The sequence below is a fragment of the Achromobacter arsenitoxydans SY8 genome, from assembly GCF_000236785.1.
GTDB lineage: Bacteria > Pseudomonadota > Gammaproteobacteria > Burkholderiales > Burkholderiaceae_B > Achromobacter > Achromobacter arsenitoxydans.
In genome coordinates, this window is record NZ_AGUF01000075.1 from 1 (window position 1) to 110,532 (window position 110,532).

At 67.1% G+C, this 110,532-nt stretch carries 114 protein-coding genes (1 of these 114 only partly in view); 51 read left to right on the forward strand and 63 right to left on the reverse strand.

The features are described from left to right. The first annotated feature begins 209 nt into the window (after positions 1-209). From KYC_RS23525 to KYC_RS29075, 7 genes are all read left to right on the forward strand, one after another. Complete coding sequence (locus tag KYC_RS23525; RefSeq protein WP_008167163.1) at positions 210-728, forward strand: Hcp family type VI secretion system effector; 519 nt, start codon at positions 210-212, stop codon at positions 726-728. A 99-nt stretch (positions 729-827) separates the two neighbouring features. Beyond that, positions 828-2,969, forward strand: a complete 2,142-nt coding sequence (locus KYC_RS23530) for a type VI secretion system Vgr family protein (protein ID WP_008167165.1) — start codon at positions 828-830, stop codon at positions 2,967-2,969. Beyond that, positions 2,966-3,916 carry a DUF4123 domain-containing protein gene (locus KYC_RS23535; RefSeq protein ID WP_008167167.1) on the forward strand — a complete coding sequence of 317 codons (951 nt, stop codon included), beginning with the start codon at positions 2,966-2,968 and terminating at the stop codon, positions 3,914-3,916. Before KYC_RS23530 ends, KYC_RS23535 begins: the two co-directional genes overlap by 4 nt. Continuing rightward, positions 3,909-6,869: a T6SS effector BTH_I2691 family protein gene (locus tag KYC_RS23540; protein WP_008167170.1), complete on the forward strand. Its 2,961-nt coding sequence runs from the start codon at positions 3,909-3,911 to the stop codon at positions 6,867-6,869. Before KYC_RS23535 ends, KYC_RS23540 begins: the two co-directional genes overlap by 8 nt. A gap of 46 nt (positions 6,870-6,915) precedes the next feature. Then, a complete protein-coding gene (locus tag KYC_RS23545) occupies positions 6,916-7,740 on the forward strand; it encodes a DUF6708 domain-containing protein (protein ID WP_238531985.1) in 825 nt (274 codons plus the stop codon). A gap of 121 nt (positions 7,741-7,861) precedes the next feature. Next, the gene (locus tag KYC_RS23550) at positions 7,862-8,686 is read left to right on the forward strand and encodes a DUF6708 domain-containing protein (RefSeq protein WP_238531986.1); all 825 of its coding nucleotides are present in this window, start codon (positions 7,862-7,864) and stop codon (positions 8,684-8,686) included. Between the two features lie 113 nt (positions 8,687-8,799). Then, entirely contained in the window at positions 8,800-9,057 is a 258-nt protein-coding gene (locus tag KYC_RS29075) for a PAAR domain-containing protein (RefSeq protein WP_043519145.1), read from the forward strand. Positions 9,058-9,082: 25 nt separating this feature from the next. Here KYC_RS29075 and KYC_RS23560 read toward each other — a convergent pair whose 3' ends face one another. After that, on the reverse strand, positions 9,083-9,907 hold the full coding sequence (locus KYC_RS23560) for a metallophosphoesterase (RefSeq protein WP_008167175.1): 825 nt from the start codon (positions 9,905-9,907) through the stop codon (positions 9,083-9,085). A gap of 110 nt (positions 9,908-10,017) precedes the next feature. Here KYC_RS23560 and KYC_RS23565 point away from each other — a divergent pair, with 110 nt between their 5' ends. The 3 genes from KYC_RS23565 to KYC_RS23575 all read left to right on the forward strand — a co-directional run bounded on the left by KYC_RS23565 (position 10,018) and on the right by KYC_RS23575 (position 12,134). Then, positions 10,018-10,422, forward strand: coding sequence for a lysozyme inhibitor LprI family protein (locus KYC_RS23565; RefSeq protein WP_008167176.1), 405 nt, complete (start codon positions 10,018-10,020; stop codon positions 10,420-10,422). Further along, on the forward strand, positions 10,419-11,078 hold the full coding sequence (locus KYC_RS23570; protein WP_008167177.1) for a DNA-3-methyladenine glycosylase I: 660 nt from the start codon (positions 10,419-10,421) through the stop codon (positions 11,076-11,078). Before KYC_RS23565 ends, KYC_RS23570 begins: the two co-directional genes overlap by 4 nt. Before the next feature lie 78 nt (positions 11,079-11,156). Then, the gene (locus KYC_RS23575) at positions 11,157-12,134 is read left to right on the forward strand and encodes a bifunctional helix-turn-helix transcriptional regulator/GNAT family N-acetyltransferase (protein WP_008167179.1); all 978 of its coding nucleotides are present in this window, start codon (positions 11,157-11,159) and stop codon (positions 12,132-12,134) included. Here the strand turns inward: KYC_RS23575 and KYC_RS23580 are convergent. Together KYC_RS23580 and gvpU are read right to left on the reverse strand one after the other, a co-directional pair. Continuing rightward, the gene (locus tag KYC_RS23580; protein ID WP_008167181.1) at positions 12,121-12,816 is read right to left on the reverse strand and encodes a pentapeptide repeat-containing protein; all 696 of its coding nucleotides are present in this window, start codon (positions 12,814-12,816) and stop codon (positions 12,121-12,123) included. The two genes, KYC_RS23575 and KYC_RS23580, sit on opposite strands and share 14 nt — an antisense overlap. Before the next feature lie 5 nt (positions 12,817-12,821). Further along, positions 12,822-13,262, reverse strand: coding sequence for a gas vesicle accessory protein GvpU (gene gvpU, locus KYC_RS29810; RefSeq protein ID WP_008167184.1), 441 nt, complete (start codon positions 13,260-13,262; stop codon positions 12,822-12,824). 167 nt (positions 13,263-13,429) lie between these two features. On the opposite strand from gvpU, the gene KYC_RS23590 reads away from it, so the two are divergent. Further along, positions 13,430-13,798, forward strand: coding sequence for a hypothetical protein (locus KYC_RS23590; protein ID WP_008167186.1), 369 nt, complete (start codon positions 13,430-13,432; stop codon positions 13,796-13,798). Here KYC_RS23590 and KYC_RS23595 read toward each other — a convergent pair. Then, positions 13,795-14,769, reverse strand: a complete 975-nt coding sequence (locus tag KYC_RS23595; RefSeq protein WP_008167189.1) for a helix-turn-helix transcriptional regulator — start codon at positions 14,767-14,769, stop codon at positions 13,795-13,797. The two genes, KYC_RS23590 and KYC_RS23595, sit on opposite strands and share 4 nt — an antisense overlap. 118 nt (positions 14,770-14,887) lie before the next feature. Between KYC_RS23595 and KYC_RS23600 the strand changes: the two genes are divergently transcribed. Next, entirely contained in the window at positions 14,888-15,496 is a 609-nt protein-coding gene (locus tag KYC_RS23600) for a glutathione S-transferase family protein (RefSeq protein WP_008167191.1), read from the forward strand. A gap of 20 nt (positions 15,497-15,516) precedes the next feature. Here KYC_RS23600 and KYC_RS23605 read toward each other — a convergent pair whose 3' ends face one another. Then, positions 15,517-16,848 carry a ParB/Srx family N-terminal domain-containing protein gene (locus tag KYC_RS23605; protein ID WP_008167194.1) on the reverse strand — a complete coding sequence of 444 codons (1,332 nt, stop codon included), beginning with the start codon at positions 16,846-16,848 and terminating at the stop codon, positions 15,517-15,519. A gap of 198 nt (positions 16,849-17,046) precedes the next feature. Here KYC_RS23605 and KYC_RS23610 point away from each other — a divergent pair, with 198 nt between their 5' ends. After that, positions 17,047-17,715 carry an ankyrin repeat domain-containing protein gene (locus KYC_RS23610; protein WP_008167197.1) on the forward strand — a complete coding sequence of 223 codons (669 nt, stop codon included), beginning with the start codon at positions 17,047-17,049 and terminating at the stop codon, positions 17,713-17,715. Between the two features lie 59 nt (positions 17,716-17,774). Here the strand turns inward: KYC_RS23610 and KYC_RS23615 are convergent, their stop codons facing one another. Then, entirely contained in the window at positions 17,775-18,881 is a 1,107-nt protein-coding gene (locus KYC_RS23615) for a porin (protein ID WP_008167199.1), read from the reverse strand. A 273-nt stretch (positions 18,882-19,154) separates the two neighbouring features. Here KYC_RS23615 and KYC_RS23620 point away from each other — a divergent pair, with 273 nt between their 5' ends. The 3 genes from KYC_RS23620 (at position 19,155) to KYC_RS23630 (ending at position 22,458) form a co-directional block, all read left to right on the forward strand. Next, positions 19,155-19,808, forward strand: coding sequence for an NUDIX hydrolase (locus tag KYC_RS23620; protein ID WP_008167201.1), 654 nt, complete (start codon positions 19,155-19,157; stop codon positions 19,806-19,808). Between the two features lie 102 nt (positions 19,809-19,910). Then, positions 19,911-20,744: a ribose-phosphate diphosphokinase gene (gene prs / locus KYC_RS23625; RefSeq protein ID WP_008167202.1), complete on the forward strand. Its 834-nt coding sequence runs from the start codon at positions 19,911-19,913 to the stop codon at positions 20,742-20,744. Between the two features lie 13 nt (positions 20,745-20,757). Next, positions 20,758-22,458, forward strand: a complete 1,701-nt coding sequence (locus KYC_RS23630) for a nicotinate phosphoribosyltransferase (protein WP_008167205.1) — start codon at positions 20,758-20,760, stop codon at positions 22,456-22,458. 82 nt (positions 22,459-22,540) lie between these two features. On the opposite strand, the gene KYC_RS23635 is transcribed toward KYC_RS23630, so the two are convergent. From KYC_RS23635 to cyoA (KYC_RS23655), 5 genes are all read right to left on the reverse strand, one after another. Then, positions 22,541-23,320, reverse strand: a complete 780-nt coding sequence (locus tag KYC_RS23635) for an SURF1 family protein (protein WP_008167207.1) — start codon at positions 23,318-23,320, stop codon at positions 22,541-22,543. Further along, positions 23,320-23,736 (reverse strand): cytochrome o ubiquinol oxidase subunit IV, encoded by a 417-nt coding sequence (cyoD, locus tag KYC_RS23640; protein ID WP_008167208.1) that lies wholly within the window; start codon positions 23,734-23,736, stop codon positions 23,320-23,322. The genes KYC_RS23635 and cyoD (KYC_RS23640) overlap by 1 nt, the downstream gene beginning before the upstream one ends. Then, the gene (gene cyoC, locus KYC_RS23645) at positions 23,733-24,374 is read right to left on the reverse strand and encodes a cytochrome o ubiquinol oxidase subunit III (RefSeq protein WP_043519147.1); all 642 of its coding nucleotides are present in this window, start codon (positions 24,372-24,374) and stop codon (positions 23,733-23,735) included. The genes cyoD (KYC_RS23640) and cyoC (KYC_RS23645) overlap by 4 nt, the downstream gene beginning before the upstream one ends. Then, the gene (cyoB, locus tag KYC_RS23650) at positions 24,367-26,370 is read right to left on the reverse strand and encodes a cytochrome o ubiquinol oxidase subunit I (protein WP_008167212.1); all 2,004 of its coding nucleotides are present in this window, start codon (positions 26,368-26,370) and stop codon (positions 24,367-24,369) included. Before cyoB (KYC_RS23650) ends, cyoC (KYC_RS23645) begins: the two co-directional genes overlap by 8 nt. 64 nt (positions 26,371-26,434) lie before the next feature. Further along, positions 26,435-27,478, reverse strand: coding sequence for a ubiquinol oxidase subunit II (gene cyoA / locus KYC_RS23655; protein WP_043519167.1), 1,044 nt, complete (start codon positions 27,476-27,478; stop codon positions 26,435-26,437). Positions 27,479-27,699: 221 nt separating this feature from the next. On the opposite strand from cyoA (KYC_RS23655), the gene KYC_RS23660 reads away from it, so the two are divergent. Next, positions 27,700-29,034 carry an MFS transporter gene (locus KYC_RS23660; protein ID WP_008167215.1) on the forward strand — a complete coding sequence of 445 codons (1,335 nt, stop codon included), beginning with the start codon at positions 27,700-27,702 and terminating at the stop codon, positions 29,032-29,034. A gap of 15 nt (positions 29,035-29,049) precedes the next feature. Here KYC_RS23660 and KYC_RS23665 read toward each other — a convergent pair whose 3' ends face one another. Next, positions 29,050-30,093: a histone deacetylase family protein gene (locus KYC_RS23665; RefSeq protein ID WP_008167217.1), complete on the reverse strand. Its 1,044-nt coding sequence runs from the start codon at positions 30,091-30,093 to the stop codon at positions 29,050-29,052. Between the two features lie 219 nt (positions 30,094-30,312). On the opposite strand from KYC_RS23665, the gene KYC_RS23670 reads away from it, so the two are divergent. From KYC_RS23670 to KYC_RS23680, 3 genes are all read left to right on the forward strand, one after another. Beyond that, on the forward strand, positions 30,313-30,819 hold the full coding sequence (locus tag KYC_RS23670) for an RNA polymerase sigma factor (protein ID WP_008167218.1): 507 nt from the start codon (positions 30,313-30,315) through the stop codon (positions 30,817-30,819). Next, entirely contained in the window at positions 30,806-31,798 is a 993-nt protein-coding gene (locus tag KYC_RS23675; protein ID WP_238531987.1) for a FecR family protein, read from the forward strand. The genes KYC_RS23670 and KYC_RS23675 overlap by 14 nt, the downstream gene beginning before the upstream one ends. Before the next feature lie 253 nt (positions 31,799-32,051). Next, positions 32,052-34,421, forward strand: a complete 2,370-nt coding sequence (locus KYC_RS23680; protein WP_008167222.1) for a TonB-dependent siderophore receptor — start codon at positions 32,052-32,054, stop codon at positions 34,419-34,421. A 3-nt stretch (positions 34,422-34,424) separates the two neighbouring features. Here the strand turns inward: KYC_RS23680 and KYC_RS23685 are convergent, their stop codons facing one another. Continuing rightward, complete coding sequence (locus KYC_RS23685) at positions 34,425-35,696, reverse strand: SH3 domain-containing protein (RefSeq protein ID WP_008167223.1); 1,272 nt, start codon at positions 35,694-35,696, stop codon at positions 34,425-34,427. A gap of 150 nt (positions 35,697-35,846) precedes the next feature. Here KYC_RS23685 and KYC_RS23690 point away from each other — a divergent pair, with 150 nt between their 5' ends. Further along, a complete protein-coding gene (locus KYC_RS23690; protein ID WP_008167226.1) occupies positions 35,847-36,248 on the forward strand; it encodes a hypothetical protein in 402 nt (133 codons plus the stop codon). A gap of 6 nt (positions 36,249-36,254) precedes the next feature. Here KYC_RS23690 and KYC_RS23695 read toward each other — a convergent pair whose 3' ends face one another. From KYC_RS23695 to KYC_RS23705, 3 genes are all read right to left on the reverse strand, one after another. Next, the gene (locus KYC_RS23695; RefSeq protein WP_043519148.1) at positions 36,255-36,875 is read right to left on the reverse strand and encodes a hypothetical protein; all 621 of its coding nucleotides are present in this window, start codon (positions 36,873-36,875) and stop codon (positions 36,255-36,257) included. Between the two features lie 54 nt (positions 36,876-36,929). Further along, on the reverse strand, positions 36,930-37,325 hold the full coding sequence (locus KYC_RS23700) for a hypothetical protein (protein WP_008167229.1): 396 nt from the start codon (positions 37,323-37,325) through the stop codon (positions 36,930-36,932). 89 nt (positions 37,326-37,414) lie between these two features. Continuing rightward, entirely contained in the window at positions 37,415-38,308 is an 894-nt protein-coding gene (locus KYC_RS23705; RefSeq protein ID WP_008167230.1) for a LysR family transcriptional regulator, read from the reverse strand. A 108-nt stretch (positions 38,309-38,416) separates the two neighbouring features. Between KYC_RS23705 and KYC_RS23710 the strand changes: the two genes are divergently transcribed. Both KYC_RS23710 and tam read left to right on the forward strand, forming a co-directional pair. Then, on the forward strand, positions 38,417-39,403 hold the full coding sequence (locus tag KYC_RS23710; protein ID WP_008167231.1) for a TerC family protein: 987 nt from the start codon (positions 38,417-38,419) through the stop codon (positions 39,401-39,403). A gap of 168 nt (positions 39,404-39,571) precedes the next feature. Then, the gene (gene tam / locus KYC_RS23715) at positions 39,572-40,339 is read left to right on the forward strand and encodes a trans-aconitate 2-methyltransferase (protein WP_008167232.1); all 768 of its coding nucleotides are present in this window, start codon (positions 39,572-39,574) and stop codon (positions 40,337-40,339) included. 20 nt (positions 40,340-40,359) lie between these two features. Here tam and KYC_RS23720 read toward each other — a convergent pair whose 3' ends face one another. Next, positions 40,360-41,166, reverse strand: coding sequence for an AraC family transcriptional regulator (locus KYC_RS23720; protein WP_008167233.1), 807 nt, complete (start codon positions 41,164-41,166; stop codon positions 40,360-40,362). Between the two features lie 159 nt (positions 41,167-41,325). Between KYC_RS23720 and KYC_RS23725 the strand changes: the two genes are divergently transcribed. Beyond that, positions 41,326-42,579, forward strand: a complete 1,254-nt coding sequence (locus KYC_RS23725) for an MFS transporter (RefSeq protein ID WP_008167234.1) — start codon at positions 41,326-41,328, stop codon at positions 42,577-42,579. Here the strand turns inward: KYC_RS23725 and KYC_RS23730 are convergent. Next, on the reverse strand, positions 42,500-42,823 hold the full coding sequence (locus KYC_RS23730) for a protealysin inhibitor emfourin (RefSeq protein ID WP_008167236.1): 324 nt from the start codon (positions 42,821-42,823) through the stop codon (positions 42,500-42,502). The two genes, KYC_RS23725 and KYC_RS23730, sit on opposite strands and share 80 nt — an antisense overlap. Beyond that, positions 42,820-43,884, reverse strand: a complete 1,065-nt coding sequence (locus KYC_RS23735) for a M4 family metallopeptidase (protein ID WP_043519149.1) — start codon at positions 43,882-43,884, stop codon at positions 42,820-42,822. Before KYC_RS23735 ends, KYC_RS23730 begins: the two co-directional genes overlap by 4 nt. Before the next feature lie 184 nt (positions 43,885-44,068). Here KYC_RS23735 and KYC_RS23740 point away from each other — a divergent pair, with 184 nt between their 5' ends. Then, entirely contained in the window at positions 44,069-44,704 is a 636-nt protein-coding gene (locus tag KYC_RS23740) for a DMP19 family protein (RefSeq protein ID WP_008167242.1), read from the forward strand. A 238-nt stretch (positions 44,705-44,942) separates the two neighbouring features. Next, positions 44,943-45,845 (forward strand): prohibitin family protein, encoded by a 903-nt coding sequence (locus tag KYC_RS23745; RefSeq protein ID WP_008167244.1) that lies wholly within the window; start codon positions 44,943-44,945, stop codon positions 45,843-45,845. Here the strand turns inward: KYC_RS23745 and KYC_RS23750 are convergent. Continuing rightward, entirely contained in the window at positions 45,838-47,943 is a 2,106-nt protein-coding gene (locus tag KYC_RS23750; protein ID WP_008167247.1) for an EAL domain-containing protein, read from the reverse strand. The genes KYC_RS23745 and KYC_RS23750 overlap by 8 nt on opposite strands. A gap of 261 nt (positions 47,944-48,204) precedes the next feature. On the opposite strand from KYC_RS23750, the gene KYC_RS23755 reads away from it, so the two are divergent. The 5 genes from KYC_RS23755 (at position 48,205) to KYC_RS23775 (ending at position 53,043) form a co-directional block, all read left to right on the forward strand. Then, positions 48,205-48,447 (forward strand): hypothetical protein, encoded by a 243-nt coding sequence (locus KYC_RS23755; RefSeq protein WP_008167249.1) that lies wholly within the window; start codon positions 48,205-48,207, stop codon positions 48,445-48,447. Between the two features lie 89 nt (positions 48,448-48,536). Further along, positions 48,537-48,884: a hypothetical protein gene (locus KYC_RS23760; protein WP_008167251.1), complete on the forward strand. Its 348-nt coding sequence runs from the start codon at positions 48,537-48,539 to the stop codon at positions 48,882-48,884. A gap of 92 nt (positions 48,885-48,976) precedes the next feature. Then, positions 48,977-49,498 carry a sigma-70 family RNA polymerase sigma factor gene (locus tag KYC_RS23765; RefSeq protein WP_008167253.1) on the forward strand — a complete coding sequence of 174 codons (522 nt, stop codon included), beginning with the start codon at positions 48,977-48,979 and terminating at the stop codon, positions 49,496-49,498. Continuing rightward, on the forward strand, positions 49,495-50,478 hold the full coding sequence (locus KYC_RS23770) for a FecR domain-containing protein (protein WP_008167255.1): 984 nt from the start codon (positions 49,495-49,497) through the stop codon (positions 50,476-50,478). Before KYC_RS23765 ends, KYC_RS23770 begins: the two co-directional genes overlap by 4 nt. Before the next feature lie 96 nt (positions 50,479-50,574). Further along, the gene (locus KYC_RS23775) at positions 50,575-53,043 is read left to right on the forward strand and encodes a TonB-dependent receptor (protein ID WP_043519150.1); all 2,469 of its coding nucleotides are present in this window, start codon (positions 50,575-50,577) and stop codon (positions 53,041-53,043) included. 13 nt (positions 53,044-53,056) lie between these two features. Here KYC_RS23775 and KYC_RS23780 read toward each other — a convergent pair whose 3' ends face one another. Then, the gene (locus KYC_RS23780; protein WP_008167260.1) at positions 53,057-53,752 is read right to left on the reverse strand and encodes a 2OG-Fe(II) oxygenase; all 696 of its coding nucleotides are present in this window, start codon (positions 53,750-53,752) and stop codon (positions 53,057-53,059) included. 152 nt (positions 53,753-53,904) lie between these two features. Here KYC_RS23780 and KYC_RS23785 point away from each other — a divergent pair, with 152 nt between their 5' ends. Further along, complete coding sequence (locus KYC_RS23785; RefSeq protein WP_043519171.1) at positions 53,905-54,597, forward strand: HAD family hydrolase; 693 nt, start codon at positions 53,905-53,907, stop codon at positions 54,595-54,597. A gap of 22 nt (positions 54,598-54,619) precedes the next feature. Here KYC_RS23785 and KYC_RS23790 read toward each other — a convergent pair whose 3' ends face one another. After that, positions 54,620-55,402, reverse strand: coding sequence for an SDR family oxidoreductase (locus KYC_RS23790; protein ID WP_008167264.1), 783 nt, complete (start codon positions 55,400-55,402; stop codon positions 54,620-54,622). Between the two features lie 181 nt (positions 55,403-55,583). Between KYC_RS23790 and KYC_RS23795 the strand changes: the two genes are divergently transcribed. Beyond that, positions 55,584-56,102, forward strand: coding sequence for an MgtC/SapB family protein (locus tag KYC_RS23795; protein ID WP_008167266.1), 519 nt, complete (start codon positions 55,584-55,586; stop codon positions 56,100-56,102). A 9-nt stretch (positions 56,103-56,111) separates the two neighbouring features. On the opposite strand, the gene KYC_RS23800 is transcribed toward KYC_RS23795, so the two are convergent. From KYC_RS23800 to KYC_RS23825, 6 genes are all read right to left on the reverse strand, one after another. After that, the gene (locus tag KYC_RS23800) at positions 56,112-56,858 is read right to left on the reverse strand and encodes an SDR family oxidoreductase (protein ID WP_008167267.1); all 747 of its coding nucleotides are present in this window, start codon (positions 56,856-56,858) and stop codon (positions 56,112-56,114) included. Between the two features lie 42 nt (positions 56,859-56,900). Then, complete coding sequence (locus tag KYC_RS23805; protein ID WP_043519151.1) at positions 56,901-57,269, reverse strand: cupin domain-containing protein; 369 nt, start codon at positions 57,267-57,269, stop codon at positions 56,901-56,903. 95 nt (positions 57,270-57,364) lie between these two features. Continuing rightward, positions 57,365-58,174 carry an AraC family transcriptional regulator gene (locus KYC_RS23810; RefSeq protein WP_008167272.1) on the reverse strand — a complete coding sequence of 270 codons (810 nt, stop codon included), beginning with the start codon at positions 58,172-58,174 and terminating at the stop codon, positions 57,365-57,367. Between the two features lie 13 nt (positions 58,175-58,187). Next, entirely contained in the window at positions 58,188-58,580 is a 393-nt protein-coding gene (locus KYC_RS23815) for a VOC family protein (RefSeq protein WP_008167273.1), read from the reverse strand. Between the two features lie 61 nt (positions 58,581-58,641). Next, the gene (locus tag KYC_RS23820) at positions 58,642-59,634 is read right to left on the reverse strand and encodes a formylglycine-generating enzyme family protein (RefSeq protein WP_008167275.1); all 993 of its coding nucleotides are present in this window, start codon (positions 59,632-59,634) and stop codon (positions 58,642-58,644) included. 96 nt (positions 59,635-59,730) lie between these two features. Further along, positions 59,731-60,594, reverse strand: a complete 864-nt coding sequence (locus KYC_RS23825; RefSeq protein ID WP_008167276.1) for an AraC family transcriptional regulator — start codon at positions 60,592-60,594, stop codon at positions 59,731-59,733. A gap of 134 nt (positions 60,595-60,728) precedes the next feature. Between KYC_RS23825 and KYC_RS23830 the strand changes: the two genes are divergently transcribed. After that, positions 60,729-61,271, forward strand: a complete 543-nt coding sequence (locus KYC_RS23830) for a carboxymuconolactone decarboxylase family protein (RefSeq protein WP_008167277.1) — start codon at positions 60,729-60,731, stop codon at positions 61,269-61,271. Between the two features lie 73 nt (positions 61,272-61,344). Here the strand turns inward: KYC_RS23830 and alkB are convergent, their stop codons facing one another. From alkB to KYC_RS23845, 3 genes are all read right to left on the reverse strand, one after another. Further along, a complete protein-coding gene (alkB, locus tag KYC_RS23835) occupies positions 61,345-62,004 on the reverse strand; it encodes a DNA oxidative demethylase AlkB (protein ID WP_008167278.1) in 660 nt (219 codons plus the stop codon). Between the two features lies 1 nt (position 62,005). Then, positions 62,006-62,719, reverse strand: coding sequence for a 2OG-Fe(II) oxygenase (locus KYC_RS23840; RefSeq protein ID WP_008167279.1), 714 nt, complete (start codon positions 62,717-62,719; stop codon positions 62,006-62,008). Positions 62,720-62,794: 75 nt separating this feature from the next. Then, a complete protein-coding gene (locus tag KYC_RS23845) occupies positions 62,795-64,336 on the reverse strand; it encodes a phospholipase D family protein (RefSeq protein ID WP_008167280.1) in 1,542 nt (513 codons plus the stop codon). Positions 64,337-64,455: 119 nt separating this feature from the next. Between KYC_RS23845 and KYC_RS23850 the strand changes: the two genes are divergently transcribed. Both KYC_RS23850 and KYC_RS23855 read left to right on the forward strand, forming a co-directional pair. Further along, entirely contained in the window at positions 64,456-65,028 is a 573-nt protein-coding gene (locus tag KYC_RS23850) for a helix-turn-helix domain-containing protein (RefSeq protein WP_008167281.1), read from the forward strand. 7 nt (positions 65,029-65,035) lie between these two features. Beyond that, a complete protein-coding gene (locus KYC_RS23855) occupies positions 65,036-65,572 on the forward strand; it encodes a GNAT family N-acetyltransferase (RefSeq protein ID WP_008167283.1) in 537 nt (178 codons plus the stop codon). Positions 65,573-65,593: 21 nt separating this feature from the next. On the opposite strand, the gene KYC_RS23860 is transcribed toward KYC_RS23855, so the two are convergent. After that, a complete protein-coding gene (locus tag KYC_RS23860) occupies positions 65,594-65,926 on the reverse strand; it encodes a hypothetical protein (protein ID WP_008167285.1) in 333 nt (110 codons plus the stop codon). Positions 65,927-66,281: 355 nt separating this feature from the next. Here KYC_RS23860 and KYC_RS23865 point away from each other — a divergent pair, with 355 nt between their 5' ends. Beyond that, positions 66,282-67,097: an SDR family NAD(P)-dependent oxidoreductase gene (locus KYC_RS23865; RefSeq protein WP_008167287.1), complete on the forward strand. Its 816-nt coding sequence runs from the start codon at positions 66,282-66,284 to the stop codon at positions 67,095-67,097. Positions 67,098-67,106: 9 nt separating this feature from the next. On the opposite strand, the gene KYC_RS23870 is transcribed toward KYC_RS23865, so the two are convergent. Both KYC_RS23870 and KYC_RS23875 read right to left on the reverse strand, forming a co-directional pair. Further along, positions 67,107-67,859: a sulfite exporter TauE/SafE family protein gene (locus KYC_RS23870; RefSeq protein ID WP_008167288.1), complete on the reverse strand. Its 753-nt coding sequence runs from the start codon at positions 67,857-67,859 to the stop codon at positions 67,107-67,109. Then, on the reverse strand, positions 67,856-68,272 hold the full coding sequence (locus KYC_RS23875; RefSeq protein ID WP_008167290.1) for an SEL1-like repeat protein: 417 nt from the start codon (positions 68,270-68,272) through the stop codon (positions 67,856-67,858). The genes KYC_RS23870 and KYC_RS23875 overlap by 4 nt, the downstream gene beginning before the upstream one ends. 122 nt (positions 68,273-68,394) lie before the next feature. Between KYC_RS23875 and KYC_RS23880 the strand changes: the two genes are divergently transcribed. Next, a complete protein-coding gene (locus tag KYC_RS23880) occupies positions 68,395-69,366 on the forward strand; it encodes a LysR family transcriptional regulator (protein ID WP_008167291.1) in 972 nt (323 codons plus the stop codon). On the opposite strand, the gene KYC_RS23885 is transcribed toward KYC_RS23880, so the two are convergent. Further along, positions 69,290-70,690 (reverse strand): MATE family efflux transporter, encoded by a 1,401-nt coding sequence (locus KYC_RS23885; protein ID WP_008167292.1) that lies wholly within the window; start codon positions 70,688-70,690, stop codon positions 69,290-69,292. The two genes, KYC_RS23880 and KYC_RS23885, sit on opposite strands and share 77 nt — an antisense overlap. A gap of 133 nt (positions 70,691-70,823) precedes the next feature. On the opposite strand from KYC_RS23885, the gene KYC_RS23890 reads away from it, so the two are divergent. Beyond that, the gene (locus KYC_RS23890) at positions 70,824-71,300 is read left to right on the forward strand and encodes a MarR family winged helix-turn-helix transcriptional regulator (RefSeq protein ID WP_008167293.1); all 477 of its coding nucleotides are present in this window, start codon (positions 70,824-70,826) and stop codon (positions 71,298-71,300) included. Here the strand turns inward: KYC_RS23890 and KYC_RS23895 are convergent. The 6 genes from KYC_RS23895 to KYC_RS23920 all read right to left on the reverse strand — a co-directional run bounded on the left by KYC_RS23895 (position 71,297) and on the right by KYC_RS23920 (position 78,115). Further along, a complete protein-coding gene (locus KYC_RS23895) occupies positions 71,297-72,190 on the reverse strand; it encodes a DMT family transporter (protein ID WP_008167294.1) in 894 nt (297 codons plus the stop codon). The genes KYC_RS23890 and KYC_RS23895 overlap by 4 nt on opposite strands. 72 nt (positions 72,191-72,262) lie before the next feature. Then, entirely contained in the window at positions 72,263-73,093 is an 831-nt protein-coding gene (locus tag KYC_RS23900) for a helix-turn-helix transcriptional regulator (RefSeq protein WP_043519152.1), read from the reverse strand. Between the two features lie 60 nt (positions 73,094-73,153). Beyond that, entirely contained in the window at positions 73,154-73,642 is a 489-nt protein-coding gene (locus KYC_RS23905) for a hypothetical protein (protein ID WP_008167298.1), read from the reverse strand. Beyond that, positions 73,642-74,190 (reverse strand): hypothetical protein, encoded by a 549-nt coding sequence (locus KYC_RS23910; protein WP_008167299.1) that lies wholly within the window; start codon positions 74,188-74,190, stop codon positions 73,642-73,644. The genes KYC_RS23905 and KYC_RS23910 overlap by 1 nt, the downstream gene beginning before the upstream one ends. A 116-nt stretch (positions 74,191-74,306) precedes the next feature. Continuing rightward, the gene (locus tag KYC_RS23915) at positions 74,307-77,045 is read right to left on the reverse strand and encodes a cation-transporting P-type ATPase (protein WP_008167302.1); all 2,739 of its coding nucleotides are present in this window, start codon (positions 77,043-77,045) and stop codon (positions 74,307-74,309) included. A gap of 101 nt (positions 77,046-77,146) precedes the next feature. Further along, a complete protein-coding gene (locus KYC_RS23920; protein ID WP_043519153.1) occupies positions 77,147-78,115 on the reverse strand; it encodes a LysR substrate-binding domain-containing protein in 969 nt (322 codons plus the stop codon). 107 nt (positions 78,116-78,222) lie between these two features. Here KYC_RS23920 and KYC_RS23925 point away from each other — a divergent pair, with 107 nt between their 5' ends. Then, a complete protein-coding gene (locus KYC_RS23925; protein WP_008167304.1) occupies positions 78,223-80,520 on the forward strand; it encodes an NADP-dependent malic enzyme in 2,298 nt (765 codons plus the stop codon). Positions 80,521-80,620: 100 nt separating this feature from the next. On the opposite strand, the gene KYC_RS23930 is transcribed toward KYC_RS23925, so the two are convergent. Together KYC_RS23930 and KYC_RS23935 are read right to left on the reverse strand one after the other, a co-directional pair. Then, positions 80,621-81,001, reverse strand: a complete 381-nt coding sequence (locus tag KYC_RS23930; protein ID WP_043519154.1) for a hypothetical protein — start codon at positions 80,999-81,001, stop codon at positions 80,621-80,623. A gap of 140 nt (positions 81,002-81,141) precedes the next feature. Then, positions 81,142-81,525 carry a DUF4148 domain-containing protein gene (locus KYC_RS23935; protein WP_008167306.1) on the reverse strand — a complete coding sequence of 128 codons (384 nt, stop codon included), beginning with the start codon at positions 81,523-81,525 and terminating at the stop codon, positions 81,142-81,144. A 219-nt stretch (positions 81,526-81,744) separates the two neighbouring features. On the opposite strand from KYC_RS23935, the gene KYC_RS23940 reads away from it, so the two are divergent. After that, positions 81,745-82,563, forward strand: a complete 819-nt coding sequence (locus tag KYC_RS23940) for a class I SAM-dependent methyltransferase (RefSeq protein WP_043519155.1) — start codon at positions 81,745-81,747, stop codon at positions 82,561-82,563. Between the two features lies 1 nt (position 82,564). Here KYC_RS23940 and KYC_RS23945 read toward each other — a convergent pair whose 3' ends face one another. Continuing rightward, complete coding sequence (locus KYC_RS23945; protein WP_008167310.1) at positions 82,565-82,780, reverse strand: SlyX family protein; 216 nt, start codon at positions 82,778-82,780, stop codon at positions 82,565-82,567. Between the two features lie 88 nt (positions 82,781-82,868). On the opposite strand from KYC_RS23945, the gene KYC_RS23950 reads away from it, so the two are divergent. Next, positions 82,869-84,947, forward strand: a complete 2,079-nt coding sequence (locus KYC_RS23950; protein WP_008167312.1) for a TonB-dependent receptor — start codon at positions 82,869-82,871, stop codon at positions 84,945-84,947. On the opposite strand, the gene KYC_RS23955 is transcribed toward KYC_RS23950, so the two are convergent. Then, positions 84,935-85,576: a nitrogen fixation protein NifQ gene (locus KYC_RS23955; protein ID WP_008167313.1), complete on the reverse strand. Its 642-nt coding sequence runs from the start codon at positions 85,574-85,576 to the stop codon at positions 84,935-84,937. The genes KYC_RS23950 and KYC_RS23955 overlap by 13 nt on opposite strands. A 180-nt stretch (positions 85,577-85,756) precedes the next feature. On the opposite strand from KYC_RS23955, the gene KYC_RS23960 reads away from it, so the two are divergent. Next, complete coding sequence (locus tag KYC_RS23960; protein ID WP_050814934.1) at positions 85,757-88,276, forward strand: ankyrin repeat domain-containing protein; 2,520 nt, start codon at positions 85,757-85,759, stop codon at positions 88,274-88,276. A 104-nt stretch (positions 88,277-88,380) separates the two neighbouring features. On the opposite strand, the gene cyoD (KYC_RS23965) is transcribed toward KYC_RS23960, so the two are convergent. The 9 genes from cyoD (KYC_RS23965) to KYC_RS24005 form a co-directional block, all read right to left on the reverse strand. Beyond that, the gene (gene cyoD / locus KYC_RS23965; RefSeq protein ID WP_008167315.1) at positions 88,381-88,731 is read right to left on the reverse strand and encodes a cytochrome o ubiquinol oxidase subunit IV; all 351 of its coding nucleotides are present in this window, start codon (positions 88,729-88,731) and stop codon (positions 88,381-88,383) included. After that, positions 88,731-89,345: a cytochrome o ubiquinol oxidase subunit III gene (gene cyoC, locus KYC_RS23970; RefSeq protein WP_008167316.1), complete on the reverse strand. Its 615-nt coding sequence runs from the start codon at positions 89,343-89,345 to the stop codon at positions 88,731-88,733. Before cyoC (KYC_RS23970) ends, cyoD (KYC_RS23965) begins: the two co-directional genes overlap by 1 nt. Positions 89,346-89,348: 3 nt before the next feature. Beyond that, positions 89,349-91,325 carry a cytochrome o ubiquinol oxidase subunit I gene (cyoB, locus tag KYC_RS23975; protein ID WP_008167317.1) on the reverse strand — a complete coding sequence of 659 codons (1,977 nt, stop codon included), beginning with the start codon at positions 91,323-91,325 and terminating at the stop codon, positions 89,349-89,351. 2 nt (positions 91,326-91,327) lie between these two features. Beyond that, positions 91,328-92,236: a ubiquinol oxidase subunit II gene (gene cyoA / locus KYC_RS23980; RefSeq protein ID WP_008167318.1), complete on the reverse strand. Its 909-nt coding sequence runs from the start codon at positions 92,234-92,236 to the stop codon at positions 91,328-91,330. Between the two features lie 258 nt (positions 92,237-92,494). Further along, on the reverse strand, positions 92,495-93,046 hold the full coding sequence (locus KYC_RS23985; protein ID WP_008167320.1) for a response regulator transcription factor: 552 nt from the start codon (positions 93,044-93,046) through the stop codon (positions 92,495-92,497). Further along, complete coding sequence (locus KYC_RS23990) at positions 93,046-94,257, reverse strand: ATP-binding protein (RefSeq protein WP_008167321.1); 1,212 nt, start codon at positions 94,255-94,257, stop codon at positions 93,046-93,048. The genes KYC_RS23985 and KYC_RS23990 overlap by 1 nt, the downstream gene beginning before the upstream one ends. A gap of 245 nt (positions 94,258-94,502) precedes the next feature. Further along, positions 94,503-94,997: a copper chaperone PCu(A)C gene (locus KYC_RS23995; RefSeq protein WP_008167322.1), complete on the reverse strand. Its 495-nt coding sequence runs from the start codon at positions 94,995-94,997 to the stop codon at positions 94,503-94,505. A 20-nt stretch (positions 94,998-95,017) separates the two neighbouring features. Then, positions 95,018-95,641 carry an SCO family protein gene (locus KYC_RS24000; protein ID WP_008167324.1) on the reverse strand — a complete coding sequence of 208 codons (624 nt, stop codon included), beginning with the start codon at positions 95,639-95,641 and terminating at the stop codon, positions 95,018-95,020. Between the two features lie 107 nt (positions 95,642-95,748). Continuing rightward, positions 95,749-96,174, reverse strand: coding sequence for a DUF2946 family protein (locus KYC_RS24005; RefSeq protein WP_008167326.1), 426 nt, complete (start codon positions 96,172-96,174; stop codon positions 95,749-95,751). A gap of 201 nt (positions 96,175-96,375) precedes the next feature. Between KYC_RS24005 and KYC_RS24010 the strand changes: the two genes are divergently transcribed. Then, positions 96,376-97,044 (forward strand): peptidoglycan DD-metalloendopeptidase family protein, encoded by a 669-nt coding sequence (locus tag KYC_RS24010; RefSeq protein WP_008167328.1) that lies wholly within the window; start codon positions 96,376-96,378, stop codon positions 97,042-97,044. A 20-nt stretch (positions 97,045-97,064) separates the two neighbouring features. On the opposite strand, the gene KYC_RS24015 is transcribed toward KYC_RS24010, so the two are convergent. From KYC_RS24015 to KYC_RS24025, 3 genes are all read right to left on the reverse strand, one after another. After that, the gene (locus tag KYC_RS24015; protein ID WP_008167330.1) at positions 97,065-97,820 is read right to left on the reverse strand and encodes an amino acid ABC transporter ATP-binding protein; all 756 of its coding nucleotides are present in this window, start codon (positions 97,818-97,820) and stop codon (positions 97,065-97,067) included. After that, positions 97,817-98,497 (reverse strand): ABC transporter permease subunit, encoded by a 681-nt coding sequence (locus KYC_RS24020; RefSeq protein ID WP_008167331.1) that lies wholly within the window; start codon positions 98,495-98,497, stop codon positions 97,817-97,819. Before KYC_RS24020 ends, KYC_RS24015 begins: the two co-directional genes overlap by 4 nt. A gap of 84 nt (positions 98,498-98,581) precedes the next feature. Beyond that, positions 98,582-99,364 carry an amino acid ABC transporter substrate-binding protein gene (locus KYC_RS24025; RefSeq protein WP_008167332.1) on the reverse strand — a complete coding sequence of 261 codons (783 nt, stop codon included), beginning with the start codon at positions 99,362-99,364 and terminating at the stop codon, positions 98,582-98,584. 205 nt (positions 99,365-99,569) lie between these two features. Here KYC_RS24025 and KYC_RS24030 point away from each other — a divergent pair, with 205 nt between their 5' ends. Both KYC_RS24030 and trhA read left to right on the forward strand, forming a co-directional pair. Further along, positions 99,570-100,652 carry a P1 family peptidase gene (locus KYC_RS24030; protein WP_008167333.1) on the forward strand — a complete coding sequence of 361 codons (1,083 nt, stop codon included), beginning with the start codon at positions 99,570-99,572 and terminating at the stop codon, positions 100,650-100,652. 109 nt (positions 100,653-100,761) lie between these two features. Next, entirely contained in the window at positions 100,762-101,391 is a 630-nt protein-coding gene (gene trhA, locus KYC_RS24035) for a PAQR family membrane homeostasis protein TrhA (protein WP_008167334.1), read from the forward strand. A gap of 43 nt (positions 101,392-101,434) precedes the next feature. On the opposite strand, the gene KYC_RS24040 is transcribed toward trhA, so the two are convergent. Next, positions 101,435-101,908 carry an Lrp/AsnC family transcriptional regulator gene (locus KYC_RS24040; RefSeq protein WP_008167335.1) on the reverse strand — a complete coding sequence of 158 codons (474 nt, stop codon included), beginning with the start codon at positions 101,906-101,908 and terminating at the stop codon, positions 101,435-101,437. Positions 101,909-102,046: 138 nt separating this feature from the next. Here KYC_RS24040 and kynU point away from each other — a divergent pair, with 138 nt between their 5' ends. Together kynU and KYC_RS24050 are read left to right on the forward strand one after the other, a co-directional pair. Beyond that, entirely contained in the window at positions 102,047-103,297 is a 1,251-nt protein-coding gene (gene kynU, locus KYC_RS24045) for a kynureninase (RefSeq protein WP_008167338.1), read from the forward strand. A gap of 76 nt (positions 103,298-103,373) precedes the next feature. Then, positions 103,374-104,819, forward strand: coding sequence for an amino acid permease (locus KYC_RS24050; RefSeq protein ID WP_008167341.1), 1,446 nt, complete (start codon positions 103,374-103,376; stop codon positions 104,817-104,819). Between the two features lie 16 nt (positions 104,820-104,835). Here the strand turns inward: KYC_RS24050 and KYC_RS24055 are convergent, their stop codons facing one another. After that, on the reverse strand, positions 104,836-105,744 hold the full coding sequence (locus KYC_RS24055; RefSeq protein WP_008167343.1) for a LysR family transcriptional regulator: 909 nt from the start codon (positions 105,742-105,744) through the stop codon (positions 104,836-104,838). A 95-nt stretch (positions 105,745-105,839) separates the two neighbouring features. Between KYC_RS24055 and KYC_RS24060 the strand changes: the two genes are divergently transcribed. Then, a complete protein-coding gene (locus KYC_RS24060; RefSeq protein ID WP_008167344.1) occupies positions 105,840-106,976 on the forward strand; it encodes a pyridoxal-phosphate dependent enzyme in 1,137 nt (378 codons plus the stop codon). A gap of 14 nt (positions 106,977-106,990) precedes the next feature. Here the strand turns inward: KYC_RS24060 and KYC_RS24065 are convergent, their stop codons facing one another. From KYC_RS24065 to KYC_RS24080, 4 genes are all read right to left on the reverse strand, one after another. After that, a complete protein-coding gene (locus tag KYC_RS24065) occupies positions 106,991-107,407 on the reverse strand; it encodes a VOC family protein (protein ID WP_008167347.1) in 417 nt (138 codons plus the stop codon). A gap of 69 nt (positions 107,408-107,476) precedes the next feature. Beyond that, a complete protein-coding gene (locus tag KYC_RS24070) occupies positions 107,477-108,166 on the reverse strand; it encodes a helix-turn-helix transcriptional regulator (RefSeq protein ID WP_008167348.1) in 690 nt (229 codons plus the stop codon). Positions 108,167-108,257: 91 nt separating this feature from the next. Next, entirely contained in the window at positions 108,258-109,115 is an 858-nt protein-coding gene (locus tag KYC_RS24075) for a hypothetical protein (protein WP_043519156.1), read from the reverse strand. Between the two features lie 144 nt (positions 109,116-109,259). Further along, on the reverse strand, positions 109,260-109,727 hold the full coding sequence (locus KYC_RS24080; RefSeq protein ID WP_043519178.1) for a CopD family protein: 468 nt from the start codon (positions 109,725-109,727) through the stop codon (positions 109,260-109,262). 156 nt (positions 109,728-109,883) lie between these two features. Here KYC_RS24080 and KYC_RS24085 point away from each other — a divergent pair, with 156 nt between their 5' ends. Both KYC_RS24085 and KYC_RS24090 read left to right on the forward strand, forming a co-directional pair. After that, the gene (locus KYC_RS24085) at positions 109,884-110,393 is read left to right on the forward strand and encodes a sigma-70 family RNA polymerase sigma factor (RefSeq protein WP_008167351.1); all 510 of its coding nucleotides are present in this window, start codon (positions 109,884-109,886) and stop codon (positions 110,391-110,393) included. Beyond that, positions 110,372-110,532: the 5' portion of a FecR domain-containing protein gene (locus KYC_RS24090; RefSeq protein ID WP_043519157.1), read on the forward strand. Its footprint extends 850 nt past the window's final position; the window shows 161 of its 1,011 coding nt (coding positions 1-161); it begins with the start codon at positions 110,372-110,374; its stop codon lies beyond the right edge, outside the window. Before KYC_RS24085 ends, KYC_RS24090 begins: the two co-directional genes overlap by 22 nt.

Here is a 110,532-nt window from a genome sequence, read left to right on the forward strand (position 1 = left end):
GAAAACCCCGGGAAAAAATCACTTTTCGCCGTTTCGCAAAACGCGGGGCGTGCACGAAATCCACAGATTTGCACCCAAGCAACTGATAAATAAGGAGAAACCGGCGGCACGACAAGAGTTGGCACGGCTTTTGCATTTAGGCCCATGTCATCCCCGATGGCATCGCGGCCCAAGCGGCCATTTCGTCAACGACTCAAAGGAAGCAGCCAATGCCGACTCCCGCCTATATCAGCATCCAGGGCAAGACCCAGGGCAACATCACCCAAGGCGCCTTCACCGCCGACTCCGTGGGCAACGTCTATCAGGAAGGTCATGAAGACCAGATCCTGGTCCAGGAAATCGAGCACCTGATCGCCACCCCCACCGATCCGCAAAGCGGCCAGCCCTCGGGCCAGCGTGTGCACAAGCCCTTCGTGTTCACCGCGCCGCTGAACAAGGCCACGCCGCTGATGTACCAGGCGCTGGCCTCCGGCGAGATGCTGCCGGAAGTGGAAGTGAAGTGGTACCGCACCTCCACCGAGGGCAAGCAAGAGCACTTCTTCACCACCAAGCTCGAAGACGCCACCATCGTCAACATCAACACCGTTCTGCCGCACGCGCAGGACCCGAGCAAGGCTGAATACACCCAGCTGGTCAAGGTCGCCATGGCCTATCGCAAGATCACCTGGACCCATGCCATCGCCGGCACCGAGGCCTCGGACGATTGGCGCAAGCCGCAAGAAGCCTGATTCCAGGCCTAAAGCATGGCCGGCGCATCACACGCCGGCCATGGCGTCTTGATCCGACCGAAGACCCGGGTTGCAGCCTGGGTCGCCACGGAGCCTGCCATGCCCAGACAATCCGACCTGCGCTTCACCTTCGACCTCATCGGCAGCGAAGCGCCGCACGACGTATTCGAAGTCATCGAATTCGAACTGCGCGAAGCGCTGTCCCAGACCTACCTGCTTTCCGTCGACCTGGCCTGCGCCAATCCCGCCGTGGACTTCGGCCTGGTGCTGGACTGCCCCGCGCGCCTGACCATCTGGCACGGCGACACGCCGGTCCGCTACGTGCATGGCGCCATCTCCGCATTTTCCCAAGAGAACACAGGGTTCCGACGGACCCGCTACCGCGCCGTGGTCGAACCGCGCCTGGCGCGCCTGAAGCTCAGCGCCGACTGGCGCATCTTCCAGACGCTTACCGTCCCGCAGATTGCCGAGGCCGTGCTCAAAGCTCATGGCCTGACCCAAGACTACGAACAGCGCGTCACTACCGAGCACCTGGCTCGCGAGTACTGCGTGCAGGCCGGCGACACCGACTACGACTTTCTTGAGCGCATCATGCGCGAGGAAGGCTTTTTCTATTCCTTCCGCCACAGCGCCGAGGGCCACCAGTTGGTCCACAGCGATCGCCTCTTCATCCACGGCCGCATCGGCGATGAACCTGTGCAGTACAACCCCACGCCCGGCGGCGATCAGCCCCAGCCTGCGCTGCGCCGCTTCGCCTACGCCGAGAACGTGCGCACGGCGCGCCAGACCCAGCGCGACTACACCTTCAAGCATCCCAGCTATGCCCACGAACACAGCCGCGACGGCCAGGACCTGGGCCACCAGGGCGCCCGCTACGAGCGCTACGACTACCCCGCCCGCGCCAAGTTCGACGAGGCTGGGCGCCCCTTTGCCGAGAACCGCCTACGCGGCCACCGCCGCGATGCACGCATGGCCGTGGTCGAAGGCGACGATCCGCGCCTGCAGCCCGGCATCTCCTTCACCCTGGCGGGCCATCCGCGCGAGGACATGAACCGCGGCTGGCGGCCGGTCAACATCTTCCACTACGGCACGCAGCACACCAGCCAGGCCGAAGAAAGCGCCGACGCCGGCCAGGGCACGTCCTACCGCTACGAAGCCGAACTGGTGCCGGACGACGCCGAATGGCGCGCCGAACCGCTGCCCAGGCCGCGCATCGACGGCCCGCAAAACGCCGTAGTGGTTGGCCCCAAAAATGAGGAGATCTACACCGACGAATACGGGCGGGTCCGTGTGCAGTTCCCATGGGACCGCGAAGGCCGCAACGACGAACACTGCTCCTGCTGGATCCGCGTATCGCAAAACATCGCCGGCGCCACCTGGGGCCACATAGCCATCCCGCGCATCGGCCAGGAGGTCATCGTCTCGTACTACGACGGCGACCCGGACCAGCCGGTGATCACCGGGCGCACCTACAACCGCCTGCAATTGCCGCCCTACGAACTGCCGCGTCATAAGACGCGCATGACCATCAAGAGCCAGACCCACAAGGGCGAGGGCTACAACGAAATCCGCTTCGAGGACGAAAAGGACCAGGAAGAGATCTACGTCCACGCGCAGAAAGACCAGAACATCCACGTCAATCACGACGAGACCACGTTTGTCGGGCACGACCGCAGCGAACAGGTCGAGCACGACGAAACCATCGCCATCGGCCACGACCGCAAGGAGACCGTGGGCAACGATGAGCAGGTGACCATCGGCCAGGACCGGCGGCATGACATCGGCCAGGATGACTTTTTGACCGTGGGGCGCAATCACACGATCCAGACGGGCAAGGACCGGACCGAAGAAGTAGGCAATCACCGGCGGGACAAGACCGTGGCGAATCACTGGGTGAGTGTTGGCGGGCATCAGGAGCACACGGTGGAAGGGCACGCCGAGTTGCAGGCCGGACAAGCAATTCGCCACCGAACCAAGACCTACGAGATTCGAGCCGCCGGACATCTCACCGTCAAAGGGCCAGGAGGAACCATCTGCATTGATGCTGCGGGCATCACCCTGGATGGCATTGCGATAACGCTCAAGGGGCCAATGAGCCAGCAAGGTGGCGGTGGCGGAAATCCTTACGCCATCGAGGGCGTCCCAGCTTCTGGCAAGCCGGTGGACCGCCTTTGCGGGCGTCGTCCAGACGGTAGCTGTCCATTGTCCGACTGCCGCTGCCTGGGAGGACCCGCCCGATGAGCATAGCCGGCACCGCAGCACCGCACACATCGCTGGGCAAGGACATTACGCAGGCGGAAATTCCCGCCACGCCTTTTCGCTACCTGCTGCTAATGACCACGACCCTGCAGAACCAGGCCTATCGCCCGGTTCCTCAGGAGGGAGAGTTTCGGCCCGCTTATGCGCCGGGCGTACTGGACCTGGTCAAAGCGTTCGACCCGTTTCCGCACTACGCCTGGGTGTGGCAAGGCACGGCGCTGGACGACTATTTCGATCGGGGACCGTTGCTGGTGGATGCCACGGGGCAGGCAGCGCTGGTCCAGCACGCGCTTGAACATTGGGCGCCCGCCAATGGCGTCATCATCATAGGTTCGGGCGAGGAACTTGGCGGGGTGTCGGCGCATCTCAGGGCGCAAGTGCGGGTCAGCCTGCCGGACCAGAGCGAGGCCGCCCTGGATATCCGGCCGCATCATCTGGCGCCCTGGCTGGACGCGCTGGACGGCGACCAACGCGATCTCTGGTTAGGCCCAATCTCTACGCTGGTGTGGCGTGCGAGCTGGGGTCCAGCGTACGACTGGCGCTGCCTGGATCGGCCGGTGGCGGCTTTCACTTTTGGAAGCCCCGGCGCATTCGCCTTGCGACCGGACGAACTCGCGCGTTTCGAGGCCAACACCCGCGAGCAATTCGTGCTCAGCCGTGTCTATGAAATCCACGCCATGCCGGCCCATTCCGCGCGCAGTCTCACGGAGATTCGCCGCTGGGTCGAACAGCTGCTGCAGGTAGCCGACCGGCTGTACATCCAAGACGACGCAGACGTGGAACGGTACCTCGCGCTGATCGCCGGCAACCTCTGGCTACTGCATAGCGATGAGGCGCGCGTCCTCCTTAACGACCTCACAGAGTCCCCTCAGGCCCGCCTTCGCAAGTTGGAAGCGCTGGCGCGGGAGAAGGAATCTTCCAATGGCTAAAGCAAGTGCTGGTAGTGCAACGTCGACACCGGCATGCAGTCCGCGCGTTCCGATCCTGCCCATCCGCTACGCGGTCGTGCCCAACGCGGGCGGCGCGCCGCTGTACCGTTATGCCGAGTCCGGCTTCAAGCTGGAGCAGGGTTTACCCAGGATCGAGCTCTCCTCCTACACCTTGCGGGCGCTTCGGCCTGGGTACGTCTACGTCTTCATGAAGGGCCCCAAGGGCGAAAAGTTTGTCATCCATGAATACGACGGCGAAGGCCACTACAAGGAACTGACCTACCTGGGGCTGGAACAGTATCACCGCAGGGATCGTTACCGGACCGTAAGCAGCCGGGGTTGGGTTTGGGCCGATACGAGCCCGGACACCGCCAGCGAAGTCTGGATCGGCTTCAGCCCGCACCTATGGACCAATGCCGTCACAGCCAGGATGGCGGCGGACCCGTCTGCGCGCAAACGCCATATGCGCCAGATCGACATGACCGAGCTGACCTCTGGCGAGAAAACACCCTCAAGCCAGCCGCACGTGTTGCCCGCCAGCGCGTTGAGCCATTGGGTCGAGGACTTCAAGCCCAGGGACCAGCGCATGGACCTGGATTGGAGCAGCCATTCCAGCAAGGACGATCTGCCCATCAACACCTTTCTGGCCCAGGGGCAGCACTATCGCTACACGCAGCCGCGGGTGCCGGTGGTAGTCGTACTTAATGATGCGGAGGGCCTGAGCCTGGATCTCGGCCTTTCGGTCGCCGCCTACCAGCACCAACTGCGCGACATCTTGCCAAGCCAGCCGCATGAGGCCATTGCAAAACAAGGCAAAGCGGAGTTCGCCGTACCCGCCTGCTTCAGCCAGGACGTCGAAAAGCTGAGTGTCCAAAGCCAGCGCTATCACCATAAGAATCTGGTAGCGATACTGCTGGAGCGGACGCTGCAAGCCATGTATCCGGCGGACCAGACGCCGCCGGACACCCTGGCCAGGCTGCGCGACGAATACCAGCGCAAGCAAGTCGGCGGCAGACGACGGGCGACGCTTTCCGAATTGCGCTATCAGGTTCTTACCGATAGCCGCATCTCGCCGATGGGCCGACGCCTCGCTGAGCGCATTGATACCGCCAAATATCACGCCTTCCTGGCCGAGCGCGACCAGCGCGAGGCGCACCTGCGATCCTGCCTCGGCACCGCGCTGAAGGCGTGCCGTGACCATGACCAATGGCTGGCCACGGCAGAACCTGAGCACCGGGACGTTCCCACCAGCCTGGCCGCCGCGCTAGCGGCCTACGACCGTGACGAGCGCCTGTCTGCCGGGGGGCTGGAAGTGTCTCTGGCCCTCATGATCCACCCCATGAGCCAGACCCTGCCGGGCACCGAAGACGACGACGCGCGATTCCAGCGGCTGTCCGCCTGGCTGGACCGGCAGGACAGTCCGCTTTACATGGCGCTGGCGCCATTCAACCCTTTCAAGGAAAAGGCCGATTCGGTCGGCACGTTGTTGGGGGCCGCCGACAACGCCATCGAAGGGCTGGCCGGCCGCTTCCCCGCCATGGCCGGGATCACCGACTTGACCGCTGAGGCGGTGACGACCGTGGTGCTCACGCGTCTGCCAGGCAAGACACGCTGGACCGCCAGCGACAGTTTGCGGCAGCGGGTGCTGGCCGCGGTCCAAGAGGCCAATGGGGAGAAAGCCTTGGGATTGATTGGCGCGCGCTACCGCGTCACCGACCAGGCAGTGCTGAACGATGCCTACAGCAAGGAAGTGAACAATTTCCTTAAATCCGGCATGGCCGAAGTCACCGAGAGTAAGCGTGTCCGAATCACCGGTACCCGTACCGTCACCATCGAGCAGGCCCTTACCCGGCGCGTGCGGCCGAACGTCTCGGCGTTGCTGACCACTGCCGGAGGCGGAGTGCTGAATGTGGGCATGCTTTGGTTCAATGTGATCAGCCTCAAGTCCGCGTATGCGAGCTTGAAGAAGGACGCCGACGTAGCCGCTTCCGCCGCTTTTGCGTCCGCAATCTTCGGTGTGGCAGGGGCCACGGCCGCCGTTCTGGTCAGCGCCCGAGCAACGCAGAAGGTGCTTGTGCTGCGCTACGCGGCAGCGGCGCCGGGTATGGAATTTGGCAATGGGTTCATGCGGTTCATCGCGGGAAATCTGTTTGCGCGGATGATGGGGTATCCCGCGATATTGGCGGGGTTTGCTTCTGATGCAATTTCCGCACTCCGAAAGGAGAAGTATGGCGGTGGGACAGCCGCTCGCTATACGGCCGTCGGAGGCCTGTTGGTCGGCGTTGGATCTGCCGCCATACTTGAAGGCGCCTTAGCCATTGCAGGCCCAACAGTGGTAATTCCGTACGCCGGCTGGGCTGCCGCAGCAATCGTGCTTGTGGGCGCTGGAATTCTTGCCGGTGGCGTTTGGCTTCACTCCCTAGCGGCGGCACGCGTTCACAGCCCCCTTGAACTCTGGGCGGCTCGCGGCGTCTTTGGCACGCGCAAGAACGACGGCGAAATCCACATCGGCATCGCGTTGGACGCAGACAAGATGCTTCCCCCCTTTGACGACGTGGCCGAGGAAATCAAGGCCTGGTATGCCGCGTACTACGCGCCCCAACTTCTGGAGAAGCAGCAGGCCGAAGCGCTGGGTGTCAAGGATGCCGACAGCCGGTGGAAAATCGCATCCTCATGGTCAATCACAAGGAGTGCCGCTCCGAGTGTCGTGGAGTTCACCGTTTTGTGTCGGGGATACCTCATCGGGCAAAGCGCTTGGTCTGAAATGCTCGAACTAGACAGGGTCTGCATTCCCGGTATCCCTGCCTGCTACGACACCGCGGCAGGGCTGGTCCTGCATTACAGGAAGGAAATCACGGATGCTCATCAAATGGTATTGACGGTCAATTACTGCCCAAATCAGGGCATGGACGAAAGTGCCGTGGCCACCGTGCAGTTCAAGTTGGAGGGTTGAGGCAGTGGCTATATCGTGGCAGTTTTCAAGACAAGGCAGAACGGGCTTGGCGCCAGCTATTGGCGATCAATTGGTCAGCGTTGATCGGCATGTTCTCTGCCTGCGGAATCCATGGATAGCGGATTCAGTGTTCATGGGGAAAATGTACACGTCATCCATGCTAATTTTCTTCCTGCTGTTGATTGGGCCAGGATGGGACTCCGGAATTTGGCGTATATCAAGTGCCTTCGACTTCCTGTCACTCCTATTGTTTCAAGTAGTAGTTCCATTTTTTGCTGCCCCTTTTTTATGGTACCGAATATTCCTAATAAAACGCCTCTCCAACTTCTACTTCAACCGCAAAACCCAGCGTATTTACTACCAGCGCAACAAGACGCTGATAGCCTTCGATTGGGCTGAGACAGAGGGCGGCGTATTCGTGCGCAACGAGTTTGGCGGAAGCTCCTTCAGCACGAACTTCGCACTCGCCTTCGGCCCGCGACCGGCACCTGGCGAAGAGAAGAAACGCATTGCCCTTTGGGTCGACAGCAACGCATCCACCAATCCCGACCCGCGCCACGTTGCCCAGGTTTGGGAGTACATCCGTCAGTTCATGGAAAAAGGCCCCGACCGGTTGCCCGAACCAGGCGAGCCGAACTGGTGGTATGTGCCGCTGCACAGCATTTGTCTGACGCCGGCCGAAGCTTGGCGCCACTACGCCCCGTGGCGTACCGGCGAGCCTGGCGAGCGGCAGGGCAAGAAGAACTGGCTGTTGCCGATGTGGCTGGTGCTGTTTCCCTACAACCTGTTTTCGGCATTGTGCTGGTGCGCGGTCTGCCGCCTGTTCAACGTGCGCGCCGCGCCGCCGCCAGCGCAAGCTTTGGAAGGTTGAGGCTGGCATTTGGTGGCGCAGTGGGGCTTGGTTGAAAGTGCAGTGGCCACTGTGCAGTTCAAGTTGGAGGGCTGGGGCAGTGGCTATATCGTGGCAGTTTTCAAGACAAGGCAGAACTGGCTTGGCGCCAGCAATCGGCGATCAATTGGTCAGCGTTGATCGGGATGTCCTCTGCCTGAGAAATCCATGGGTTGCAGATTCTGTGTTCATGGGAAAAATGTATGCATCATCCATTCTATTTCTCTTCTTGCTATGCATTTGGCTTGGCTGGGACTCCGGACATTGGCCTTCATCAAATTTCGACGACCTCCTATTTGTTCTAAAGGTGCTAGTAATAGTCCCGCTCGCTCCAGCACCATTCTTTTGGTACCGAATTTTCTTCATAAAACGCCTCTCCAACTTCTACTTCAACCGCAAAACCCAGCGTATTTACTACCAGCGCAACAAGACGCTGATAGCCTTCGATTGGGCTGAGACTGAAGGCGGCGTATTCGTGCGCAACGAGTTTGGCGGCAGCTCGTTCAGCACGAATTTTGCCTTGGCCTTCGGCCCGCGGCCGGCGCCAGGCGAAGAGAAGAAACGCATTGCCCTTTGGGTCGACAGCAACGCATCCACCAATCCCGACCCGCGCCACGTCGCCCAGGTATGGGAGTACATCCGTCAGTTCATGGAAAAAGGCCCCGACCGGTTGCCCGAGCCAGGCGAGCCGAACTGGTGGTATGTGCCGCTGCACAGCATCTGTCTGACGCCGGGCGAAGCGTGGCGCCACTACGCCCCGTGGCGTACCGGCGAGCGTGGCGAGCGGCAGGGCAAGAAGAACTGGCTGTTGCCGATGTGGCTGGTGCTGTTTCCCTACAACCTGTTTTCGGCATTGTGCTGGTGCGCAGTCTGCCGCCTGTTCAACGTGCGCGCCGCGCCGCCGCCAGCGCAAGCGTTGGAGGGATGAGATTGAAGCTGGTAACGGGACGCCATTCAGAACCACATCCACAAGCTGTGAGATTTGGCGGCCTGTAGATCATTTTCCCCCTTCAACCTGCCTTGTCCACCCAGGAGCAAAAAATGAAACCAGTCGTCCTCGTCGGTCATAAGCACAGCTGCCCCACCCATGGCAGCGGCACTGTCGTCAGTGGCGCAAACGAAGCGCAGGTCAATGGGCGGGCCGTGGCGCGCGTCGGCGACCGTATTAGCTGCGGCGCGATTATTCAAACGGGATCGCCCGGCACCATCGTCGAGGGCCAGCCGGTGGCTCGCCAGGGAGACCAAACGAGCCATGGCGGCACGCTGGTGGAGGGCGAGGGCGGCTGGCTGGTGGAATGAGCGCACCGAACCCGGCCCTTAGCCATCAGCGAGCCGGAGCAGGCCCCGCTACCTCCCACACCCTGCCGGGATCAAAATCTTCCTGCTCCCCCTTCTTCGCATAGCCGAGCGGGTTCGCAATGATCCGGCAGCCGTCTTTCACATAGTCCTGCGCGCAATGCAGATGGCCGTGCAGCCAATAGTCGGCGAGTGGCAGCAGGGCGTCCAGGGCGTTGCAGAAGCCGGCGGTGCCGGCCGTGACGCCGTAGCGCGGATCGGCGCTGGCCAGCGTGGGCGCGAAGTGGGTGACCGCGACGGTGGGGCCATCGAAGGGCGCGCGCAATGCGGCGTCCAGCCATTGCTGGCAGGCCAGGCCCTGTTCGCGCATCTGTTCGGCCATGAACGGCGCGCCATGGCGGCGCATCTCGGCTTTTTCCAGGTAGAAGTCCGCGGCGCGGAAGGCCTTGGCGCGCTTTTTCATGACTTCGCCGATCGTGTCGCCCGGGGCGGCCAGCGCATCGAAGTCGGTCCAGAGGGTCGTGCCCACGAAGCGGATGCCGTCCAGGACCAGGGTCTCGCGTTCCAGCCATTGAATGTCCAGCGCGTCGCACAGGTCGCGCAGGCGCGCGTGCGTTTCGTCGAAATCGACGTTGTCGTATTCGTGGTTGCCGGGGACGTACAGCACGGGCGTGGGCCAGCCGTGGCGCGGCGAATAGGTGGATAGGCCGAAGTCTGTTGCGTCCAGCCGGGAGCCGTGCCGATACGAACCGATATCCCCCGCAAGCACCAGCAGGTCGGCGCCGGGCGCCGGCGGCGCCACGAAAGTGGGATCGGTTTCAAGATGCAGGTCGGAGAGCAGTTGGATCTTCATGGGCACTATCTTAGGCGACGCCAGCGCAAGAACCGGCGCTGCGCCGGCAAACCATCCATGCGACACTTTCCCCAGGGATCCAATCAATTTCGTATCCAGGAGGAACTCTTATGCGCATAGCCCTAGCCGCCGTGGCGCTCTTGTTGGCAACCGGCGCCCAGGCGCAGACACTCAAGTGCGACCAGGCTTCCACGCAGACGGACATGAGCCTTTGCGCGGATCAGGCCTACCGTAAGTCGGACGCAGAATTGAACGCCGCCTACAAGGACGTGACGGCGCGGCTGAAGAACGACAAGGAAGCCGCGACGAAGCTGCAGGCCGCCCAGAAGGCGTGGCTGTTTTTTCGCGACGCCGAATGCGCTTTTTCGTCTGGCGGCGTGTCGGGCGGCAGCGCCTATCCCATGGTGCTGAGTATGTGCCTGGACAAGCTGACGCAGGCGCGCACCAAGGAGCTGCGCGCCTATCTGAAGTGCGAGGAAGGCGACATGAGCTGCCCGGTGCCCGGCAAGCCATGAACGCGGAACCGCAAGCGGGCGTCGTCATGGCCGGAAAGGAGTCGGGCCTGATCCTGGACGCTCAGGGCCGGCCACGCTGCTTCTGGCAGCCGTCCATGCCCGACTACCACGATCACGAATGGGGGCGGCCGGTGGGGGACGACCGCCGCTTGTACGAAAAAATCTGCCTGGAAGGTTTTCAGGCCGGCATGGCGTGGATCACCATCCTGCGCAAGCGTGAGGCATTCCGCGAGGCGTTCGACGATTTCGATGTTGAACGCGTGGCGCGCTACACCGACGCCGACGTGGAGCGCCTGATGGGGAACGCCGGCATCGTGCGCAATCGGGCCAAGATCCTGTCCGCCATCAACAACGCCAGACGCGCGCGCGAGCTGGCCGATGAAACGGGTTCGCTGGCCGGCTGGCTGTGGCGGCATGAGCCCGCCGCGCATGACCGCCCGGCAGCGGTGGACCGCGGCTACTGGGACAATAATCCCACGTCGGCCGCGTCGGTCGAACTGTCGCGGGCGCTGAAGCGGCGCGGCTGGACTTTCGTGGGACCCACGACGATCCATGCGTTCATGCAGGCGGTGGGCATGGTCAATGAGCACATGAGCGGTTGCGTCTGCCACGGCGAGGTCGAGGCCGCGCGTGCCGGCTTCCGGCGGCCTCGGTAGCAGGCGCGACGCAAGACGCTTGAGTTGGTTGCGAGTCGCAAGTATATTGGTTGCGACCCGCAACTTCAGGCGACCGCCATGGATCTCATCGACTTTCCGTCCCAGTCCCGGGAAAAGACCGTCCAGGACCTGCGGGAGTTTTCCCGCAAGCTGGTGCGCGAGCTGGGCTTCATGCGCACGTCGCTGGCCGGCAGCGACCTGGCGCCCTCGGCCGTCCACGCCATCATCGAAATCGGCCTGCAGCCGGGCATCCAGGCGCGCGACCTGGCCGCCATCCTGCGGCTGGACAAGTCCAACACCAGCCGGCAGGTGGCCAAGCTGGAATCGGCGGGGCTGCTGACGCGCGAGGCCTCTGCCGACGACGCGCGTTCGTCCATGCTTTACCTGACCGACGCCGGGAAGGCGCTGCGCGCGCGGATCGACCAGTTCGCCACGGACCAGGTCTCGCACGCGCTGCGGCGCCTGGCGCCGGCCGACCAGGAATCGCTGATCCGCTTCCTGTCGCTGTACGCCGACGCGCTGTCCAGCGAAAACCCCAACGATGCCGCGGCAGGCGCCAGCGGCGCGATCGAAGACCAGATCGCGGAAGGCTATCTGCCCGGCTGCATCGGCGACATCGCCAGCCTGCATGCCCGCTATTACGCGCAAGCCTCGGGCTTCGGTGTGTACTCCGAGCGCAAGGTCGCGACCGAACTGGCCGAGTTCGCGGAAGGCCTGCCCGCGCCGGGCAGGAACATGTGGCTGTATGTGGACAACGGCAGGACGCTGGCTTCCATCGTCATTGATGGCGACCTGGCTGCGCGGCAGGCGCACCTGCGCTGGTTCATCGTGGACGAATCGCTGCGCGGCATGGGCGTGGGCCGCGCCTTGCTGGCGCGCGCCATGGCCTACGTGGACGAGCGTTACGACGAAACCTATCTCTGGACATTCAAGGGCCTGGACGCCGCCAGGCACCTGTACGAAGCCGCCGGTTTCACGCTGACCCAGGCGTCCGAGGGACGCCAGTGGGGCAGCGTGGTGGTGGAACAGCGCTTCAGCCGCCTCAGACCACGCTGATGCGCAGTTCGGCCAGCAGCGCCGCCGCCTGCGTCTTCGAGATCGTGGCGCCGGCCAGCCGCGCCGCGGCGCTGAGGTCCAGGCCGCCCAGGTCGGCTTCGCGCAGGTCCGCGCCTTCGAAGCGGACATTCTTCAGCGTGGCGTTGCGCAGGCTGCCGCCATGGAACACGGCGTCGCGGAAATCGCTGCCGGACAGGTCGGCATCCGAGAAATCGAGCTGAAGCAAGTCGGCCTTGCGGAACGACACGCCGCGCAGCAGGGCGCCGACCAGCAGGCATTCTTCCAGCGACCAGCCCAGGCAAGCGATGCCGTCGAAATCCGAACCCGTCAGCTTGCAGCCCTGGAATCGGGCGCCGGCAAGCCGCGCGCGCCGCCAGTTGGCGTTGTTGAGGTCGCAATTCTGGAACACGGCCTCGCTGGCGTCCGCCGACGCGAAGCCGGCCTGCCCGCCGCGGCAGCGCAGCCACCGGGTGTCGGCCAGGTTGGCGCCCTGGAAGGATGCGCCGGCGATCGCGCAGGCGGTGAACTGGTAGCCGCGCAGGTCCAGGCGGGAAAAGTCCGCGTCCTGGAAGTCGCAGTCCTGGAATGACAGCGCACTACCCGCGGCCTGTTCGATCAGGGCCTGCATGGCCTTGCGGTCCACCTCAAGTCCGGCGTGAGGCGGGAGGATTGCTTGCGTCATGCGGACTACGCCGCGTCCGATTGCAGGCGGCCCAGGATGAAGCCATCCACCGCGCTGGTGCGCCCACGCCACAGGGTGGGTTCTCCGGCGATGGGGGTGCCGTCCGCGGTGAAGAACAGGGCGTCCGCCAGATGGATGTAGTTGGGCAGCGGATCGACCGGCTGGGGCAGGCGGAACACGTCGCCCAGTTCCGCCAGCGACGCGTGCACCGTCTGGCGCGTGTCGTCGTCCAAGGTTTGCAGGGAACTCGTGAAATTGGCGGCGAAGCTGTCGAAGTAGTCCGCACCGGAAATGATCGACCCGGACACCAGCATGCCGCCCATCTGCAGCGTGACGCCGATGCTTTCGATCTGGCTGCCGTTGTTCACCAGGTTGACCAGGAACTGCAGGAAGGCGTCGGCGCCGGGCGTGGCGGCCGGCAGTACGGGGGTGGATTCGATGCTCATGGAAGCGGTCTCGGTAATGTTTGCAAGAGCAACAAGATACTCGAAAGGCGCGGTGGACACATGACCCGCAATAGCGGGATAAGCGGCCGCTTAAGGCGCCTGACCGGGTCATCCGGCCGGCCGCTTGCGGGGTAATTTGGCGGCCTGAATCCATCTGGGAGCACTGCATGAGCATCATCAATTCCCTGGGCATCGGTTCCGGTTCGGACCAGCGCGCCGCCGCAACGCGCGCCGCGTCCTCTGACGGCGGTTTCCGCGCTGCGTTCGCCAGCGCGACCGAGCGCGGCCGTTCGGCCATGGGCGGGGGCGTGTCGGGCGCAACCCAGGCCGCGCCGTCCGAGACGGAGCAGGAATTCCTGGATTACGCGTCGATGTCGCTCGAGGACAAGATGTTCTACGCGGCCCTGGCCAGCATGGGCATCAGCAAGAAAGAGTACGACGCCATGTCCGCCGCCGAGCGCCTGGAAGTCGCCGCGAAGGTGTCGCTGGCCATGCAGGAACTGACCAAGGCCGAGAACACCAAGGAAGTGATCTAGCCGGCGCCGGGCTGGCGCGCCAGGGAGCGCGCCAGGCGGTCTTGCACGCGGCGCAGGTGGTCCCTCAATTCGGCGGGGGCCTGTACCTCGAATTCCACGTCCAGCGCCATCAGCCAATAGGTCAGCGCGTCCAGCGAATGCGTGCCGCAAGTCAGCAGGCAGCACCCGTCGTCCAGCGCCTCGAGCTGGCCGGCTGACGCGGGAATGCGCGCGGCCATGGCGGCCAGCGGGGCGTGCAGGATGACCCGTGGCGGCTCGGAATAGGGCGGCGCGCTGACCGAACGCGCCACGAATGCGCGCAAGTCTCCGCCTTCCGGTGAAGGGCGGGGCGCGAAGTGCCCCCCGATGCGCGCAGGGCCGGCGATGCGGTCGATGCGGAACGTGCGCCAGTCGTTGCGCGCCGGATCCCAGGCCACCAGATACCAGCGATATCCCGTGTACGCCATGCCTTGGGGCTCGACCAGCCGCGTGCTGGCCTGCCCGCGGCCATCCGAGTAGTCGAAGCCGATGCGCAATTGATCGCGGCAGGCGGCGGCCAGCGCGGCAAGCGTAGCCGCATCCACGGTGGGGCCGCCGCGCTCCACAGGGACAATGGCGGCGCGCAGGGCGTCGACCCGGCCGCGCAGCCGAGCGGGCATCACCTGCTCCAGTTTCACCAGCGCGCGCAGTGCGGATTCCTCGATGCCGCCCACTGCGCCCGTGGCGGCCGTGCGCAAGGTGATCGCCACGGCCAGCGCCTCGTCGTCGTCCAGCAGCAAGGGAGGCAGGGCGTGCCCGGCCCGGAACGCGTAGCCGCCCGCGACGCCGCTGCTGGCGTGGATGGGATAACCCAGTTCGCGTAGCCGGTCGATGTCGCGCCGCAGGGTCCGCGGATGGATGTCGAGCGCCGTCGCCAGGTCCGGCCCTGCCCAATGGCGGCGGGCCTGCAGCAGCGAGAGCAGGCGCAGGAGGCGGTTGCTGGAAGTGAGCATGACGGCAAGTTAGGGCAGATCGAGGGCGGAATCTGTCCGCAATGGATTCTACAGTGGCCCCAGTTGTCAGCGGCATGCGCCGCGACTTTCCTTCCCTCTTGAAACTGGAGCACCGCAAATGTCCATCGTCTTTTATTGGCACCCCATGTCCAGCGCATCGCCCGTCGCCAGCGCGCTGGCGGAACTGGGCGTGTCCCACGAACGCGTCAAGGTGGACATCCGGACCGGCGAACAGCGCCGTCCCGAGTTTTTGGCGCGGAACCCGAACGGCAAGGTGCCGACGCTGACCGTGGACGGCGCGCCGATGTTCGAAGCGCTGGCGATCCAGCTCTGGCTGGGAGAACGCTACGGCGTGGAGCGTGGGCTGTGGCCGGCCGCCGATGCCCCGGAGCGCCTCCTGGCGATGTCGTGGTGCGCGTGGGCCTACGTGAGCTACGGCGCGGTCCTGTCGCGGCTGTACCTGGCCGGGCATGGCGAGGCGCCGCGCAAGGACGCGGCGCAGGCGCAGGCAGCCATGGACGACCTGGACACGCTGCTCGCCGTGCTGGACGGCCACCTGGCCGGGCGTGCCTGGGTGCTGGGAGAGGCGTACTCCCTGGCCGATCTGGTGATCGGTTCGGTCGTCGGCTACAGCGCCTACCTGGGCGCGCGGATCGCCGCGCATCCGCACGTGGCGGCGTGGCTGGGCCGTGTCCAGGCCCGGCCCGCGATGCAGGGCGACATCTGATTGCCGCGCGGGGTCTGGCGTCACCAGCCCCAGCAGGTGCCCGCCGCCGGCTTGCCGCAGGTGCGGTAATTGACCGCGAACCACAGCTTTCCGGCGCCGCGCGGGGTGGAGTCGGACGTCTTGAAGTCATTGCGCGGCAGTTCTTCCAGGGTGTCGCGCGCATCCTTGGTGGGCGAACCGCTGGCGGCGCCCGGCGCCAGGACGATCCGTCCCAGGCTGGCCGCATCGCGGTCCTCGAACACGATGTCGGCGTCGTTCAGCGCGCTCATCTTCAGCGACGCGTCGCGCACCGCGGCGGCGTAGCTGTCGGCGGATCCCGTGGGGGCCAGGCTGCTGTTCAGCGTGCTGACGGCCAGGATCTGCGCGGGGGTGGCCGGCGCCTGCATCTTGTATTGGTCCAGCCCCTGCAACTGGCCGGCGGCGGCCTGGCGGCGCAGCCAGTCGCCCCACAGGAACTCGGCGAATTCAGGCAGATTGCCGTTGCTGTAGGCAATGTCCCGCGTGAAGTACACCAGCGAGCGGTAGCGGTCTTCCTGCATGCCGCCGGGTTCCTGCGCATTGGCCAGTCCAAGGCGGGCCGGCAGTTGGTCCACGGTAATGGGCTGGTTCTGGCCGTCGCGCAGCCAGGCGCGGCGCTCGTCGACCATGCGCTGCCAGAACGCGGCGGCCGACGTCAGGTCGCTGTAGTTGGCGTCGACCTTCACCCACACGGGCAGCTTGGGGCCGCCGTCGGCGATCTCGCGCAGCGACGAGAACGTGTGATGGCCGTCGGTCAGGTAGAGATTGCCGTCCCAGCCGACGACCACCGTCTTGAGGTTCGCGGCATTCGTGCCTGGCGCGTCCTTGCACGTGAAGGTGTCGGGCTGGTCCAGGCGCGCCGCGCGGGCCTGCGCGATGCTCTGGAATTTCTGCGCGCGTTCGGCGCCGCCCACGTCTTCGCAGTAGTCGTCGAACTTCTTGCCGACGGTGCGGTTCAGATAATCAAGCTGCAGCGCGGGATCCGCGGCCCAGGTCGCGCGGTCGAAGTCGCCTTGCCAGCGGCCCAGCTTGTAGTAGATCTGGTCGTAGCCGATGGCGGCCTGGGTGGGGTTCAGTTCCTCGATGCGGACCTGGATGACGTCGCCCGGCTTGGCTTGCAGGTAGGCGGTATTGCGCGCGGGCGCTTCGGGTTCGGGGGCCGGCGTTTCGGCGACCGGGGGCGGGGCGGGCAGGGGAGCGTTTTCGGCATCGTCGTCGCTGCCGCCGCCGTTGCAGGCGGCCAGGGCCAGCGGCAGCAGGGCCAGGGCAAAGGCGCGCATCAGGCGCGACGGACGGGCGAGGGAAGCAAGCTCGGAAGGGGAACGGGTAGGCATGGCAGTTCTTGGGGGCTGCGATCAGTAAGGGAGGCCGATCATGCCGGACGCTTGTTTCCTGCTCATTGCACTGCGCCGCAAGTCGGGTCGAGCTTAGGCCGGCGCTGCGGCCGCTGCAAGGAGATAATGGCGGCGCGCCCCGCTGGCGCGGCATCGCGGCGGTACGGGCATATGAAAAAACCAAGGAGGCAGCCGGCTATGGCTTACATCAAATTCTGGCGGGTCTGTGTGGTGCTTGCGCTGGCAGCAGCCGGTTTCGAGGCCGCCGCAGACGACCGCGCCGCTCAACTGCTGGAAGCGTCCGCCAACGGCGACGCCGCGCGTGTCCGCGAACTGCTGGCCCAGGGCGCGCCGCTGGAAGCGCGCGATGCGCAGGGCAATACGCCGCTGCTGCGCGCCACCCAGGGCAATCACGCGCAGGCCGCGGGGGCGCTGATCGAGGCTGGGGCTGACGTGAACGCCCAGAACCGCATGCAGGACAGCGCCTATCTGCTGGCGGGCGCGCAAGGTTACCTGGAGATCCTGGAACTGACGCTGCGCCACGGCGCGGATCTGAAAAGCACCAACCGCTACGGCGGCACGGCGCTGATACCCGCATGCGAGCGCGGCCATGTTGAAGTGGTGAAGCGGCTGCTGCAGGCCGGGGTAGATCCGAACCACGTCAACCGGCTGGGTTGGACGGGGTTGCTGGAGGCCATCATCCTGAGCGACGGCGGACCGCGCCATCAGGCCATTGTGGCGCTGCTGATCGAAGGCGGGGCGGATGTGAACCTGGCGGACGGCGACGGCCGCAGTCCCCTGCAGCACGCGCGTCAGCGCGGGCAAACGGAAATCGTCCAGATGCTGGAACGCGCCCGGGCCCGCTGAGCGAACCCGGGCGGTGAAGCAAGCCGGCGCCGCGGAAAGCGGGCCGGCATTGCATCCGCTTAGAACTGGTGGCGGATGCCCACGCCGGCGGCGGTGCTCTTCAGACCGTCGACGAACGCGTAGTCCGTGCCGTACGAGCCATAGGCGTACAGGTTGGTGCGCTTGGACAGGTCGTAGGTGTAGCCGACGCTGTAGACGTTCATGTTCTCGTCGCCGCCCGTCAGCTTGCTGTTGGACGGGTCCACGTGCTGCCACGAGGCGAACAGGCTGCCCGAGGCGCCGACCGGCAGGGTCGCGCCCAGCATGTAGGAATTGGCCTTAAAGCCGTCCACGAAGCGGTTGGTGCCGAATTCGTCGCTGAAGGGCGTGCCGGCGGGCAGGTCCTGGCCCACGAACCAGCCGTCGGTGGTGCGGCCGTAGGCGGCGGCCAGCTTGACCACTTCCAGGTCGTACGACACGCCCAGGGCGTACTGGCGCGGGGTGGCGCCGTTGTCGATGGAGCTGTTGTTGGCGCCGTTCAACTGGTCGTAGGTCAGCGCCACGTTCAGCGGACCCTGCACGTAGCGCAGGCCGGCGGTGATGCCGCGCGTGTTGTCGGCGGTGCGGAAGCCGGTCTGGTCCGCGTTGGTGTCGTCCGCATTGAACGAGTAGCCCACGCCGAATTCAAAGCCGTTCACCGAAGGGGTGCGGTACATGACCATGTTGTCCCAGCGCATGGTGTTGGCCGCGCTGAAACCCAGGCCCAGGTTGGATTGGGTGTAGCTGGTGTAGAAGGGGTCGATGTCGGCCAGATAGTTCGAGCCGATCGTGGCCTGGCGGCCGAATTCCAGCGTGCCCCATGCGTCGTTGGCCAAACCGATGGTGGCCTGGCGGCCGAAGAGGCGGCCCGATTGGCCGCGCTGGCCGTTGGCGGAGTCAAAGCCGCTTTCCAGCTTGAAGACGGCGCGCAGGCCGTCGCCCAGATCTTCGGATCCGCGCAGGCCCCAGCGGGAGCCGGCCTGGATGCCGTTGATCATGCCGAGCTTGGAACCGCTGTATCCATCGCCCTTGATCTTGTTGTAGCCGAGACCGGTGTCGATGACACCATAGAGAGTGACTGACGGTTCTGCCTGGGCAATGCCTGCAAATGAAGCCAGCATTGCGGCGGCGAGCAGCGTCTTTTTCATCCGGGAAACTCCTGGGATATGGGTTGGAAAAAACAAAAGGAACAGCACGCCTAGCATCAACCGGGCGGTGTTCCTTGGGCTGCATTGTAGAACAATGCGTTATTTTCCGTTAACGAGCGTCAATTCCAGCCTATTTCGGTTCATCTTTGGCCGGGAAAACTTCGGACGCCGATGTCGCCCGAAAGCAGGGCTGCCGGCGCGCTCCAATCGGCCGATTGACCGGCGGGCCGCATAGTGGCATCTTGCCCCGAAGCCTGAACTGTGGAGTCGCCCGTGGACTTTCCCAATCCCCTCGTTACCGTTGACGCCGTCCTGCTCACCCTGCGCGACGGCGGCCTGGAGATCGCGCTGCATCAGCGCGACCGCGAGCCCTTCCTGGGCGCCATGGCGCTGCCGGGCGGCGTCGTGCATGCGGACGAGGACACCTCCACCGAGGACAGCATCCGGCGCGTGCTGCGGGACAAGACCGGGTTCGAGCCGCGCTACCTGGAGCAGCTGCAGGTGTTCTCGGGGCAGGACCGCGACCCCCGCCAGTGGTCGCTTTCCGTGGCCTACGTGGCGCTGGTGCCGGCGGCCGAACTGGAAGCGGCCACGCGCGCGGAGTTCCGCTTCGTCAGCGTGGACGCCTTGCCGCCCCTGGCGTTCGACCACGCCGCCATCGTGGGGGCGGCCGTGAAGCGCCTGCGCGGCAAGTCCAGCTATTCCACCTTGCCGTTTTTCCTGCTGCCCGAAAGCTTCACGCTGACCCAACTGCAGCACACCTACGAGGCCATCCTGCAGACCCGGCTGGAGAAATCCAATTTCCGCCGCAAGATGGAGGCCTGGGACGTGCTGGAGGCAACCAGCGACTACGTCGGCGGCGCGCAGCGGCCAGCCCGCCTGTACCGCCTGAAAGACTTCACCCTGTTCGACCGCAGCGTCGCCTGAGCGCCGCTGGCGGATGTGGCGGATTCTCTGATAGTTGCAAAACAACAATAAGAGGGTCTATACTGGCGTCACTTAGTTTTGAAATGCCACTAAGAGACGACCATGTTCACGATCACCGCGCTATCAGCAGGACAACGCCGGACCGACACGCCGGCCGCATTCACTTTCCCGGGCGGCGAATGCCAGGTCACGGTGCCGGCCGGATTGCGGGACGTAGCGGACGCCGCCACCGAATTCCGCATCCACGCCTTGCTGAAGTCGGCGGAGGACGTCATGCGCCTCTTGATGCTGACGGACGCGCTGCGCCGCCTGAACCCGGCCGTGCCGGTGCACCTGGACATGCCCTATGTGCCGTATGCGCGGCAGGACCGCGTGTGCAATCCGGGCGAGGCGCTGGGCGCGGCCGTGTTCTGCAAGCTGATCAACGACCAGCAGTACGCCACCGTGACCATCGTGGAGCCCCACAGCGACGTCACGCCGGCGCTGCTGCAGCGCGTGCGCGTCGTCGACGCCGCGGCCTTCGTGCAAAAGGCGCTGGCCGCGCCGATGTTTGCCCAGGGCGTCACGCTGATGGCGCCGGACGCCGGCGCCCGCAAGCGGGTGCAGGCCCTGGCCCGCAAGCTGGGCGTGACCGAGGTGCGCTACGCGGAGAAAGTGCGCGACCCCCAGACCGGCCGCATCACTGAAACCCGCGTGCCCGACGATATCCCCGCGCAGCCCGTGCTGGTGGTCGACGACATCTGCGACGGCGGCCGCACGTTCCTGGAACTGGCGGCCGCATTGCGCGACAAGACGAACCAGCCGCTGTGCCTGTATGTCACCCACGGCATTTTCAGCAAAGGCCTGGCGGAGCTGAACGCCCGCTATGCCGCCGTATTCACCGCCTATGACTGGACCGCCGCCGAAGGCGCCGGCGCTCCCGTGCTGGTCAACTAAGAAGGAACCCGCCATGAATGCTCCCGACTCCCTGGCCCCCGGCCTCAAGAACGGTCTCAACCCCTTCCTGCAGGCGGACTTCTACAAAACCGGCCACCCCTTCCAGTATCCCGAGGGCACCAACAAGATCCTGGCCAACTTCACGCCGCGTTCGGCCCGGCTGGCGCCGGTGCTGCCAGAACTGTTCGACGACAAGATCGTCTGGTTCGGGCTGCAGGGCTTCATCAAGGAGATCCTGATCGGCCTGTTCGATCGCGAATTCTTCGCCAAGTCCGCGGATGCGGCGGTGCGCCAGTACCAGCGCCGCGTCGACAACGCGCTGGGCAAGGGTGCGGTCACCGTCGACCACTTGCGCGCCCTGCACGAATTGGGCTACCTGCCGCTGGAGATCCGGTCGGTGCCGGAAGGCGCGCGCGTCGACATCCGCGTGCCGCCGGTCACCTTCATCAATACCCGGCCGGAATTCGCCTGGCTGGTGACCTACATCGAGACCCTGTTCAGCTGCGAATCCTGGAAGCCGTCCACGGTGGCGACCATCGCCTTCGAATACCGCAAGCTGCTGACCTACTTCGCGCGGCTGACGGGCAGCCCGATGGAATTCGTGAACTGGCAGGGCCACGACTTCTCCATGCGCGGCATGTCCGGCCTGTACGACGCGCGCAAGTGCGGCGCGGGCCACCTGCTGTCGTTCACCGGCACCGATACCATTCCCGCAATCGACTACCTGGAAGACATCTACGGCGCCGACTCCGACCGCGAGCTGATCGGCGGTTCCGTGCCGGCGACCGAACACTCGGTGATGTGCCTGGGCAGCAAGGAGGGCGAGATCGAAACCATCCGGCGCCTGGTCACGCAGGTCTATCCGTCGGGCATTGTGTCCGTGGTGTCGGACACCTGGGATTTCTGGCAGGTCGTGACGGACTTCGCTGCGGCGCTCAAGTCCGAGATCATGGGCCGCGGGCCGGACGCCTACGGCAACGCCAAGGTCGTGTTCCGGCCGGATTCCGGCGACCCCGTGAAGATCCTGACCGGCTACTTCTGCACCGACGTGCCCGGTGTGCAAGACCACGCCGCCATGGCGCAGGCGCTGGCCGACGGCTTCGAGGCCGTGCGCGACACCGCTACGGGCACGTACTGGCTGCTGGGCGAAGGCGCCCGTGCCGTGGAGACGCTGCGGTCGCAGGAAGTGAAGGGCGCGGTGCAATGCCTGTGGGACACCTTCGGGGGCGCCGAGACCGAACGCGGCTACAAGCTGCTGGACCCGCACGTCGGCTTGATCTACGGCGATTCGATCACCCTGACCCGGGCGCGCGACATCCTGGTGCGTCTGGCCCGCAAGGGTTTTGCGTCGGGCAACGTGGTGCTGGGCATCGGTTCCTACACCTACCAGTACCTGACACGCGACACCTTTGGATGGGCCCTGAAGGCGACCTATGCCGAGGTCAATGGCGAACCGCAGGAGCTGGTGAAGGACCCGGTGACGGACTCCGGCGTGAAGCGGTCGGCCAAGGGCCTGTTGCGGGTGGACGAGACGCCGGCCGGCTATGTGCTGCACGACCAGCAGACGCCCGAACAGGCGGCGGGCGGGGCGCTGGCGCCGGTGTTTCGCGACGGCTGCCTGCTGGCCGAGCAGAGCCTGGCGCAGATTCGCGAACGGCTGCAGGCATCCTGGGTGTGCCCGGAACCCGGCAGCGTCCGCTGGCCGGGCCTGTAAGGGCGGGCCGCCGGTCTTTCCTGCCGACGAAAAAATATGGCGCCCCTGGAGGCGCCATACTTTTCAACCCGGCCAGATCGGCTCAGGCTTTCTTGCGCGCGCGCTTTTCCTCGCGCACGAAGATCGCCACGCCCACGATCACCATCAGCGCCAGCGCATACCAGGTGATGGCGTAGACCAGGTGATTGTTGGGGAAGTTGATGACGGTAAGGCCGCCAACCGGTTCCCGGGCGGGGTTCTTGCCCGGGCTGGACGCCGCATCGGCGTCGATGAAGAAGGGCGCCACGCCGGTCAGGCCGCGCGCGGCCGCAATGGCCGGCAGATCGCGTGAATACCAGAGATTGGAGGCGGGGTCGTTGTTGCGCAGGAAGCCGCTGCCGGGTTCGCCCATGCGCAGCAGTCCGGTGACCTGCCCGGGCGCGGGCGGCTGGGCGATCTGCGCCTGGGCTTTGCGCCATTCCGGCAGCACGAAGCCGCGGTTGACCAGCACCGTGCCGCCGCCGGGCAGTTCCAGGGGCGTCATGACCCAGTAGCCGCTGCCCAGTTCGGTGGCGGCCTGCACCAGCGTCTGCTGGTCGAACTTGTAGGTGCCGGACGCGGATACGTGGCGGTACTCGGCGTTGTCGGACGTCAGCGCCGGCCATTCGCTCGCGGCCGGAACCGGCGTGGCCGGCGCGTGGGCGCGCTGTTCGACTTGCGCGATCAGTGCGCGTTTCCAGGCAAGGCGGTGCACCTGCCAAGTGCCCAGGGCGCAAAGGCCGGCGAAGACGGCGACAGCAAGCAGCCCCAGGATGACCAGGGTTGCCTTGCTGCGCGGATTACGGGAGGTGTCGCGTGAAGTAGAGTCTTTTACTGCTGACATCAGGGCATTTTCCGCATGTCGTGCGTGGACATGGGCATCATGTTGGAGTTCAGGTGATACATGATCCAGATGGATCCGCTGAGCGTGATCACGACCAGCACCAGCGTGAATATTAACGCCAACATATTCCAGCCGCTTTCGGACTTGGTGTCCATGTGCAGGAAGTAGATGATGTGGACCACGATCTGCACCACGGCGAAGGCCAGGATCACCAGGCCGGTGACGCGCGAACTGTCGATCACCCGGTCCATGACCAGCCAGAACGGAATGGCCGTCAGGATGGCCGCCAGCACGAAGCCGGTCAGGTAGCTCTTGAGCGTGCCGTGGGCGGCGCCGTCGTCATCGTCGTGGTGGTCGTGGTGGCCGTGATGCCCGCCGTGCCCGGTGTCGGCCAGATTGTCCATGTGCGAGCTCATGGCAGCACTCCCATCAGATACACGAAGGTGAACACGCCCACCCAGATCAGGTCCAGGAAGTGCCAGAACATCGACAGGCACATCAGGCGGCGGCGATTTTCGGGGATGAGGCCGTGCATGCGCACCTGCAGCATCAGCGTCACCAGCCAGACGATGCCGAAGGTGACGTGCAGCCCGTGCGTGCCGACCAGCGTGAAGAAGGCCGACAGGAAGGCGCTGCGCTGCGGTCCGGCGCCCTGGTGGATCAGGTGCATGAACTCGTACAGTTCCAGCGACAGGAAGCCCAGCCCCAGGATGCCGGTTATGGCAAGCCAGGCCTGCGTGGCGCCGATGCGGTTGCGCCGCATCTCCAGCATGGCGAAGCCGTAGGTGATCGAGGACAGCAACAGCAGCGCCGTGTTCACCGCCACCAGTTGCAGGTCGAACAGGTCGGCGCCGGACGGGCCCGCCGCGAAACTGCGGCCCAGTACGCCATAGACTGCGAACAGGCAGGCGAAGATGAGACAGTCGCTCATCAGGTAGACCCAGAACCCGAGCAGGGTGCCGTTCTTGGGATGGTGTTCGCCGGGGACGTAGAACACCGGTTCGGAGGGCGGCGCGGCGCCGCCAGGCAAGTTTTGGGCGAGGGTATCAGACATGTTGCGCCAACAGCCTTGTACGGGCGTCTTCCGTGGCCACGACCTGTTCGGCCGGGACGTAGTAGTCGCGCTTGTAGTTGAAGGTATGGATGATCGACACCAGGATCAGCGCCGCGAACGACAGCACCGTCAGCGGCCACATGTGCCAGATCAGCGCAAAGCCCATCACGACGCTGATCCCCGCCAGCACGATGCCCGCCCAGGTGTTGCTGGGCATGTGGATCGGAATGAACCCCAGCCGCGGGCGCTCGTAGCCGTGCTGTTTCATCTGCCACCAGGCGTCCAGGTCATGCACGCGCGGCGTGAACGCGAAGTTGTAGGCGGGCGGGGGCGACGACGTGGACCATTCCAGCGTGCGGCCGTCCCAGGGGTCGCCGGTGGTGTCGCGCAGCTGGTCGCGGCGGCGGTAGCTGACCACGAGCTGGATGATGAAGCTGGCGATGCCGCAGGCGATGAGTAGCGCGCCGAAGGCCGCGATCTGGAACCAGATCTGCAGCGACATGTCCTCGAAGTGGTTCACGCGGCGCGTCACGCCCATCAGCCCCAGCACATAGAGCGGCATGAAGGCCACGTAGAAGCCCACCAGCCAGAACCAGAACGAGCACTTGCCCCAGAACGGATCCAGCTTGTAGCCGAAGGCCTTGGGGAACCAGTAGGTGATGCCGGCCATCAGCCCGAACAGCACCCCGCCGATGATCACGTTGTGGAAGTGGGCGATCAGGAAAAGGCTGTTGTGCAGCGCGAAGTCGGCGGGTGGCACCGCCAGCAGCACGCCGGTCATGCCGCCGATCACGAAGGTGACCATGAAGCCGATGGTCCACAACATGGGGATCTCGAAGCGGATGCGCCCGCGGTACATGGTGAACAGCCAGTTGAAGATCTTGGCGCCTGTCGGGATCGAGATGATCATTGTCGTGATCCCGAAGAACGAATTCACGCTGGCCCCGGAGCCCATGGTGAAGAAGTGGTGCAGCCATACCAGGTACGACAGCACCGTGATCACGACCGTCGCGTAGACCATGGACGCGTAGCCGAAGAGGCGCTTGCGGCAGTACGTGGACACCACTTCGGAAAAGATGCCGAAGGCCGGCAGGATGAGGATGTAGACCTCGGGATGGCCCCAGATCCAGATCAGGTTCACGTACATCATGGCGTTGCCGCCGAAGTCCGCGGTGAAGAAGTTGGTGCCCACGTAGCGGTCCATGGACAGCAGCGCCAGCACCGCGGTCAGGACGGGGAAGGCCGCCACGATCAGCACGTTGGTGCACAGCGCGGTCCAGGTGAAGATGGGCATGCGCATCATGGTCATGCCGGGCGCGCGCATCTTCACGATGGTGACCAGCAGGTTGATGCCGGAAAGCAGTGTCCCGACCCCCGCTATCTGCAGGGCCCATATGTAGTAATCCACCCCCACGTCAGGACTGTGCGTGATGCCCGATAAGGGCGGGTAGGCCAGCCAGCCGGTGCGCGCGAATTCGCCCACGAACAGCGACATCATCACGAGGACCACGCCGCCCGTGGTCATCCAGAAACTGAAGTTGTTCAGGAAGGGGAACGCGACGTCGCGCGCGCCGATCTGCAGCGGCACGATGTAGTTCATCAGCCCGGTGACCAGCGGCATGGCCACGAAGAAGATCATGATCACGCCGTGCGCCGTGAAGATCTGGTCGTAGTGGTGCGGCGGCAGGTAGCCAGCGGAGTCGCCGAACGCCACCGCCTGTTGCAGGCGCATCATGATGGCGTCGGCGAAGCCCCGCAGCAGCATCACGATGCCCAGGATGACGTACATGATGCCGATCTTCTTGTGGTCGATGCTGGTGAACCATTCGTGCCACAGGTAGCCCCACTTCCTGTAGTACGTGATGCCGCCCAGCACGACGATGCCGCCGGCCGCCACCATGAAGAACGTGGCCAGCAGGATGGGCTCGTGGAAAGGAATGGCGTCCCAGGTAAGACGGCCGAAGATCAGCTTGGTGAGGTCAGGTTGATCAGGCATCTCGATTCCCGCAAAAAGACCGCGATTTCATGTAGCCCGTGGCGTGCGGCACGGGCAGCCCGTGCTACAGCACCAGCCCTTCGGTGGCCGTGCACATGGCGCCCACGTACTTGCGCGGCGGCGTTTCCGTCAGCCCCAGGCGCTCGCGCAGCTGGGGATCCATGGTCGTGACGTTGCGCGCGCCGGGAATGCCCGCGCCGCCTTGGGCGTCGATGGCCATCGCGACGCGCATGCACATGCGGTTGGGTTCGACGCAGCGGTTGACGATGGCGTCGAACAGGCCGGGCGCGACCGACGCGTAGTGCTGGACGGGATTGCGCTCGCTGGGCTGTTCGAGCTTCAGGTAGGCCTCGCGGCTGAGCGCGGCCGTGGACTTGCGGGCCTGCGCGACCCAGTTGTCGAAGCCCTGCTGGTCCAGGCCATGGAACTTGAAGCGCATGCCGGAAAAACCCGAGCCGCTGTAGTTGGCGGACAGGCCCTCGTATTCGCCGGGGTGGTTGATCACAGCGTGCAGCGTGGTCTGCATGCCGGGCATGGCGTAGATCTGGCCGGCCAGCGCGGGCACGAAGAACGAGTTCATCACCGACGACGAGGTGATCTTGAACTGGATGGGGCGGTCGACGGGCGCGGCCAGTTCGTTCACGGCCGCGACGCCTTGCTCGGGATAGAGGAACAGCCACTTCCAGTCGAGCGCCACCACTTCGACCACCAGCGGTTTGGTGCCCGCGGGCACCTCGCGGCCTTCGGACAGGCGCGCCAGCGGGCGGTAGGGGTCGAGCTGATGGGTGCTGACCCAGGTAAGCGCGCCCAGCGCGATGATGATCAGCAGCGGGGCGGCCCAGATCAGGAGCTCCAGCATGGTGGAGTGGTTCCAGTCGGGGTCGTAGTGCGCGTCCTTGTTGCTGGCGCGGTAGCGCCATGCGAACAGCAGCGTGAGGATGATCACCGGGACGATGATGATGAGCATCAAGCCGGTGGAAATGATGATCAGGTTGCGTTGTTGCACGGCCACGTCGCCTGATGGCGAGAGCAAGACCGCATTGCACCCGGCGAGCAGCGGCAGGGCGGCAAACAGGATCAATCCGCGGAGCCTTGGGAAGGACGACATGGCCATACCCCGAAACGTAACCGTGGGAAGTAAACGAAACACTACGCTGGAAGCCGCGAAAAATCTAGGGTAAAAAGAGCAAAAGTATGCACGGGAACGCGTGCGGGGCAGTCCTGGGCTTTGGGGCTTGCGGCTTCCGGCGTTATGGGCGTACCGTGGCACAGGTGTGTTGCAAGATCGTAGACAAGGCGTATCCAGAACCTTCTTTTGCGAGCGAACCCATGTCGACCACCACGCAATATCCCGGTCGTCCTTCGCCCATCTCCGGGCCCGGGGCAATCAGCGGCGGGGCCAGCCATGCCAAGGTGGCGCCTGGTGAAATCGCGGTGGGCGTGGTGGTGGGACGCGCCTCCGAATACTTCGATTTCTTCGTCTTCGGCATCGCTTGCGTGCTGGTTTTTCCGAAGGTGTTCTTTCCCTTCGAGGAACCGCTGGAAGGCACCCTCTGGGCCTTCGTCATTTTTTCCTTCGCCTTCATCATGCGCCCGATCGGCACCGCCATTTCCATGGCGATCCAGCGGCGGTGGGGGCGCGCGACCAAGCTGACCGTCGCTCTGTTCGTGCTGGGAACGGCCACGGTGGGCATGGCGTTCCTGCCCGGCTATTCCTCCATCGGCATGCACGCCATCATTCTGCTTGCGGTGTTCCGTTGCCTGCAGGGCCTGGCGTTCGGCGGTTCGTGGGACGGCCTGCCGTCGCTGCTGGCGCTGAACGCGCCGCCCAATCGGCGGGGCTGGTATTCGATGATGGGCCAGTTGGGCGCGCCCGTGGGCTTCATGGTCGCCAGCGCGCTGTTCCTGTACCTGCACCTGACGCTGACGCAGAACGATTTCCTGGAGTGGGGCTGGCGCTATCCGTTCTTCGTGGCGTTCGCGATCAACGTGGTGGCGCTGTTCGCGCGGCTGCGCCTGGTGGTCACCGAGGAATACACGCAGCTGCTCGAAGAGGGCGAACTCGAACCCATCGGCATCCGGGAAATCATCAGCCAGCAGGGCTACAACATGTTCATCGGCGCCTTTGCCGCGCTGGCCAGCTATGCGCTGTTCCACCTGGTCACGGTGTTTCCGCTGTCGTGGATCGCGGTCAGCGGCACGCAGCAGATCTCCGATGTACTGATCACGCAGATCATCGGCGCGGTATTGGGCATCCTGGGCACTATCGCGTCGGGCTGGCTGGCCGACCGCATCGGCCGGCGCACGACACTGGGCCTCCTGGCTGTGCTGATCGGCATTTTCGCCGTGGTGTCGCCCTGGCTGATGGGCGGCGGGCCCAAGGCGCAGGACGCGTTCATCCTGATCGGCTTCGCGCTGCTTGGCTTGTCGTACGGCCAGGCGTCGGGTACGGTCACCGCGAATTTCACGCGGCGCTATCGCTATACCGGCGCCGCGCTGACGTCCGACATGGCGTGGCTCATCGGGGCGGCGTTTGCGCCGCTGGTGGCGCTGGGCCTGTCGGCGCGCTTCGGGCTGGTGGCCGTCAGCGTCTACCTGCTGTCCGGCGTGGCGTGCACGCTGTTGGCGCTGCGCATCAACAAGGTGCTCGAAACGCGCGACTGACCCCGCCTGCTGCGCTCAGCCCGCGTAGCCTTCCAGCACGTTGGCCACGTTGACGCCCACGTCGGCGACGGCGTAGCCGCCTTCCATCGTGAACACCGCCGGCAGACCCAGCCCCGCCAGCATGCGGCCGACCTGAAGATAATCCGCGCTTTTCAGCTTGAACTTCGAGATCGGGTCGCCCTCGTAGGTATCCACGCCCAGCGCGATTACCAGCGCGTCTGCCTTGAAGGCGCGGACCGCGTCCATGCCCTGTTCCAGCGCCCGCGTCCAGGCGGCGAAGTCGCTGCCGGCGGGCAGCGGCAGGTTCAGGTTGCAGTCCTGGCCCGCGCCCTGGCCGCGTTCGTCGGCGTAGCCCAGGTAAAAGGGGTATTCGGTGGTCGGATCGCCGTGTACCGATACGGTCAGCACGTCGCCGCGTTCGTAGAAGATGCTTTGCGTGCCGTTGCCGTGGTGATAGTCCACGTCCAGCACGGCAACGCGTTGCGCGCCCGCGTCGCGCAGCGCCTGGGCCGCCAGCGCGGCGTTGTTCAGAAAACAGTAGCCGCCAAAAAAGTCGGCCCCGGCGTGATGGCCTGGCGGGCGCGTCAACGCCATGGCGGCGCGCGCGCCGTGACCGGCGGAGACCGCGCGCGCGGCCTCGATGGCGCATGCGGCGCCGGCGGTGGCGGCTTCCCAGGTGCCGGCGGTCAGCGGGCAGCCGCTGTCGAACGAGAACAGGCCGACGCGGGCGGAGAAGTTGGTGGGCTCCACGTCGTGGCGAAAGCCGCGCACCGGCCAGATCGAGGGCAGCACGTCCAGTTGCGCGTTGGCGGGGTCCAGCGCGACCCATTCGCGCCAGGCGCTCTCCAGGAAGTCCACATAGCGTGGGGCGTGCACGCGCTTAATCAGCGCCATGTCGGGGGCCGCGGGCGAGCGCAGTTCGCCGATGCCGCGCTGCTTCAGGGCTTCCAGCACGTACTCCAGCCGCGCGGGCGTTTCGTGGCAGGGCACCAGCTTGCCGCGGAACATCTCGTGGCGGCCGCTGTGTTTGTCATGGACGGGGTTATGGAAGATCAGCACGATGGATGGGTCCTGGGTGTGTCTGTGCGGTAATGCGGACGGCGCCGCAACAAAGGCCTGAAAATATACAGCGCCACGGCGGGCGGTTCGCGGAAAACGGAATGGAGGCCGCGCGGTTTGGAAAAGGGCGGGTAGCTGCGGCCGACGTGCATTTGCCGTAATGAGAATCATGATTGATAATGCCGGCCTTCTTCCCTGCGACAGCTTCTTCGCCGTTCCATGTCCCGCCATTCGCCATCCGAAAAAGGTTGGCTCGCGCATTATCGCGAGCTGATCGGGACGTGGACGCGGCGCAGCGCCAGCCGGCATGATGCGGAAGACGCCGCGCATGACGTGGTGACGAACATGCTGCGCAATGGAGATGCCGCGGTGCTGGATCCGAAGGCGTATCTCTATGGCGCCAGCCAGAATCGGCTGAATGGAGAATTCCGGCGCCAGTCGCGGCGCGAGGTGATCAGCCTTGACGGGTTGCCGGATGCCGAACATCCCGCGCAGGCCGACCCCGAGTCTGCGATCCGGGCGGCGCAATTGGCCGATGCGCTAAAGTCTGCGCTGGCCGAATTGCCGCTGAAATGCCAGCAGGTTTTCCTGTGGAACAAGCTCGAAGGCTACACCCAGGCCGAGATTGCGCAGAAACTCGGATTGACGCAAAGCGCGGTCGAAAAGCACATGAAGCGCGCGTTGACCCACATCCATGACCGGTTGCAAGATCATGCCCCGCACTGATTCCCGCCCGGATTCTTCCAGCACGCCCCGCGACCAGGCCGCGCACTGGTTCGCGCGCGAGCGCCTGGGCGCGCTGGATGCGGATGAGCGCCAGGCGCGCGACGCCTGGCTGGCGGCCGATCCCGAACATCTGAGGCAGTACCAATCGCTGCAGGCCCTGTGGCGCGTGGCGGACGACCTGCCGGAAGATGAAATGCGCGCCATTCTGGCGCAGCCCGACGACATGCCCGCGCACCCGCGCCGCCGTCGGTTCGCCATGGGTCTGACGGCCGCCTGTGCCTTGACGCTGGCCGCTGGCGTAATCGGCCCCCGGCTGTGGTCGCCCACGCCGGAGTTCAGCCAGTCGCTGGCGACCGCTCGCGGCGAACGCAAGCGCGTCGCTTTGCCGGATGGATCCTTGCTGGAGCTGAACACGGACACACAGGTCCGCGTCGCGCTATATGCCGACCGCCGCCAGGTGGAACTGCTTGCGGGCGAGGCCCTGTTCACGGTCAGCCCCGACGCAGCACGGCCTTTTACGGTGAATGCGGGGAACGCGCAGGTTGTGGTGACAGGCACGCGCTTCAACGTCCGGCGCGACGGAGATGCCGTGGCGCTGGCGGTGGACGAGGGCAGCGTGACGTTTTCCGCCGGCTCCTGGTGGAACAGGGCGGCCCGCCACCTGACCGCCGGCTATGTGGCGCACTACACGCCCGGGGTCGCGCTGGCCGCGCCGCACCAGGAAAACGTGGCGGCCGTCACGGCGTGGCAGCGTGGCCGGCTGGTGTTCCGCGATACGCCGCTGGCGCAGGTAGTGGCGGAGCTGAACCGCTATCTGCGCAATCCGCTGCGGATAGAGGACCGCAAGCTCGCGCACTTGCGCGTGGCGGGCACCTTGCCCATCGACGAGCCGGAGTCTGTCCTGAACGTGCTTCCGCAGATCGCGCCCGTGGTTGTGCTGTATCCCGGCGACGGCAGCGCCGTCCTGGCGCCGCGCTGATCGCGGACCTTTGCGGGCGTCCGTCCCGGCGGCGCTTTCGTCCGGTCGTTCGTTGAGCGTGACCGTTGGCACAGCACGACTGAATCATTTTGTTTCAAATTATCTATCGAGAATCATTCCGGTTTTTTCCCGCCTGCGGCGTCTAGACGTTGAAAGGGGGACGTCGCAAGCCGATCTCGACCCTGGAAGCAACCTTTGGCCAAGGGTGTCGGGCGCTGTATGCGCGGGCAGTTGAACTGGAATTTTTCGACCGATGATGGACAAGCAAGACAAGCAGCGCGCGCCGGCGCGCAAGACGGCGAGGGGCGGTGCGCACGGCGCATGCGGCGCCCTGGCGATTTCCCTGGTGCTGGCATGGGGCGCGATGCCTCGGGACGCTGTGGCGCAGACAGCCCCGGTGCAGGTCAGCATCACGGCGCAGCCGCTGGGCGATGCGCTGATTCAGCTGGGGGAACAGGCGTCGTTGGTGATTTTTTACCTGCCCGAGACCGTGCGCGGTCGCAACGCGCCGGCGGTGTCGGGCCGCCTGACGCCGGACGATGCGCTGCGCCGCTTGCTGGCCGGTACGGGCATCGTGTTTCAGCGCGATGGGCGCAATGTCTCGCTGACCGCGCCGTCCGGCGCATCCACGCAGCTTGAGCCCGTGACGGTGCGCGGCGTGGCGGTGGGAACGGCGGACAGCTATGTTGCGTTGTCCAGCCATAGCGGCAAGCTCGACGTGCCGCTGATCGAAACGCCGCGGTCAGTGTCGATCGTGACGCAGGAACAGATCAAGGTGCAGGCGCCGCGCAACCTGGAGAGCGCGCTGTCGTACACGCCGGGTGTGCAGACCGAAGTGTCGGGATCGAGCGACGCGCGCATGACCGGCGCGGTGATACGGGGCTTCAGCGACGGCAGCGCCTATTTCAAGGACGGGCTGAAGCAGCTATCGACGGGCACCTATGCTTCCTGGAACGACAACGTGGAGGAACTCGACAGCATTGAAGTGCTGAAGGGGCCGGCCTCGGTGCTGTTCGGCCAGGGGCGTCCCGGCGGCGTGATCAACGTGATATCGAAGCGCCCCTCCGCCGATCATGTCAACAGCGTGGGAGCCAGCTACGGCACGTACAACCGCCGCCAGCTTACGGCGGACCTGGGCGGCGCTTTCGATGCGGATCAGAAGGTGCTGTATCGGCTGAATGTGTTGGGGCGCGACAGCGACGGACGCACCGACGGCTCGCGGGACGACCGGATCTCGGTGGCGCCGTCGATCCTGTGGAACATCACGAACCAGACCCGATTGACCGTGCTGGGCACCTATTCCAAGGAACGCGCCACGCCCAAGAGCTGGTGGCCCAATCTCTACACCTATCCCGAGATCGGCGACCTGCCATTGAGCCGCAGCGCCGGCGATCCGGATTTCGACCGCTTCGACCGCGACACCAAGTCGATCGGCTACGCCTTCGAGCACGATACCGATGGCGGCTGGCGTCTGCGCCAGAACCTGCGCTATTCGGAAATCGACATCGACTACCGGCACATTTACGCGATGGATCTGTTGGAAGATAAACGCACGGTCACGCGGGGCAGCCTGGCGCAGCGCACGAACGGCAAGACGCTGGCTCTGGACAGCCGGGCGTCGCGCGATTTCACCTGGGGCGCTGTACAGCACACGTTTGCGGTGGGTGTCGATTACCTGCGCTACAAGGAGAACGACGCGCTGGGCTTCGGTTGGGACGTGCCAAACCTGGACATCTACGCGCCCGTGTATGGCCAGCCGATCGCGTATCCCGAACTGGAACCGTCGCGCACCGACCTGAAGCAGACCGGCATCTATACGCTGAACCAGCTCAAGTGGAACAACTGGGTGGGCAATGTGAGCCTGCGGCGCGACTTCGTGCGCACCAACCAGACCAGCACCACCCAGCCCAGGATCAGCGACGCGGCCACGACGGGCAGCGTGGGGCTGCTCTATCTGTTCGACAACGGCGTGGCGCCTTACGTCAGCTATTCGACCGCGTTCGATCCGATCACGGGAAAGCAGTTTGACGGCACCGCGTTCAAGCCGCGCGAGGGCAAGCAGTACGAAGTCGGCCTGAAGTACCAGCCTCCCGGCACCGATGCGCTTATTACGGCCGCGGTATTCGACATCCGCCAGACCAATGTGACGACGCAGGATCCGGATCATCCGCGCTTCAGCGTGCAGACGGGCGAGGTGCGTTCCACGGGCGTGGAGCTGGAAGCCAAGTTCCCGATTACGCGGGAACTCAGCGTGATGGCCGGCTACACGTACATTGATCCGCGCACCACCAAGAGCAATCGGCTGCAGGACGTAGGCCGGCAGCTAACGCAAACCGCGCGCCAGACCGCCACCCTGTGGCTCGACTACCGCCCGCACCAGGTGCAGGGATTAATGGTCGGGGGCGGCCTGCGCTATCGCGGCAAGGCGCCGCTGAACACGGCGGCGGACGGCAGCACGCAGTACAACCCGGCCTTTACGCTGGCCGACGTGGCGGTGGCGTACGAGACTCCGCGCTACCGCATCGCCCTGAACATCAACAACGTGTTCGACAAGCGCTACTACACCTACACGTTCCGAGGCATGGAGCGCGAGGCGATGCTCAGCCTGAACTACTACTGGTAGCGCCTACTGCCGCTTGGGGAACGGATAGTCGAACTCGACCTCGTTCGAGTAGAGCGGCGCCTGAAGACTGTGCGGGTCTGTCAATACCGCGGCCATTCGGTAGCGGCCCGGGGCCAGTTCGGGCAGCACGGGCACGAAGCCGGTTTCATTCTCGCGGATCATGTAGGCCGGCTTGCCGTCGTTGCCGTCGTCGGCTCGCCACAGCACGGGCGCGTCCGCCAGCGCGATGCCGCTGTCGCCGGCCTGCGCGTTGGCCGGTCCCAGCGCGACGCGGTCCGCCTGGAGCAGGGGATGCACGATGCGGTCGCCCTGCGGGTTGACCAGCAGCAGCCAGACGCGCGGGGCATCCAGCGCGACGGGCGCCGCGCCGTGATTGTCCAGGCCCAGCGTGAAGCGGCCGCCGGATTCTTCGTCGTCCCATTCGTCCAGGTAGTTGAAGAGAGTCAGCTCCAGGCCGGCTGCGGCGGGCGGCGCGGGCTGGTACCGGTGCTTGTCCACGCGCAGGTCGCCGTAGCGCACCCATCTCAGCGCCTCGCCGGCGGTGCGCACCTGCAGCCAGCCGCGCGGGCGCAGCGCCACCACCGTCAGGCTCTCGCCTTCGGCGGCGGTCATGGCCGGGCGGGCGTTGACGTCGGGCGTGTCGTAGAGGTCCAGCTTGCTGACTGGCACGATTCCGTCTTCCAGCGGCGAGCCTTCGCCTTCGATGTCGATGCGGTCAAGCGTGCCGTCGTCGCGGAATTGGTAGGTCAGTTCGGCCTGGGCGGATTCCAGGCTGAACAGGGCCTGGGTGGTCCACGAGGTGGCGTGGGCCGTGCCGTCCGGGCGCAGCACGTATTCCTCGAAGCCGTGGCTGGCCGCGCCGTAGCGGCAGCCGACGCCGAAGGCCGCGCGGCCGGGATCGAATACCGGGTTGACGAAGCCTTGGCAGGGACTGGCATCGCCGCCGGGGTGCCGGATTTCCTGGAAGCCGCCAATGGCGGGGCGGTACAGGAACAGCCGGCTCACGATCTGCGAACTGCCGCCGCTCTGGCCCAGGATCAGGTCCTGGTAGCCGTCGTGGTCGATGTCCACGGCCCGCATCTCGTCGATTTCCTCGTCGAAGTCGCCCAGGGGCTGCGGAGGGGCGTTGCCTACGCGGACCATGGCGCGCTCCTGTTCGCCGCCGCTGGTTGTCACGGTGGCGGACAGGCCGGCCTTGATCGGGTAGGGAAATTCACGCGCGTACGCGCCTTGCCCCAGCGTCGCCAGCAGGGCCGCCAGCAGAATGCCTTTCACCTGTTCATCTCCCGAGTCGGATCAGGCGGGCATTATGCCCCACAGGCTTGCGGGTAAACGAGCAGTGCGCGTCGGCGGACGCTCGTTCATCCTGGGTAGAATCCAGACATAGGCTTTGTCCGCGTTGCCGCGTCCGCCGCACCCGTCCCCATGAACGTCTCCTTTCCCATCCGCCAAGAGTGTCCGCCCGGCGCCTGTGTGTGCGACCGCGACCGGCTGCTGGCCGATCCGGCATCGGACCTGCGCGTGCTGCGATTGACCAAGGAAGAGGAAAAGCGCCTGGTGGCGCGGCTGGAGAACCTGTCCAGCCTGCAAGACCTGCGGGCGATGCAGGGGCGCATACAGGCGCAACTGGGCATCGTGATCCACATCGTCCCCAGCGACAACGAGGTGCGCACCTCACGCGGCATCTCTATCCAGCTCGAAGAACTGCCGGGGCTGTGCCGCAAGACGCGCGCATCGCTGCCTGCCGCGATCCGGCGCGGGTTCGACAACCGGCCCGAGATCGTCTACGCGCTGCTCAACGAGCGCGACCTGCTGAGCGGCACCTGAGCGAGTTCAGGATTTCCTGCCGGCGGGCGGGCAGGGATTGAGCGGCACCACGTCGGCGGGCGAACGGCCGGCTTCCGGCCGCGTCGTGTCGCGTTTTTTTGCAGCGCGGGCGGGGTAGATCAGCAGCACGGCGCTGCCTTGCTGGAGCCGGGGGCTTTGCGCGGTGCCGTAGGCCACCGTCCAGCCGCGCAGCGCCAGCGGCGCCAGCGTGTACTGCAACGCCGATCCGGGCGAAACATGCGCGACCTTGCCCGCGTACAGTTCCTGCTGCGGCGTTTCCACGCCATTAACCGCCTGATAGGTGGCGATGCTGACGAGCGCGGCGGATTCGCCATGGCGCGCCAGCACCGCTGTCTTGTATTTGCCGGGCGGCACGTCGGTCAGGCTGACGCTGATGTTGCCGCTGCTCTGGCCGGCGGCATCGAGTTGCACGCCGACGATGTTGGCTTGCGAGATGGGCGCCGCGCCCGTGTTGCGCACCCGGACGCTGTACTGTCCCGACGTGCCCGTGACCGTGCACACATCCACGCCGTAGGCCGCGGGCGAAGCCTGCGCATTGGCCATTGCGGCGCCGGCAAGCAGCGCCGCCAGGGGTAGGAATAGGGCACGGAGGGATCGAGAGGGCACAGCACGCTCCTGGTGACGGCAGCGTGCCGGGGGCGGCGCGTCGCCAGCCCCTTTTTACACCACTTGGCGGCCGGGGGCCGCGTCCTGCCGCTTGCCGGCGAGCCAGTGCAGGATGAGCGCCAGGACCAGCAGGCCAGCCATGATGAAGCCCCAGCAGATCCAGCCCAGCACGGTAATCAGCGTGCCCAGGCTGCCGGCAAAGGGCAGGACCTGGTTCAGGCCCTGCGCCGCCCAGACCAGCCCGGACTGCAGCGATTGCAGCCATGCGGGGTCGACCCAGGCGGCAGCCCAGGCGGGAGCGACCCACTGCGAGGTATCAATCGCGGCGCCCGGCACCTGGGCCGTGGCGATGGTTGCCAGCACCCAGTCGGTCAGTTGCAGCGTCAGCGCCACCAGCCCGGTCCACAGCGCCGCGAGCACGGCGAAAGCGACCCAGATGATTTTCTTCATTGAAGTGGTACTCCGATATTTCAAAAAAAAAGAATAGCCACGATAAAGGGGATTCTATTTCTGAAAAACCAGAGTGGATGTGACAAACATTAAGATAAAACCGAAGCTTTCGCCTGGGCGAGGATCAGCCGGACCAGGGGGTGGTGCTGGCCGCGGCGGTTGCGGATGGCGTGGATTTCCTCGTGTACGTCGTCGCAGCGGGCCAGCGGGCGCAGGCCGCGCAGCAGGGCGATGTCGTCGCCGCCCAGCCGGCTCAGGGGGAAGACGCCCAGCCCGCGCGCGGCAAACACCGACATCAGCGCGCTGTCTTCGAATTCGCCTACCACGTTCGGATACACGCCTTGTTCGCCGAACCAGCGGTCCAGGGTCTGGCGCAGCACGGAATGGCCGGTGGGCAGCAGTACGGGCAGGCGTTCCAGGCAGCGGGGAAAGTCCAGCGTATCCGATTTGCGCACCAGCTTGGCGGGGCCGTACCAGTCGACCGGCGAAGACACCAGGCGGTCGCTGGTGAGCCGCAGGTTGGGGTTGGCGGGCGAGCCCTGGCCGGCCAGCACCAGGTCCAGGTGATGCCGCGCCAGCTCGCCCAGCAGTTCCTCGACCTCGCCCTCGTGGCAGGTCAGGTGCAGGTCCGGGGTCTGCAGCACCGGCCCCAGCAGGGCGTGCGCCGCGAGTTTCGAGATGCCGTCCGACAGCCCCACCGACAGCCGCACGACGGGCTTGGTGGCGGCTGCGCGCACCTCTTGCGGCAGCACCTGCCCGATCTGGAATATCTCTTCGGCGCGGGCGAAGGCGGCTTCACCCGCGTCCGTCAGCGTCACGCCCCGGCCGGCCGGCTTGAGCAGCTGATGGCCCAGGTTCTTTTCCAGTTCGCGCACCTGGGCGCTGATGGTCTGGATGGCCATGTCCAGGCGCTCGGCAGCGCGGGAAAACCCGCCCTCTTTGGCGACCATCCAGAAGTAATACAGGTGGCGGTAGTTCAGCATCGGTGTCGGCTCACTTCGGTTTTTTCGAACCTTAACTCACTTTCAGGCTGATTTCTCCGTCCGGGTCAGATCCGGATCATGGGCACCTTCAAATCAAGCGGGGCACTCATGGACACTCTGATCACCTTTTTTAACGCCGATTTTCTCGGCACGCCGACATGGAGCTGGCTGCTGTTCATCAGCATCGTCGTCAGCCTGCTGGCCTTCGACCTGGGCGTGCTGCACAAGGAAGATCGCGAGATCGGCGTGCGTGAAAGCCTGCTGCTGTCCGCCGGCTACATCACCGCGGCCTTGCTGTTCGGCGGCTGGGTCTGGTGGAACATGGGCGCTGCCAGCGGCATGGCCTATTACACGGGCTTCATGATCGAGAAGTCGCTGTCCATGGACAACGTCTTTGTGATCGCGCTGATCTTCAGTTTCTTCGCGATTCCGCGCCAGTACCAGCATCGCGTGCTGTTCTGGGGCATCCTGGGCGTGATCGTTCTGCGCGCCACCATGATCGGCCTGGGCGCCGCGCTGGTCAGCAATTTCGGCTGGCTGCTGTATCTGTTTGGCGCGTTCCTGGTGTTCACGGGCATCAAGATGTGGATGATCGCCGACCAGACGCCGGACATCGCCACCAACCCGATCCTGAAGTTTCTGAAGCGCCACATGCGCGTCACGGAAGGGCTGCGCGGCAATGCCTTCATGGTGACCGAGACTGATCCCGCGACCTCGAAGAAGGTGCGCTACGCGACCCCGCTGCTGCTGGCGCTGGTGCTGATCGAGTTCGTGGACCTGGTGTTCGCGGTGGACTCCGTCCCGGCCATCTTCGCCATCACGACGGACCCGTTCATCGTCTATACCAGCAACATCTTCGCGATCCTGGGCCTGCGTGCGCTGTACTTCGCGCTGGCGGCGATGATCCACCGCTTCCACTACCTGAAGTACGCGCTGGCCCTGGTCCTGGTGTTCATCGGCACGAAGATCTTCCTGGTCGGTTTCATCGGCAAGGTGCCGCCGGCGATTTCGCTGGGCGTGACCTTCAGCCTGATCCTGGGCGGCGTGCTGTTCTCGCTGTGGAAAACCCGCTCGGACGAGCTGAAGCCGCAGTAATTCCAGCCGTTCGCCAGAAACCCGCCCGCCGGCCCGATCCGGCGGGCGGGTTTTTGTTTGAGGCTATCCATATCTAGCGGATATGGAAAAAGGCTGAAATGTGGATTTGTCATATGGTTTTGGCAGGCGTACAGTCGGCGCTACTTCGTTGTCACGCAAGGAACGATCATGACAAGCTGGTCCGCCAAGCAGTACTCCGCCTTCGAAAACGAGCGCACCCGTCCGGTGCGCGACCTGGTGGCGGCCTTGCCGAACCAGGACGTCAAGCGCGCGGTGGACCTGGGCTGCGGTCCCGGTAATTCCACCGAGGTGCTGGCCAGCCGCTACCCGGACGCGGAGGTCACCGGCATGGACAGTTCCGAGGACATGATCGCGGCCGCGCGCAAGCGTCTGCCGGCGTTTGATTTCGAGCTAGCCGACATCGCCACGTGGAATCCCGCCCAGCCATATGACGTGATCCTGGCCAATGCGGCGCTGCAATGGGTGCCGGACCATGCAACCCTCTATCCGGCGCTGGTGGCCAAGCTGGCGCCGGGCGGCAGCCTGGCGGTGCAGACGCCGGACAACCTGGAAGAGCCCGCGCACCGGCTGGCGCGGCAGGTCGCGGGCGAGGCGCCCTGGGCGGCCAAGACCGGCGACGTCAAACATCCCCCGCGACACAGCGCCGCCTGGTACTACGAACTGCTCAAGCCCCATTGCGGGACGCTGGACGTCTGGCGCACGACCTATCACCACCCGCTGGCGGGCGCGGCGGCGGTGGTGGAATGGTTCAAGGGGACGGCGCTGCGGCCGTATCTGGACAAGCTGGACGCATCGGAGCAGGCCAGCTTCCTGGCGCGCTACCAGTCGCTGATCGAAGCGGCCTATCCCGCGCTGGCGGACGGCACGGTGCTGCTGCCATTTCCGCGGCTGTTCATCGTGGCCGGACCTAGATAGGGCCGCCTGCAGGGGCCGCGCTACTGCGCGGCGGCCTGTCCGTCCGACTTGTCCGCAAAGTACCGGGCGGGCGTCTTGCCCAGCGTCTTCTTGAACATGGTGATGAAGGCGCTGACCGATTCGTAGCCCAGGTCTTCCGCGGTGCGTTGCACGGAAACGCCCGCGGAAAGCCGCTGCAGGGCCAGGATGATGTGCAGTTGCTGGCGCCAGCGGCCGAAGCTCATGCCGACCTCTTGCTGAACCAGCCGGGCCAGGGTGCGTTCGCTCATGGCGACGCGCTTGCCCCATTGCGCCACCGTGCTGCGGTCGGCCGGATCCGCGTTCAGCGCGCCGGCGATCTCGCGCAGCCGCGGGTGATCGGAAATCGGCAGGTGCAGATGCTCGGTGGGCATGTGCGCAAGCTGTTCGACCAGTACCTCGGCAAGCTTGCGGTTGGCGGGCGAGCCGGCATCGGCGGGCGGCAGCTCCGCCAGGTGCGTCACCAGCTCGCGCACCAGCGGCGTGATCGCCAGGGTGCAGCAGGCCGTGGGCAGGCGCGGCGCGTCGGCCGGCACGAACAGGAAGCAGACGCGTCCGTTGGCGGTGACGCGATTGCTGTGCGGCACGCCGCCCGGAATCCAGACTGCGCATTGCGGCGGCACCATCCACAGGCCCTGCGGCACCGAGCAGGTGACGCCGCCGCGCAGCGATAGCACGAGCTGGCCCATGTGGTGGCGGTGCGTCGGGGATTCGCTGTCCTGCTCGGCCGCGTGCACGGGCATGGCGAAGGTCCATTGCGCGGGCGAGTCGGGATCGAAGGGGGCGGGCGGGGTGTGGGGCGTGATCATGCGGCTGGCATCGGCGCGGCATCCCGGCAGGTGGATTGGCCGGATTCAGGGATAGTTTGTCATTGTCTCGAAATTCGGTAAAGCACGGCCTGAATAAGCTTATGGACCATGGAAGGCGGTTTGCGCGCTTTCCCGTACCGATTCCGCAGGTTGACTTCTATGTCGCACGTTCCTACATCCCACCGTCCCGTCAGCCGCCCGCTGCTGCTGATCGCGGGCATCCTGTGCATCGCCATGGCGTTGCGCGCGCCGTTCACCGGCGTGCCGCCGCTCATCGGCATGATCCGCGAGCAGCTAGGGCTGTCATCGGCGGCCGCCGGGATGCTGATCACCTTGCCGCTGCTGGCCTTCGCCGTGGTGTCGCTGTTCGCCGCGGGGCTGGCGCGCCGTTTCGGGCTGGAGCGCACGCTGTTCGCGGCGATGCTGCTGGTGGCCGCTGGCATTGTCGTGCGCACGCAAGGCGGCGCAGCGGGACTTTATGCGGGCACGGCCATCGTCGGCGCGGGCATCGCGCTGGGCAACGTGCTGCTGCCCAGCCTGCTCAAGCGCGATTTTCCCCAGCGGGTTGCGAGTCTGACCTCGGCCTATGTGCTGACCATGGGCCTGGCGGCGGGGCTGGCGTCGGCAGTCGCCATTCCGCTGGCCAGCCTGCCGATGGGCGGCTGGCGGTTTTCGACGCTGTGCATGCTGGCCTTGCCGCTCATCAGCCTGCTGCTGTGGCTGCCGCAGCTTGCCAACCATACGCCGCCGGCGTCGACGACCGCGCACGCGCCGCACGGCGTGCGTCTGTGGCGTTCGCCCCTGGCCTGGCAGGTCACGCTGTATCTGGGCATCAATTCCTTCGTGTTCTATGTCGGGGTGAGCTGGCTGCCCGCCATCCTGCGCGACGCCGGCTATTCGGCCGAGCGCGCGGGATCTCTGCACGGACTGATGCAGCTGACGTCGGCGGCGCCCGCGCTGTTTCTTGCGCCGTTGCTGCGCCGCCTGAAGGACCAGCGCGCCGCGGCCTTCTGCGCCGCGGCGGCTTCCTTCGTGGCGTATGCCGGCCTGATCGCCGCGCCCGCGTGGGGCGCGCTGTGGATCATGCTGCTGGGGCTGGGAACGGGCGCTGGCATCATCCTGGGCCTGGCGTTCGTGGGCCTGCGCGCCAGCCATGCGCAGCAGGCCGCGGCGCTGTCGGGCATGGCGCAATGCGTGGGCTATCTTTTTGCCGCGACCGGTCCGGCGCTGGTGGGCGCGCTGCATGACCGGTCGGACGGCTGGGGCGTCGCGCTGGGCGTGTGCGCCGCGCTGTGCCTGGCGATGGCGGTGGCGGGCCTGTATGCCGGCAGGGCTATCCAGATTGGCCGGCCTGGCTCTTCCACAGGCGGACCAGGGTTTCCGGCGCATCCGCCTCGGGCACGTCAAAGCTGATCTGCGCTTCGCCTTCGTACACGACGTCCACGCGGAAGTAGCGCTGGTCGCCGCTGCCATCCGCGGCGGGCACGGCCTTGGGCGCCGCGTGCTGCAGGGCGTCGCAGACCTCTTGCCGCACGCCCGGCGGGCAGGTGGACAAGTCGATGCGGCGGGGTTGCGCCAGCCCGGGCAGATAGGCGAGCCCGCCCTCGCGGGTCAGGCGCACCAGCCGGACCAGGTCCAGCGAAGGCAGTTCTATCATGGCAGCACTCCCACGGCCTTCCAGGCCGCCTCGACTGCGTGGCGCACGGCTGCTTCGTGCTTTTCGCCCGCCACCTGCACGGTCATTGCGGCGAACGCCTTGAAATCGGCGTCGTGGCGCAGGCGCTTGTCGCACAGCGTGTCGTACCAGACGCGTCCCGCGCCGTTCCAGGCATTGCCGTCCAGCGCGGTGGCCGCCAGGTAGAAGGCCCGGTTGGGGATGCCCGAGTTGATGTGGACCCCGCCGTTGTCCCGGGGCGTATCGACATAGGCGCTCATGTGCGCGGGCTGCGGATCCTTGCCCAGCACGGGGTCGTCGTAGGCGGTGCCGGGTTCGGCCATGGAGCGCAGGGCGCGCGCTTTGACCTTGGGCGTGAACAGGCCTTGGCCCACCAGCCAATCGGCCTGCCGGGCGGTCTGGCCCAGCGAGTATTGCTTGACCAGCGCGCCGAACACGTCGCACAGCGATTCGTTCAGGGCGCCGGACTGGCCCTGGTAGAGCAGCGCGGCCTCGGTGTCGATCACGCCGTGCGTCAGTTCGTGGCCGATGATGTCGACGGCGATGGTGAAGCGGTTGAACACCTGGCCATCGCCGTCGCCGAACACCATTTGCGCGCCGTTCCAGAAGGCGTTTTCGTAGTCTTCGCCGTAGTGCACGGTGCCGACCAGAGGCAGCCCGTGGGCGTCGATGGAATGGCGCTTGTAGACGTTCCAGAACAGCTTGTAGGTGGAGCCCAGATGGGCGTAGGCCTCGTCCACCGCGGGGTCGCCGCTGTCCCGGGCGCCTTCGGCCCGCACCAGCTTGCCCGGCAAGGAGGTGCTGTTGGCGGCGTCGTGGATGGCGCGTTCGGGCGAGCCCGGCGGGGCCGCGTGCTGCGCGGGCGCGAGCGTCGCGCGCGGCGGCTGTTCGGCCATCTCGCGCAGGCTGCGCTGCTGCTGATCAATAATCAACGTCTTGACGGCGGGCATGCTGACGCGCGTATCGGCGTGTTGCGCCAGGCGGTCCAGCATGTACGGCGGGACCACTCCGATCAGGGGAGCGGACTCGGAAGGACGTGGCATGTTCGGTCTCCGTCATGGGCGCCGGATGCAAGCCTGGGCGCGGGGCTTGGTTACGGTAGCAGAAGGGCGGAATGCCCACGTAACAGGATGCGGCGCGAAGCGTAAGGATCGCCCCGCGGCGCCTCGACAGCGCAGCGTTGTTCCGGTAGTTTCGTGCGCTTTCCATTTTTTGCCAGACCTCCTCATGCCGCCCGTTGATTACCGCATTGCAGCCATCGCGCTGAACGACACGCATCTTTGCCTGACGCTGGCCGATGGCCGGCGCATCGAGGAGCCGATCCGCCGGCACATTCGCCTGCATGAGGCGTCGCCGGCCGACCGCGAGCAATGGCAGCTTGTGGACGACGGGCATGGCGTCGTCTGGCCGGCGTTGCTGGCGCCGTCGCCGCAAGGCATGGTGAACGTGCACGACCTGCTGTGGGACCAGCGCTACGAGCAGGCCATGGCGACGCTGCAGGCGGCCGACTGGAAGCTCGACCGGCTGTCGGAAACGGACCGCGAGCTGGTGGCGCTGTGGCGCATGGAGGCCGACATCAACAACGGCGGCTTCATGCAGTTTCTGTGCAACTGGGGAGACCAGACCTGCCAGCTTGCCCTGCAGGCGCTGCGCAAGATTGGCGCGGCGCACATGCTGGAAATCCTGTCGCGCATGCGCGGGCTGATCGACCGCTTCGAGGCCTCGCCCGAGGTGGTCCAGCTGAACGATATCTATGGCGCGATGACCGAGGAAGAGCAGCAGGAAATGGAGGAACTGGACCACGCATTCTGGGAGTACCCGGACTCGTTGTCGCGCCTGGGATTGCGCTGGTACGGCGCCTGATTTCCCCTCAATGCAGTCGTGTCGAAACGTCCGGAAACGTATAGGAACATTCCGTCGGTAAGCATGTGCCGCAGCCCGCGCGTGCGGGATAGAATCCGGACCTTATTTCCCGGGGGGGACGCGCGATGAGGTATTTCCTGATCTTGGTGGGGGCGGCCGTGGTCGCCTATCTGCTGGCTCGCGGCATCGCGGCGGTGCTCTCGGACCGTAAACGAACAAGAGCAGACAGGGATTCGAAATGAAGCCGACGGACATCCAGATGGTCAAGACAATCGGCGCGGTCAAGCCGCGCAGCATCAAGGTCGCCGTCGGCACCGGGATACTGTTCCTCCTTATCCTGTTCATCGCCTTCGGCTCGTGGTTCCAGGTGGATCAGGGCGAGCGCGGCGTGGTGCTGCGCAACGGCAAGCTGGTGCGCGTGTCCGAGCCCGGCCTGGACTTCAAGACGCCCTTCATCGACAACGTGATGACGGTGTCCGTGCGCGACCACACCTTCGTGTTCGAAAAGCTCGAGGCCTACAGCTACGACCAGCAGCCCGCCACCCTGCGCGTGTCCGTGACCTACCGCGTGCCGCCGGAGCATGTTGCCGAGCTCTACTCCGAATACGGCACCATCTCCAATCTGCAGATGCGCGTGCTGGAGCGCAAGACGCCGGACGCGGTGAAGAACGTGTTCGGCCAGTACACCGCCGTGCGCGCCATCCAGGAACGCCAGAAGCTGGGCCTGGACGTGAACAACGCGGTGCTCAAGACGATGGAAGGCGCGCCGGTGCAGGTGGTGGGCGTGCAGATCGAGGAAGTGGGCTTCTCGCAGGCCTACGAGCATTCGATTGAACAGCGCATGCTGGCCCAGGTGCAGATCGAGACCACGCGCCAGCAGAAGGAAACGGCGATGATCAACGCCGAGATCCAGGTGGTCAAGGCCAAGGCCGAAGCCGATGCGCGCCGTCAGCAGTTCACGGCGGAGGCCGACGGCATCCGCATGCGTGGCGAAGCGGAAGCTGCGTCCATCCGCGCCAAGGCCGAGGCGCTGGCCGCCAACACCAATCTGGTGAGCCTGAACGCGGTCGAAAAGTGGGACGGCGTGCTGCCGGCCACGCAGGTGCCCGGCTCGGCGATGCCGTTCATCGGCATCAAGTAGCCGCGGCGCCCTCGGATTGCATCGGCGCGGCGGGCATCTGCTGGCGCCGGCGCGCAAAATCCACAACGTGTTCGCCGGGCACCGCCTTGCTGTAGTACCAGCCCTGCACGATGATCTCGGCGCTGGATTCCAGCGCGGATAGCTGCACGTCCGTTTCCACGCCTTCTACGATGATCTGCAGGTTCAGCGCCTCGCAGAACCGCAGCAGGCCGCTCATCACCAGCGCGCCCCGGTCGTGGCTTTGCGCCAGCACGAAACTGCGGTCGATCTTCACGGCGTCGATCTGGAACTGGTGCAGATAGCTCAGCGCCGAATAGCCCGTGCCGAAGTCGTCGATGTACACGCGCGCGCCGATGCCGTGCAGGCGCGAGAATGCCGTGTGCAGCGCCTGGGCGTCTTCGACCAGCGCGTCTTCGGTGAGCTCCACGGACACCTGGCCCTGCGCCTGTTCCAGGACTTCGATCAGCTTGTCCAGGAAAGCCGGCGTGGTCAGCGTGCCGCTGGTGACATTGATGGTCATCGGCAGCGTGAAGCCCTGCGCGCGCCACGCCAGGCATTGCCGCACCGCCTGGCGGGCCACCCACAGATCCACTTCGCGCATCAGGTCCGCCTGGGCCAGCCAGCGCAGGAACTCCAGCGGGGCCTGCTGCGTGCCTTCTGGTCCGGTCGCGCGCAGCAGGGCCTCGCAGCCCGTGCACAGGCCGGTGCGCAGCGACACCTGCGGCTGGAATTCCAGATAAAAGTCGTACTCGCTGATGGCGCGGATGCGCGAGACTTCGGCGCGCCGCCGCGCGCGGTTTGCGTAGGTGGTCGCCAGGGGATCGTGCGCGTACAGCAGGGATTCTTCCTGGAGCTGCGGAAAGGTGGTGTCCAGCGACTTGAAGTACACGGTCGCGTCGGCCTTGCGCTGGCGCTCCAGCGCGATCACGCAGGGCGCATAGAGGCAGACGCCCAGCCCCAGCAGCAGCAGTTGCAGGACGATGCCGCCCAGGTGTTCGCCCGCGCCGATGTATGCGTTGAACAGCACCGGCGACGTCAGCGGCAGCGCGACCGTCGCCGGCTGCAGCCAGCCGAGCTGCACCACGGCCACGGCAATGAGCACATTGGCGACCGGCGCGAGCACGAAGGGGAGCAGCAGCCGGGGATTCAGGATCAGCGGCAGGCCGAACAGCAGGATTTCGTTGACGTTCAGCAGCGACACCGGAATGCTGGCCAGCGCCAGCAGGCGCAGCGACTCGCTGCGCGAAAAAAGCAGGATGGCCACGACCAGGGATAGCGTGGCGCCCGATCCGCCGATGAAGGCGAACGCGCCCAGCAGCGTGCCGTTCAGCGCGTAGACGCTTTCATAGCCCGCTGCGGCGGTGGTGGCGTTGAGCTGGGTGGCCTGGTCCAGGACCTCCATGATGGGCGCCATGGCATGGGCGCCATGGATGCCGAAGAACCACAGCAGCGAGTTCAACGCGGCGATCAGGGCGCCGGACGCGAACGGGTTGTCCAGCGACGCGACGCTCAGCGGGATGTCGAACTGCGCTACGGCGGGGATGCGCAGGGCGGTGGCAAGCAGCGCCATCAACAGCCCCGCCGTCAGCAGCCCGGGCACGATCATGTTCAGTGAGTCCCGCACGTTTTCGCCGATAAGTCCGTCCGGGGCCAGCTGCGTCCAGCGGCGGCGGTGCAGCCACGCCATCAGCGGCACGGTCGCGAGCGGCGAGAGGATGGCTATGAACAGCATCAGGGTGGACGTCGCGCGCGGGTAGGGCGCCAGCAGGCTTTCGGCGATGACCACGTACGACAGGCAGAGCAGCGCCGTGGGCAGGTGCGGAAGCCGGTGGCGGATGGACAGCATGTAGCCGATGGACATGCCGGCCAGCAGCGGCATGATGGCCGAGAGCTTGCGGTGCGCCCCGGCCAGCAGGTCGGCGATGACGTCAGGCAGGCCCAGAAGCCGGGCGCAGACGGACAGGAGCAGGAACAGCGCCGAAACCAGCAGACAGGGCAGGGTCCAGAGCAGGCCTTCGCGGATCGCGCGCAGGGCATTGGCGCTTGCCAGGGCGGCCAGCCGATCTTTCGGGTATCGCAGGAAGACCGATTTCGGCATGGCCGTCGCTTTCCCGGTTGGCGGGCCTATGGAATGCCGCCTTCGGGGGTTGAAAAAATCGTTGCCGCATCCTAGCGCCTGCGATCATGCTTTTGCAATCCGGGTTGGCGGTGCCTAGGGATTCCCCTCTGTCAAGAATCAAGAAGGAGGATGCTTTGGGGCAGGACAAGCGGATCGGGAGGCTATACGATCAGGCTTGCATAAAGCCGCCTCAGCGAGGATGGCGCGCACAAGAGCATAAGCTTCAAGAAGGAGACAAGGATGTCTCAGCTGGATTGGACGCCCGGCGACACGGCGCCGGATCGTCAGGGCTATTACGAGACGCGGCTGGATTCGGGCCATACCGCGATTTCGCTCTACAGTGTGCTGGGCTGGATGCCGGCGAAGACGCCGGGCAACCTGATCAGCTGGCGCGCGCTGCCGCCCGCCCTTGAACGGGAAGAGGCCGAACGCCACCTGCAGGAGATCCGGGCCGCGCAAAGCCATATCCCCATGGATTACTAGCGCGGCCGCTTGCCGGCTGCGCGGCGGCCGGCTCGTGTATAACCTCTTCAATCGGCGCCGGGCACGGGCGTCGAAAAGGGGAGAAGATCTTGCGCGAGTTCGTGGCGACGTTCCTGGATGCGGGACTGCTGGTGCTGGCCGTGCTGGCGTTCGTTTTGCCCGCCCTGTCCGTCCTGGCGCTGGTGTTGCGCGCCCGGCCGGAACGATTCCCGCGCTGGAACACGCCTGGCTGGCGCCGGGCAGGCATCGCGGTGCTGTGGCTGCCGTTCGTCGTCATGGCGGTGTACGGCGGCACCGCGTGGTGGGCGGCCAAAGCCTATGACCGCTACTACTTCTTCGGCCTGCTGATCGCTTTCGTCTACCTGCTCGTCGCCATGCTGGTGTCGATGGGCGGGCTGTTCTGGATACGCTCGTCCAGACGCCGCCTTCGGGATTGAGTCCGCCGCGCGGCGAGCCCCGGCGGGGGCCCTGGACGGACGTGCTATAAAATAATAACAATTCCTATTTGCAATATATCTCGAGGTGCGCCTTGCCTGCGCCGGAATCTCCCCCCGCCGACACCGTCACGCAGCTATATCGTGAACACCACGGCTGGCTGTCGATGTGGCTGCGCAAGAAGCTGGGCAGCTCCTTCGACGCGGCCGACCTGGCGCACGACACCTTCGTGCGGCTGATGGCTGGCCGGCGCCGGGAGCAGGCGGGCGATGAGCCGCGCGCGCTGCTGACGCACATCGCGAAGGGCCTGGTGGTGGACCATTGGCGCCGCCGCGCGCTGGAAGACGCGTATCTGGACGCCGTTGCGCAATTGCCCGCGCCCGAAGCGCCTTCGCCGGAGGCGCGGACGCTGATCCTGGAGACGCTGCACGCCATTGATGCGGCCCTGCGGTCGCTGCCCGCCAGGACGCGCGAGATCTTCGTGCTGTCGCAGTTCGACGGCCTGGGCTATGACGCCATCGCGCAGCGCCAGCGCGTGTCGCTGTCCACCGTCAAGCGTCACATGCAGGCGGCGCTGACCGCCTGCCTGATTGCCTATCAGGCCGACGCGTCATGAGCGCCGCCATCGACCGCGCCATCGACCCCGCCATTCTGAATGAAGCCGCCGGCTGGCTGGTCCGCTTCCAGTCCGAGGTCCTGTCGGCGTCCGACCGGGAGGCCTTTGACCGCTGGCGCGGCCGCAGCGCCGCGCACGAGGCCGCCTGGCGGCGCGCGGAGGAAATGCTGCGCGGTTTCGGTCAGGTGCCGCCCGCTGTCGGCGGCCAGGCGCTGCGCCGGGCGGACCGCGCCGGACGGCGGCAGGCCCTGCTCGGGCTGGCCGGGCTGCTGGCGCTGGGACCGGCCGCGTGGCTGGGCTGGCGCGAGCTGCCCTGGCTTGAATGGCGCGCGGACCTGCGCACGGCCACGGGCGAGCAGCGCCGCATGGAACTGGCCGACGGCACGCGGCTGGTGCTGAACACATCCAGCGCCGTCGACATCGACTACACGCCGCAACAGCGCGTCCTGTGGCTGCGCTCGGGCGAGATCCTGCTGACGACGGGGAACGATTCCGCGCCGGCCCATCGGCCGTTCATCGTCCGGACCACGCAGGGGTCGCTGCGTGCGCTGGGCACGCGTTTCCTGGTGCGCGACGAGGGCGGCAGGGTGCGCGTGGCCGTCTTCGACGGCGCCGTCGAGGTCCGGCCCGCAGAGGCCAGCGCGGCAACCGTGGTGCTGCAGGCCGGGCAGCAGACCGTCTTCACCTCGCGGGAGGCGGCGCCGCCGGCGCCCGCCGATGCGTCGTCGGCTTCCTGGGCGGACGGCATGCTCGCCGCGCGGAACTGGCGGCTGGCCGACCTGGTGGACGAGCTGGGGCGTTACCGGCGCGGCGTGCTGCGCTGCGACCCCGCCGTCGCCGGGCTGCGGGTGTCGGGCGCGTTTCCGCTGAACGACATCGACGCCAGCCTGCGGCTTCTGGAAAAGACCCTGCCGGTGCGGGTGCGCCGGGTGACGCCGTTGTGGGCCACCGTGCTGCCGGCAGCCGCGGTTACAAATTAATCGCGGGCCGGCTGACACTTTTTTCCGCTTCGTCCGGTGTACCGGGTGAATCGTCGCGACATGCGCGCCACCCAGACCCCAACGAAGGATCGTTTCATGGTTTCCCGAATCTCCCGTTCGCCACGCCCGTCCCGTGGACTCGCCGCCGTGCTGCCCGTCGCAGCGCTGGTCCGCGCCGCCGGCCTGGGCCTGCCGCTGCTGGCCGCCACGGGCGCCCCGGGGCTGGCGGACGCCGCCGAAGTCGCCGATGCCGCCGCGCGCAAGTCCTACGCCATCGCGGGCGGTCCGCTGGGCGACGTGCTGGCCGGGTTCGCCGCAGCGGCCGGCGTTCCGCTGTCTTTCGATCCGGCCATGGTGCAGGGGCGGCATAGCGACGGGCTGAACGGCGCCTATACGGTGCGCGAAGGCTTTGACCGCCTGCTTGCGGGGTCGGGCTATGCGCTGTCGGAACAGGGCGGCGGGGCCTATACGCTGCGCAAGCTGCCGTCCGCGTCCGGCGAAGCCGACACGACCGTGCTGCCGGCGGTGACCGTCGACGGCGCGGGCGTGAGCCCGTCTGCGCTGCCGCCCGTGTTCGCGGGCGGTCAGGTGGCGCGCGGCGCGCGGCTGGGCCTGCTGGGCAACCGCGACGTGATGGATACGCCGTTCAACGTCACCAGCTACACCGCAGAACTGCTGGAGAACCGGCAGGCGGTGACGCTGGCCGATGCGCTGAACGCGGAGCCTTCGGTACGCTTCACCGGCCAGATCGGCGGCGTGACGGATTCGTTCTATATCCGCGGCTTTCCCATTGGCGAGGGCAACCTGGGCGAGATCGCCTTCGACGGCGTTTATGGCGTGGCGCCCAACTACCACGTCTTCACCGATTACATCGAGCGGGTGGAGGTGCTGAAGGGGCCGGCGGCGCTGCTATACGGCATGTCGCCCAACAGCGGTGTGGGCGGCGTGATCAACATGGTGCCCAAGCGTTCGCTGCCCGAAGACCTGACCCGCCTGTCCGCCGATTACGTGGGCGATTCGCAGTTCGGCGCCCGGGTGGATCTGAGCCGCCGCTTCGGCAACGAGGGCGAATGGGGCGTGCGGGTCAATGGCATGCACCGGCAGGGCGATACGCCGCTGGACAACATGTATTCGCGCACCGATATCGGCGCGCTGTCGCTCGACTACCAGGGCGAACGGCTGCGCGCGTCGCTGGACCTGCTGACCCAGCACGAAAAAATTGATGCGCCGACACGGCCGTTCCTGGTCGCGGCGGGCATCGACGTGCCGCGCGCGGCGGATGGCCGCCGCAACGCCACGCAACCCTGGGGCTGGTGGAAGTCGGACGGCCAGTCCGCACTGCTGCGCGTGGAATACGACATCAACGACCGCCTGACGGTGTTCGCGGACGCGGGCGGCTCTGACACCAACGTGTCGCGCCTGTCCGACCAGACGCCCACCATCGTCAACGAAGCCGGCGACACGGTCGTGACGCCGAACAATTTCCGGTTCGAGGTCAACCGCAGCACCTACAACGCCGGGCTGCGCGCCAAGCTGGACACCGGGCCGGTGCGCCATGCGGTGAACTTCATGGGCAGCCTGTACAGCGACCGCAATCTGCAGGCCAGCGTGACGGGCACGCCGCTCACGTCCAACATCTACCGGCCCATCACGCGGCCCGAACAGCACATTCCGGCCCCGGCCAATGTGCCCAAGGTGTCGTCGTCCGACCTGTCCGGGCTGGCGCTGGCCGACACGATGAGCATTCTGGACGACCGCGCGCAGCTGACGCTGGGCGTGCGCCATCAGCGCATCGAGTCGCGCAACTTCAACGGGACGACGGGCGTGCGCACCGTCAGCTACGACGAAAGCGCGACCACGCCGCTGGCGGGCCTGGTGGTCAAGCCCTGGAGCAACGTGTCCTTCTACGCCAACTACATCGAAGGCCTGAGCAAGGGCGACGTGGCGCCGGCCACGGCGTCCAATGCGGGCGAAGTGTTCAAGCCCTACAAGGCCAAACAGAAGGAAGTGGGCGTGAAGGTGGAGCTGGACAACGCCATGGTGACCCTGAGCGCGTTCGAAATCACCAAGCCCAGCGGCCAGCTCACCAACGGCGTGTACGGCGCGGACAGCGAACAGCGCAACCGCGGGCTGGAACTGAATCTGTCCGGCGAACCGCTGCGCGGCCTGCGCCTGCTGGGCGGCGTGACCTTCCTGGACGCGGAGCTTACGCGCACCAACAGCCGCGCCACGCTGGGCAACCGGCCCGTGGGCGTGCCCAAGGTGTCGGTCAACCTGGGCGCGGAATGGGACACGCCGTGGGTGCCGGGGCTGACGCTGACGGGCGGCATGGTCCACACGGGCAGCGAATACATCAACCAGGCCAACACCCAGTCCGTGCCGTCGTGGACGACGTTCGACGTGGGGGCGCGCTATGCCGTCAAGGTGCAGGGCAAGGACGTCGTGCTGCGCGCCAACGTGGTGAACGTGACCAACCGCGCCTATTGGTCGGGCGTCGCGTCGTACGGCACGATCTCGCAGGGCGTGCCGCGCACGCTGATGCTGTCGGCGTCGATGGATTTCTAAGGGCGGCGCTCAGCTACGGCGCCTGATGCAGCATCAGCGCCAGTTCCACGCGCTCGCCGCTGCGTACCCGGCTGACCGCCTGCCGGTCCGTGACCCGGTATATGCCTTGCGCGCCCCGGACCGGCCGATGCGACGTGGCGATCACCGCCGCATCGCCCAGGCCCAAAGGCAGGACCATCGGGCGCGATTGCATGCGCGGGCGCTGCTCGGTCATCACGATCTCGCCGCCCGTGTAGTCCTGGCCGGGTTCCGACAGCAGGGCGATCAGCCGCAGCGGAAAGACGCGAACGCCGTCGGCGTGCATCAGCAAGGGCTGGTAGTCGTCGGCGCGCAGGCGCTGGATGCAGGACAGGGCGCGGCGCTGGCCGGCCTGGATGTTCTGTTGCGTGTACGTCGCCAGGTCGTCGGGATAGGACGCGTCTTCGCCGAGCGCCGCCGCCCAGGCGCGGGCAACCGGGAGCAGACGGCGATACAGGTCGGCGCAAAGCGGGGGCAGCGGTTCGGGCAGGGGCTGGGGCAGCGCGTAGCGATCACCGTGGCCTGTCCGCGCGGGAGACGGGGGCGCATCGCCGATCGTGTCGTGCGCCCAGCGGCGCGCATCGCCGGGGGCAATCAGCCCGGGCAGCAGCGCCCAGCCCTGAACGTCCAGTTCGCGCGCAATGCGCGGCCAGTCATAGTTGTCCAGTGGCTGGAAGAGGGGCGTGGTCATGGCGAGGCTTAAAAGGGGCACAGCGGTACAGGCTAGCGCAAGCGCGGCGCCGCGGCACTCCGCTGCTTGCTGCCGCAACACCTGTCCGGCGGGGCGCGGCGAGGCTTGAAGTATGCTTGTCCGCTTCATGAATACTTCCGATGCTTCCCGCAATGACTGATTTTCCCTTTGACGCCGTGCTGTTCGACTGCGACGGCGTCCTGGTCGATTCCGAACCCATCACCAGCCGCGTGCTGACCGACATGCTCAACGAATTGGGCTGGGGCATCACGCATGCGGAGACGATGCAGATCTTCACCGGAAAGGCGGTCAAGGACGAGCTGCCGCTGATCGAGGCGCGCACCGGCGCGACGATCACGCAGGACTGGTTCGACCAGTTCCGCCAGCGCCGCAACGACGCGCTGGATCGCGACCTGCTTGAAATCCCAGGCGCGCCGGATGCGGTGCGCGCCCTGCACCAGGCCCTGGACGGCCGCATCGCGGTGGCCTCGGGCGCCGACCGGCGCAAGGTGGAGCTGCAACTGGCCAAGGTGGGCATCGCCGACTGCTTCAACGGCCGGGTGTTCAGCGGCCACGAAATGCCGCGCAGCAAGCCGTTCCCGGACGTGTACCTGGCCGCCGCGCAGGCGCTGGGCGTGGACCCGCGGCGTTGCGCCATCGTCGAAGACACGGTGACCGGCGCCACGGCGGGCGTGGCCGCGGGCGCGACCGTGTTCGGCTACAGCCCGGACGCCAACGGCCACAGCGGCGCGCAGGCGCTGCGCAGCGTGGGCGTGTCGCAGGTGTTCACCGACATGCGCCAGCTGCCGGCGCTGCTGGCCGGCTGGCAGGCGGCCGCCGCCTGACGCTGGCCGGCGCAGTTACGCGTCAGCGCCCGTTCGCGGTGTATTGCTCGCCGCCGTCCAGGTCGATCACGGTGCCGCTGAGGTAGCCCGCGCGCGGCGAAGCGCCGAAGACGATCATGTCCGCCACTTCGGCGGGTTCCATGAGGCGCCCGAAGGGCAGGTCGGACAGCGTGTCCTGCCAGCGCGATTCGTCTCCCCAGCGGGCCTGCGCGCGCTGGCGCGCCAGCGTCAGCACGCGGTCGGTGCGGGTGCGCGATGGGTTGACGCCGAAGACGCGCACGCCGTGGCGCGGGGCTTCGCCGCCCAGGGCCCGGGTGAAGGCGATGAGCGAGGCGTTGGCCGCCGCGCCGCAGATATAGTCGGCGCGCGGCGCCGATCCGGCCATGCCGATGATGTTGGCGATGACGCCCGCGCCGGCATCGCGCATCTTCGGGTAGTAATGGCGCGCCAGGCTGATGTAGCCGTGCACCTTCAGTTCCCAGCCCGCGCGCCAGCGCTCGTCCTGCACCTGGTCCAGCGCGCCGCCGGGCACGGCGCCGGCATTGTTCACCAGGATGTCGACCGGACCCGCCTCTTTGCACAGGCGCTGCGCCGCGCCGGGCTGCGCCAGGTCCAGGGTGACGGCAGCGGCGTCGCGGCCCGTCTGGTCGCGGATTGCCGCCGTGGCGCCGTGCAGCGCGGCGTCGTCGCGCGCCACCAGGATCGGCTCGGCGCCCTCGCGCGCGAAGGCGACCGCGCAGGCAAGGCCGATGCCCTTGGATGCGCCCGTGATGAGCACGCGTTTACCCGCCAGCTGCAAGTCCATGTGGAGCTCCTGTCGATGTGCGCCGGAAGGCGCGGGCCTCCCAGGTTTGTAAACCAGATGGCCCGCGCTGTGCGGCGCGAGATGCGACAGAATCAGACAGGCAGGACGTGAAGTGCGCGGGCGCGCCGCTGACGCGCACCGCCTGCTATGCTGGTTCCACCTCGGCTCCAAGGAAGCGGCGATGTCGGAAATCTGGCTGGAAATCTGGACCACCGCGCGGAGCGAGTTCGCCGACATCCCCGACGTGGGCGAGGCGACCCGCATCGTGCTGCGTCTGGGCATGGCCGTCATCCTGGGCGGTCTGCTTGGCTACGAACGCGAACGCAGCGGCAAGGCGGCGGGGCTGCGCACGCACATGCTGGTGGCGCTGGGCGCGGCCATCTTCGTGCTGGTGCCTCTGCAGGGCGGCATGCAGGTGGGCGACCTGAGCCGCGTGTTGCAGGGCGTCATTGCCGGCATCGGCTTTCTGGGCGCGGGCGCCATCATCAAGCTCAGCGACGAGCGCGAAATCCACGGACTGACCACGTCGGCAAGCATCTGGATGACGGCCGCGATCGGCGTGGCGGCGGGCATGGGGCGCGAGGCCACCGCCGTGGTCAGCACCCTGATGGCGCTCTTCGTCCTGGCCGTGCTGCGCCGCGTCGAAGCCCGCATTGCGGCCAAGGCGGAAAAGCGCGTGATCTCGACCGACGACAAGTAGCGGGCGGCGTCAGGTGCCGCCCGACACCTCGATGAACGAGCCGCTGGTGTAGCCGGCCTCATCGGAGAACAGCCACATCACGGCGCCCGCCACTTCTTCCACGGTGCCGCCGCGGCGCAGCGGGATTACGCTCTTCAGGCGGTCGACCCGGCCTGGCTCGCCGCCGCTGGCGTGCATCTCGGTGTAGATCGTGCCCGGGCGCACGCCGTTGACGCGTATGCCTTCGGGCGCGACTTCCTTGGACAGGCCGATGGTCAGCGTGTCCATCGCGCCCTTGGATGCCGCATAGTCCACATATTCGTTGGGCGAGCCCAGGCGCGCCGCGGCGGACGACACGTTGACGATGGCGCCGCCCTGGCCGCCATGGCGGGGCGACATGCGCCGCACGGCTTCGCGCGCGCAAAGGAAGGCGCCGACGACGTTGGTCGACAGCACGCGCAAGATGCGGGCGGGGTCCATGTCTTCGACCCGCATCTGCTTTTCCAGGATGCCGGCGTTGTTGACCAGCGCGTCGATGCGGCCCAGGCGCTCGTCCAGCGTGCGGAACATGCGCAGCACCTGGTCTTCCTGCGAGACATCGGCCTGGATGGCGACGGCGGTTCCGCCGCCGCGCTGGATGTCGTCCACCACCGCCTGCGCGGCGTCCGCGTTCGCGTGGTAGTTGACGCCCACCGCGTAGCCGCGGCTGGCGGCAAGCTTGGCGACGGCGGCCCCGATGCCGCGGCTGCCGCCGGTGACCAGCAAGACTTTGGACATGGTTTTCTCCTGTTGAGGCTGCACGTTAGCAAAGGCGGGCGTTCAGATCCATACGTCGTTGGGTGCGCTGCGCGCGCCGCCCTGGTCGCCGGTGTTCAGGACGCCGCGCGGTTCGATAAGCATGACCTGCGCCTCGTCGGGTGCGCAGGGCTTGTGTTCCACGCCCTTGGGGATAACCGTCATCTCGCCGGGGCCCAGCTCGATGGCGCCGTCGCGCAGTTCGATGCGCAGCCGGCCCTGGACGACGATGAAGGTCTCGTCCGTGTCGGCGTGCGAATGCCAGACGAACTCGCCGCGCAGCTTGACGAGCTTGAACTGGTAGTCGTTCATTTCGGCGACGACCTTGGGCATCCAGTGTTCGTGGATCAGCGCCAGCTTGGCGGCGAGATTGATGGGTTGCATGGAAGGCATGGCGGCACCGGGGCAAGGGAAAGAGTCCCCACGATACGCCGCCCCTGGCCGCACCGTCTTGTACGATCGAGCAGGTTTTTTCCGAGCCGCCCGGCTCAGGCTTGCAGCATCCGCCGCCAGCGGTCGGGTGCGATGCCGAAGGCCTGGACGTGCCGGCGCGTCAGGTGGCTTTGATCGGTGAAACCGGCATCGGCCGCGGCTTGCGCCAGCGGCAGGCCCGCCGCGATGAGCCGCCGGGCCAGGTCCAGGCGCCGCAGCATCACGTAGCGGTACGGGCTGGTGCCGAATAGCGCGCGGAAATCCCGCGACAGGCTCCAGCGGTCGACGCCCGCCGCCCGCGCCAGGTCGTCCAGGGTAATGGCCTGGTCCAGCGACGCGTGGATGTAGTGCCGGGCACGGTCCGCGGCGGCGTAGTCGGGCAGGCGCCGTCCCGTCCGGCCGCCCGCGGCGGCGCTGAGCGCATGGGCCAGCTCGAACAGCGCGTCGTCCTCTTGCAGCGGATCTATCGGTTCGCCAGCGTCCTGCAGCAGCGCGCCGCTGGCCGCGTACAGGCGGGGATCGGCGCTGATGCCGTCGCGGACGAACGGCAACGGCCGGCCGCCCAGGATCTGCTGGATCAGCGCCGGCTCTACATAGATCATGCGGTAGCGGAAGCCCGCGTCGGTGCCGGCTTGGCCGTCGTGCGCTTCGTCGGGATGCAGCACGATGGTGCCGCCCGGCAGGCTGTGCCGGTAGCCGCGGCGATAGTGGAAGCTCTGCACCCCGGACAGCGTGCGCCCGATGGCGTAGGTGTCGTGGCGATGCATGTCGTAGCCATGGCCGCCAAAGTAGGCTTCGATGCGTTCGACGCGGCTGGATGGCGCGGCGCGCCGGATCCAGTCGCGCTGGGGTTGCGTCCGTGCCATGGCGTGGCGGCGGCTAGGCCTGCGCCTTCAGCTGGACCAGCACGAACTCGTTGCCGTACAGGTCGATGAAATGGGCGTACGTGGCGGTCTCGTCATGCACAGGCTCCTTGGTGAAGCGCACGCCCTTGGCCGCGAACCGGCCGTGGTCGCGCAGCACGTCGTCGGTGTAGAACACGCCCACCGGCTGGCCGCCGGTCTGGTCGCCGACGCGGTCGCGCTGCGCCCCGGTCTGGGCCTGCAGCAGCCATACGCCGACCGAAGGCTGTTCGGGCAGGCGCAGGTGCACGTAACGCTGCTGGCCCATGGGCATGTCGACGAACACTTCCATTCCCAGCTTGTCCTGGTAGAAGGAAATGGCGGTGTCGTAGTCGTTCACGAGCAGGACAAGACGGCCCAGCGAATGCATGTCAGGACTCTCTTGAAGTTGAGTGTGCGGCCATGCTAACCCAGCGCCGGGCCATTTTCCGTTAATCCCCTTCGCTGAGCAGGCGCAGGCCCACCAGGGGATAGCGCGTCTCCTGGGTATTCCAGTTGCGGTACGACGAACGGGTGTACAGCGCCCACGTGTGCCAGGAGCCGCCGCGCCGGACGCGCACGTTGCCGGTGGCCGGGCCCTGCGGGTCGTCGACGGGGGAGCGCGCGTAGTAGTCCTCGCCATACCAGTCCGCCACCCATTCCCAGGCGTTGCCGTGCATGTCGTACAGGCCGAATGCATTGGGGCTGTAGCTGGCGACGGGCGCCGTGAACGTGTTGCCGTCGTGGCGGACCGAGGCGTAGGGCTGCCATTTGGGCCACAGCGGCTGGGCGTCGGCGTCGAAGCCGTTGCCGACGTCGGGCATGGCCGCCGGGTCGTCGCCGTTCTGGTAGCGGGTGCGTGTGCCGGCGCGGCAGGCGTATTCCCATTCGGCCTCGGTGGGCAGGCGGTAGACGCGGCCTTCTTTCTGGGTCAGCCAGCGCGCCAGCGCGGTGGCGTCGTTCCAGCTGATGTTCACGACCGGATGGTCGTCGCCCTGCGCAAAGCCCGGATTGCGCCAGGAGTAGCGGCGGTCGCGGCCTTCGAAGGCGTCGCCGCTCTGGGATTTTTCCGGATCGTAGGCGGCGTTGTAGCCGTAGCCGCCGGTGCCGTCGGCTTCGGATTCCGGGACATAGCCGGACGCTTCGATGAAGCGCCGGAACTGGCCCACGGTGACTTCGGTGCGTTCAAGGTAGAACGGCCGGGTGATGCGCACGGTGTGCACGGGCGCCTCGTCGAACAGCTGTGCGAACCGGTCAGCCGGATACTGCGGATAGGCGGCGGCCAGTGTGTCGGGCGCTTCGTCGCTGCCCATCTGGAACGTGCCGGCGGGCACGCGCACGAAGGTCATGCCCAGCGAATTTTCGAACTGGACGGGCGGTTCCGCGGCGAGGGCGGCCGCCGGCAGCAGGGCGCAGAGCAGGACCAGGGCAGTGCAGGGTCGCATGGTGTCTGAACGGGCAGGGTGTGAAGGTGCGCAATAGTAGGGCCGCCGCGTGCGGGCCGCCAGACGCGGGGAACCCTCATGCCGGAAGCGCTGCGGTCAGGACGGCGCTTTCTGCCGGTCCAGCCATTGCCGCGGGGACGCGCCGATCTTCTGGCTGAAGACGCGCGATAGCGCCGAGGCGTTCGCGTAGCCCAGCTCCAAGGCGATCGTCTTGACCGCCTGGCCGTCGCGCAGGCGCGACTGGGCCAGCGCCAGGCGCCAGTCCGCCAGGTAGTCCGCGGGAGGCTGGCCGACCAGGTCTTTGAAGGCGGCGGCAAAGGCGCTGCGCGACATGCCGGCCCGGGCAGCCAGATCGGCAAGGCTCCACGGCGCGCCGGGCGCTTCATGCATGGCGACCAGCGCGCGGGCCAGGCGCGGATCGGACAGCCCGGTCATGACGCCGACCTGGATGCCGGCTTCTTCGGCGTGGTCGATCAGCCAGCGCAGTAACTGGATCAGCACCACTTCGAACAGGCGGTCCGCCAGCAGCCGCTGGCCGCAGCGCACCTGTTCCGTTTCGGCGAAGAGCAGCCCCAGGGCCTGTTCCAGGCCGCCGACGCGCGCCAGCGGCAGCGCGATCAGGGGCGGCAGCGCGCGCACCAGCGGGTGGCGGTCGCCGCCGTCGAAGTGCAGGGTGGCGCAGGTGAAGTCCGACCCGTCCTGCGGCGGGTTGTGGAATTCGTGGTGCACCGGGCGCGGGTAGAAGAGCAGGGTCGGCTCGGCCACGCGCAGCCGGCGGGGCAGGCCGCTGCCCGGACGGTGCCCGACTTCCATGTCGCCGCGCCGCAGCACGTGCAGGAAGCCGCGGCCGGGTTCCGGGGCGAACCGGTTCAGGCCGCACAGCGGGCCCGCATGGAAAAGCTGCGCGCGCACGCGGAACCGCTCCAGCAGGGGGGACAGGCGATCTATCGAAGTCGTCATGACGAGCCTGGACGAATAGATATGAAGTGTGGACGATAAGTATCCAATATAACTCCGGCCGCGAACATACTGACGCAAAGGCAGACGGCAACCGCCAGCAGCCTTGTCCCTAACCTCAATGAAAGGAAATCATCATGTCCCGCGTACCGCTTATCGACACTTCCGTTGCCCCCGCCGCCAGCAAGGGCCTGCTTGACCAGATCCACGGCGCCTTCGGCGCGACGCCCAACATGTTCCGCGCCGTGGCGAATTCGCCGGCCGCCCTCAAGAGCATGTGGGCATCTTTTGGCGCGCTGGGCGGCGGCGTGCTGCCGGCCCAGCTGGGCGAAAAGATCGCCGTCGCCGTGGCCGACAGCAACCGCTGCGAATACTGCCTGGCCGCGCATACCGCGCTGGGCAGGAAGGCCGGCGCCAGCGCCGCGGAGATGGCGGCCGCCCAGGCGGGCCGTGCCGACGATCCGCAGACCGCCGCCGCGCTGGATTTCGCGCTCAAGCTGGTGCGCCAGCATGGCCAGGTGGGCGACGGCGACGTGGCGGCGCTGCGCGCGGCCGGATTCAACGACGAGCAGATCGTCGAGATCGTGGCGCATGTCGCCCTGAACCTGTTCACCAACTATGTGAACGTGGCCTTCAACGTGCCGGTGGATTTTCCCCGCGTGCAACTGCGTGCGGCGTGAGCCAGCGCAGCGCTGACGCTGGCGCGGAACCCCGGTGTCAGGACGGGGCGGGCCAGGGGGCGTTGACGGCTCCCTAGCCCGCCTTGCGGATCGTGAAGTTGATGCGCACGCTGCCCAGTTGCGGGTGCGGCAGGTCTTGCAGCGGCATCACGCCGTGATAGCGCAGCCGGTCCACGCCGCCCCAGACGACGACGTCGCCATGAAACAGCGGCACGCGCTCGGCGCGGTCGGCGCGCGCGTCGCCGCCGAAGAGGAACATGGCCGGCATCCCCAGCGACACGGACACGATGGGCGCGGCGTAGTCGCGCTCATTCCTGTCCTGGTGCAGAGACAGGCGCGATCCCGGTTCGTAGCGGTTGACCAGGCAGGCGTCCGGCGCAAATCCCGGAAATCCGGCCTCGGCGGCGGCGTCGGCCGCCAGGCGCAGGAACGACTGCGGCATGGCGGGCCAGGGCTGGCCGGACTGCGGATCAATGCGGCTGTAGCGATAGCCGCGGGCGTCGGTCGTCCAGCCCAAGCCGCCGCAGTTGGTCAGCGCCACCGACATGGTGTAGCCCCCGGGCGTCTCCATGTGGCGGAACGGCGCCTGAGCCGTCACCGCGTCCACCCCGGCCAGCAGCTCATCGACCACAGGCAGCGCGTAGCCGCGCAGGACGACGGCTTGCGGGCCGAGCGCCACGCGTCCGTGCTGGACGGGATCATCGCCGCCAAAGAGGTCCAGGGTGCAAGCCATGTCAGAGCGCGTCGTGGAAGATGATGCCCAGCGTGTGGCGGCGGCCCGTGCGCAGCTCGCTCACGCCATGGCGCATCGCCGCCTTGCGCCAGCCGCGCACGCCGGGCACGGGGCGCTGGTTGACGGTGAACACCAGCGCGTCGCCCTGCCGCAGGGGCAGGACATCGGCCCGCTGTTCGCGGCTGCCGGTTTCCGTCATGACGAATTCGCCGCCGGTGAAATCCTCGCCGGGACGCGACAGAAGCACCGCCACCTGCAGGGGGAACACGTGTTCGCCGTACAGGTCCTGGTGCAGGCAGTTGTAGTCGCCCGGCCCGTATTGCAGGATGAGCGGCGTGGGCCGCCGCTGGCCGGCCGCGTGGCAGCGCGCCAGGAATGCGGCGTGGTCTGCGGGATACTGCGCGGCGATGCCCATCTGCCGGTTCCAGCGATTGGCGATCGGCGCCAGGCGCGGGTACAGGGCGCTGCGCAGGTCTTGCAGCAGGCCGGGCAGGGGATAGCGGAAATACTTGTACTCGCCGCGGCCAAAGCCGTGGCGCGCCATTACTACCCGGCTGCGGTAGCGGTCTTCGTCCGGGTAGGCGGCGGACAGGGCCGCGCAGTCGCCGGCGGGAAGCAGGCCGGGCAGGATGGTGCTGCCGTGGGCGTCGAGCTCCACGGCGGCGCGGATCCAGTCTTGCTGGCTGATAAGGGCTTCGGCGGGCGCCAGGGTCATGATTGCGGGAAAACGGTAAGGGCCAGACCCAGTCTACGCCTTGCGCGCGGGCCGGCCACTCCGCTTGTTGCTCGGCTACAGCAGGGGTTCCAGCGGCAGCATCGACGCGAACCACACCGTTATCCGCTGCCACACGTTGGCGCCCGGCTCGCGGTCGTACCGGATGGTCTTGCCGTCGCGCTGTTCCAGCCAGTAGAGCTTGCCCATGTCGTCCAGCCGGACCTGATAGGCGGTGCGCAGCACGTCCTGGTCGAACGCGTCGGCGATGTGCCTGGCCAGCGTGGGGCTGTCGATGACGAAGCCGAGTTCGGTATTGAGCTGCGCGGAACGCGGGTCGAAATTGAATGAGCCCACGAAGACCCGCTGGCCGTCCACGGCAAAGGTCTTGGCGTGCAGGCTCGACCCCGAGCTGCCGAAGGGGCCCAGGCTCTTGTTGCGCTCGGCGCCCTGCGCCATGCGCTTCATTTCGTAGAGTTCCACGCCGGCGGCCAGCAGGTCCTTGCGGCGCTTGGCGTAGCCGGAATGCACGATGGCCACGTCGGTGGCTTCCAGCGCGTTGGTCAGGACCCGCACCCTGACGCCGTTGCGGGCCATTTTCGCGAAGGCCTGCGTGCCGCTCGCGGTGGGCACGAAATAGGGCGACACCAGCGCCAGGTCGGCGGCGGGCACGCCCAGGATTTCGTGCAGCTGATGCGGCAGCGTCGCTTCGCGCGGCGCGGTGCCGAGGGTCTTGCGGGGATCGTCGCTGACCATCCGCGTCGTCGCCCATTCCAGGCTGAGCTCGCCTTGCAGCAGCTGGCGGATGAAGGGCAGTTCCCGCATGGCTTCGGCGTAGGCCGCGGCTTCGGGCGATTGCTCGACGCTGGCGGCGTCGGCCTCCAGTACTTCGAGTTCATGGGGAACGGCCTTCTTGAGCAGGCCCGCCACCGGATAGGCCGAATCGCTGCTCCAGTAGCGGTCGAAATCCGACGAGACGTCGCTGACCGCCGCGCCGATGGCCAGGACGTCCAGGTCCGTGAACAGCACGCCGTCGGTTGCGCCGAAGTATTCGTCGCCGATGTTGCGGCCGCCGATGATCGTAGCCTGGTTGTCCGCCGTGAAGGACTTGTTGTGCATGCGGCGGTTCAGGCGGCTGAAGTCCGTCAGGTAGCCCAGCGTCTTGGGCCAGCGCACCGTGAACGGGTTGTACAGCCGCACCTCGATGTTCGGGTGGCCGTCCAGCGCGGACAGCGTCTGGTCCAGCCCCGAGGTGCCGTTGTCGTCCAGCAGCAGGCGCACCCGCACCCCGCGGTCGGCGGCCTCGTGCAGCGCTTCCAGCAGCATGGTGCCGGTCATGTCGGCATGCCAGATGTAGTACTGCACGTCCAGGCTGCGTTCGGCCGCGCGCGCCAGCATCATGCGGGCGGCGAAGGCGTCGTGGGGATCGGCCAGCGCGTGGATGCCGGACTTTCCGGGGTGCGCGGCCGCCAGCGGCGCAATGGCCTGGCCCAGCGGCGTGGCCGACGATTCCGCCGGGGTGAGCGCTTTCGAGACGCTTCGTTCGTCCAGCGAGGGCAGGGAGCAACCAGCAAGAAACGCGCAAAAGAGGGTCATGAATAGGGGCTTGGCCATTTGCATGACCGGTATTGTGCCTAATCAATGTGGAATCGGCGGAAGTGTGTTGGTTGCCGCCTGTATCAGGCTTCCAAAATCGCATGGGCTTGACATGTTTTCATATATGAGAGAAATTCCCTTATATGGAAAACATAACGACAATCGACCCCGGGCTGGACCTGCGCCTGGCCGCCAGGCTCAAGGCGCTGCGCCAGGACCGCGGCTGGTCCCTGGACGATCTGGCCGGCCGCGCCGGCATCAGCCGCGCAACGCTGTCGCGCCTGGAAAATGCCGAGGTCAGCCCCACTGCCAGCGTGCTGGGCAAGCTGTGCGCCGCCTATGGCCTGACGATGTCGCGCCTGATGCTGATGGTGGAGGACGACTTCGTCGCCCGTGTGCCGGAACGCGACCAAGCCGTCTGGGTGGACGACAGCGTGGGTTTTCGCCGGCGTTCGGTGTCGCCGCCGGCCCAGCGCCTGGCGGGCGAAGTGCTGGCCTGCGAACTGGCCGCGAACGCCCGCATCGCCTACGAACAATCGCCCCGGCCGGGCCTGGAGCACCACCTGCTGATGCTCGACGGCCAACTGTCCATCACGGTCGATGGCCAGGCGCACGACCTCGTTACTGGCGACTGCCTGCGCTACCAGCTGTTCGGCGCCAGCGCCTTCGCCACCCCGCCGCACAGCGGCGCCCGCTATCTCCTGTTCATCGTCTGAGCCCGTCATGACCCACGCAAGCCTTGAATTGACCCTGCTGCCGGCGGATGCCGCCGCCGCCTGCCTGCCCGATCTGGCCACGCTGCTGCACGCCTGCGTGCAGGGCGGCGCCAGCGTCAGCTTCGTGTTGCCCTTTACCGCGGAAGACGCGCAGACGTTCTGGCGCGCCAAGGTCTTGCCCGGCGTGGCGGGCGGCGCGGTCAAGCTGTGGGTGGCGCGCGTGGACGGCCGGCTGGCGGGTTCGGTCCAGCTGGACACCGACACCCCGCCCAACCAGCCGCACCGCGCCGAGATCCGCAAGCTGCTGGTGCACCCGGATTTCCGCCGCCGCGGCATCGCCCGCAGGCTGATGCAGGAGGCGCACGCCATGGCCGCCCGTCTGGGCCGCACCCTGATCACGCTGGACACGCGCACGGGAGATTCCGCCGAGCCCCTGTATGCGTCGCTGGGCTACCGGACTGTGGGGGTGATCCCCGGTTTCGCCCGCGATCCGATTGATGCGGGCAAGGTGGACGGAACGACGATCATGTACAGGCAGGGATGAGCGCCGTCACGGACGCGGCGCTCAGGCCAGCGGTTTGATGCCCACGCTGTAGGGCGGGGCGTTGCCGCGCGCGGCGGCCTTGATCTTCAGCATGGACCCGCCTGGCGTGAATTCGAACTCTTGATAGGGCACTTCGAACCACTGGTGGAAGCTGGTGCGCGAGAATTCCGGCACCCACACCTTGGCGCGCTTCGCGTCGCAATGGAATTCCACCAGCGTGCGGTCGATGCCCAGCGGACGCGTGTTGCCGATGCGGTAGCTGACGCGCAATTCGGCGCTTTCGGTCTGGCCGGGCTGCCAGGTCAGGCCGATGGATTCCATGAATTGTTCGATCGCCTGAATACCGCGATACATAGCTGACTCCGAAAGCAGTGGGGCGCGGCGCGCCCGCCATAAATCCGCCGCGCGCGGCGGCGGGAAACAGACGGATTATCCGCCATTCCGGCGCGGCCTGCCGGCGCGGCCGCGCAACGGGACCGCCATGCCGTGCCGGGCCGGGCGTTGCGCCGCCGCGCCCGGCCGTTGCGCCGCGCAGGCGCATGAACGGAGAAATAGGCAGGTTTCAAGCAAGATCGAGCCTGTACGGCCGACCCCCCGATTCTTACTATCCTTTCCAAGGCCGGAGCGGGCGGCGGCTTCCAGAATACGCCGGCGCCGGCCGGGCCGCGCGGCATCTTGCCCGTGGCTGCAAGCAAGGGAAGGGATACTCATGAATACCGAAAAAATCTGGTTTGTGACGGACGCGTCGGCGGGTCTGGGCCTGGTGCTGGTGAAGATGCTGCTGGATCAGGGGCACAAGGTGGCGGCGACGTCCCGCGACGGCGACGCCTTGCTGGACGCCGTGGGGGCCAAGCTGGAAGGCCGGTTCCTGCCCTTGACTGTCGACCTGGCGGACGAGCGCGCGGTGCGCCGCGCGGTGGCGGCCGCCGCCGCGGCGTTCGGCGGCATCGACGTGGTGGTGAACGGCGCGGGCCAGGGGCAGCAGGGCGCGCTCGACAGCCTGTCCGACGCGCAACTGCGCGTCAGCTTCGATACGCATGTCTTCGGCGTGGCGAACGTCATCCGCGCGGTGATGCCGCGCATGCGGGCGCAGCGCGGCGGGCACGTGTTCAATATTTCTTCGATCCTGGGTTTCGACGGCGGCAGCGTCGAGTGGGGCGCCTACAGCGCGGCGAAGTTCGCGGTCTGCGGTCTGACCGAGACCCTGGCCGCCGAGGCCGCGCCGCTGGGCATCCGCGTTTCGCTGGTGTATCCGGGGGCGTTGCGGGAAGGCATGCCGCAAGCGTCTCCCGAAAGCGCCGCGCGCGGCGGGCAGGGCTACGTCCAGGGCGGCGATCCGGTCAAGGCCGCGCAGGCGCTGATCAATGCGGCGCAGGCGCAGTACGCGCCCCTGCACCTGTTTCTGGGCCGCGATTCCTTCGATCAGGCGCGCAGCAAGATCCAGGGCGTGCAGCAGGAACTGGCGCGCTGGCGCGAACTGTCGGTGTCGATCGGCTTCATGGACGAGCGGCGCCTGGCGGCGTAGCCGAGCCGCTCAGCCCGCCAGGCCGCGCGCCGCCTGGTAGGCGCCCAGCAGCGCCAGACTGACCATGAAGCACAGCTTGAAGGTGCGCGCCGAAAGCCGGCCGCGCAGCCACTGTCCCAGCGCCATGCCTGCCAGCGCGGGCAGCAGCATCAGGATCGACGCGCCGGCGGCGGCGGGCGCATAGCCGCCATTGAGCCAGAGCCCGGCAGCCAGGGCCGCGGTCGACACGGTAAAGGAAATGCCCATGGCCTGGATCAGTTCGTCCTTGCCCAGGTTCAGGGCCTGCAGATACGGCACCGCCGGAATCACGAAGACGCCGGTGGCCGCCGTGATCAGGCCGGTGATGGCCCCCGCCGCGATGCCGAGCGCGTTTTCGCGTTGCGGCGGGACGCGGGGCGGCGATCCGAACAGGCCCCACGCGGCGTAGGCGATCAGCGCGAAGCCCAGGCAGACGCTTGCCCAGTGGCCGGAGGGCGGTCCCAGCCAGAGCGCCCCGGCGATGGTGCCGGCGCACACGCCCGCCTGCAGGCCGCCGACGCGGCGCAGGACCCGCGGCAGCGCGGGCCAGGGCCGTGCCTGCCACAGATTGGTGATCAGCGATGGCACGATCAGCAAAGCCGCGGCCTGGGCCGGGGCCATGACGAGCGCCAGCATGGCCATGGAAATGGTGGGCAGGCCCAGTCCGACCACGCCTTTGACCACGCCGGCCAGGACGAAGACGGCGATAACGGCGGCCAGCAAGGTCGGGTCCAGGAAGTTCATGAGGGCTCGCAATGGGCAGTGAGGGCGTCCTTGGGGCGGCCGAACAGCGCATAGGCCACGTCCTGCGCCGGCCCTTCGTTCTGGCGCGCCGCGCGCAGCAGCCACAGCCGGCCTTCGCACAGGTCGGCGGGCTGGGACGGGCCGTAGAGGGCGGGGCCGCCGATCAGCGCCACGCCCAGCATGCGCTGGGCGGACGCGTGCCCCTCGCGCGCCGAGGCGCGCAGCCAGGCCAGCATGGCCGCGTAGTCGCCCTGGGTCTGAGCCTCCAGCGCCAGCGCGTATTGCTGGGCCGGCGTGATGGGGCTGCCGAGTCCCGCCCTGGCTTCGGCCATGCCTGAGGCGTGCAGGGCCAGCGAGATCAGGGCCAGCGCCGGCCATCGCGCGGCCGCGCCGCGCCATGTCGTGATGTTCATGGTTTTTCCCTTGTCTTGGTGAATACGGCCTGATTCTGCCGCCCGGAGCCCGCACATTCCTATCGGGATCTCGCATACCCAGGCTATGGTTCCGCCTGAGGCTCGCGTGCTACGCTCATCGCATGCGATTCGACCTGACCGATCTGCGCCTCTTCCTGAACGTGCACGAAACCGGATCCATCACGGCCGGCGCACGGCGTTCCCACATGACCCTGGCGTCGGCCAGCGAGCGCGTGCGCGGCATGGAAGATGCGCTGGGGGTGCCGCTGCTGCTGCGCGAGGCGCGCGGGGTCGAGGCCACGCCGGCGGGCCGCACGCTGGCGCACCATGCCCGGCTGGTGCTGGGGCAGATCGACCGCATGCGCGGCGAACTCGACCACTACGGGCTGGGCCTTAAAGGCCACGTGCGCGTGCTGTGCAACACCACGGCGCTCAGCGAATACCTGCCGGCGGTGCTGGGCGCGTTTCTCAAGGACCACCCGCGCATCTCGGTGGACCTGGAAGAACGTCTCAGCCATGAAATCGCCGACGCATTGCGCGCCGGCGCGTGCGATATCGGCGTGCTGGCGGACTCGGCCGATCTGCACGGGCTGCACGCGCGCGTCTTCCGCCACGACCCGCTGACCCTGATCGTCCCGCAAGGCCACCCGCTGGCCGAGCGCGCCCAGGTCCTGCTGGAAGAGGTGGCGGGGCACGAGTTCGTCGGGCTGGTGGAAGGCAGCGCGCTGCAGGAACACATCGCACACCACGCGCGCCGCAGCGGCAGGCCGCTGTCGTACCGCGTGCGCCTGCGCAGCTTTGATGCCGTGTGCCGGATGGTGGGCCAGGGGGTGGGAATCGCGATCGTGCCGCGCGTTGCCGCGGCGCGCTACGCGCGGGCCGCTGGCGTGCGCCGGGTTGCGCTGGCGGATGGTTGGGCCGCGCGCGACCTGGTGCTGTGCGTGCGCGACGACCTGCCCGCCTATGCGGCCGAACTGGTGGAGTACGCCTTGCGCGACGCGCCCGCCTCGCCCGAGGCTAGCGGACGAACAGGCCGCGCCGGCGCAGGTGGCCGCGGCCGAACCAGGAGCCCGACGCCACAGCGCCCAGGATGACCAGGCCATATACGCACATGGCCACGGCGGCGATCACGAAGAACAGGGTCAGCGACCCCGTCAGACGCAGCGCCAGCCCGCCCGCGCCGATGCCGATCAAGAGGCGCAGCAGGCCCGCCATCAGAGGCCACTTCAGGCGCCCGGCGCCCTGCGACGCGAAGTACAGCGAAAAGCCCAGCGCAAAAAAGCCGTAGACCGGGCCGACCGTGCGCAGATAGCTGGCGCCGGCTTCCAGCATGTGGTCCTGCGCGCCGAAGAGGCGCAGCCACGCCTCGGGGAATGCCGCCGCCGCCAGCCCGATGGCTTCGGCCAGCACGAAAGCCATTGCGCCGCCGGTCAGCGCGATGCGCAGGGCGCGTTCCGGCTGGCCCGCGCCGATGTTGGAACCCACCATTGCGACCATGGGGGCGCCCAGCCCGAAGGCGATCGGCATCAGCAGGTATTCCAGCCGCACGGCGACGCCATAACCGGCGACGGCCGCCTCGCCCGCCCAGGCGCCCACCAGCGCGGCGGTCAGGGCCACCAGCGCGTTGGTCATGAGCGGATTGATGGTGGCCAGCGCGCCCACGCTCAGGATGTTGCGCATCAGGCTGGCGTGCAGCCGGCTGGTCACCAGCCTGGCCGCGTTGCGCCCGCTGGCGCAGTAGGCGCCCAGGATCAGCGCGCCCGCGCCGTAGTAGATCACCAGCGCCCAGCCGCCGCCGGCCACGCCCAGCGCCGGAAACGGGCCCCAGCCGAAGATCAGGCACGGCGACAGCGGAATCAGCAGCACCGCGCCTCCGCAGATGACCGCGCCGGGCACCAGCATATTGCCCGTGCCGCGGATGGCGCTGGCGAACGCGTTCATCAGCCACATCAGGACGATGCCGCCAAAAATGACGTTGGAATACGCCAGCGCGGCTTCCAGCGCCGCGCCCTCGGCGCCCAGCGCGCGGTACAGCGCCGGGCCGAACGCCAGCAGCAGCGCGCAGAAAACCAGTCCCAGCAGCGCATTCAGCACGACGGCGTGCAGCACGAGCTGATCCGCTTCCTGCTGCCGGCCGCCGCCCAGGGCGCGGGCCACGGCGGCAGAGATCCCGCCGCCCATCGCGCCCTGCGACATGTTCTGCATCAGCATGAGCACCGGGACAACCAGGGCCACGCCCGCCAGCACCGGCGTGCCCAGCCGCGCCAGGAACCAGGTTTCGATCAGGCCGGTGGACGACTGCGCCAGCATCATCAGGATGTTCGGCCAGGCCAGGCGCGCCAGGGTGGGCGCGATGGGCGCGTGCAGCATGGCGTGCAGGCGCGCGTTGGCGGGGCGTGGCGGCGTGGACGCTGGCATGGGGCGGGCCGGTGGAAAGGGTTGATAAAATTTACGTGCATATGCCGATATCTGTCAATAATAGGCTGGACGCGAACCCGGCCCGGCAGTAGCGTTAAGTCCTTGTCCCGCCCACCCTTGATTCCCGCACGCCATGTCCGACGCCCCGCTTTTCGGCCCCGCCGTCACCCCGGACCCGCTCATCTGCAATGGCGCCGCGCTGCGCAAGGCGACGCGGCGCGTGTCGCAGTTGTATGACACGGTGCTGGCGCCTTGCGGACTGAAGGTGTCGCAGCATTCGATCCTGGTCCATATCGCGCGGGCGGGCGCGCCCTCCATGACCGACCTGGCGCGAGCCATGGTGCTGGACCGCTCGGCGCTGGCCCACAACCTCAAGCCGCTGCAGCGCGACGGCTATGTCCGAATGATGCGCGACCCGCTGGACGGCCGCAGCCGCCGGGTCGAACTGACCGACGCGGGCAGCGCCAAGCTGGCCGAGTCCCGGCGCCTCTGGAAGGACGCGCAGAACCGCTTCGAGGCCGCCTACGGCGTGGAACGCGCCGCGGCCCTGCGCCGGTCGCTCGCCGATATTTTTTCCGACGAATTCGCGCTGGCGTTCAGCCGGGGCTAGGGCCTGCGCGCCCGCCCCAGCAGCAGGACGCCGCCCAGCACGCAGGCCATGCCGCCCAACTGCGCGGCGCCCAAGGGCTCGCCCAGCAGGCCGGCCGCAAGCAGCACCGCCGAAACCGGCGCCAGCGCCGTGAACAGCGCGGCGTCGGACCCGCGCACCCGCGCCGCGCCGGCATACCAGAGCAGGAAGCCGCCCACCGTCGGCGCCAGCGCGTAGTACGCCACCGCGGCCAAGGCGCCGGCCGGCAGGGGCAGGGTCCATGGCGCTTCCGCCAGGCTGGCCAGGGCGGAGAACGCCAGGCCGAAGCCGGTCATGATTGTTGAAAGCGCAAGCGGCGCCACCGGCGTGCGCAGACGCTTGTTGAGCAGGATGAACAGGCCTTCGCAGACCACCGCCCCAAGGATCAGCGCGTTGCCGGCCAGCGAACGCTCGCCGTCCGGTCCCGTCGCGCCGCGCGACATCAGCCAGACCCCGAAGGCCGCGGCGCCGATGGCGGCAAGCGCGGTCCTGCCGGGGCGCTCGCCCAGCACCAGGACCGCGATCGCGGCGGTGACCAGCGGCAGCGTGCCCAGGATGATGCCGCCGTCCACCGCCGACGCGCGCTGCAGTCCCGCGATCAGCAGCGTGGTGTAGCCCACGCTGCCGGCAATGGCCTGCACCGCCAGCAACAGCCAGTCGCGCCCGCACAGCTGGGGGATACGCGCGCCGGACAGCGCCATCAGCAGCGCGAAGCAGGGCAGCGCGATGGCAAAGCGCAGCGCGGTGGCGGTGAAGGGCGGCAGGCCGGTCCCGATGATCTTGCTGGCCACTACGGTGCTGCCCACCAGCGCCATCGCCGCCGCCAGATAGAGGCAGCCTCGCACCCGCTCGTTCACGTTCATTGCCGCCATCCCGATTGAAAGGACGCAGCGTAGTGTCGGGACGGGCGCGGGGTCTTGAATGAAATTGCAGCGGGCCGCGTGTCAGGCCCGGCCGGCCGCCAGCGCATAGCGGCCCGGCGATACGCCGTAGGCGCGCACGAACAGGCGCGTCATGTGGCTCTGGTCGGAAAAACCGCCCTGGGCGGCCGCGTCCGCCAGGGACGCGCCCTGGCGTATCAGCTGGCGCGCCAGCTGCAGGCGGCGTTGCGTCTGGTACGCGTGCGGCGTCAGTCCGGTGGCGCGGGCGAAGGCGCGCAGCACCTGGAAGCGGCTCAGGCCGCAGGCGCCGGCCAGGTCGGCAAGCGTCAGCACGGCGGCGGGGTCGTCGTCGATCAGTCCCCGCGCATGGCGGATGGCGCCCGGCACGGCATGGCGCGGCGCGAGCGGCGGGGCGGCGCCGCGCGGACCGCCAGCCTGCGCCAGGACGCGCAGCAGCAGTTCGCCGCAGGCCAGCGCCGGGGCGCCGCCCGTGGCGTGCGCATACAGCGCCAGCAGGTCCCGCGCCAGCGCCGGGCGGTCCTGGGCGGGGTGCTCGAATTCAAACTGGCGCGAACCGCCGCCCGGCCAGCACGCCCAGATGTCGGCCGCGGCATCGGCAACCACCTCAGGGTCCAGGTAGAGCATCTGCCAGGCGCGCACGCCGCCGCCGATCGGCGCGCCGTCGTGGACTTCGCCGGGATTGACGGTGATGACGTAGCCGGGTCCGGCCTGCACCGGGCCGCGTCCGCTGTGCGATGCCTGTGCGCCCTGGCGCAGGACGCCGATGCCGAACTGGTCGTGGGTATGCCGCGCGAACGTGCGCCCGCTGCGCGCCGCGACCGCCTGCACGCCGGCGATGGCGCTGCGCTGCATAAGGAACTGAGCTGTGGTCATGGGCGAACGGGGGGCGGAGGGGACGGGCCAGTATCGCTCCCCGCGCCCGGGGCGATCAAGCTATTGCAGCCCGTTCCAGCGCGCCACCGAGGGTTCGGCCGCGGCCCACTTCCATTGCCCGTCCTGTTGCCGGCAGATCGTGCTGGCGTAGGCGGCGGGCGCGGCTTCCTGCTCCACCGTGAACAGCACTTCGCGGCAATGGGCCAGCGGGGTGTCGATGTCGCGCACGGCCTGGATGGAACCGCGTTCGTTGCCGACAGGCAGCGTCCGCTTGACCTGCCATTGCCGCACTTCGCCGATGGGCAGCGCGCCGACCGCGTTGGCCATGACGTTCTGCTGGTCGTTCTTCCATTCGCGCAGGACGTACTTCACCGTGGCGTCCACCGCCGCCTGCACCGAGACCCCGATCGCGTAGCCGGCGACCGGGTTGGCTGTGGCCGCGCCGCTCAGGGTGCCGACCACCGCGCCCGTGGCGGGACCGATGGATGAACTCTGGCAGCCGGCCAGCCCCAGGCTGGCGGCCAGCGCCAGCATGCCAACGCGGCGCATCACTGGAGCGAGCCCCAGCGCGCCGTGGCCGGTTCGGCGCTGGCCCAGCGCCAGTGCTCGCCGTCGCGGCACACGGTGGTGACGTAGAACTCGCGCAGCGGATCGGCGCCGGGCTTGTCGGCGGGCGTGTCGATCGAGAACACCACTTCCTTGCATTGCAGGTTGGCGCCGCCGATCAGCCGGCTGACCGTGACTTGGCCGCGCGCGTCGCTTTCGATGGGAAGCCGGTGCTTCACGTTCCAGTCGGCGACCTTGCCGACCGCCAGCGGGCCGGCGGCCATGGCGATGGCGTCCTGTTCCTCGCCGCGCGTCTGGCGCTGCGCGTAGGCCAGCGCGGCCTTGGCGCCGGCCTGCACGCCCAGGCCGATGCCGGTGGCGACGGTGGGGTTGTCCGTGACTTTGTTGGCAATGGCGGTGCCGGCGATGCCCGCCGCGGCGCCGGTGCCTTCACCGAGCAGCGAGCTGCAGCCCGACAGGGCGGCCAGCGCGGTCAGTCCCAGCAAGAAAAGCGCGCGGCGGCTCGCGTCGGTTGGCGAGATGGTGAACAAGCTGCGTGCCCTCCTGCGTGAAAAATTGGCGGCGCAAGTATAGGAGGGCAGGCGGGCCCGCGGGCGCGGGCTTTACATTTGTTGGCAATTCCGCCCCGGTCGCGGACGGAAAAAAATCACGCTGCCGGGTGCTGCGCCAGCGCGGGCCTGGCGCGCCGCGCGCGCCAGGTGCGCAGGATCAGCTTTTCGATCTCTACGATGCAGAAGAGCACTCCGGCGGCCACCAGGGTCAGCGTCCAGTATTCGGGCGGCAGCGGCACGGTGCCGAAGACGCGGTTCATCCACGGCAGATAGATCAGGGCGCATTGCAGCAGCCCCAGCAGGATCGTGACCAGCCAGAGCGCCTTGTTGCGGAACATGCTGGGCGTAAGGGGGAACCGGTCCTGCAGGCGGCAGTTGAACAGGTAGGCCCATTGCGCCGTCACCAGCGTCTGCAGGATGACGGTGCGGATGAAATCCGGTTCGCGGCCGGCGGCGAGGAGGCTTTTTTCGATGATGAAGGCGGACGCCGTGAAGAGGATGCCCACGAAGGCGATGCGCCAGATGGCGAAGCCGTCCAGGATCGACTTCTTGGGGTCGCGCGGCGGGCGCTGCATCATGCCGGGTTCGGCGGGTTCGAACGCCAGGCCGAAGGCCAGCGTGATGGACGTGGCCATGTTCATCCACAGGATCTGCAGCGGCGTCAGCGGCGCCAGCGCGCCCGCCAGCAGCGCGGCGATGACGAGCAGCCCCTGCGCCAGGTTGGTGGGCAGGATGAACAGGATGGTCTTCTTCAGGTTGTCGTAGACGCGGCGCCCTTCGCGCACCGCGTAGGCGATGGAGGCGAAGTTGTCGTCCGCCAGCACCATGTCGGCGGCTTCCTTCGTGACCTCCGTGCCCTTGATTCCCATCGCCACGCCCACGTCCGCCTGCTTGAGCGCGGGCGCGTCGTTGACGCCGTCCCCCGTCATGCCGACCACTTCGCCCAGGCCCTGCAGCGCGCGCACCAGGCGCAGCTTGTGCTCGGGGCTGGTGCGGGCAAAGATGTCGTGGTCGCGCGCCAGCGCGGCCAGCTCGTCGTCGCCAATCTGCTGCAGCTGGGCCCCGGTGATGGCTTCGCGCACGTGGGTCATGCCCAGCATGGCGCCAATGGCCAGCGCGGTCTCGGGATGGTCGCCGGTGATCATCTTGACGCGGATCCCCGCCTGGTTGCACTGGGCGATGGCCTCGATGGCCTCGGGGCGCGGCGGGTCCATGATGCCGGCTACGCCCAGCAGGATCAGCCCGTCCTGGAAGTCCGCATGATCCAGCGCGGTGGCGCCAGGCTGGCCCGGCTTGCACGCGGCGGCCAGCGTGCGCAGCCCCTGGTGCGCAAAGGCCTCCAGGCCGCTTTCCCAGTACGCCAGCCGCAGCGGCTGCGGCCCGTGTTCGCCCTGTTCCTGCGCGCACAGGCCGAACAGCACGTCGGGCGCGCCCGTCACGTAGATCAGGTTCTCGCCGTGGTCGTCGCAGCGGCGCGCCATGTACTTGTAGCTGGAATCGAACGGCACCTTGCCATGCTTTTCCACGCTGTCCAGCCCCTGTCCCGCCTTGGCCGCCAGCACCATCATGGCGCCTTCGGTCGGGCCGCCCACGATCCGCCACTGGCCGTCGGCGTCTTCATGCAGCTGGCTGTCGTTGCAGATCGCCGCGGCGCGCACGAAGCGCGTCAGCGCGTCTTCGTGCCGCCAGTCCACGGGCAGCCCGTCGGACTCCCGGGTGATCTCGCCCTCGGGCCGGTAGTTGTCGCCGGCCACGCGGTAGACTCCCTGCGCCAGCAGCACGTTCTTGGCCGTCATCTCGTTCATGGTCAGGGTGCCGGTCTTGTCCGAGCAGATCACCGTCATGGCGCCCAGCGTCTCTACGGTGGGCAGCTTGCGGATGATGGCGCGGTTGCGCGACATGCGCTGCACGCCCAGCGACAGGATGATGGAAATGATGGCGGGCAGCCCTTCGGGCACGGACGCCACCGCGATGCTGATCAGCGACATCAGCAGATCGGGCAGCGGCATGTCGAGCACGTAGCGGCCCAGCAGGAACAGCGCCGCCACCATTACCAGCACCACCTGGAAAATGCGCTTGCCCAGGAGCTGCATCTGCCGCAGCAGCGGTGTCTGCAGCGCCTGCACGTCGCTCATCATGCGGTTGATGTGGCCGATTTCGGTATCGCTGCCGGTGGCGACCACGATGCCGCGCGCATTGCCGGCGCTGACATGGGTGCCGGAGAATCCCAGGTTCAGGCGATCGCCCAGCGGCGCGTCGCCCGGCAGGGGCGCTTCGTGCTTTTCCACGACAGTGGATTCGCCCGTCAGCATGGATTCCTCGACCCGGAAGTTGTGCGTGTCGAACAGGCGCACGTCGGCCGGAATCTTGTCGCCCGGGCGCAGGATCACGATGTCGCCTGGCACCAGGTCGCGGGCGTCGATCTCTTCTTTCTGGCCGTCGCGCACCACCCGGGCATGGTTGGACAGCATGTTGCGGATGCCGTCCAGCGAGCGTTCGGCCCGGCTTTCCTGCACATAGCCGATGACGGCGTTGATGACGGCGACCGCCAGGATCACGCCGGTGTCCAGCCAGTGGCCCATCAGCGCCGTGACCAGCGCCGCGCCCAGCAGGATGTAGATCAGCACGTCATTGAAATGGCCCAGGAAGCGCAGCCAGGCGCTACGCCTGGCCGCTGGCGGCAGGGCGTTCAGGCCGAAGGTTTCCTGGCGGCGCCGGATCTGGTCCTGGGACAGGCCGGACGGGCTGGTGACTTGCGCAGCCATCGTCTCGTCGACAGAGAGCTGGTGCCAGGTTTGGGGAACTTGCGGAGCCTGCGTGTTCGCCTGCGTCATTGCCTGTGGCCTCCCGGAGGGCTGGCGCCGTGACCGGGCCGGGAGCGGGGCCGCACGGGTCAGTCCGGGCTTCATGATACGCCCGGGCGCGCCGACCCGTGTTACATGGGCGGACGGGCGCCCTTGGTGTAGACCTCGCGCAGGGCCGCCGCGAATTGCGCGTCCACGTTGCGCCGCAGTCCGTCCGACCGCGTGAACAGCGAGATCGGGGGCAGGGTCCAGTCGAAGGAATAGGGCACGATGGCCGCGCCGGCGATGCGGACCAGTTCGTCCGCGATGTCGGCGGGCAGGATGGAGACAGCGCGGTCGCTGGCCACGATCATTTCGCCGATCAGTTTGGACGAATCGCTTTGCACCGACGGCGGGGGCGGCGCCAGGCCGGCGCGCAGGAAGATGTCGGCCACCTGTTCGCGGATCGGGCTGCCGGGCGTGCCCAGGATCCAGTCCAGGTCGGCCAGCCGGTTCCATTCCAGTCGCGAACGGCCCAGCCGCGCCGCCAGGCGGCGGCTGGCGATCAGCCGCGGCTGCTGGTGGTACAGCACCTCGAAGCCGATGTTGCTCAGGTCGACCGAGGGCGTGGCCCAGCCCACGACGACGTCCAGCGTGTGGTCGCGCAGCTGGCGCAGCAATGCGGGGCCCTGGCCTTCGTGGATGGTGGCGGTGATGCGCCGCCCCTGCGGCAGGGTGCGGCCGATGGCGGCCGACAGCATCTGGCCGGACACAAAGGGGATGACCCCGATATGCAGGTGGGCGGCATGGCCCGCCGCCACGGCTTCCATTTCCTGCACCAGGTGGCCCAGGTCGTGGACCAGCCCCCGGGCGCGGGCCAGCACCACGGCGCCCATCGGGGTAGGCGTCATGCCCCGGACCGAACGGTCGAAGAGCGGCACGTCGAACATGCTTTCCAGTTCGGCCAGGGCGTTGGTTACGGCCGGCTGGCTGGTGGCCATGTGCTCGGCCACCCGGGTCAGCGACCCGTGCTGCTCGATTTGCAGCAGCAGCATCAGGTGGCGCATCTTCAGGCGCGAGGTCAGTTTCCGGACGACAGCATCCGGATCAAAGGGTGTCATAGAGAGACCATAATCTAATGCTTATGGAACAATATTAAATCCGAATGAATGCCTTATGTCTCGGGGCCTAGAATTTTTCCCATTCAAGACAGCGAGGCTACAGCCCCATGAAGACGCAATCGGACCGCCAGGCGGCACTGGATTATCACGAGTACCCCACCCCGGGAAAGATCTCGGTCGTGGCCTCCAAGCCGCTGGTCAACCAGCGCGACCTGGCCCTGGCGTACTCGCCCGGCGTGGCGGCGGCCTGCGAGGAAATCGTGGCCGATCCGGCCAACGTGTACCGCTACACCGCCCGCGGCAATCTGGTCGGCGTGATCACCAACGGCTCCGCGGTGCTGGGCCTGGGCAACATCGGCGCGCTGGCTTCCAAGCCGGTGATGGAAGGCAAGGCGGTGCTGTTCAAGAAATTCGCCGGCCTGGACGTGTTCGACATCGAGATCAACGAAACCGATCCGGACAAGCTGGTCGAGATCATCGCCGGCCTGGAAGCCACCTTCGGCGGCATCAACCTGGAAGACATCAAGGCGCCGGAGTGCTTCACCGTCGAGCGCAAGCTGCGCGAACGCATGAAGATCCCCGTCTTCCACGACGACCAGCACGGCACCGCGATCTGCGTGTCGGCCGCCTTCATCAACGGCCTGAAGGTCGTGGGCAAGGACATCAAGAAGGTCAAGGTGGTGACGTCGGGCGCGGGCGCCGCGGCGCTGGCGTGCCTGGATTTGATGGTGGACCTGGGCCTGCCGCTGGAGAACATCTGGGTGACCGACATCGAGGGCGTGGTCTATGAAGGCCGAACCACCCTGATGGACCCGGACAAGGCGCGCTTTGCGCAAAAGACCGACGCGCGCAAGCTGGCCGAAGTGATCGAGGGCGCGGACGTGTTCCTGGGCCTGTCGGCCGGCGGCGTGCTCAAGCCCGAGATGGTCGCGGCCATGGGCACGCGCCCGCTGATCCTGGCGCTGGCCAATCCCACGCCGGAGATCCTGCCGGAAGTGGCGCACGGCGTGCGCGACGACGTGGTGATGGCCACCGGCCGTTCGGACTACCCGAACCAGGTCAACAACGTGCTGTGCTTCCCGTACATCTTCCGCGGCGCGCTGGACGTGGGCGCCACGACCATCACCCGTGAAATGGAGAAGGCGGCGGTCTATGCCATCGCCGAGCTGGCCGAAGAAGAGCAGAACGAAGTCGTGGCCGCGGCCTACGGCACCTATGACATCTCGTTCGGTCCCGAATACCTGATTCCCAAGCCGTTCGACCCGCGCCTGATCGTGCGCATCGCGCCGGCCGTGGCCAAGGCGGCGATGGAAGGCGGCGTGGCCACGCGCCCGCTGGCCGACCTGGAAGCCTACGAAGAGCAGCTGCAGCAGTTCGTGTACCACTCGGGCGCGTTCATGAAGCCGCTGTTCTCGGCCGCCAAGCGCATCGTGCGCTCGGGCGGGAAGGCGCGCATCGTGTTCACCGAAGGCGAAGACGAGCGCGTGCTGCGCGCGGTACAGGTGATCGTGGACGAAGGCCTGGCCCGTCCGATCCTGGTGGGCCGCCCCGCCGTGCTGCTGTCGCGCATCGAGAAATTCGGCTTGCGCCTGCGCCTGGGCGAAGACGTTGAAGTCACCAACCCGGAATACGACGAGCGCTTCCACCAGTACTGGACGACGTACTGGGAACTGATGTGCCGCCGCGGCATCACCAAGGAAATGGCGCGCGTGGAAATGCGCCGCCGCCTGACCCTGATCGGCGCGATGATGGTGCACCTGGGCGACGCCGACGGCATGGTCTGCGGCACGGTCGGCGCCTACCATGATCATCTGCGTTTCGTGGACGAGGTGATCGGCCGCCGCCCGGGCCACAACGTGTACGCGGCCATGAACATCCTGCTGCTCAACGAGCGCACGGTGGTGCTGGTGGACACGCACGTGAACGACGAGCCCTCGGCCGAGCAAATCGCCGAATTCACGGTGATGGCCGCGCAGGAAATGGCGCGCATGAACCTGGCGCCCAAGGTGGCGCTGCTGTCGCGGTCGAACTTCGGTTCGGGCAGTTCGGCGTCGGGCGCCAAGATGCGCCGCGCGCTGGAACTGGTGCGCGAAGCCGCGCCGGACCTGGAAGTCGACGGTGAAATGCACGGCGATTGCGCGCTGGACGAGGCGCTGCGCATGCGCATCCTGCCGTCGTCCACGCTCAAGGGCGAAGCCAACCTGCTGGTGTGCCCGAACGTGGACTCGGGCAACATCGCCTACAACCTGCTCAAGACGGCGGCCGGCGGCAACGTGGCGGTCGGCCCCATTCTGCTGGGCGCCAACGCGCCGGTGCACATCCTGACCTCCAGCTCCACCGTGCGCCGCATCATCAACATGACGGCCATGACGGTGCTGGACGCCAACCGGGTGGACGCGCCCTGATCCCCGCGCCGCGCGCCGCCGCCTGAGCGCGGCGCCTGCGCACAAGAAAATGCGCGCCGTTCTTTAAAGAGCGGCGCGCATTTTTCATGGTCCGGCGGAATCAGTTGCTGCTGGCCTTCCAGGTGCCGTCCGGCTGTTTGCAGAACCAGAATTGCCAGGTTTCCGTGGTGGTGGTGCGGGAGAATTCCCCGACCAGGAAGCGGCAGACGCGGTCGTCTTTGACCTTCGTGGTCTTGGTGGGCGTCAGTTGCACCTTGATGGGCGCGGCTTTCTTGCGCTGCACGGTGCTGGTCCATTCAGTGCGCTGGCCGTCGGCGGAATTGTTCAGCGACTGCGCCACGGCTTCGTGGAACGACGCGCTGTCGGCCTTGGGAATCTGCGTGATGAGGGCGTCGTTGAGCATCACGGCCGGCGCGGCGACTGCCGCCGCCGACAGGCCGCAAGACATCATCACTGCAGCAAGAACGCGGGTATATCTCATCAAGATGGGCTCCCTGGTCTGCACGACCGTTGTTGCAATACGCGAGTTTGAGGCGTGGATCTGAGCCGATAGTACGCCAAAAAAGGCCGCCCAACCGGGCGGCCAAGGTACAACAAGGGGAGGGTAAATCTGAGGGCGGCTTACTTGCTGCCGGGGTACACGCCCTGGAAGGGCACGTTGTTCGGTTCAACGCTGCTGTCGCGGCCGGCGGCCTTGTCGGCGGCCTTGGCGGCGGCCAGTTCGGCCTTCACTTCGGCGCGGGTCTTGCCGGTGTGGGGCGTGCCGTAGACGCCCTGGAAGGGCACGTTGTTCGGTTCGACGCTGCTGTCGCGGCCGGCGGCCTTGTCGGCAGCCTTGGCGGCGGCCAGTTCAGCCCGCACCTGGGCGCGGGTCGGGCCTTCGTACGGTGTGCCGTAGACGCCTTGGAACGGAACGTTGTTGGGTTCGATGTTGGGCGAGGCGGCGTAGGCGCCGGCGCTCAGCGCGGCCAGGGTGAAAGTCAAAGCGGTAGCAAGGGTCTTCATGGTAAACCTCCGATTCAAGAGCCTGGGGGAGCGAATCCGGCGGCCTATCCGTCGTGGTTCGTTGCTGTTTCCCGATGGCTGAATAATGCGCCGATTAGAGGTAGGGATAAACCCGTATATCCGTAAAAGATATTTCCATGAATGGAAAGATGGTGTTCGATTTTGTTCAAAGTCCCCATTTATGGAATTAGGAATTCGCAGTACGCCACGGGGTTGTGCATGGAAAAGATTGCTCTCACGCGCGAAAAGGAAACCCTCCTGATCACGCTCTACGCCAAGGCGCGGGAAAGCCTGCTGCCGGAATCCATCCTGAAGGACCGCCATGCGGCGGCTGCGGTTGGCCGCATCAACTACGACTTTTCCCGTCTGCGCATGCGGCGGGACGAGATGATCGGACTGGCGCTGCGGGCCCACACGCTGGACGGATGGGCCCGCGAATTCATCGCCGCCCATCCCGAGGCCACCGTGCTGCACCTGGGCTGCGGCCTGGACACCCGCGTGCAGCGTGTGGATCCGCCGCCCGGTATCGACTGGTACGAGGTCGACTATCCCGAGGTCATTGCGCTGCGCCGCAGCTTGTATCCGGCCCGGCCGGGCTGCACCCTGGTGGGTTCGCCCGTCACGGATCCGGAATGGCTGGCGCGGATACCCGCCGGCAGACCGACGCTGGTCGTGGCGGAAGGACTGTTCCTGTACCTGGCGGAAGACGCGCTGCTGCAATTGCTGCGCACGGTCACTGCAAAGTTTCCGTCGGGCGAGGTGGTGTTCGACTCCTACAACCGGCTGGGATTGACCTGGGTGGCGCACAACCGCATGATCCGTTCAACCGGCGCCGTCACGCGCTGGAGCCTGCGCAGCCCGCAGGCGCTGGAAGGGCAGGTGCCGGGTCTGAGGCTGCGCACCGAGCGCGGCGGTTACGAGTCGGACGACAGCAGGCAGCGGGCCCGCTATTCCTGGCCTGCGCAGGCGGCGCTATGGCTGATGCGCAGGGTGCGGCCCCTGGGCGGCATGACCCAGCTGCTGCGCTATCACTACTAGCTCAGTAGTGCGGCGGCAGTTCGTCGCGCAGGCTGCGGAAGGGGGCGGCGCCCTCGGGCGCCTGCTGGCGCAGGTCGGCGACCTCGCGCATGAGCCGGTCGATCTGCTGTTGCTGGCGGACGATGATCTGGTTCAACTGTTCCAGCAGGTCGTCCGCGAAGCTGGCCTTGACTTCAAGGTCCAGCAGCCGGCGTTCGATGTCTTGCGATTTATCCATGGCGGGTATTAGAACCGATTCCCGCGCACAGCTACAGGAGAGCGGTTTGGCGCAGCGGCGATGGCGGGACGGCGGGGCAAGGCGGCGGATGGCGGGCGCGGTCCTCGCGTTGGCGCCGGGCGCAGCCGCCTGGGCGCAGGAGCCGACGCTGCCCGCCGTGGTCGTGACCGGCACGCGCCTGGGCACGGTGGTCCTGGATACGCCGGCCTCGGTGGATGTGGTGGAGGGCGCGGCGGTGCGCCGGGGCCAGCCCGGCATCAATCTGTCGGAAGGCCTGGCCGGGGTGCCCGGCCTGCAGATCCAGAACCGCCAGAACTACGCGCAGGACCTGCAGATCTCCAGCCGCGGTTTCGGCGCGCGGTCCACCTTCGGCGTGCGCGGCGTGCGCCTGTACGTGGACGGCATACCGGCGACCATGCCGGACGGCCAGGGGCAGACCTCTAATATCGACATCGGCTCGATCGACCGCGTCGAGGTGCTGCGCGGCCCGTTCTCGGCGCTGTACGGCAATTCCTCCGGCGGCGTGATTCAGGTCTTTACCGAGGACGGCGCCGCCCCGCCCTCGGCCACGGTCAGCGGATGGGGCGGCAGCTACGGCACGTGGCGTTATGGGGCGCTGCTCAACGGGGCCACGGGCACGGGCGCCGGCGCACTGGACTACGTGCTGGACCTGTCGCGCTTCACCACCGATGGTTACCGCGACCACAGCGCCGCGCGCAAGAACCTGGGCAACGCGAAGCTGGGCCTGCAGCTGGACGATGCCAGCCGCCTGACCGTCATCGTCAACAGCGTGGACCTGAAGGCGCAGGACCCCTTGGGGCTCACTTACCAGCAGTTCCAGGACGACCCGCGCAGCGCGCCGCTGGCCCGGCAGTACAACACGCGCAAGACCGTGCGCCAGACGCAGGGCGGCGTGGTCTACGACCACCAGGTCGACGGCCGCAATGCGCTGCGCCTGATGGTCTATTACGGCCAGCGCGACACGACGCAGTACCAGTCGATTCCGCCTGCGGCGCAGCTGGCCCCCACGCAGGCGGGCGGCGTTATCGACCTGAAGCGCCAGTATGGCGGCGCGGACTTGCGCTGGACATCGGAACTGGATGTGGCGGGCCGGCCGCTTACCCTGATCGCCGGCTTTGCCTACGATTCCATGCGCGAAGACCGCAAGGGCTACCAGAACTTCGTCGGCGCGGGCGCCAGCCAGCAACTGGGCGTGCGGGGCGCGTTGCGCCGCGACGAGACCAACACGGTGTACAACGCCGATCCCTACGCGCAGGCGTCTTGGCGTTTCGCCGAACGCTGGACGCTGGACGCCGGCCTGCGCTGGAGCACGGTCCGCTTCGATTCCGACGACCACTACATCGCGCCGGGCAACGCCGACGACAGCGGCGGCGCCCGCTATCGCAAAGCCTTGCCGGTGGCCGCGTTGCGCTACGCCGTGAACGACGGCGTCAGCGTCTATGGCTCATACGGGCGGGGCTTCGAAACACCCACGCTCAACGAGATCTCGTACCGTCCGGATGGCCAGCCCGGCCTGAATTTCGGGCTGATGCCCGCGCTCAGCACCAACCTGGAAGCGGGCGTGAAAGCGCGCCTGGCCGGCGGACTGCTGACGGCCGCGGTGTTCCACACCCGCACCGATGACGAGATCGTCACGGCGGGCAGTTCGGGCGGACGCAGCAGTTTCCAGAACGCCGGCCGCACGCGGCGCGACGGCCTGGAACTGGGCTGGTCCGGCGAATTCGCGCGCCATTGGCGCACGCAACTGGCCTATACCCTGCTGAATGCGCGTTATTCGGACGACGGCCCCGGCGGCATCCGCGCCGGCAACAAGATCCCGGGCATCGCCCGTCAGGCGGCGTTCGCCTCGCTGGCCTGGGCGCCGCCGCAAGGCTGGCAGGCCTCGGTGGAAGGGCGCTACCTGAGCAAAATCTACGTCAACGACGCCAACGACGGAGACGCGCCCGGATACTTCGTTGCGGCGGCCAGCGTGGGCTACGTCAAGGTCGTGGGGCCGTGGGAGCTGAACGCGTACGCCCGCGTGGACAATATCTTCGACCGGCGCTATGCAGGCTCTGTCATCGTCAACGAAGCCAATGGACGCTATTACGAACCGGCGGCCGGGCGTAGCGCGGGGCTGGGGCTGGGCGCGACCTACCGGTTTTGAGGGTAGCAGACCGCGTGATCCTCGCAGCCTTCGCAGCCCGGCGCGGCGGCCACGGGCATTCCGGCGTGTTCGCGCGCCGAATACGCAAGGAATTTCTTCCATCGCAGGTTGTGGATATTGCGCGCCACCAGCCCCGGATAATGCCGCGCGAGCAGGGCGGTGACGTCTTCGCGGCCGGACAGGCCCAGGTCGCGCCACAGGTGGTCGGGCCGCAGACAGGCGTGCGCAAGAATGCTGGTGACCCATTGCGTAGTGTCCGGGCCGGGTGCGCGATAGGCGTCCAGCAGGACGCGCATCAACAGCGTGAAGCCGGGCTGAGGGTCTTTGAGGCCGTGTTCAACGTAGGCGGGGAATTGTTCGCGCAGCGCGGACAGCACGCTGTCGTGGCCGCCCAGCGCGCCGGGAAAGAGGCAGTCCGCCAGTTCCTGCAATTCGGCAGGCGCCAGGCCGCTGCGCGCCAGGTCTCCTTGCGCCAGGCTGGTGCCGATGACCGCGGCGAAAAAGCCCGCGTCGGGATGCACGGGAGGCGCATGGCGCAGCAGGGCGCGCGCAATCCGTTGGGCCCGGTCGGCGCTGTCGGCAGGGGCGGGCGTAAAGGGCGGCACGGAGGGAGTCAGCACGGCTTGCATGGCGGGATTGCGGCGGTCGCAAGGTAGTTAAACTGTTAACAAAGCGTTATGTTGTTGAATATATAACGAATGACTGCCCAGTTCTTGCCGTCGCGCTTGAAATCCGCGTCGGGACATACCCCAAGGGCGTGGGCCGGGCGGTATCATCAGCCTCCTTTATTCGCAGCACCCCATCGACGCATGCCGCGTAAATCCCCCCGTCCCGCAGTTTCCCGTCTGTTCGGCGCCGTCGTGCTGGCGCTGGCCGGCATGGCGGCGTCGCCGCCGCCCTCCGTCGCTTCCGACATCGGCGCCGTCATCGAGTCCATGCGGCTGTCCCGCTACCCGCTGCGCGAGCCTGAGCGCCGCGCCTGGGGCACGGAAAACGTCAAGGACGCCGTGCTGGTCGGGCAGATGGAGAACCGGCTGTACCTGTATCGCTACCTGCGCGAAGGCGGCAAGGCGTTTCGGCTGGACTTCCGCTCGCCGCCGCTGGTGATCGACCCCGCGCAGTGGAAGGCCGCGCGCCAGGAGAACGTGAGCGTCAGGGCGCCGCGCGGCGACGAGGCCTTCTACTGGGTCAGCTATCGCTACAACGACTCCAGCGACGACGAGGCGCAGGGCTTTCTCGTCGACAGCAAGGGCGAGGCGGCTACGGTGGCCGCAAACGCGCAGCGGGTGGTCATTACCAGTAGCCGGCCCTGGGACGAGGCCCGCCGCGCGGAGGCCCTGGCGACGCTGCGGCCAGCGCTGACGGACTACCCGACGCGCCTGAAGGCGTGGCCCGCCGACGTGCGCTTCGAGCACCAGGCGGCGCTGGACGTGACGGCCACCTTTCGCTCCTTGCATCAGGTGGCGCGCGCCATCCCGCGCGCCAAGCCGGCCGAGTTCGGCCGCGCCCTGGCCGATCTGCGCCGCTTCGTGATGGAGCAGGACTACCGCGAGATCGACCCCGAGGGCAAGGATCCGGCAATGCTGACGGCCCTGAACGACTACGGTTTCTGGCTGGCCGAGTCGGGCGACGCGGCGCAGGCGGACCGCATTCTCAGCGACGTGCTGCGGCGCGATCCCGGCCGCGCCGCGGCCTATCTGAACCGCGCCGACGCGCGCTGGACGCGGGCCGCCACGGCGGGCGAAAAGCGCGGCTACTTCGAAGCGCTGGCGCGCGAGGACTACCGGCTGTATTGCAGCCGCCGGATCGCGGCAGACGCGCCGATTCCCGCCAACATCGCTGCCCGCATCGGTACGGCGCTGAACGAAAAGACCCTGGGCGCCGACGCCTGCCGGCCGCGGCTTGCGATCTTCAAGGCGATCGCCGCGGACGACCTGGACGCCGTGCGCGCCGAACTGGCGGCCGGGCAGGACCCCAATGGCGTCAATGAAAACGGCACGTCTGCGCTGGCCGCCGCCGTGTCGCGCAAGCAGATCGAAACCGTGCGGGCATTGCTGGACGCGGGCGCCAAGGCCGACGGCCCCAACAATGGCTTCGTGTTGGTGGCCAGCGCGCTGCCTGACGCCAAGGACACGCGGCCGGCAGCTGAGCGCTATGCGCTGGCGGACATGCTGATCGCGGCGGGCGCGCCGCTGGACGCCCTGGACTCCAGCGGCACGACCTTGCTGATGCGGCGCGTTTCCTACTACAGCGAAGACAAGGACAACCTGTCCTACCTGCTGGACAAGGGCGCCAACCCGAATGCGGGCGAGAAGAAGGGCCGCACGCCGCTGCACGCCGCGCTGCGGAACCCGAAGAATTTCTGGTTCGCTGAAAAGCTGCTGGCCAAGGGCGCGGACATCAACGCCGCCTATATCCTCATGTATTACGGCAGCAGCCCCTTGTGGGAAACGCCGCTTCTGGAAGCGCTGCGCGAATCGCCTTCCGGGTCGCTCACGCCTACGTCGCAGTACGCGGTGCCGGCTCGCGTGACGTTCGCGCTGGCCCATGGCGCGGATTCCGCCGTGGGCGGCTTTGCCGCGGGCAAGGCGGTCGAGCGCAACGGTCTGAACGAAGGACTGTCGCTGGCGGTCCGCTACCTGCGGCCGGAACTGGTGGACCAATTGGCGCAGGCCGCCGGCAAACCGCAGGCGCCATTGACGACGGAAGCGCTGACGAGCCTCCTGAGAATCTGGAACGACGTTGAAGCCCGCGCGGCAGCCGGCAAGAACGGGCCGGAATGGGACGGCCAGCGCGCCCGGCTGCGCGCCACGGCCGATCGCCTGCTGGCCGCCGGCGTGCCGCTGACGGACACGGGCGACGCCACGGGCCTGCGGCGCAACCGCATCGCGCCGCTGAGCCTGCCATGGCTGCCCGACGACCTTTACGAGGCCTGGCTGAAGGCGGGCGCGGACCCTTCCGACCGCAGCGATCCGGATTTCCGCATCGAGGGCGTCGCGGCGCCGGACGTGCTGCCGCTGGTCACGATGCTGAACCTGGGCAAGGAATCCAAGGCCAGGATGCTGCTGGCGCACAGCGCTGGCCTGGCGCGCACGCCGGCCCGCTGCGGCATGGCGGTGGCGGATGTGCTGGCCTGGCAGTTGGGCAACAGCGGCCCGGTCAGCCCGATGGGCGCCGGCGCCGTGAAGCAGGTGCTGGAAGCGGCGGCTGACGCTGCCAGCTGCGACCTGCGGCAGACGTCGCGCGTGCAGCCGTTTATCGGCGTCAGCGCGGCCGAACTGGCGCGGCGCGCAAATGTGGATCTGGCCGCGCCCGCGGCGGGCCGCTAGGCGGGCAGGAAGGTATTCCGGCGCCCGCCGGACAGATAGCCGCTCCAAAAAAAAATCAGGCGCCCGAAGGCGCCTGATTTTTTTGCTTCAACGGCTGACCGTCATTACATGGCGTGACCCATGTTGACGTTCATGTTGTACAGCACCCAGGCCGACCCGCCGACGATGATGGCGATGATCATCACGGTGAAGACAAACGTGGCCAGGTTGTCGCGGGCCGATTTCGAAGCGCCCATGTGCAGGAAGTACACCAGCTGCACCAGCAGCTGGAGCACGCACAGCGCCACCACGCCGATGACCGTGGCGGTGTGGGACAGCGCGCCGTACATCACCAGGCCGAAGGAGCCGAAGGTGAGCAGCAGCGAGAGCGCGAAACCGATGATGTAGGACTTCAGGCTGCCGTGGTCGGCGGCGTGATCGTCGTGGCCGTGTGCGGCCGCAGCGGAGTGCGACATCAGAGGGCTCCCAGAAGGTAGACAAAGGTGAAGACGCAGATCCAGACGATGTCCAGGAAGTGCCAGAACAGGCTCAGGCACGCCAGGCGACGCTTGTTGATCGAGTCCAGGCCATGGCGGCGGATCATGTCGAGCATGACGATGATCCAGATCAGGCCGAACGTGACGTGCAGGCCGTGCGTGCCGATCAGCGTGAAGAACGCCGACAGGTAAGCACTGCGGCCCGGACCGGCGCCGATGCTGATCAGGTGATGGAATTCATAGATTTCCATCGCGATGAAGCCCGCGCCGAACAGGAACGTGACCATGAGCCAGCCCATGGCGCGGCTCTTGTTGTTGGCGTGGACGTTCAGGTTGGCCATGCCGAACGTGAAGCTGGACACCAGCAGCAGCAGGGTTTCGACCAGAACGAACTTCAGGTCGAACAGTTCCTTGCCGGTGGGGCCGCCCGCGGTGGCGTTGGACAACACCGCGAACGTGGCGAACAGCACCGAGAAGATCAGCAAGTCGCTCATCAGATAGACCCAGAAACCGAAAACGGTCTTGGATCCATCGTCGTGATGCGCGTGATCGTCGTGACCCGCGTGGGGGTGAGTGGCTACGGCTTGAATCATGGCTCAGGCGGCCTTCTGCATTTTGTCAAAGTGAGCGTTTTCGATGCGTTCGACTTCCGCGGCCGGGACCCAGTAGTCGACGTCGCGGTCATAGGCGCGAACGATGAACGAACCGACCATGCCCACGAAACCGACGATCGACAGCCACCAGATGTGCCAGATCAGCGCAAAGCACATGACCAGGCCAAAGGCGCCGATCCAGACGCCGGCGGCGGTGTTCTTCGGCATGTGGATGTCTTCGTACTTGGCCGGGCGCTTGTACGCCTTGCCGCTTTGCTTGTCTTCCCAGAACTGGTCCAGTTCATCGACATGAGGAACGTGGGCGAAGTTGTAGAAAGGAGCGGGCGAAGAGATCGACCATTCCAGGGTGCGGGCATCCCAGGGATCGCCGGTGACGTCCTGGTTTTGCTTGCGCTGGCGCACGGACACGAACACTTGCTGCAGCAGGAACCAGATGCCCAGCATGATCAGCGCGGCGCCGGCCAGCGCGACCAGCAGGTACGGCTGCCATTCGGGGTTGTCGTAGTGGTTCAGGCGGCGCGTCATGCCCTTGAAGCCCAGCACGTACAGCGGCATGAAGGCCAGGAAGAAGCCGACGAACCAGCAGTAGAACGAGTAGCGGCCCAGACGCTCGTTCAGCGTGAAGCCGAACGCCTTCGGGAACCAGTAGATCATGCCGGCAATGCAGCCGAACACCACGCCACCGATGATGGTGTTGTGGAAGTGGGCGATCAGGAACAGGCTGTTGTGCAGCACGAACGACACGCCGGGGATGGCCAGCATCACGCCGGTCATGCCGCCGATGACGAACACGATCATGAAGCCCAGGGTCCACAGCACCGGCGTGGTGATGCGCAGGCGGCCGCGGTAGATGGTGAACAGCCAGTTGAAAATCTTGGCCCCGGTCGGGATCGAGATAATCATTGTCGCTATGCCGAAGAAGGCATTGACGTTGGCGCCGGCGCCCATGGTGAAGAAGTGGTGCAGCCAGACCAGGAACGACAGCACGCCGATGGCGGCCGTGGCGTAGACCATGGACTTGTAGCCGAACAGCGTCTTGCGGGCGAAGGTGGCAACGATTTCCGAGTACACGCCGAACGCCGGGAGCACCAGGATGTAGACCTCGGGGTGGCCCCAGATCCAGATCAGGTTCACGTACATCATGACGTTGCCGCCACCATCGTTCGTGAAGAAGTGCGTGCCCAGGTAGCGGTCCATCGTCAGCAGCGCCAGCGTCGCGGCCAGCACGGGGAAGGCGGCGACGATCAGGACGTTGGTGACCAGCGAGGTCCAGGTGAAGATCGGCATCTTCATCAGGGTCATGCCAGGCGCACGCATGCGCAGGATGGTCACGATGAAGTTGATGCCGCTAAGCGTTGTGCCCAGCCCGGAGATCTGCAGCGCCCAGAGGTAGTAGTCCACCCCTACGCTTGGACTGTAGTCCAGCCCGGACAGCGGCGGATACGCGAGCCAGCCGGTCGCGGCGAATTCGCCCACGAACAGCGAGATCATCATCAGCGCGACGCCGGCGCCGAACAGCCAGAAGCTCAGCGAGTTCAGGAACGGGTAGGCCACGTCGCGGGCGCCGATCTGCAGCGGCACCACGATGTTCATCAGCCCGGTGATGAAGGGCATCGCCATGAAGAAAATCATGATGACGCCGTGGGCGGTGAAGATCTGGTCGTAGTGGTGCGGGGGCAGGAACCCGGCCGAGTCCGCTGACGCGACGGCAAGCTGGGTACGCATCATGATGGCGTCGGCAAAGCCGCGCAGCAGCATGATCAGCGCGACGATGATGTACATCACGCCGATGCGCTTGTGGTCGACGGACGTGAGCCATTCCGTCCAGAGGTACTTCCACTTCTTGAAGTAGGTGATGGCGCCGAAGACCGCTAGGCCTCCCAGGCACACGGCGGCCAGCGTAACCATGACGATAGGTTCATGGTACGGAATGGCCTCGAGGGTAAGTTTCCCGAGCATTGTTAGTTGATTCCTGCGATCAGATTATTCGACGTGGAGGTGCACGTGGCGGAGTCCACGCCGGCCATCTTGGTCATCGTGCTGCCCAGAATGAAATCGAACATGGCGGGCGGCGCCGACGAGTACTTCACGACCGGGTTGCGCTCGCTGCGCTTGGTCAGTTCCGCGTAGACCTCGGGGGTCAGGGCGGAGGGGGCAGCCTTGGCTTCCTTGACCCAGTTGTCGAACCCTTCCTGCGACATGGCGTGGGCCTTGAAACGCATGCCCGAGAAGCCGCCGCCGCTGTAGTTGGCCGAAATGCCGGCATAGGTGCCGATTTCGCGCGCGTTCAGGTGCAGCTTGGTCTCCATGCCGGCCATCGAGTAGATCTGGCTGCCGAGCTGGGGAATGAAGAACGAGTTCATGACCGAGGCCGAAGTGATCCGGAAGTTGACCGGAACGTCCACGGGGAACGCGATCTCGTTGACCGTAGCGATGTTCTGCTCGGGGTAGATGAACAGCCACTTCCAATCCAGCGAAACCACCTCGATGGTCACCGGCTTGTGTTCGGAAACGAGCGGCTTGTAGGGATCCAGCGCGTGCGTGGAGCGCCAGGTGATCACGGCAAGAATCGCCACGATGATACAAGGGACGGTCCAGACCACGATTTCGATCGCCGTGGAGTGGGCCCACTTGGGCTGGTAGTCAGCCTTGGTGTTGGAAGCGCGGTACTTCCAGGCAAACGCCACGATCATGAAGAGAACCGGGATCACGACGATGAGCATGAGCCCGGTCGCCGTCAGCAGCAACGTCTTTTCCTGGATGCCGATATCTCCCTTGGGGGAGAGGATTTCCATGTTGCAGCCGCCAAGCAGCATGACCGCGCCGACGCCAAAAATGCGCGTAAGGGTCGCAAGGAGGGGGTGTTTCACGTACAGCCTTGGATGGAAGGTGGGAAATGCTGCAGAGCAGCAGACTGGAATGCTGCTAGGCAGCAACCTCCATCCTATCGGCTTGATCTTGGTCAAGCGTGCGACGAATGGTCGCATTGCCTGGGAGAAATCCGCCCCAAGGGACGCGGATTCAGGGTTTTCCTAGGGGGAAGAAGCCCCTGGGAGAGGGGTGGGGGTGCGACGATATGTCGCACTTGCACACAGGGGTGTTGTAAAGATGTGTCGCACCCGCACAAATCAGTCGACGAGGACCTCGCGTTCCGGCCCCGGTTTTTTGGCCAGTTTGCGCTGGAGCGAGCGCCGGTGCATGCCCAAGAGGCGCGCGGCCGCGGAAACATTGCCGCCGGTCTCGTGCAGGGCCTGGTGGATGTGCTCCCATTCTAGGCGGTGCAACGGCGTCATGGTCGTTTCGATCGTAACCGTTTCCGGCTTCACCAAACCCAGCGTGCGCAGAATCATCGGCGCCGTGGCGGGCTTGGGCAGGTAGTCGTCCGCGCCGCGCTTGATGGCTTCGACCGCCGTGGCCACGCTGGCGTAGCCGGTGACCAGCAGAATCCGCATGTCCTCGCGCAGGGCGCGCAGGGGACGGATCAGGGTCAGGCCGGAATCTTCGCCCAGGCGCAGGTCCACCAGGGCGAAGGCGGGGCGGATCTCCTCGGCCACGCGCAGCGCCTCGGCGATGCCGGTGGCGGTCCGGGTTTCCAGGCCGCGGCGCGACAGGCTGCGCTGCAGGGTGCGCACATAGAGTTCGTCGTCGTCGATCAGGAGGCCTAGGTCGTCAGCTTTCATCACATTGAAGTCCCGGGGTTGCCGAGGGGCAGGTAGAAGCGGATGCGGGTGCCGCCGCCGTCGGCCGCGGTCATGGTCATTTCGCCGCCCATCTGTTCGACGGTGGCGTGCGACAGCGCCAGGCCCACGCCCAGCCCTCCCGGCTTGCCGCTGTTGAACAGGCTGGTGGCGGGCAGCAGGGTCTGGTCGGGGTCGAAGCCGCGCCCGTAGTCCCGGACTTCGCCGCGCAGCGCGCCATAGCCATATTCCAGATGCAAGTGCACGCGGGGGGCTTCGGCGGCTTCGCCGGCGTCCGCCGCGTTGTTGAGCAAGGCCTGCAGCAGGTGGGCGATGGCCGGATCCACCCGCAGGCTGGCGGGCAGGGCGCCGGAGCGCTGCAGGTCGATGGTCGGCCGGATCAGGCGCCACTGGCCCACTACGCGGACCAGGTCCACGGCAGTTGGGACCGCCAGGTTGCGGATGCGTTCCCGGCACAGGGCCAGAAGCTGGCTCAGCGTGGTCACGTCGGCCCGCAGGTCTTCGTCGTCGTGGACCTCGGCGGCGATCTCGTCGGTCAGCAGCGTCATGGTGGCCAGCGGGGTGTTCAGCTCGTGCGCCATGGCGGCCGCGTGGGTCGCCAGGGCGACGATGCCCTCATTGCGGGTGAAGCGCTCGCGCAGGCGGGCCAGTTCGCGTTCGCGGGCGCGCAGGTCCGACGCCAGCCGGGTCGAGAACACCAGCACCACCACGACTGAAATCAGGAAGTTGGCGCCCATCCCCCACAAAAGCAGATTGTGGGTGTCGACGTCGCCCCGCAGGGGCTGTCCGAAGATGGCGGCGGCGGCGTATCCCAGCACGCCCGCCAGCGCGGCGGCCAGGGCCCAGTTGCGCGGCAGCGCCAGGGCCGCCAGCGCGGTCAGGATCAGGAACATCGTGCCGAACGGATTGCTGATGCCGCCGCTCCAGCTCACCATCCAGGCCAGCACGGCCATATCGACGAACAGGTGGCCGAACGCCGTCGCGTGGGAGAGGTCGCGGGGGCGCCGCAGCCGCAGGCTGGCGTAGACATTGAAGCCGATCAGCAGGCCCACGCCCAGCCACAGCGGTTCCAGCGGCAGGTCCAGGCCCAGCACGCTGCTGGCCAGCAGGATGGTGGCGGCCTGGCCCGCGATGGCGAGCCAGCGCAGGCTGCAGAGGGTACGCAGGAATGAAAAGGCGGAACTACCGGGCATATCCAGACACAGAGGCGCCGGCCAGCCAGCCGGCAGTTACGGGCGCCCGGCTGCGCGGAACGCTGGCATCCGATGCGCGGCGGGAGTGGCCGGCAGCCGCCTGGCCGGGTGGGCGCGGGCGGCGGGATGTGCTGGCATTGTATGGTGAATCGGGGCGGGATGCTGGCCGGAAGGGACGTTATGCGTCCCTTAAATTCGCCGGCATCCGGCGTGGTCGCCGCCCTTCCTCTCTCTATATATATAGGTCAGTGGCCGTGGCCGTGGCCGGCGGCGGGCGCGGCGGCCGCGTTCAGCGGACGGGCCACCGCGTCCACGGGCACGCGCCGTTGCTGGCGCGAGGCGTCTTCCACGACCAGCGTGAGCTGCACGTGGTCGCCCGGCGCGATCTGCCCGGCCAGGTCGATCAGCATGACGTGGTAGCCGCCGGGCTTGAGTTCGACAGCCTGGCCGGCGGGCAGGTCGATGCCCGGCACCTGGCGCATCTTCATGACGTTGTCCTGCATCGCCATTTCATGCACCTCCACGTGTTTGGCCGCCTGAGACTCTACGGCGACCAGCCGGCCCGGCGCCGCGGATGTCAGGCGCATGAAGACGCCCGTCGCATGCTGGTTGGGCACGGTGGCGCGCACCCAGGCGTCCTGCACGGACAGGCCGGCATCCTGGGCCAGGACGGAATGGCTGAAGCCGGCCAGCGCCAGCGCGAAGACGGCGGCCAGGGGTTTGATCGAGATCTTGTTCATGATGGTTTCCTTTGCGTGGTTCAAAGCACGGTGCGCAGGTCTTGCGCGCATTCCTGTGCGGTCTGCTGATGGCGCAAGGCGATGCGCAGCTTGCCTTCGGCGTCGATGACGTAGGTCAGCGCGGTGTGGTCCATGGTGTAGGACGAGCCGGTCGGCACCTTCTGATAGAAGACCTTGAAGGACTGGGCCGCGGCGCGGGTCTGTTCCTCGGTGCCGCGCAGGCCGACAAAGCCCGGATCGAAGGCCTGGGTATAGGCGCGCAGGATTTCGGGCGTGTCGCGCTCGGGATCGACGCTGATGAACAGGATGCGCAGTTTTTCGGCGTCCTTGCCCAACAGGCTCTTGATCTCGACGGCGCGCGTGAGCGCCGTCGGGCAGATGTCGGGGCATTGCGTGAACCCGAAGAACAGCATGACCGGATGTCCGCGGTAGTCGGCCAGCCTGCGTTCGCGGCCGTCCGTGTCCTGCAGCAGGAAATCGCCGGCAGGCATGCCGGACAGGTCCATGCCATTGAGGGGCGGAGCATCCTGGCCGCAGCCGGCCAGGGCCAGCAGGGCAAGGGAGGACAACAGCAGGCGGCGCCGCGGATCCGGTGCGGCGGCGTGCGTCGCGCCGTGGGGCGCGCGCGGGAAGAGGGAATGCATGGGGACCTCTGGATGACGTGTCGGCAGGGCGCGGCGTTGCCGCGCGGCGGCGGGCGACGCGCGCCGGTCTCCATTAGGGAGTCAGCGCGGGCGAGCCCGGGACGAAGTCAAGCCAGAGGCGGCGGAGCGCGCGAACCCAGCGGCGGCCCCTGGGCGGGCTGCGCGGGCAGGGCGCGATGGGTGGGTGGCGGCGGCGCATGGCCCGCCGCCGCCACCAGCAGGGGCGTGGCCGCGGGCGCGGGGGCGGGTGCGACATGCGCGAGCAGGCCGAAGGGGCATAGCGCGCCGGCGCTGGCTGCGTCGTGCCTGTCCTTGCCGTTGTCGTCGGACGCCATCCCCACGCTCAGGACGGACAGGTCGCCCGCCGCGGAGCAAAAGGTCACCTGGAGCCGGCCATCGTGCAGTGCGCCGGCATCGGGCATGTAGCCCGCCGGCACCAGCGCACGCAGCGTCAGCGCCACAAGCGCCAGCCACAGCACGCCCTCGGCGCGCAGGGCGCGCAGCGTGTGCAGGAGGCGGGTCGGATGCGGCATGCAGGCATTCTATGCCAAGCGTTCCCAAATTCTTGGTACCCTTAAACGCACTTCGTTCCGACACGCCACCCAGTGCCCCAGGTTTCAGAGCTTTCCTTGTCCGTTCCGACCTTGCCCGTCCCGACCTTGTCCGTTTCGAACCTGTCCGCTCCCGGCCGGGGCCGCGCGGGGGCCTATGCCCGTTTGTGGCGGGGCGTGCTGATGGCGGCGCTGCTGGTGCTGTTGTCCGCCTGCGGCACCACCAAGGTCCAGCCCGGCTACTACCGGGTCCAGTCGGGCGACACGCTCTATCAGATTGCGCGCAAGCAAGGCACCAGCGTCGGCGACCTGGTCCGATGGAACAAGCTGTCCAATTCCAATTCGATCGAAGTCGGCCAGGTGCTGCGCGTCGAACCGCCCGCGGGCCAGGCGCGCACTTCTACACCCAGAAAGGCGAGCAGCAAGCCGGCGCCGGCGCCGCGCGCCACCGCGTCCTCCGGCAAGCGGCGCACGGCGCCGCCGGGCGCGATCTCGCTGGTCTGGCCCGCGCAGGGCAAGGTCACGCGCGGCTACGACGGATCCGGTTCGAACGGCATCGTCATCAGCAATTCCGCCGGCACGCCGGTCGTGTCCGCAGCGCCGGGCACGGTGGCCTATTCGGGCAGCGGTCTGCGCGGCTACGGCCATCTGGTCATCGTCAAGCACAACGCCAGCTTCCTCAGCATCTATGCGCATAACAGCAAGCTGCTGGTCAAGGAAGGGCAACGTGTCTCGCAGGGGCAGAAGATCGCCGAAATGGGCAACAGCGACAGCAAGCAGGTGGGGCTGTACTTTGAATTGCGCTATGACGGCCAGGCGGTCGATCCGGCGGGGTCCCTGCCGCCGAAGTAGCGCAGGGCCGGCGCCCGGCGCTACAGCGCCGCTTCCTGCGTCAGCGTCGAGATGAACGCGGCGGTGCGCGGGTCGGCCGGTTGCGTGAACACCGTCCGGGAGTCGCCGGCTTCAACCACCACGCCGTCCAGCAGGAACACCACTTCGCGCGAGACGCTGGCGGCCAGGCGCAGGTCGTGCGTGGCCATCAGCATGGTCATGCCTTCGGCGGCAAGCTGGCGCAGCACGTCCACCACTTCGGCGGCCAGGCCCGGATCCAGCGCCGACGTGGGTTCGTCGCACAGCAGCACGCGCGGCGCGGGCGCCAGCGCGCGGGCGATCGCCACGCGCTGCTGCTGGCCGCCCGACAGGTTGGCGGGCCAGGCGTCAGCCTTTTCCAGCATGCCGACCTTGCGCAGCAGTTCTTCCGCCCTCGCGCGGGCGCGGTCGGCGGGCCACTTCTGCACCGTCACCAGGCCTTCCATCACATTGCCGATCACGGTCTGGTGCGGGAACAGTTGGAAGTTCTGGAACACCATGCCGGTCTGCATCCGCACGCGCTGGACCTGCTCGCGCGACAGCTTGCGGCCGGGCTGGAAGTCCACTGTTTCGGGTCCGATTTCCAGCAGGCCGCGATCGGGGACCTCAAGCAGGTTCACGCACCGCAGCAGGGTGCTCTTGCCGCTGCCGGACGGTCCGATCAGGGCGGTGACACTGCCTTCGGCGATCTGCACATCCACCTGCTTGAGCACGGGATTGCCGCCGAACGCCTTTTCGATTTTTTCCAGGCGGATCATCGGGTCTTCTCGCTAAACACTGCATGCTGGCCGAAGCGCCGCTCCAGGCGCACCTGGGCCGCGGACAGGACGGAACTGAACACCAGGTAGATCAGCGCGGCCTCGGTGTAGAGGATCAGCGGCTCATACGTGACGGCGGCGATGCGCTGCGCGGCCTGGAAGATCTCGGGCACGGTCAGCACCGCGGCCAGGGAGGTGTCCTTGACCAGCGCGATGAAGGAATTGGACAGCGGCGGCACGGCCACGCGCGCCGCCTGCGGCAGGATGGTGCGGCGCAGGGCCTGGCCGCGCGTCATGCTCAGCGAGTAGGCGGCTTCCCATTGGCCCTTGGTGATGGATTCGATGGCGCCGCGGATCACCTCGGAGTTGTAGGCGCCCACGTTCAGCGTAAAACCGATCAGCGCGGCGGGCAGCGGGTCCAGCACGATGCCCACGCTGGGCAGGCCGTAGAAGATCACGAACAGCTGCACCAGCAGCGGCGTGCCGCGGATGAGCCAGACATAGAAGCGCACCAGCGCCACCAGCGGCGCGGGGCCGAACAGGCGGATCAGCGCCACCACGAAGGCGAGCGCCAGGCCCAGCGCAAACGACATCAGCGTCAGCGGCACGGTGAAGACCAGGCCGGCGTGCAGCAGCGGCCAGAACGAGTCCGCCATGAGCTGCAACCAGGCCGGCACCGACCATTCGCCTATCTTCGCCAGCAGCCAGTCGGGCAGGACGGTGTGCAGCCAGGTGGGCAGCGTCATGTGCGCTCCAGTGTCTTACTGCGCCGACAGGTCCGTGCCGAAATACTTGACCGAGATGGTCTTGTAGGTGCCGTCCGCCTTGATGTCGGCCAGCGCCTTGTTGATGGCGGCCTGCAGTTCGGGGTTGCCCTTGCGGATCAGCACGCCGGAATTGCTGAACTCCGCCGTCTTGTCGGTGGCGGCGATCTTCACGCGGGCGTTGGGCTTTTGCTTCTTGAAGTCCAGGAACGACAGGTTGTCGTTCACGGTGGCTTCGACACGGCCCGACGTCAGCAGGTCGATGGCTTCATTGAAGCCCTGCACCGCCACGACTTCCGCGCCGTGGCTTTGCGCCAGCTTGCCGAAGTTGCTGGTCAGCGTGTTGGCGGACTTCTTGCCCTTCAGGTCGGCGAAGGACTTGATGCTGGTGTTGTCGTCGCGCACGATCAGCACGGCGGCCGACGAGATGTACGGATCGGAGAAATCGTATTTGGCGCGGCGCGCGTCGGTGATGCCCACCTGGTTGATGACGGCGTCATAGCGCTTGGCGTCCAGGCCGGCGATCAGGCCGTCCCATTTGCCTTCGACGAATTGGGCCTTTACGCCCAGCCGGTCTGCGATGGCGCGGCCGATGTCCACGTCAAAACCGGTAAGCTGCCCGGATGCGTCGTGGAAAGTGAAGGGAGCGTAGGTGCCTTCGGTGCCGATCTTGAACACGCCGGCGGACTTGATCTGATCCAGCCCGGATTGCGCATGCGCGGCGGACAGGGCGGCGGCCTGGACCAGGCCGGCGACGAGAAGCGTACGGAAGAGTTTCATGGCGGTGCTCCACGGATGGGCGATATCTCGGTGGAGAGCATGCGGGGCTGCAATGCCCTCCGGCGTAGCCGCACTCTAACAACCGGCCTATTTTTCCACAAAGCATAAGGAATAGTAAAAATATAGCCACGGGTCATATGGCGTTACCAAGTCCCGGCGCGGTCAGGCCGGGGATCTTCCAGACAGTACCTTGACGGAGACGGGTGTGGAACAGCAATGGAACAGGCGCGCATTCATGGTGGCGGCGGCAGGCGCTGCGGGCGCCGCGGCAGGGGCGGCGCATGCGCAGGGCGCGGGGGGCGGCGCGGTGAGGGCGCTGGGCGGCGGCAGCATCACTGATGTGGCAGGCTTGCGCGTGGGGCACTACACGGACACGCGCCGTCCTACCGGCTGCACGGTCATCATCGCCGAAGGGGGCGCGACGGGCGGGGTCGATGTGCGCGGCGCGGCGCCCGGCACGCGCGAAACCGACCTGCTCAATCCGGTGAACATGGTGGAAAAAGTGCACGCGGTCGTGCTGACGGGCGGCAGCGCCTTTGGCCTGGACGCGGCCTCGGGCGTCATGCGCTACCTGGAGGAAAAGAAGATCGGCTTCGACGTGGGTGTCGCGTTCGTGCCCATCGTGCCTTCGGCGGTGCTGTTCGATCTGGGCGTGGGCGATGCATCCGTCAGGCCGGATGCGGCCGCGGGCTATCAGGCCTGCAAGTCCGCCACCCCCGATGCGCCGCAGGAAGGCAACGTGGGCGCGGGGGCGGGCGCGACGGTAGGCAAGCTGTACGGTCCCAAGCGTGCGATGAAAGGCGGCATCGGCAGCGCGTCGCTCACTGTGGCGGGCGTGACGGTGGGCGCCATCGTCGCCGTCAACGCGGTGGGGGATGTGATCGACCCGGCCACGGGGCGCATTCTGGCCGGCGCGCGCACCGCCGACGGCAAGTCGCTGCTGGATACCCGCGCGGCCATCCTGGCCGGCGACCTGCCCCGGTCCATGCGCGAAGGCGCGGCCACGACCATCGGCGTCGTGGCCACGGACGCCCGGCTGACCAAGGCGCAGGCCCAGAAGATTGCAGCCATGGCCCACGACGGGCTGGCGCGCACGATCAACCCCATCCACACCATGCTGGACGGCGACACGATCTTCGCGCTGGGCACCGGCGCGTCGGGCAAGCCCGCCAACGTGATGCTGCTGGGCGTCATGGCGGCCGAAGCCATGGCCATCGCCGTGCAGCGCGCCATTCTGGCGGCGCGCACCGTCGAAGGCTATCCGGCGGCCGTGGACTTTATCGCCTGACGCGGCGTGGGCGCCGCCTGTCCCGCCGCTGTCCTGTTGTTGTCCCGCTTCTGTCACACAAGGCCGCCAAGATGGCAGGCAACGGCGTGTGGCCGGGGCGGGGGCGCATATGCAGGAAGGCGAACGATTCAACGGCGTGACGCATCTGGCGGGACTGGCGCTGGCGGTGCTGGCGTCCGGGGCGCTGATTTCGCGCGCGGCCGAACTGCGGGTGGACGCGCGCCAGATCGTCGCCTATGCGGTGTTCTCGGCATCCATGATCGCCGTATATGCGTCGTCGGCGCTGTTCCACTGCTCGCGCGGCCGCCGCAAGGCCATCTGGGCCAAGGCGGACCACTGCGCCATCTATCTGCTGATTGCCGGCACGTACACGCCGCTGGCGTATGGTCCGGTGGATCATGGCTGGGGCGCCGCGATGGGCGTGGCCATCTGGCTGCTGGCCTTTGTGGGCATCAGTCGTGAATTGTGGTGGGCGCGCGGCGCGGCGCCGGCCTTGCCGCTGTACCTGGCGATGGGCTGGCTGGGCGTGATGTTCGCCGCGCCGATCGCGGGCGGGCTGTCGTCGGCGGGGCTGGCCTGGCTGCTGGCGGGGGCCGCCATCTACACCGCGGGCACGTTGTTCTACGTGAACGACAAGCGCTGGCGCCATGCGCATGGCATCTGGCACCTGTTCGTGATGGCCGGAACGGCCTGCCACTTCGTGACGGTGTTCGGCTTTCTGGAGCATGTCCCCGCCTAGGGGAGGCTCCGCCACGGCAGGGCCGGCTCAAGGCCCGCCAGTTTCAGCGCCAGCTCGCCAGCGGCAGCATGCCTTCCCGGTTCTTCACTTTACGCATGACGATATGCGAGCACAGGTCCCGCACGCCGGGAATCCTGCCGAGCTTGTCTTCGATGAAGTTCGAGAAGGCGGCCAGGTTGCGCGTGCGCACCGTCAGGATGTAGTTGGACGCGCCGGTCACGATGCTGGCTTCGCTGATTTCCTCGAGCACGGCGATGCCGGCCAGGAAGTCTTCGTGCCAGCTCGCGCGCGACTGGTCCAGCGACACATGCACGATGGCTTCCAGCTCGAAGCCCAGCTTCTCCGCGTCCAGCACCGCCCGGTAGCCGCGGATCAGGCCGGCTTCTTCCAGCGCGCGCACGCGCCGCAGGCAGGCCGACGGCGACAGCGCCACCTGCTCGGCAAGGTCCTGGTTGCTGAGGTGGCCGTCTTCCTGCAGGCGGGCAAGAATGCGCTGGTCTATGGGGTCGATCTGCATCGCACAATCCAATTCTAAAAAATTAGTCTGGAAGCAATTTAATGCGGAAAACTCGGGTATGTCACGACCTGTTTTGCAATTAATCGGCCTGGTCGCGCTGATAGCATGTATCCGGTAACTCTCCTGAAGGAACGACACATGAATACCCGCGAAGCCTGCGTCAACGCCGATCTGAAGGATCCCCTGGCGCCTCTGAAAGACTGTTTCGACCTGCCGCCCGGCGTCCTGTATATGGACGGCAACTCCCTGGGCGTGCTCCCCAAGACCGCCGCCGCCCGCGCTGCCGAGGTGATCCGCAAGGAGTGGGGCGCGGACCTGATCCGCAGCTGGAACACGGCGGGCTGGTACGACCTGCCGGCCCGCCTGGGCGACAAGCTGGGCGGCCTGCTGGGCGCGCGCGAGGGCGAAATGGTCGTCACCGACACGACGTCGCTGAACATCTTCAAGGCGCTGGCCGCCGCGCTGCGCATCCAGCAGGGCAAGCACCCGGCGCGCCGGGTCATCCTGTCCGAGCGCGACAACTTCCCGACCGATCTCTACATGATCCAGGGCATGATCGACCTGCTGCAGCAGGGCTACGAAATGCGCCTGATCGACGACGACCTGCCGCTGGACAAGGCCCTGGACGATTCCGTCGCCGTGATGCTGCTGTCGCACGTGAACTACCGCAGCGGCTATATGCACGACATGGCCGCCGTCACCGCCATGGCGCACGAACGCGGGGCGCTGGCAATCTGGGACCTGGCGCACGCCGCCGGCGCGGTGCCGGTGGACCTGAACGGGGCCGACGCCGATTTCGCCGTGGGCTGCACCTATAAGTATCTAAACGGCGGCCCCGGCTCGCCCGCCTTCATCTGGGTGGCGCCGCGCCACACCAGCGACTTCTGGCAGCCGCTGTCCGGCTGGTGGGGCCATTCGCGCCCCTTCGACATGGCCGTGGCCTACGAACCGGCCGGCGGCATCCGCCGCTACCTGTGCGGCACGCAGCCCATCGTGTCGCTGTCGCTGGTCGAATGCGGCCTGGATGTGGCGCACGCCGCCGGCATGGACGAAGTGCGCAGGAAATCGCTGGCGCTGGGCGACCTGTTCATTGCGCTGGTCGAATCGCGCTGCGCGGACCATCCGCTGACGCTGGCGACGCCGCGCAACCATGCCGAGCGCGGCAGCCACGTGAGCTTGCGCCATCCCAACGGCTTTGAAGTGATGCAAGCCTTGATCGCGCGCGGCCTGATTGGCGACTACCGCGAGCCCGAGGTGCTGCGATTCGGCCTTACGCCGCTGTATTTGGGCTATGCCGACATTTGGGACGCCGTCGACATCCTGAAGGACGTGCTGGACACCCGCGCCTGGGACAAGCCCGAATTCAAGCAGCGGTCGGCCGTGACCTGATCCCGCGAAACATTCCCTTATCGCGCAGGCCATTCGAGCCTTTCATCCAAAGAGAGCGCAGGACAAGGAGGAGACTATGCAACAACAGAAAGGATTCAGCCGGATCGCCGAACGCGAGCAGGGGCTCAAGCGCCGCCTGACCTCCGGCCAGATGAGCATGATTGCCATCGGCGGCGCTATCGGCACAGGACTATTCCTGGGCAGCAAGTTCGCCATCGGATTTGCCGGCCCCAGCGTCATCCTCAGCTACGCCATCGGCGGGCTGATCACACTGCTGCTGATGGCCTGTCTGGCGGAGATGACGGTGGCGCATTCCACGTCGGGTTCGTTCGGGGCCTACGCGGAACACTACATCGGGCCGCTGGCGGGTTTCCTGGTGCGCTACGCATACTGGTCGTGCGTGGTGCTGGCGGTGGGCACCGAGGTCACCGCGGTGGCCAAGTACATGGCCTTCTGGTTCCCAGGCGTGCCGGGCTGGCTATGGGTATGCCTGTTTTCGGCCGCGCTGATCCTCGTCAACGCGCTTAGCGTCAAGGCGTTCGGCACGATCGAATACTGGTTCTCGACCATCAAGGTCAGCGCCATCATGGCCTTCATCATCCTGGGCGCCTATGTGGTCTGGGGCAATCCGCAGTACGGCGTGGCGCAGTACACCGCGCACGGCGGGTTCTTTCCCAACGGCGTGTGGGGCATGTGGGTCGCGGTCGTGATTTCGATCTTCAGCTATCTGAGCGTCGAGATGATCGCCGTGGCGGCGGGCGAGGCCGAAGACCCCGAGCGCGCCGTCAAACAGGCGTTTCGCGCGACGTTCGTCCGGCTGATTGTCTTCTACCTGCTGTCGCTGGCGCTGATCCTGGCCATAGTGCCCTGGGACGACGCCGGCCAGGGCGGCAGCCCGTTCGTGAAGGTGATGCAGGCCCTGGAGATTCCTGGCGCGGCGGCCGTCATCAACTTCATCGTGCTGGTGGCCGCCCTGTCCGCCATGAACAGCCAGCTGTACATCACCACCCGCATGATGTTCAGCCTGTCGCGCGCGGGCCATGCGCCGTCGGCGCTGGGCCGGCTGACACGCAACGGCACGCCGCTGAACGCGCTGCTGCTGTCCACCAGCGGCATCGTCATCGCTACCGTGCTGAATGTGCTGTATCCCGAGACGGCGTTCACGCTGATGATGGCCATCTCGATGTTCGGCGCGCTGTTCACGTGGATGATGATCTTCGTCACGCACTACTTCTTCCGCCGCGCCTGGACGCGGGAAGGGGGCGCGCGGCTGTCGTTCCGGATGCCGGGCTTTCCGGTGCTGACGCTGCTGGGCGCGGTGGCGATGCTGGCGATCCTGGTCACGACGTACTTCACCCGCGAGTTCAGGATGACGCTGGTGTTCGGCGTGCCGTTCCTGCTGATCCTGGCCGCGCTGTACCACCTGCTGTTCAGGAAGCGCGCCGAGGCCGTGGCGCTGCGCGCGGGCAACGGGCAGGAAGGCATAAGGGCGGGCGCCGGGCCGCGTCCGGCGGCGCGGTAACGGGTCCAGGCCTTTCCTAGCGCTGCCCGGCGACGCACTCCCGGATTGCCGCCAGCATCGCGCGGGCGCGCACAGGCAGCGAACGCGAGGCGTACACGGCGTGCATCTGGGGCGCGGCGCCTTGCGCCGACGTCACCGTGTACGCCGGGCACACCCGCACGAGCGTGCCGCGCTCGATTTCCGGCAGCGCCGCCCAGTCCGCCAGGCGGGCGATGCCCATGCCCTGAAGCACCATCGCCATCAGGCCGCCGCCGCTGCTGACGCGCACCGCCGGCCTGGCGTGCAGGCGGACAATGCGGTCGGCGTCGCGCAGATGCCAGTCCTTGAGCACGCGCGGCCCGGTGTGGGTCAGCAGGCGATGCGCGGCCAGGTCCGCGGGCTCGCGCGGCAGCCCCATCCGGGCCACGTAGCCGGGGCTGGCGCACAGCATCCGTTCGTAGGGCCAGAGGTGCGCGCCCAGCAGGTCGCTGGACGCGGGAAATCCGCCGCGGATGGCGAAGTCCAAACCTTCGGCGATGGGGTCGACCCACTTGTCGGTATAGAGGATGTCGATGCTGACGCCCGGATGTGCGTCGGAATAGCGGCGCAGGACTGCAGGCAGCAGGACCACGCCCAGCAGGTCGGGCGCCGAAAAGCGCAGGCGTCCTTGTGCGCCGCCCTGGACGTCGCGCAGCGCGTCGCGGGCCCGCTCTTCCAGCCGCAGCAGTTCGCGGGCGGACTGGAAGTAGCTTTCGCCCTGCGGCGTCAGCACCACGCTGCTCTTGCTGCGCGACAGCAGCTGCGTGCCCACCTGGCGCTCCAGCGATTGCACGGCGCGGGTGACGGCGCTGGGCGATGCGCCCAGCGCGCGCGCCGCCAGCACGAAGCTCTGGCGTTCGGCGACGGCGCAGAACACCTGGTATTCCCATAGCGCGCTACGTTCCATGCGGGGTCTCCCGTTGCGTCTACCGCAACATGATATTGCAACGCCGGCGCAGCGGCCGCACGTAGACTGCGGCGAGTCGAATTTCTTCATGCATCATGCCCAATCCTCATTACATCGACCCTCTGACCGGCGACCGCTATCCGCTTGACGACGCGCGCTGGTGTTCCGACGCGCAGACGCCCCTGATGATCTCGCCGCTGCGGGGCATTTCGCGTTACGACCTTGATACGCGCACGCGTTCGGTGTGGCGTTATGCGGCGGCGCTGCCGCGCGACATCGCGCGTCCCGTGTCGATGGGCGAGGGCGGCACGCCGATGGTGGAGCGCGTCTGGGGAACCTTGCGGCCGCATTTCAAGCTGGAATGGTTCAACCCCACGTGCAGCTTCAAGGACCGCGGCGCGGCCGTCATGCTGTCGTGGCTGCGCCAGCTGGGCATCAAGGCCGTAGCAGAGGACAGCTCGGGCAACGGCGGCGCGGCGGTGGCGGCGTTTGGCGCGGCGGCGGGCATGGGCGTCACCATCTTCGCGCCCGCCTATACGTCGGCCGCCAAGGTGGCGCAGATCCGGGCGTTCGGCGCTGATGTGCGCCTGGTGGAAGGCCCGCGTGAAAATTCGGAAGCCGAGGCCATCCGCGCCTCGCGCGAGATTTTCTACGCCAGCCACAACTGGCAGCCGTTCTTCCTGCAGGGCACCAAGTCGATTGCCTACGAGATGTGGGAGGACTTTGGCTTTCAGGCGCCGGACAACGTGGTGATTCCGGCCGGCGCGGGCAGCAATGTGCTGGGCTGCGCAATCGGCTTTGCCGAGCTGCGCGCGGCGGGCCAGATCAGCCGGCTGCCCAGGTTGTTCGTGGCCCAGCCGCTGAATTGTTCACCGGTGGACGCCAGCTTCCAGGCGGGGGCGGACGGCCCCGTGCCGCGCGAGGTGCTGCCCACCGTGGCCGAGGGCACGTCCATCAGGCGTCCCGTGCGCTTGCGCGAGGTGCTGCAGGCGGTGCGCGCCAGCGGCGGGCAGACCGTGGCGGTGCCGGAAGCCGACATTGTTGCGGCAGTGAAAGCGCTGGCCGCGCGCGGCCTGTACGCGGAACCGACCAGCGCCACGGCGGCGGCCGCGCTGGATACGCTGCAGGCGCGCGGCGCGATCCGGTCCGGTGAACGCACGGTGGTGCTGCTGACCGGCACCGGCCTCAAGTCCACGCAGTTCATGACGGACCTGTTTTCGGCGCCGGCCTGAGCGGCGCCGTGGCGTCAGTACGCGGCGGCGACGCGTTCCGGGCGGGCAGCCGCCGTGCCCGATTGCTGCCCGGGCGAGAACACGCGCAGGCGATGGCCGTCGGGGTCCAGCGCGACGAACGTGCGGCCGAAGTCCATGTCGGTGGGCGCCTGCAGGATGGGCAGGCCGCGCAGGCTCCAGTCCACGTGGCGCTGGTTGACGGCGTCGGCGTCGGCCACGGTGAAGGCCAGTTCGGTTGCGCCGCCGCGTCCGGCTGCGGCGGGTTCCACGGTGTAGCGCGACCACAGGCCCAGCATCAGCCCGGAGTCCAGCCTGAACATGGCGAACGTGGGCGAGTTTTCAAGGGGCGGGCGCTGCAGCAGCGCGCTGTAGAACGCGGCGCTGGCCTCGGGCTTTTCCACGTAGAAAATGACGAAATTGGTGTCGGACATGATGCGCTCCTGGTGGTGGACGCGCTCATCTTAGGCAGGGGTGCTGTCAGTTTTTGGCAGTAGCGTGGGTCAGGTTTTCCGGGGCGCGTGCTCGATCGCGCGCCACTCCTTCAGCAGGGCGTGCCGGCGCCGCGGATAGCGGCCCGCGGCGGCCAGGGTGGCGATGCGGTCGGTGCGGAAATGCCGGAAGTCGTTGCGCAGTTCGCACCAGGCCATGACGATGCGCACACTGTCGAAAAAGCCCAGCGCGAACGGCCAGATCACCCGCGCCGAATCCACGCCCTTGTCGTCCCGGTAGGCGATCTCCAGCTTCTGTTCGGCGCGGATGGCCTGGCGGATCAGGGACACGTCCACGCGGTCGGTCACCGCGACTGCACTGGGGGCCACCAGCAGCGGGATGGCGTCCAGTTCGTCCCGCAATTCCTGCGGCAGCACGGCGCCGATCTTGGCCAGCGCATTGCGCGCGGCCAGGCCCAGGTGCGCATCCGAGCGGCCCGCCACCCAGCGCGTGCCCAGCACCAGCGCCTCGATTTCCTCGGTGCTGAACATCAGCGGCGGCAGCATGAAGCCGGGACGCAGCACGTAACCCACGCCCGGTTCGCCTTCGATCTCGGCGCCCTGGCATTGCAGCGTCGCGATGTCGCGATACAGCGTGCGCAGGCTGATGCCCATTTCGGCCGCCAACCGGTGGCCGCTGACGGGCAGGCGGTGGCGGCGCAGGGTCTGGAGCAGGTCCAGGAGGCGTTCAGTGCGGGACATGGAGCGCAGGCGGCGGGCAGGAATACGTAATGCTGCCACGGAATGGCAGCATCCGGGGCGCCTGCGTCGCCACGCCCCGGGGGCAACCCGGTCAGGAGCCGGCCGGCTTGCCCGTCGCCACGTCGATGACCGAGCCGTCTTCCAGGCTGACGCGGTAGATCTCGCGCACGACGTTGCCGGCGAAGCCGATCTCGACGATGGACACGTCCTTGAACGTGGTGTCGATGCCGTCGGGCAGCACGGCGTTGAACTTGTCCGACTCCTGCTTCATGGCGTCCTGCAGGCGCGCGTCATAGGGCGCCATGCTGTAGACCAGCGTGGTGTGCGGGTTGTGGGCGCGCACTTCCTTGCCGTCCTGCATGATGTTCACGCCGCTCACGCCCATGGTCTTGACCAGGTCCTTGCCGGCATCGCCCATCTTGGCGTACACCGGGCCGGTCACGCGCGGCAGCGGGCCGTCGCGCAAGGGCGCCAGCGCGGCGGTGGCCACGGTGTTGTAGCGCATCATGTCTTCGAAGCCCTGGCCGCTCTTGACCACGCCCAGGTCCAGCCACCACGGGTGGCCCGCGCCCTTGGCAGCCTCGGTGGGGTAGAAGGTCTTGAGCGTGAGGCGCAGCGGGGCAGGCGGCTTGGGCAGCGCCTTGAGCATGCGGGCGGGCGTGGCCGGATCGGCGCTGTGGATGTGGACCACGGTGACGTGCGGCATGTTGGGCGTCTCCGCCTCGGTCTTCAGGCCCAGCTTCAGCAGGTCTTCCTTGAGCGCGCCGTTCACCTTGGCGTCCAGGATGGCGTTCACTTCCTGCGGCAGGCGGTAGACGACACCGTAGGTGGCCTTGTGCGCGCGGAACTCCGGCTTGTCGAGCGCGCTGTTGTCGATGGGCGCGGCAGCGTCGGCTGCGCTGGTGGAGAGGAGGCCGAAGGCGGCCAGATGCAATGCACGTTTGATCATGGGGAACCCCTGTAGTCTTGGACGTGACCCGCGAGAGTCATCCGCAGTGTGGCCAGCGCGGATGTACTGCGTATTGCACCAGCCTGAAGATTCCCGATACCAGTCGCTGGTTAGCCGATAGCTCGGCCCGCGGCTGGTATCCCCCTACACCATGAAGACAATGGCGACGATGGCGATGCCCAGCAGCAGGTTCACGCCCACCAGGCGGCGGATGCCGCCCATGGCCTTGCCGCCCGCGGGCCAGTCCGACGCGGCAACCGCCTTGGCCAGCCGCTTGTAGAGCGCAAACCGGATATGGCCGTAGATGGCCATCATGACGATGCCGCCGGCGGCCATGAGGGTCCAGCTGCGGGGCATGAAGAACTTGCCGCCCGTTTGCGTCGCCTGGCTGGCGGCTTCGCCGATCATGCCGGCGCCGCTCAGCAGAATCACCGCGATGGCCGCCAGGACGGCGTTCAGGAACGGACCCAGCACCGATGCCATCAGCCTGAGTCGGACCGGCGGTTCAAGCTGCGCGGCCGCCGGCCGCAGGAAACAGTGCGCGAACAGCATGCCGCCCACCCAGAGGATCACGGCCATGACGTGGACGAATTTCAAGGAGGCGTAGAGCATGCGGTCGGCCTGTAGGTGGTGCGGCCGCGGGAGGCGGCCGGGACTGTCCGCATGATATCGCCGTGCGCCATCTTGCGCGGACTTGACCAAAATCATGGTTTTCCATTTAGAATGAGATTGATTTCTATTTGTGGTTGAGAGTTCAGGGAGCCCTCCGTGCCGAATCCCGTGCTCGCCTCAGGCGACGCCGTTCACCTTCTGTACCGCGCCCATCACGGGTGGCTGCACGGCTGGCTGCGCGCCAAGCTGGGCAACACTTTCGACGCAGCGGACCTGGCCCAGGACACGTTTGTGCGGGTGCTGCGCCACCGGCACGAGCTGGACGCCCTGCGCGAGCCGCGCGCCTACCTGACCACGATCGCCAAGCGCCTGCTGCTGAACCACCACCGCCGCCGCTCGGTGGAGCAGGCCTACATGGAAGCGCTGGCGCTGATGCCGGAAGATCTGGCTCCGTCCGCGGAACAGCGCCTGATCATCCTGGAAACCCTGCAGGAAATCGACGAGATGCTGGCCGGGCTGTCGCTGCCCGCCCGCCAGGCGTTCCTGATGGCGCAGCTGGAAGGCCTGAGCCACGGCGAGATCGCCGAACGCCTAAATGTGTCGCTGCGCACTGTCCACCGCTACATCACCAAGGGATTCGAGCAATGCATCATGGCGGTGATGTGAGCGCGCAGGGGGAAGGGGCAGGGGAACTGCCCGCCGTCGAGCGCAACGTCGCGCGCGAGGCCGCCCGCTGGCTGCTGCGGCTGAGCTCCGGCCGGGCCACCGATGCCGACGTCCACGCCTGTGACCAGTGGCGCGCCAG

Bases quoted from the DNA above. Each gene is read 5' to 3' on its own strand.
- KYC_RS23930 (WP_043519154.1), bottom strand. From the start codon at position 81,001: ATGAGATATACCCGCGTTCTTGCTGCAGTGATGATGTCTTGCGGCCTG.
- KYC_RS23745 (WP_008167244.1), top strand. From the start codon at position 44,943: ATGAAGCCGACGGACATCCAGATGGTCAAGACAATCGGCGCGGTCAAG.
- KYC_RS23705 (WP_008167230.1), bottom strand. From the start codon at position 38,308: ATGCTGAACTACCGCCACCTGTATTACTTCTGGATGGTCGCCAAAGAG.
- KYC_RS23605 (WP_008167194.1), bottom strand. From the start codon at position 16,848: ATGCCTACCCGTTCCCCTTCCGAGCTTGCTTCCCTCGCCCGTCCGTCG.
- trhA (WP_008167334.1), top strand. From the start codon at position 100,762: ATGCAGGAAGGCGAACGATTCAACGGCGTGACGCATCTGGCGGGACTG.
- KYC_RS23875 (WP_008167290.1), bottom strand. From the start codon at position 68,272: ATGAACATCACGACATGGCGCGGCGCGGCCGCGCGATGGCCGGCGCTG.
- KYC_RS23860 (WP_008167285.1), bottom strand. From the start codon at position 65,926: ATGTATCGCGGTATTCAGGCGATCGAACAATTCATGGAATCCATCGGC.
- KYC_RS23680 (WP_008167222.1), top strand. From the start codon at position 32,052: ATGATGGACAAGCAAGACAAGCAGCGCGCGCCGGCGCGCAAGACGGCG.
- tam (WP_008167232.1), top strand. From the start codon at position 39,572: ATGACAAGCTGGTCCGCCAAGCAGTACTCCGCCTTCGAAAACGAGCGC.
- KYC_RS24050 (WP_008167341.1), top strand. From the start codon at position 103,374: ATGCAACAACAGAAAGGATTCAGCCGGATCGCCGAACGCGAGCAGGGG.
- KYC_RS23955 (WP_008167313.1), bottom strand. From the start codon at position 85,576: ATGCAAGCCGTGCTGACTCCCTCCGTGCCGCCCTTTACGCCCGCCCCT.
- KYC_RS23890 (WP_008167293.1), top strand. From the start codon at position 70,824: ATGTCCGACGCCCCGCTTTTCGGCCCCGCCGTCACCCCGGACCCGCTC.
- KYC_RS23915 (WP_008167302.1), bottom strand. From the start codon at position 77,045: ATGACGCAGGCGAACACGCAGGCTCCGCAAGTTCCCCAAACCTGGCAC.
- KYC_RS23985 (WP_008167320.1), bottom strand. From the start codon at position 93,046: ATGAAAGCTGACGACCTAGGCCTCCTGATCGACGACGACGAACTCTAT.
- KYC_RS23660 (WP_008167215.1), top strand. From the start codon at position 27,700: ATGTCGACCACCACGCAATATCCCGGTCGTCCTTCGCCCATCTCCGGG.
- KYC_RS23755 (WP_008167249.1), top strand. From the start codon at position 48,205: ATGTCTCAGCTGGATTGGACGCCCGGCGACACGGCGCCGGATCGTCAG.
- KYC_RS23785 (WP_043519171.1), top strand. From the start codon at position 53,905: ATGACTGATTTTCCCTTTGACGCCGTGCTGTTCGACTGCGACGGCGTC.
- KYC_RS23725 (WP_008167234.1), top strand. From the start codon at position 41,326: ATGTCGCACGTTCCTACATCCCACCGTCCCGTCAGCCGCCCGCTGCTG.
- KYC_RS23940 (WP_043519155.1), top strand. From the start codon at position 81,745: ATGGAAAAGATTGCTCTCACGCGCGAAAAGGAAACCCTCCTGATCACG.
- cyoD (WP_008167208.1), bottom strand. From the start codon at position 23,736: ATGAGCTCGCACATGGACAATCTGGCCGACACCGGGCACGGCGGGCAT.
- KYC_RS23580 (WP_008167181.1), bottom strand. From the start codon at position 12,816: ATGACGCAAGCAATCCTCCCGCCTCACGCCGGACTTGAGGTGGACCGC.
- KYC_RS23600 (WP_008167191.1), top strand. From the start codon at position 14,888: ATGTCCATCGTCTTTTATTGGCACCCCATGTCCAGCGCATCGCCCGTC.
- KYC_RS23880 (WP_008167291.1), top strand. From the start codon at position 68,395: ATGCGATTCGACCTGACCGATCTGCGCCTCTTCCTGAACGTGCACGAA.
- KYC_RS23950 (WP_008167312.1), top strand. From the start codon at position 82,869: ATGGCGGGCGCGGTCCTCGCGTTGGCGCCGGGCGCAGCCGCCTGGGCG.
- kynU (WP_008167338.1), top strand. From the start codon at position 102,047: ATGAATACCCGCGAAGCCTGCGTCAACGCCGATCTGAAGGATCCCCTG.
- cyoB (WP_008167317.1), bottom strand. From the start codon at position 91,325: ATGCTCGGGAAACTTACCCTCGAGGCCATTCCGTACCATGAACCTATC.
- KYC_RS23780 (WP_008167260.1), bottom strand. From the start codon at position 53,752: ATGACCACGCCCCTCTTCCAGCCACTGGACAACTATGACTGGCCGCGC.
- KYC_RS24065 (WP_008167347.1), bottom strand. From the start codon at position 107,407: ATGTCCGACACCAATTTCGTCATTTTCTACGTGGAAAAGCCCGAGGCC.
- KYC_RS23885 (WP_008167292.1), bottom strand. From the start codon at position 70,690: ATGCCAGCGTCCACGCCGCCACGCCCCGCCAACGCGCGCCTGCACGCC.
- KYC_RS24040 (WP_008167335.1), bottom strand. From the start codon at position 101,908: ATGCAGATCGACCCCATAGACCAGCGCATTCTTGCCCGCCTGCAGGAA.
- KYC_RS23865 (WP_008167287.1), top strand. From the start codon at position 66,282: ATGAATACCGAAAAAATCTGGTTTGTGACGGACGCGTCGGCGGGTCTG.
- KYC_RS23750 (WP_008167247.1), bottom strand. From the start codon at position 47,943: ATGCCGAAATCGGTCTTCCTGCGATACCCGAAAGATCGGCTGGCCGCC.
- KYC_RS23675 (WP_238531987.1), top strand. From the start codon at position 30,806: ATGCCCCGCACTGATTCCCGCCCGGATTCTTCCAGCACGCCCCGCGAC.
- KYC_RS23790 (WP_008167264.1), bottom strand. From the start codon at position 55,402: ATGGACTTGCAGCTGGCGGGTAAACGCGTGCTCATCACGGGCGCATCC.
- cyoD (WP_008167315.1), bottom strand. From the start codon at position 88,731: ATGTCGCACTCCGCTGCGGCCGCACACGGCCACGACGATCACGCCGCC.
- KYC_RS23575 (WP_008167179.1), top strand. From the start codon at position 11,157: ATGGATCTCATCGACTTTCCGTCCCAGTCCCGGGAAAAGACCGTCCAG.
- KYC_RS23905 (WP_008167298.1), bottom strand. From the start codon at position 73,642: ATGCGCCGCGTTGGCATGCTGGCGCTGGCCGCCAGCCTGGGGCTGGCC.
- KYC_RS23775 (WP_043519150.1), top strand. From the start codon at position 50,575: ATGGTTTCCCGAATCTCCCGTTCGCCACGCCCGTCCCGTGGACTCGCC.
- KYC_RS24025 (WP_008167332.1), bottom strand. From the start codon at position 99,364: ATGAAACTCTTCCGTACGCTTCTCGTCGCCGGCCTGGTCCAGGCCGCC.
- KYC_RS23990 (WP_008167321.1), bottom strand. From the start codon at position 94,257: ATGCCCGGTAGTTCCGCCTTTTCATTCCTGCGTACCCTCTGCAGCCTG.
- KYC_RS23820 (WP_008167275.1), bottom strand. From the start codon at position 59,634: ATGCGACCCTGCACTGCCCTGGTCCTGCTCTGCGCCCTGCTGCCGGCG.
- KYC_RS23590 (WP_008167186.1), top strand. From the start codon at position 13,430: ATGAGCATCATCAATTCCCTGGGCATCGGTTCCGGTTCGGACCAGCGC.
- KYC_RS24000 (WP_008167324.1), bottom strand. From the start codon at position 95,641: ATGCATTCCCTCTTCCCGCGCGCGCCCCACGGCGCGACGCACGCCGCC.
- KYC_RS23770 (WP_008167255.1), top strand. From the start codon at position 49,495: ATGAGCGCCGCCATCGACCGCGCCATCGACCCCGCCATTCTGAATGAA.
- cyoB (WP_008167212.1), bottom strand. From the start codon at position 26,370: ATGCCTGATCAACCTGACCTCACCAAGCTGATCTTCGGCCGTCTTACC.
- KYC_RS23530 (WP_008167165.1), top strand. From the start codon at position 828: ATGCCCAGACAATCCGACCTGCGCTTCACCTTCGACCTCATCGGCAGC.
- KYC_RS23615 (WP_008167199.1), bottom strand. From the start codon at position 18,881: ATGAAAAAGACGCTGCTCGCCGCCGCAATGCTGGCTTCATTTGCAGGC.
- KYC_RS24010 (WP_008167328.1), top strand. From the start codon at position 96,376: ATGGCGGCGCTGCTGGTGCTGTTGTCCGCCTGCGGCACCACCAAGGTC.
- KYC_RS23560 (WP_008167175.1), bottom strand. From the start codon at position 9,907: ATGAAGATCCAACTGCTCTCCGACCTGCATCTTGAAACCGATCCCACT.
- prs (WP_008167202.1), top strand. From the start codon at position 19,911: ATGTTCACGATCACCGCGCTATCAGCAGGACAACGCCGGACCGACACG.
- KYC_RS23610 (WP_008167197.1), top strand. From the start codon at position 17,047: ATGGCTTACATCAAATTCTGGCGGGTCTGTGTGGTGCTTGCGCTGGCA.
- KYC_RS23630 (WP_008167205.1), top strand. From the start codon at position 20,758: ATGAATGCTCCCGACTCCCTGGCCCCCGGCCTCAAGAACGGTCTCAAC.
- KYC_RS24075 (WP_043519156.1), bottom strand. From the start codon at position 109,115: ATGATCAAACGTGCATTGCATCTGGCCGCCTTCGGCCTCCTCTCCACC.
- KYC_RS23540 (WP_008167170.1), top strand. From the start codon at position 3,909: ATGGCTAAAGCAAGTGCTGGTAGTGCAACGTCGACACCGGCATGCAGT.
- KYC_RS24015 (WP_008167330.1), bottom strand. From the start codon at position 97,820: ATGATCCGCCTGGAAAAAATCGAAAAGGCGTTCGGCGGCAATCCCGTG.
- KYC_RS23830 (WP_008167277.1), top strand. From the start codon at position 60,729: ATGTCCCGCGTACCGCTTATCGACACTTCCGTTGCCCCCGCCGCCAGC.
- KYC_RS23935 (WP_008167306.1), bottom strand. From the start codon at position 81,525: ATGAAGACCCTTGCTACCGCTTTGACTTTCACCCTGGCCGCGCTGAGC.
- KYC_RS23740 (WP_008167242.1), top strand. From the start codon at position 44,069: ATGCCGCCCGTTGATTACCGCATTGCAGCCATCGCGCTGAACGACACG.
- KYC_RS23670 (WP_008167218.1), top strand. From the start codon at position 30,313: ATGTCCCGCCATTCGCCATCCGAAAAAGGTTGGCTCGCGCATTATCGC.
- KYC_RS24070 (WP_008167348.1), bottom strand. From the start codon at position 108,166: ATGTCCCGCACTGAACGCCTCCTGGACCTGCTCCAGACCCTGCGCCGC.
- KYC_RS23710 (WP_008167231.1), top strand. From the start codon at position 38,417: ATGGACACTCTGATCACCTTTTTTAACGCCGATTTTCTCGGCACGCCG.
- KYC_RS23840 (WP_008167279.1), bottom strand. From the start codon at position 62,719: ATGACCCTGGCGCCCGCCGAAGCCCTTATCAGCCAGCAAGACTGGATC.
- KYC_RS23795 (WP_008167266.1), top strand. From the start codon at position 55,584: ATGTCGGAAATCTGGCTGGAAATCTGGACCACCGCGCGGAGCGAGTTC.
- KYC_RS23815 (WP_008167273.1), bottom strand. From the start codon at position 58,580: ATGCATTCGCTGGGCCGTCTTGTCCTGCTCGTGAACGACTACGACACC.
- KYC_RS23720 (WP_008167233.1), bottom strand. From the start codon at position 41,166: ATGATCACGCCCCACACCCCGCCCGCCCCCTTCGATCCCGACTCGCCC.
- KYC_RS24005 (WP_008167326.1), bottom strand. From the start codon at position 96,174: ATGCCGCATCCGACCCGCCTCCTGCACACGCTGCGCGCCCTGCGCGCC.
- KYC_RS23565 (WP_008167176.1), top strand. From the start codon at position 10,018: ATGCGCATAGCCCTAGCCGCCGTGGCGCTCTTGTTGGCAACCGGCGCC.
- KYC_RS23690 (WP_008167226.1), top strand. From the start codon at position 35,847: ATGAACGTCTCCTTTCCCATCCGCCAAGAGTGTCCGCCCGGCGCCTGT.
- KYC_RS23845 (WP_008167280.1), bottom strand. From the start codon at position 64,336: ATGCAAATGGCCAAGCCCCTATTCATGACCCTCTTTTGCGCGTTTCTT.
- KYC_RS24080 (WP_043519178.1), bottom strand. From the start codon at position 109,727: ATGCTCTACGCCTCCTTGAAATTCGTCCACGTCATGGCCGTGATCCTC.
- KYC_RS23925 (WP_008167304.1), top strand. From the start codon at position 78,223: ATGAAGACGCAATCGGACCGCCAGGCGGCACTGGATTATCACGAGTAC.
- KYC_RS23735 (WP_043519149.1), bottom strand. From the start codon at position 43,884: ATGCCACGTCCTTCCGAGTCCGCTCCCCTGATCGGAGTGGTCCCGCCG.
- KYC_RS23595 (WP_008167189.1), bottom strand. From the start codon at position 14,769: ATGCTCACTTCCAGCAACCGCCTCCTGCGCCTGCTCTCGCTGCTGCAG.
- KYC_RS23700 (WP_008167229.1), bottom strand. From the start codon at position 37,325: ATGAAGAAAATCATCTGGGTCGCTTTCGCCGTGCTCGCGGCGCTGTGG.
- gvpU (WP_008167184.1), bottom strand. From the start codon at position 13,262: ATGAGCATCGAATCCACCCCCGTACTGCCGGCCGCCACGCCCGGCGCC.
- KYC_RS23805 (WP_043519151.1), bottom strand. From the start codon at position 57,269: ATGCCTTCCATGCAACCCATCAATCTCGCCGCCAAGCTGGCGCTGATC.
- KYC_RS23945 (WP_008167310.1), bottom strand. From the start codon at position 82,780: ATGGATAAATCGCAAGACATCGAACGCCGGCTGCTGGACCTTGAAGTC.
- KYC_RS23855 (WP_008167283.1), top strand. From the start codon at position 65,036: ATGACCCACGCAAGCCTTGAATTGACCCTGCTGCCGGCGGATGCCGCC.
- KYC_RS23535 (WP_008167167.1), top strand. From the start codon at position 2,966: ATGAGCATAGCCGGCACCGCAGCACCGCACACATCGCTGGGCAAGGAC.
- cyoA (WP_043519167.1), bottom strand. From the start codon at position 27,478: ATGTCGTCCTTCCCAAGGCTCCGCGGATTGATCCTGTTTGCCGCCCTG.
- alkB (WP_008167278.1), bottom strand. From the start codon at position 62,004: ATGGCTTGCACCCTGGACCTCTTTGGCGGCGATGATCCCGTCCAGCAC.
- KYC_RS23810 (WP_008167272.1), bottom strand. From the start codon at position 58,174: ATGGCACGGACGCAACCCCAGCGCGACTGGATCCGGCGCGCCGCGCCA.
- KYC_RS23570 (WP_008167177.1), top strand. From the start codon at position 10,419: ATGAACGCGGAACCGCAAGCGGGCGTCGTCATGGCCGGAAAGGAGTCG.
- KYC_RS23870 (WP_008167288.1), bottom strand. From the start codon at position 67,859: ATGAACTTCCTGGACCCGACCTTGCTGGCCGCCGTTATCGCCGTCTTC.
- KYC_RS23525 (WP_008167163.1), top strand. From the start codon at position 210: ATGCCGACTCCCGCCTATATCAGCATCCAGGGCAAGACCCAGGGCAAC.
- cyoC (WP_008167316.1), bottom strand. From the start codon at position 89,345: ATGATTCAAGCCGTAGCCACTCACCCCCACGCGGGTCACGACGATCAC.
- KYC_RS23995 (WP_008167322.1), bottom strand. From the start codon at position 94,997: ATGAACAAGATCTCGATCAAACCCCTGGCCGCCGTCTTCGCGCTGGCG.
- KYC_RS23900 (WP_043519152.1), bottom strand. From the start codon at position 73,093: ATGACCACAGCTCAGTTCCTTATGCAGCGCAGCGCCATCGCCGGCGTG.
- KYC_RS24055 (WP_008167343.1), bottom strand. From the start codon at position 105,744: ATGGAACGTAGCGCGCTATGGGAATACCAGGTGTTCTGCGCCGTCGCC.
- KYC_RS24060 (WP_008167344.1), top strand. From the start codon at position 105,840: ATGCCCAATCCTCATTACATCGACCCTCTGACCGGCGACCGCTATCCG.
- KYC_RS23825 (WP_008167276.1), bottom strand. From the start codon at position 60,594: ATGACGACTTCGATAGATCGCCTGTCCCCCCTGCTGGAGCGGTTCCGC.
- KYC_RS23895 (WP_008167294.1), bottom strand. From the start codon at position 72,190: ATGGCGGCAATGAACGTGAACGAGCGGGTGCGAGGCTGCCTCTATCTG.
- cyoC (WP_043519147.1), bottom strand. From the start codon at position 24,374: ATGTCTGATACCCTCGCCCAAAACTTGCCTGGCGGCGCCGCGCCGCCC.
- KYC_RS23730 (WP_008167236.1), bottom strand. From the start codon at position 42,823: ATGATAGAACTGCCTTCGCTGGACCTGGTCCGGCTGGTGCGCCTGACC.
- KYC_RS29075 (WP_043519145.1), top strand. From the start codon at position 8,800: ATGAAACCAGTCGTCCTCGTCGGTCATAAGCACAGCTGCCCCACCCAT.
- KYC_RS23800 (WP_008167267.1), bottom strand. From the start codon at position 56,858: ATGTCCAAAGTCTTGCTGGTCACCGGCGGCAGCCGCGGCATCGGGGCC.
- KYC_RS23850 (WP_008167281.1), top strand. From the start codon at position 64,456: ATGGAAAACATAACGACAATCGACCCCGGGCTGGACCTGCGCCTGGCC.
- KYC_RS23920 (WP_043519153.1), bottom strand. From the start codon at position 78,115: ATGACACCCTTTGATCCGGATGCTGTCGTCCGGAAACTGACCTCGCGC.
- KYC_RS23635 (WP_008167207.1), bottom strand. From the start codon at position 23,320: ATGTCAGCAGTAAAAGACTCTACTTCACGCGACACCTCCCGTAATCCG.
- KYC_RS23960 (WP_050814934.1), top strand. From the start codon at position 85,757: ATGCCGCGTAAATCCCCCCGTCCCGCAGTTTCCCGTCTGTTCGGCGCC.